112 protein-coding genes, 2 tRNA genes, 1 other RNA gene and 1 riboswitch (2 of these 116 cut by a window edge) are annotated in these 111,811 nt (G+C 70.4%); of the genes, 50 read left to right on the forward strand and 65 right to left on the reverse strand.

Annotated elements, in window-relative coordinates; genetic code table 11:
• Positions 1–511, reverse strand: partial view of a DNA polymerase III subunit gamma and tau gene (locus tag APR04_RS12655; protein ID WP_253870779.1) — the beginning only. 2,087 nt of this gene lie to the left of the window's left edge; the window shows 511 of its 2,598 coding nt (coding positions 1–511); the start codon lies at positions 509–511; its stop codon lies beyond the left edge, outside the window.
• A 130-nt stretch (positions 512–641) separates the two neighbouring features.
• Here APR04_RS12655 and APR04_RS12660 point away from each other — a divergent pair, with 130 nt between their 5' ends.
• Positions 642–2,156 carry an HNH endonuclease gene (locus APR04_RS12660; protein WP_253870781.1) on the forward strand — a complete coding sequence of 505 codons (1,515 nt, stop codon included), beginning with the start codon at positions 642–644 and terminating at the stop codon, positions 2,154–2,156.
• A gap of 236 nt (positions 2,157–2,392) precedes the next feature.
• On the opposite strand, the gene APR04_RS12665 is transcribed toward APR04_RS12660, so the two are convergent.
• Complete coding sequence (locus tag APR04_RS12665) at positions 2,393–2,845, reverse strand: hypothetical protein (protein ID WP_253870783.1); 453 nt, start codon at positions 2,843–2,845, stop codon at positions 2,393–2,395.
• Between the two features lie 236 nt (positions 2,846–3,081).
• Between APR04_RS12665 and APR04_RS31005 the strand changes: the two genes are divergently transcribed.
• From APR04_RS31005 to APR04_RS12690, 5 genes are read left to right on the forward strand one after another with little or no spacing between them, the layout of a single operon-like run.
• On the forward strand, positions 3,082–3,642 hold the full coding sequence (locus tag APR04_RS31005; RefSeq protein WP_253870785.1) for a TetR/AcrR family transcriptional regulator: 561 nt from the start codon (positions 3,082–3,084) through the stop codon (positions 3,640–3,642).
• The gene (locus APR04_RS12675; protein WP_253870786.1) at positions 3,639–4,379 is read left to right on the forward strand and encodes an ABC transporter ATP-binding protein; all 741 of its coding nucleotides are present in this window, start codon (positions 3,639–3,641) and stop codon (positions 4,377–4,379) included. Before APR04_RS31005 ends, APR04_RS12675 begins: the two co-directional genes overlap by 4 nt.
• A complete protein-coding gene (locus tag APR04_RS12680) occupies positions 4,376–5,170 on the forward strand; it encodes an ABC transporter permease (RefSeq protein ID WP_253870787.1) in 795 nt (264 codons plus the stop codon). Before APR04_RS12675 ends, APR04_RS12680 begins: the two co-directional genes overlap by 4 nt.
• A 28-nt stretch (positions 5,171–5,198) precedes the next feature.
• Positions 5,199–5,405: an AbrB/MazE/SpoVT family DNA-binding domain-containing protein gene (locus APR04_RS12685; protein ID WP_253870788.1), complete on the forward strand. Its 207-nt coding sequence runs from the start codon at positions 5,199–5,201 to the stop codon at positions 5,403–5,405.
• Positions 5,402–6,124, forward strand: coding sequence for a Fic family protein (locus APR04_RS12690; RefSeq protein ID WP_253870789.1), 723 nt, complete (start codon positions 5,402–5,404; stop codon positions 6,122–6,124). The genes APR04_RS12685 and APR04_RS12690 overlap by 4 nt, the downstream gene beginning before the upstream one ends.
• An 18-nt stretch (positions 6,125–6,142) precedes the next feature.
• Here APR04_RS12690 and APR04_RS12695 read toward each other — a convergent pair whose 3' ends face one another.
• The 4 genes from APR04_RS12695 to ffs all read right to left on the reverse strand — a co-directional run bounded on the left by APR04_RS12695 (position 6,143) and on the right by ffs (position 9,215).
• Entirely contained in the window at positions 6,143–6,805 is a 663-nt protein-coding gene (locus APR04_RS12695; RefSeq protein ID WP_253870790.1) for a methionine ABC transporter permease, read from the reverse strand.
• Positions 6,802–7,857, reverse strand: coding sequence for a methionine ABC transporter ATP-binding protein (locus APR04_RS12700; protein WP_253870791.1), 1,056 nt, complete (start codon positions 7,855–7,857; stop codon positions 6,802–6,804). The genes APR04_RS12695 and APR04_RS12700 overlap by 4 nt, the downstream gene beginning before the upstream one ends.
• On the reverse strand, positions 7,857–8,741 hold the full coding sequence (locus APR04_RS12705) for a MetQ/NlpA family ABC transporter substrate-binding protein (RefSeq protein ID WP_253870792.1): 885 nt from the start codon (positions 8,739–8,741) through the stop codon (positions 7,857–7,859). Before APR04_RS12705 ends, APR04_RS12700 begins: the two co-directional genes overlap by 1 nt.
• Before the next feature lie 377 nt (positions 8,742–9,118).
• An RNA gene (gene ffs, locus APR04_RS12710) (signal recognition particle sRNA small type) lies at positions 9,119–9,215 on the reverse strand.
• 174 nt (positions 9,216–9,389) lie between these two features.
• Between ffs and APR04_RS12715 the strand changes: the two genes are divergently transcribed.
• Positions 9,390–9,474 (forward strand) — tRNA-Ser (locus APR04_RS12715).
• A 152-nt stretch (positions 9,475–9,626) separates the two neighbouring features.
• On the opposite strand, the gene APR04_RS12720 is transcribed toward APR04_RS12715, so the two are convergent.
• Complete coding sequence (locus tag APR04_RS12720; protein WP_253870793.1) at positions 9,627–10,445, reverse strand: HAD family hydrolase; 819 nt, start codon at positions 10,443–10,445, stop codon at positions 9,627–9,629.
• A gap of 170 nt (positions 10,446–10,615) precedes the next feature.
• On the opposite strand from APR04_RS12720, the gene APR04_RS12725 reads away from it, so the two are divergent.
• From APR04_RS12725 to APR04_RS12750, 6 genes are all read left to right on the forward strand, one after another.
• Positions 10,616–10,816, forward strand: a complete 201-nt coding sequence (locus APR04_RS12725) for a hypothetical protein (RefSeq protein ID WP_253870794.1) — start codon at positions 10,616–10,618, stop codon at positions 10,814–10,816.
• 2 nt (positions 10,817–10,818) lie between these two features.
• The gene (locus tag APR04_RS12730) at positions 10,819–11,337 is read left to right on the forward strand and encodes a DUF6879 family protein (RefSeq protein ID WP_253870795.1); all 519 of its coding nucleotides are present in this window, start codon (positions 10,819–10,821) and stop codon (positions 11,335–11,337) included.
• A 1-nt stretch (position 11,338) separates the two neighbouring features.
• Positions 11,339–12,208: a helix-turn-helix domain-containing protein gene (locus tag APR04_RS12735; RefSeq protein ID WP_253870796.1), complete on the forward strand. Its 870-nt coding sequence runs from the start codon at positions 11,339–11,341 to the stop codon at positions 12,206–12,208.
• Positions 12,209–12,300: 92 nt separating this feature from the next.
• Positions 12,301–12,672 (forward strand): hypothetical protein, encoded by a 372-nt coding sequence (locus APR04_RS12740; RefSeq protein WP_253870797.1) that lies wholly within the window; start codon positions 12,301–12,303, stop codon positions 12,670–12,672.
• 211 nt (positions 12,673–12,883) lie between these two features.
• Positions 12,884–13,057: a hypothetical protein gene (locus tag APR04_RS12745; RefSeq protein ID WP_253870798.1), complete on the forward strand. Its 174-nt coding sequence runs from the start codon at positions 12,884–12,886 to the stop codon at positions 13,055–13,057.
• Positions 13,058–13,147: 90 nt separating this feature from the next.
• Positions 13,148–13,600, forward strand: a complete 453-nt coding sequence (locus tag APR04_RS12750; protein ID WP_253870799.1) for a hypothetical protein — start codon at positions 13,148–13,150, stop codon at positions 13,598–13,600.
• A gap of 219 nt (positions 13,601–13,819) precedes the next feature.
• Here the strand turns inward: APR04_RS12750 and APR04_RS12755 are convergent, their stop codons facing one another.
• From APR04_RS12755 to APR04_RS12765, 3 genes are all read right to left on the reverse strand, one after another.
• Positions 13,820–14,191 (reverse strand): DUF6221 family protein, encoded by a 372-nt coding sequence (locus APR04_RS12755; protein ID WP_253870800.1) that lies wholly within the window; start codon positions 14,189–14,191, stop codon positions 13,820–13,822.
• A 187-nt stretch (positions 14,192–14,378) separates the two neighbouring features.
• A complete protein-coding gene (locus APR04_RS12760; RefSeq protein ID WP_253870801.1) occupies positions 14,379–14,648 on the reverse strand; it encodes a hypothetical protein in 270 nt (89 codons plus the stop codon).
• Between the two features lie 109 nt (positions 14,649–14,757).
• A complete protein-coding gene (locus tag APR04_RS12765) occupies positions 14,758–15,264 on the reverse strand; it encodes a MarR family winged helix-turn-helix transcriptional regulator (RefSeq protein ID WP_253870802.1) in 507 nt (168 codons plus the stop codon).
• A gap of 130 nt (positions 15,265–15,394) precedes the next feature.
• On the opposite strand from APR04_RS12765, the gene APR04_RS12770 reads away from it, so the two are divergent.
• A complete protein-coding gene (locus APR04_RS12770) occupies positions 15,395–15,838 on the forward strand; it encodes a DoxX family protein (RefSeq protein ID WP_253870803.1) in 444 nt (147 codons plus the stop codon).
• Between the two features lie 99 nt (positions 15,839–15,937).
• The gene (locus tag APR04_RS12775; protein WP_253870804.1) at positions 15,938–16,894 is read left to right on the forward strand and encodes an endonuclease/exonuclease/phosphatase family protein; all 957 of its coding nucleotides are present in this window, start codon (positions 15,938–15,940) and stop codon (positions 16,892–16,894) included.
• Between the two features lie 146 nt (positions 16,895–17,040).
• Here APR04_RS12775 and APR04_RS12780 read toward each other — a convergent pair whose 3' ends face one another.
• From APR04_RS12780 to APR04_RS12825, 10 genes are all read right to left on the reverse strand, one after another.
• Positions 17,041–17,790, reverse strand: a complete 750-nt coding sequence (locus tag APR04_RS12780) for a YcnI family copper-binding membrane protein (RefSeq protein WP_253870805.1) — start codon at positions 17,788–17,790, stop codon at positions 17,041–17,043.
• Between the two features lie 82 nt (positions 17,791–17,872).
• Entirely contained in the window at positions 17,873–18,496 is a 624-nt protein-coding gene (locus tag APR04_RS12785; protein ID WP_253870806.1) for a hypothetical protein, read from the reverse strand.
• Positions 18,497–18,516: 20 nt separating this feature from the next.
• Positions 18,517–19,185, reverse strand: a complete 669-nt coding sequence (locus APR04_RS12790) for a LytR C-terminal domain-containing protein (RefSeq protein WP_253870807.1) — start codon at positions 19,183–19,185, stop codon at positions 18,517–18,519.
• 19 nt (positions 19,186–19,204) lie between these two features.
• Positions 19,205–19,501, reverse strand: coding sequence for a type II toxin-antitoxin system VapB family antitoxin (locus tag APR04_RS12795; RefSeq protein WP_129786236.1), 297 nt, complete (start codon positions 19,499–19,501; stop codon positions 19,205–19,207).
• A 136-nt stretch (positions 19,502–19,637) separates the two neighbouring features.
• On the reverse strand, positions 19,638–21,287 hold the full coding sequence (locus tag APR04_RS12800; RefSeq protein WP_253870808.1) for an ABC transporter permease: 1,650 nt from the start codon (positions 21,285–21,287) through the stop codon (positions 19,638–19,640).
• Positions 21,284–22,213, reverse strand: coding sequence for an ABC transporter ATP-binding protein (locus APR04_RS12805; RefSeq protein WP_253870810.1), 930 nt, complete (start codon positions 22,211–22,213; stop codon positions 21,284–21,286). Before APR04_RS12805 ends, APR04_RS12800 begins: the two co-directional genes overlap by 4 nt.
• A 68-nt stretch (positions 22,214–22,281) precedes the next feature.
• The gene (locus APR04_RS12810) at positions 22,282–23,013 is read right to left on the reverse strand and encodes a TetR/AcrR family transcriptional regulator (protein WP_253870812.1); all 732 of its coding nucleotides are present in this window, start codon (positions 23,011–23,013) and stop codon (positions 22,282–22,284) included.
• A 50-nt stretch (positions 23,014–23,063) separates the two neighbouring features.
• Positions 23,064–24,353, reverse strand: coding sequence for a uracil-xanthine permease family protein (locus APR04_RS12815; RefSeq protein WP_253870813.1), 1,290 nt, complete (start codon positions 24,351–24,353; stop codon positions 23,064–23,066).
• 91 nt (positions 24,354–24,444) lie between these two features.
• Positions 24,445–25,371 carry an LLM class F420-dependent oxidoreductase gene (locus tag APR04_RS12820; RefSeq protein WP_253870815.1) on the reverse strand — a complete coding sequence of 309 codons (927 nt, stop codon included), beginning with the start codon at positions 25,369–25,371 and terminating at the stop codon, positions 24,445–24,447.
• 42 nt (positions 25,372–25,413) lie between these two features.
• Entirely contained in the window at positions 25,414–26,031 is a 618-nt protein-coding gene (locus tag APR04_RS12825; protein ID WP_253870817.1) for a mycothiol-dependent nitroreductase Rv2466c family protein, read from the reverse strand.
• A 23-nt stretch (positions 26,032–26,054) separates the two neighbouring features.
• Here APR04_RS12825 and APR04_RS12830 point away from each other — a divergent pair, with 23 nt between their 5' ends.
• From APR04_RS12830 to APR04_RS12865, 8 genes are all read left to right on the forward strand, one after another.
• Complete coding sequence (locus APR04_RS12830) at positions 26,055–26,249, forward strand: hypothetical protein (protein ID WP_253870819.1); 195 nt, start codon at positions 26,055–26,057, stop codon at positions 26,247–26,249.
• Between the two features lie 70 nt (positions 26,250–26,319).
• The gene (locus APR04_RS12835; protein ID WP_253870821.1) at positions 26,320–27,069 is read left to right on the forward strand and encodes a TetR/AcrR family transcriptional regulator; all 750 of its coding nucleotides are present in this window, start codon (positions 26,320–26,322) and stop codon (positions 27,067–27,069) included.
• Between the two features lie 78 nt (positions 27,070–27,147).
• Positions 27,148–27,285, forward strand: a riboswitch (FMN riboswitch).
• A 113-nt stretch (positions 27,286–27,398) separates the two neighbouring features.
• Positions 27,399–28,082, forward strand: a complete 684-nt coding sequence (pnuC, locus tag APR04_RS12840) for a nicotinamide riboside transporter PnuC (RefSeq protein ID WP_253870823.1) — start codon at positions 27,399–27,401, stop codon at positions 28,080–28,082.
• A gap of 19 nt (positions 28,083–28,101) precedes the next feature.
• Entirely contained in the window at positions 28,102–29,262 is a 1,161-nt protein-coding gene (locus APR04_RS12845; protein WP_253870825.1) for a Gfo/Idh/MocA family protein, read from the forward strand.
• Between the two features lie 50 nt (positions 29,263–29,312).
• On the forward strand, positions 29,313–30,533 hold the full coding sequence (locus tag APR04_RS12850) for an acyl-CoA dehydrogenase family protein (RefSeq protein WP_253870827.1): 1,221 nt from the start codon (positions 29,313–29,315) through the stop codon (positions 30,531–30,533).
• Between the two features lie 123 nt (positions 30,534–30,656).
• Complete coding sequence (locus APR04_RS12855) at positions 30,657–32,057, forward strand: sensor histidine kinase (RefSeq protein ID WP_253870829.1); 1,401 nt, start codon at positions 30,657–30,659, stop codon at positions 32,055–32,057.
• Positions 32,045–32,704 (forward strand): LuxR C-terminal-related transcriptional regulator, encoded by a 660-nt coding sequence (locus tag APR04_RS12860; protein WP_253870831.1) that lies wholly within the window; start codon positions 32,045–32,047, stop codon positions 32,702–32,704. The genes APR04_RS12855 and APR04_RS12860 overlap by 13 nt, the downstream gene beginning before the upstream one ends.
• Positions 32,704–33,675, forward strand: coding sequence for a DUF4097 family beta strand repeat-containing protein (locus tag APR04_RS12865; RefSeq protein ID WP_253870832.1), 972 nt, complete (start codon positions 32,704–32,706; stop codon positions 33,673–33,675). The genes APR04_RS12860 and APR04_RS12865 overlap by 1 nt, the downstream gene beginning before the upstream one ends.
• A 50-nt stretch (positions 33,676–33,725) precedes the next feature.
• On the opposite strand, the gene APR04_RS12870 is transcribed toward APR04_RS12865, so the two are convergent.
• Positions 33,726–34,955, reverse strand: a complete 1,230-nt coding sequence (locus APR04_RS12870) for an Nramp family divalent metal transporter (protein WP_253870834.1) — start codon at positions 34,953–34,955, stop codon at positions 33,726–33,728.
• Between the two features lie 108 nt (positions 34,956–35,063).
• Here APR04_RS12870 and APR04_RS12875 point away from each other — a divergent pair, with 108 nt between their 5' ends.
• The 3 genes from APR04_RS12875 (at position 35,064) to APR04_RS12885 (ending at position 38,965) form a co-directional block, all read left to right on the forward strand.
• Positions 35,064–36,371, forward strand: coding sequence for a glycosyltransferase 87 family protein (locus APR04_RS12875; protein ID WP_253870836.1), 1,308 nt, complete (start codon positions 35,064–35,066; stop codon positions 36,369–36,371).
• Positions 36,372–36,531: 160 nt separating this feature from the next.
• Positions 36,532–37,677 carry a glycosyltransferase family 4 protein gene (locus APR04_RS31010; protein ID WP_253870838.1) on the forward strand — a complete coding sequence of 382 codons (1,146 nt, stop codon included), beginning with the start codon at positions 36,532–36,534 and terminating at the stop codon, positions 37,675–37,677.
• A gap of 1 nt (position 37,678) precedes the next feature.
• Complete coding sequence (locus tag APR04_RS12885) at positions 37,679–38,965, forward strand: glycosyltransferase (protein WP_253870840.1); 1,287 nt, start codon at positions 37,679–37,681, stop codon at positions 38,963–38,965.
• A gap of 146 nt (positions 38,966–39,111) precedes the next feature.
• Here the strand turns inward: APR04_RS12885 and APR04_RS12890 are convergent, their stop codons facing one another.
• Complete coding sequence (locus APR04_RS12890; RefSeq protein ID WP_253870842.1) at positions 39,112–40,035, reverse strand: NAD(P)-dependent oxidoreductase; 924 nt, start codon at positions 40,033–40,035, stop codon at positions 39,112–39,114.
• Entirely contained in the window at positions 40,032–40,967 is a 936-nt protein-coding gene (locus tag APR04_RS12895) for an NAD(P)-dependent oxidoreductase (RefSeq protein ID WP_253870844.1), read from the reverse strand. Before APR04_RS12895 ends, APR04_RS12890 begins: the two co-directional genes overlap by 4 nt.
• A gap of 134 nt (positions 40,968–41,101) precedes the next feature.
• On the opposite strand from APR04_RS12895, the gene APR04_RS12900 reads away from it, so the two are divergent.
• Entirely contained in the window at positions 41,102–41,482 is a 381-nt protein-coding gene (locus tag APR04_RS12900) for a winged helix-turn-helix transcriptional regulator (RefSeq protein ID WP_253870846.1), read from the forward strand.
• A gap of 52 nt (positions 41,483–41,534) precedes the next feature.
• Here the strand turns inward: APR04_RS12900 and APR04_RS12905 are convergent, their stop codons facing one another.
• Positions 41,535–41,942: a carboxymuconolactone decarboxylase family protein gene (locus tag APR04_RS12905; protein ID WP_253870848.1), complete on the reverse strand. Its 408-nt coding sequence runs from the start codon at positions 41,940–41,942 to the stop codon at positions 41,535–41,537.
• Positions 41,943–42,163: 221 nt separating this feature from the next.
• Between APR04_RS12905 and APR04_RS12910 the strand changes: the two genes are divergently transcribed.
• Both APR04_RS12910 and APR04_RS12915 read left to right on the forward strand, forming a co-directional pair.
• Entirely contained in the window at positions 42,164–43,021 is an 858-nt protein-coding gene (locus tag APR04_RS12910) for an alpha/beta hydrolase (RefSeq protein ID WP_253870850.1), read from the forward strand.
• A 124-nt stretch (positions 43,022–43,145) separates the two neighbouring features.
• The gene (locus tag APR04_RS12915; RefSeq protein ID WP_253870852.1) at positions 43,146–43,649 is read left to right on the forward strand and encodes a GNAT family N-acetyltransferase; all 504 of its coding nucleotides are present in this window, start codon (positions 43,146–43,148) and stop codon (positions 43,647–43,649) included.
• A 2-nt stretch (positions 43,650–43,651) separates the two neighbouring features.
• On the opposite strand, the gene APR04_RS12920 is transcribed toward APR04_RS12915, so the two are convergent.
• The 4 genes from APR04_RS12920 to APR04_RS12935 all read right to left on the reverse strand — a co-directional run bounded on the left by APR04_RS12920 (position 43,652) and on the right by APR04_RS12935 (position 46,503).
• On the reverse strand, positions 43,652–44,566 hold the full coding sequence (locus APR04_RS12920; protein ID WP_253870854.1) for a S66 peptidase family protein: 915 nt from the start codon (positions 44,564–44,566) through the stop codon (positions 43,652–43,654).
• A gap of 335 nt (positions 44,567–44,901) precedes the next feature.
• Complete coding sequence (locus APR04_RS12925) at positions 44,902–45,213, reverse strand: type II toxin-antitoxin system PemK/MazF family toxin (RefSeq protein WP_253870856.1); 312 nt, start codon at positions 45,211–45,213, stop codon at positions 44,902–44,904.
• A complete protein-coding gene (locus APR04_RS12930) occupies positions 45,210–45,476 on the reverse strand; it encodes a hypothetical protein (RefSeq protein ID WP_253870857.1) in 267 nt (88 codons plus the stop codon). Before APR04_RS12930 ends, APR04_RS12925 begins: the two co-directional genes overlap by 4 nt.
• A gap of 676 nt (positions 45,477–46,152) precedes the next feature.
• On the reverse strand, positions 46,153–46,503 hold the full coding sequence (locus tag APR04_RS12935) for a hypothetical protein (RefSeq protein ID WP_253870859.1): 351 nt from the start codon (positions 46,501–46,503) through the stop codon (positions 46,153–46,155).
• A gap of 896 nt (positions 46,504–47,399) precedes the next feature.
• On the opposite strand from APR04_RS12935, the gene APR04_RS12940 reads away from it, so the two are divergent.
• The 3 genes from APR04_RS12940 to APR04_RS12950 all read left to right on the forward strand — a co-directional run bounded on the left by APR04_RS12940 (position 47,400) and on the right by APR04_RS12950 (position 50,519).
• Complete coding sequence (locus APR04_RS12940; protein ID WP_253870861.1) at positions 47,400–48,080, forward strand: hypothetical protein; 681 nt, start codon at positions 47,400–47,402, stop codon at positions 48,078–48,080.
• Positions 48,081–48,411: 331 nt separating this feature from the next.
• Positions 48,412–49,620 (forward strand): DNA cytosine methyltransferase, encoded by a 1,209-nt coding sequence (locus tag APR04_RS12945; protein WP_253870863.1) that lies wholly within the window; start codon positions 48,412–48,414, stop codon positions 49,618–49,620.
• Between the two features lie 41 nt (positions 49,621–49,661).
• Positions 49,662–50,519 carry a hypothetical protein gene (locus APR04_RS12950; RefSeq protein ID WP_253870865.1) on the forward strand — a complete coding sequence of 286 codons (858 nt, stop codon included), beginning with the start codon at positions 49,662–49,664 and terminating at the stop codon, positions 50,517–50,519.
• Between the two features lie 311 nt (positions 50,520–50,830).
• Here APR04_RS12950 and APR04_RS12955 read toward each other — a convergent pair whose 3' ends face one another.
• The 3 genes from APR04_RS12955 to APR04_RS12965 all read right to left on the reverse strand — a co-directional run bounded on the left by APR04_RS12955 (position 50,831) and on the right by APR04_RS12965 (position 52,277).
• Positions 50,831–51,079, reverse strand: coding sequence for a GNAT family N-acetyltransferase (locus APR04_RS12955; RefSeq protein WP_253870867.1), 249 nt, complete (start codon positions 51,077–51,079; stop codon positions 50,831–50,833).
• 255 nt (positions 51,080–51,334) lie between these two features.
• Positions 51,335–52,057, reverse strand: a complete 723-nt coding sequence (locus APR04_RS12960; protein WP_301312463.1) for a GntR family transcriptional regulator — start codon at positions 52,055–52,057, stop codon at positions 51,335–51,337.
• A 133-nt stretch (positions 52,058–52,190) separates the two neighbouring features.
• Positions 52,191–52,277, reverse strand: a tRNA-Ser gene (locus APR04_RS12965).
• A 195-nt stretch (positions 52,278–52,472) separates the two neighbouring features.
• On the opposite strand from APR04_RS12965, the gene APR04_RS12970 reads away from it, so the two are divergent.
• The gene (locus tag APR04_RS12970; RefSeq protein WP_253870871.1) at positions 52,473–53,198 is read left to right on the forward strand and encodes a GntR family transcriptional regulator; all 726 of its coding nucleotides are present in this window, start codon (positions 52,473–52,475) and stop codon (positions 53,196–53,198) included.
• Positions 53,199–53,204: 6 nt separating this feature from the next.
• Here the strand turns inward: APR04_RS12970 and APR04_RS12975 are convergent, their stop codons facing one another.
• Together APR04_RS12975 and APR04_RS12980 are read right to left on the reverse strand one after the other, a co-directional pair.
• Entirely contained in the window at positions 53,205–53,807 is a 603-nt protein-coding gene (locus APR04_RS12975) for a hypothetical protein (RefSeq protein ID WP_253870873.1), read from the reverse strand.
• A 2-nt stretch (positions 53,808–53,809) separates the two neighbouring features.
• Complete coding sequence (locus APR04_RS12980) at positions 53,810–54,121, reverse strand: hypothetical protein (protein WP_253870875.1); 312 nt, start codon at positions 54,119–54,121, stop codon at positions 53,810–53,812.
• Positions 54,122–54,280: 159 nt separating this feature from the next.
• Between APR04_RS12980 and APR04_RS12985 the strand changes: the two genes are divergently transcribed.
• Positions 54,281–54,586: a hypothetical protein gene (locus tag APR04_RS12985; protein WP_253870877.1), complete on the forward strand. Its 306-nt coding sequence runs from the start codon at positions 54,281–54,283 to the stop codon at positions 54,584–54,586.
• Between the two features lie 85 nt (positions 54,587–54,671).
• On the opposite strand, the gene APR04_RS12990 is transcribed toward APR04_RS12985, so the two are convergent.
• A complete protein-coding gene (locus APR04_RS12990) occupies positions 54,672–55,724 on the reverse strand; it encodes an arabinan endo-1,5-alpha-L-arabinosidase (protein ID WP_253870879.1) in 1,053 nt (350 codons plus the stop codon).
• A 250-nt stretch (positions 55,725–55,974) separates the two neighbouring features.
• On the opposite strand from APR04_RS12990, the gene APR04_RS12995 reads away from it, so the two are divergent.
• A complete protein-coding gene (locus APR04_RS12995) occupies positions 55,975–56,931 on the forward strand; it encodes a transglutaminase-like domain-containing protein (RefSeq protein ID WP_253870881.1) in 957 nt (318 codons plus the stop codon).
• Positions 56,932–57,000: 69 nt separating this feature from the next.
• Here the strand turns inward: APR04_RS12995 and APR04_RS13000 are convergent, their stop codons facing one another.
• The gene (locus APR04_RS13000) at positions 57,001–57,924 is read right to left on the reverse strand and encodes a Sir2 family NAD-dependent protein deacetylase (RefSeq protein WP_372496103.1); all 924 of its coding nucleotides are present in this window, start codon (positions 57,922–57,924) and stop codon (positions 57,001–57,003) included.
• Between the two features lie 62 nt (positions 57,925–57,986).
• Between APR04_RS13000 and APR04_RS13005 the strand changes: the two genes are divergently transcribed.
• Complete coding sequence (locus APR04_RS13005) at positions 57,987–59,123, forward strand: L-histidine N(alpha)-methyltransferase (RefSeq protein ID WP_253870883.1); 1,137 nt, start codon at positions 57,987–57,989, stop codon at positions 59,121–59,123.
• On the forward strand, positions 59,114–59,767 hold the full coding sequence (locus tag APR04_RS13010) for a hypothetical protein (RefSeq protein ID WP_253870885.1): 654 nt from the start codon (positions 59,114–59,116) through the stop codon (positions 59,765–59,767). The genes APR04_RS13005 and APR04_RS13010 overlap by 10 nt, the downstream gene beginning before the upstream one ends.
• Positions 59,768–59,777: 10 nt before the next feature.
• Here APR04_RS13010 and APR04_RS13015 read toward each other — a convergent pair whose 3' ends face one another.
• The gene (locus APR04_RS13015; RefSeq protein WP_372496107.1) at positions 59,778–60,260 is read right to left on the reverse strand and encodes a nucleoside deaminase; all 483 of its coding nucleotides are present in this window, start codon (positions 60,258–60,260) and stop codon (positions 59,778–59,780) included.
• A 140-nt stretch (positions 60,261–60,400) separates the two neighbouring features.
• Here APR04_RS13015 and upp point away from each other — a divergent pair, with 140 nt between their 5' ends.
• Positions 60,401–61,036: a uracil phosphoribosyltransferase gene (upp, locus tag APR04_RS13020; protein WP_253870887.1), complete on the forward strand. Its 636-nt coding sequence runs from the start codon at positions 60,401–60,403 to the stop codon at positions 61,034–61,036.
• A 79-nt stretch (positions 61,037–61,115) separates the two neighbouring features.
• On the opposite strand, the gene APR04_RS13025 is transcribed toward upp, so the two are convergent.
• Positions 61,116–64,556: a sigma-70 family RNA polymerase sigma factor gene (locus APR04_RS13025; protein ID WP_253870889.1), complete on the reverse strand. Its 3,441-nt coding sequence runs from the start codon at positions 64,554–64,556 to the stop codon at positions 61,116–61,118.
• 248 nt (positions 64,557–64,804) lie between these two features.
• On the opposite strand from APR04_RS13025, the gene APR04_RS13030 reads away from it, so the two are divergent.
• On the forward strand, positions 64,805–65,572 hold the full coding sequence (locus APR04_RS13030; protein WP_253870891.1) for a nucleotidyl cyclase domain-containing protein: 768 nt from the start codon (positions 64,805–64,807) through the stop codon (positions 65,570–65,572).
• Positions 65,573–65,678: 106 nt separating this feature from the next.
• On the opposite strand, the gene APR04_RS13035 is transcribed toward APR04_RS13030, so the two are convergent.
• The 5 genes from APR04_RS13035 to dnaK all read right to left on the reverse strand — a co-directional run bounded on the left by APR04_RS13035 (position 65,679) and on the right by dnaK (position 70,359).
• The gene (locus APR04_RS13035) at positions 65,679–65,987 is read right to left on the reverse strand and encodes a DUF1540 domain-containing protein (RefSeq protein WP_253870893.1); all 309 of its coding nucleotides are present in this window, start codon (positions 65,985–65,987) and stop codon (positions 65,679–65,681) included.
• Between the two features lie 174 nt (positions 65,988–66,161).
• Positions 66,162–66,614, reverse strand: coding sequence for a heat shock protein transcriptional repressor HspR (locus APR04_RS13040; protein ID WP_253870895.1), 453 nt, complete (start codon positions 66,612–66,614; stop codon positions 66,162–66,164).
• A 94-nt stretch (positions 66,615–66,708) separates the two neighbouring features.
• Entirely contained in the window at positions 66,709–67,722 is a 1,014-nt protein-coding gene (locus APR04_RS13045; RefSeq protein ID WP_253870897.1) for a DnaJ C-terminal domain-containing protein, read from the reverse strand.
• Positions 67,723–67,798: 76 nt separating this feature from the next.
• Complete coding sequence (gene grpE, locus APR04_RS13050) at positions 67,799–68,494, reverse strand: nucleotide exchange factor GrpE (protein WP_253870900.1); 696 nt, start codon at positions 68,492–68,494, stop codon at positions 67,799–67,801.
• Complete coding sequence (gene dnaK, locus APR04_RS13055; RefSeq protein WP_253870902.1) at positions 68,491–70,359, reverse strand: molecular chaperone DnaK; 1,869 nt, start codon at positions 70,357–70,359, stop codon at positions 68,491–68,493. Before dnaK ends, grpE begins: the two co-directional genes overlap by 4 nt.
• Positions 70,360–70,569: 210 nt before the next feature.
• Here dnaK and APR04_RS13060 point away from each other — a divergent pair, with 210 nt between their 5' ends.
• From APR04_RS13060 to APR04_RS13075, 4 genes are all read left to right on the forward strand, one after another.
• On the forward strand, positions 70,570–71,256 hold the full coding sequence (locus APR04_RS13060; RefSeq protein WP_253870904.1) for a HEPN/Toprim-associated domain-containing protein: 687 nt from the start codon (positions 70,570–70,572) through the stop codon (positions 71,254–71,256).
• A complete protein-coding gene (locus APR04_RS13065; RefSeq protein WP_253870905.1) occupies positions 71,253–71,537 on the forward strand; it encodes a hypothetical protein in 285 nt (94 codons plus the stop codon). Before APR04_RS13060 ends, APR04_RS13065 begins: the two co-directional genes overlap by 4 nt.
• 398 nt (positions 71,538–71,935) lie before the next feature.
• Positions 71,936–72,802 (forward strand): hypothetical protein, encoded by an 867-nt coding sequence (locus APR04_RS13070; protein WP_253870906.1) that lies wholly within the window; start codon positions 71,936–71,938, stop codon positions 72,800–72,802.
• Positions 72,799–73,974: a DUF3039 domain-containing protein gene (locus APR04_RS13075; protein WP_253870907.1), complete on the forward strand. Its 1,176-nt coding sequence runs from the start codon at positions 72,799–72,801 to the stop codon at positions 73,972–73,974. The genes APR04_RS13070 and APR04_RS13075 overlap by 4 nt, the downstream gene beginning before the upstream one ends.
• 9 nt (positions 73,975–73,983) lie before the next feature.
• On the opposite strand, the gene APR04_RS13080 is transcribed toward APR04_RS13075, so the two are convergent.
• Together APR04_RS13080 and APR04_RS13085 are read right to left on the reverse strand one after the other, a co-directional pair.
• Positions 73,984–74,418 (reverse strand): helix-turn-helix domain-containing protein, encoded by a 435-nt coding sequence (locus APR04_RS13080; protein WP_253870908.1) that lies wholly within the window; start codon positions 74,416–74,418, stop codon positions 73,984–73,986.
• Between the two features lie 383 nt (positions 74,419–74,801).
• Complete coding sequence (locus tag APR04_RS13085; protein WP_253870909.1) at positions 74,802–76,016, reverse strand: HIRAN domain-containing protein; 1,215 nt, start codon at positions 76,014–76,016, stop codon at positions 74,802–74,804.
• A gap of 202 nt (positions 76,017–76,218) precedes the next feature.
• Here APR04_RS13085 and APR04_RS13090 point away from each other — a divergent pair, with 202 nt between their 5' ends.
• From APR04_RS13090 to APR04_RS13100, 3 genes are all read left to right on the forward strand, one after another.
• Positions 76,219–76,806: a hypothetical protein gene (locus tag APR04_RS13090; protein ID WP_253870910.1), complete on the forward strand. Its 588-nt coding sequence runs from the start codon at positions 76,219–76,221 to the stop codon at positions 76,804–76,806.
• Positions 76,807–76,945: 139 nt separating this feature from the next.
• Positions 76,946–77,488, forward strand: coding sequence for a GNAT family N-acetyltransferase (locus tag APR04_RS13095; protein WP_253870911.1), 543 nt, complete (start codon positions 76,946–76,948; stop codon positions 77,486–77,488).
• Between the two features lie 232 nt (positions 77,489–77,720).
• A complete protein-coding gene (locus tag APR04_RS13100; protein ID WP_253870913.1) occupies positions 77,721–77,993 on the forward strand; it encodes a hypothetical protein in 273 nt (90 codons plus the stop codon).
• Between the two features lies 1 nt (position 77,994).
• On the opposite strand, the gene APR04_RS13105 is transcribed toward APR04_RS13100, so the two are convergent.
• From APR04_RS13105 to APR04_RS13140, 8 genes are all read right to left on the reverse strand, one after another.
• Complete coding sequence (locus tag APR04_RS13105; protein WP_253870915.1) at positions 77,995–79,131, reverse strand: dipeptidase; 1,137 nt, start codon at positions 79,129–79,131, stop codon at positions 77,995–77,997.
• Positions 79,132–79,176: 45 nt separating this feature from the next.
• Positions 79,177–79,572, reverse strand: coding sequence for a hypothetical protein (locus APR04_RS13110; protein ID WP_253870917.1), 396 nt, complete (start codon positions 79,570–79,572; stop codon positions 79,177–79,179).
• A 105-nt stretch (positions 79,573–79,677) separates the two neighbouring features.
• A complete protein-coding gene (locus APR04_RS13115) occupies positions 79,678–82,779 on the reverse strand; it encodes a S8 family serine peptidase (protein ID WP_253870919.1) in 3,102 nt (1,033 codons plus the stop codon).
• A gap of 131 nt (positions 82,780–82,910) precedes the next feature.
• Positions 82,911–83,273: an RNA-binding S4 domain-containing protein gene (locus tag APR04_RS13120; protein ID WP_253870920.1), complete on the reverse strand. Its 363-nt coding sequence runs from the start codon at positions 83,271–83,273 to the stop codon at positions 82,911–82,913.
• A 105-nt stretch (positions 83,274–83,378) separates the two neighbouring features.
• Positions 83,379–85,820: a beta-xylosidase/alpha-l-arabinosidase gene (locus tag APR04_RS13125; RefSeq protein ID WP_253870921.1), complete on the reverse strand. Its 2,442-nt coding sequence runs from the start codon at positions 85,818–85,820 to the stop codon at positions 83,379–83,381.
• Positions 85,821–85,908: 88 nt separating this feature from the next.
• A complete protein-coding gene (locus APR04_RS13130; RefSeq protein ID WP_253870992.1) occupies positions 85,909–86,769 on the reverse strand; it encodes a carbohydrate ABC transporter permease in 861 nt (286 codons plus the stop codon).
• A 23-nt stretch (positions 86,770–86,792) separates the two neighbouring features.
• The gene (locus tag APR04_RS13135) at positions 86,793–87,767 is read right to left on the reverse strand and encodes a carbohydrate ABC transporter permease (RefSeq protein ID WP_253870922.1); all 975 of its coding nucleotides are present in this window, start codon (positions 87,765–87,767) and stop codon (positions 86,793–86,795) included.
• 4 nt (positions 87,768–87,771) lie between these two features.
• The gene (locus tag APR04_RS13140) at positions 87,772–89,079 is read right to left on the reverse strand and encodes an ABC transporter substrate-binding protein (protein ID WP_253870923.1); all 1,308 of its coding nucleotides are present in this window, start codon (positions 89,077–89,079) and stop codon (positions 87,772–87,774) included.
• Positions 89,080–89,323: 244 nt separating this feature from the next.
• On the opposite strand from APR04_RS13140, the gene APR04_RS13145 reads away from it, so the two are divergent.
• Together APR04_RS13145 and APR04_RS13150 are read left to right on the forward strand one after the other, a co-directional pair.
• Positions 89,324–90,382, forward strand: coding sequence for a LacI family DNA-binding transcriptional regulator (locus APR04_RS13145; protein ID WP_253870924.1), 1,059 nt, complete (start codon positions 89,324–89,326; stop codon positions 90,380–90,382).
• Positions 90,383–90,735: 353 nt separating this feature from the next.
• On the forward strand, positions 90,736–91,872 hold the full coding sequence (locus APR04_RS13150) for a GNAT family N-acetyltransferase (protein ID WP_253870925.1): 1,137 nt from the start codon (positions 90,736–90,738) through the stop codon (positions 91,870–91,872).
• A 12-nt stretch (positions 91,873–91,884) separates the two neighbouring features.
• On the opposite strand, the gene APR04_RS13155 is transcribed toward APR04_RS13150, so the two are convergent.
• Positions 91,885–94,296, reverse strand: a complete 2,412-nt coding sequence (locus APR04_RS13155; RefSeq protein WP_253870926.1) for a glycoside hydrolase family 3 C-terminal domain-containing protein — start codon at positions 94,294–94,296, stop codon at positions 91,885–91,887.
• A gap of 112 nt (positions 94,297–94,408) precedes the next feature.
• Between APR04_RS13155 and APR04_RS13160 the strand changes: the two genes are divergently transcribed.
• Positions 94,409–95,533, forward strand: a complete 1,125-nt coding sequence (locus APR04_RS13160; RefSeq protein WP_253870928.1) for a GNAT family N-acetyltransferase — start codon at positions 94,409–94,411, stop codon at positions 95,531–95,533.
• A 10-nt stretch (positions 95,534–95,543) separates the two neighbouring features.
• On the opposite strand, the gene APR04_RS13165 is transcribed toward APR04_RS13160, so the two are convergent.
• From APR04_RS13165 to APR04_RS13195, 7 genes are all read right to left on the reverse strand, one after another.
• Positions 95,544–97,037 (reverse strand): M81 family metallopeptidase, encoded by a 1,494-nt coding sequence (locus APR04_RS13165; RefSeq protein WP_308292346.1) that lies wholly within the window; start codon positions 97,035–97,037, stop codon positions 95,544–95,546.
• Between the two features lie 125 nt (positions 97,038–97,162).
• Positions 97,163–97,618, reverse strand: coding sequence for a hypothetical protein (locus APR04_RS13170; RefSeq protein ID WP_253870930.1), 456 nt, complete (start codon positions 97,616–97,618; stop codon positions 97,163–97,165).
• 147 nt (positions 97,619–97,765) lie between these two features.
• Positions 97,766–98,431, reverse strand: a complete 666-nt coding sequence (locus APR04_RS13175; RefSeq protein WP_253870931.1) for a response regulator transcription factor — start codon at positions 98,429–98,431, stop codon at positions 97,766–97,768.
• On the reverse strand, positions 98,428–99,909 hold the full coding sequence (locus tag APR04_RS13180) for a sensor histidine kinase (protein WP_253870932.1): 1,482 nt from the start codon (positions 99,907–99,909) through the stop codon (positions 98,428–98,430). The genes APR04_RS13175 and APR04_RS13180 overlap by 4 nt, the downstream gene beginning before the upstream one ends.
• Entirely contained in the window at positions 99,906–101,159 is a 1,254-nt protein-coding gene (locus tag APR04_RS13185) for a phosphotransferase (protein ID WP_253870933.1), read from the reverse strand. Before APR04_RS13185 ends, APR04_RS13180 begins: the two co-directional genes overlap by 4 nt.
• Positions 101,160–101,341: 182 nt before the next feature.
• A complete protein-coding gene (gene pgi, locus APR04_RS13190) occupies positions 101,342–103,057 on the reverse strand; it encodes a glucose-6-phosphate isomerase (RefSeq protein WP_253870934.1) in 1,716 nt (571 codons plus the stop codon).
• A gap of 84 nt (positions 103,058–103,141) precedes the next feature.
• Positions 103,142–103,906 carry a copper homeostasis protein CutC gene (locus tag APR04_RS13195; protein WP_253870935.1) on the reverse strand — a complete coding sequence of 255 codons (765 nt, stop codon included), beginning with the start codon at positions 103,904–103,906 and terminating at the stop codon, positions 103,142–103,144.
• Between the two features lie 75 nt (positions 103,907–103,981).
• On the opposite strand from APR04_RS13195, the gene APR04_RS13200 reads away from it, so the two are divergent.
• Positions 103,982–105,163, forward strand: coding sequence for a PrsW family intramembrane metalloprotease (locus tag APR04_RS13200; protein ID WP_253870936.1), 1,182 nt, complete (start codon positions 103,982–103,984; stop codon positions 105,161–105,163).
• A 7-nt stretch (positions 105,164–105,170) separates the two neighbouring features.
• On the opposite strand, the gene APR04_RS13205 is transcribed toward APR04_RS13200, so the two are convergent.
• From APR04_RS13205 to APR04_RS13225, 5 genes are all read right to left on the reverse strand, one after another.
• Positions 105,171–106,280, reverse strand: coding sequence for a M20 family metallopeptidase (locus APR04_RS13205; RefSeq protein ID WP_253870937.1), 1,110 nt, complete (start codon positions 106,278–106,280; stop codon positions 105,171–105,173).
• Between the two features lie 189 nt (positions 106,281–106,469).
• Positions 106,470–108,299 carry a CocE/NonD family hydrolase gene (locus tag APR04_RS13210; RefSeq protein ID WP_253870938.1) on the reverse strand — a complete coding sequence of 610 codons (1,830 nt, stop codon included), beginning with the start codon at positions 108,297–108,299 and terminating at the stop codon, positions 106,470–106,472.
• Positions 108,300–108,458: 159 nt separating this feature from the next.
• Positions 108,459–109,214: an ABC transporter ATP-binding protein gene (locus tag APR04_RS13215; RefSeq protein WP_308292347.1), complete on the reverse strand. Its 756-nt coding sequence runs from the start codon at positions 109,212–109,214 to the stop codon at positions 108,459–108,461.
• Positions 109,214–110,911, reverse strand: coding sequence for an ABC transporter permease (locus tag APR04_RS13220; RefSeq protein WP_253870940.1), 1,698 nt, complete (start codon positions 110,909–110,911; stop codon positions 109,214–109,216). Before APR04_RS13220 ends, APR04_RS13215 begins: the two co-directional genes overlap by 1 nt.
• Positions 110,887–111,811: the 3' portion of a thiamine ABC transporter substrate-binding protein gene (locus tag APR04_RS13225; RefSeq protein ID WP_253870996.1), read on the reverse strand. 161 nt of this gene lie beyond the right edge of the window; 925 of the gene's 1,086 nt are visible here — the last part of the coding sequence; the start codon falls outside the window, past its right edge; it ends in the stop codon at positions 110,887–110,889. The genes APR04_RS13220 and APR04_RS13225 overlap by 25 nt, the downstream gene beginning before the upstream one ends.

Consider the following 111,811-nt stretch of genomic DNA (forward strand, 5'->3'; position numbering starts at 1 on the left):
TGGTGCCGATCACCTTGTCCGGCTCCGTGGTCGCGAAGATGAACTTGATGTGCGGCGGCGGCTCCTCGACGATCTTCAGCAGCGCGTTGAAACCCTGCGGCGTCACCATGTGCGCCTCGTCGAGGATGAAGATCTTGTACCGGTCACGAGCCGGGGCGAACGTGGCCCGCTCGCGCAGGTCACGCGCGTCGTCCACACCGTTGTGCGACGCCGCGTCGATCTCCACCACGTCGAGCGACCCGGAACCGCCACGCGCCAGCTCGACGCACGAGTGGCACTCACCGCACGGGGTGTCGATCGGCGACTCGGGCGTGTTCTTCGCGCAGTTGAGCGTGCGGGCGAGGATGCGTGCCGACGTCGTCTTACCGCAACCTCGTGGACCGCTGAAGAGATAGGCGTGGTTGACCCTCCCGCTGCGCAGGGCCTGCATGAGGGGGCCCGTGACATGGTCCTGGCCGATCACCTCGGCGAACGTCTCGGGCCTGTAGCGGCGGTATAGGGCGGTGCTCACCCCCGCAACGATAGACGGCCTCGCCCACACTCGGAGGACGGCCGTCCACAGGCTGCAATTCAACGCGCGCATCGAACGTTTGTTCCGTATGATGGTCCCATATTCAGACCGCGAAGAAAGGTGGCCAGGCATGCGGAACATCAGCCCTGTCCGGCGCTCCGTGCCGAGCGTGCCACTCGCCACCGACACCACCCAGGCCGACCTGACACCCGTTCCCGGAGACGTCGGTGCGGGGCCGATCGCAGCACTGCACGCCTGGCTCCTCACGGCGGCCACACCGGGTGACGACCCTGCCCGGATCGACACCCTGCGCGCCCTGGAGCAGATCAAGGCAGCCTGCGTGGCGGTGCAGGCGCACGTGCTCGTCGAACTGCACGACGACACCCTGCGGGCCGCCCGCGAGCACGCCGCGGCCCCGGCCAGGCATCACGACTCGGCCGGCAGGCAGATCCCGGTCACCGTGAAGTCCGCCGAACGTGACGCGACCGCGAGCACGATCCAGCAGGCCGCCCACGCACTGCGCCTCTCACCGCACCGGACCCGAACCCTGGTCGGAGCCGCCCGCATCTGGCACGAAGAGATGCCGCACACGCTGGCCGCACTGAAGGAGGGCCGACTGTCCGAGGAGCGGGCGCTGCTACTGGTGAAGGAGACCGCCTGCCTCACGCTGGAGGACCGGGGCCGCATCGACGCCGACCTGTGCGCCGACCCGACCGTCCTGGACGGGGTCGGCACGCGCCGGCTCGTCGGGCTGATCAAAGCACGCGCCAACCAGATCGACCCTGCCGCGCTGGTCAAGCGCGCCGCGAAGGCGGTGAGCGAGCGGTGCGTGTCCATTCGGCCCGCGCCGGATGCCATGGCCTACGTGACCGCGCTGCTGCCCATGGCACAAGGGGTCCAGGTCTACGCGGCGCTGAAGATCGCAGCGGAGTCGGCGAGGTACACCGGCGGCGACGAGCGGTCGACCGGCCAGATCATGGCCGATACCCTCGTCGAACGGGCTACCGGCCAGGAGCACGCGGCTGATGTTCCGGTCACGGTGAACCTGATCGTGTCGGACGCCGCCCTGCTGGGCGAGGGCCACGAGCCCGCGGTCGTCCTGGACGGCACCGGCGTCGGCCACGGCACCGTCCCTGCGTCCGTGGCGCGTACCCTCGTGGCCGGCGCCCTTGACCTCGACGCCGCCTGGCTGCGGGCCATCTACGCCACTACGAACGGCGATCTGATCGGCACGACCAGCAAGCGCCGGTTCTTCGCCGACGGGCTGGCCGACCTGCTGCGGATCAGGGACCAGGGCACCTGTCGTACCTCATGGTGTGACGCCCCGATCCGCCACCTCGACCACGTCCGACCCGCGGCCGACGGCGGCGAGACGGGCCTGGCCAACGGGCAAGGACTCTGCGCTGCCTGCAACCAGGCCAAGGAGGCCTGCGGCTGGCGCTCGACCGCCGGGACGGACCCGGCCAGCGGCCGCCACGTCGTCGTTACCACCACACCGACCGGGCACAGCTACCGGTCGGTCGCACCGCCCCCGCCGCGGCCGGCCCGCCAGTCCACGACCCGCAGCGTGAGCCGGAGTGCACCCCGCAGCACGGCGATCCTCCGACCCGTGCGGTACGCCGGCGCCGTCCGGCACGCCGCCTGACCGGCAAGGCTCATCCACCCGGTGACGCCTCGGTATACAGGCGGGTCGCGCAGCCGACGGATCGGTAGGCCGGCCCAGCGCGCAGGTAGCCCTTGAACTCGCGCGGGGGCTCGCCCTCTGCACGCACACCGACTACGCATTCGCTGATCATGTCGACGGCCACCACCAGCGTGTCACCGTCACGGACGGCATCGACCTGGCGCGCGCCGACGTCCTCCTGAACGTTGCGCTTGGCGTCAGCTACGTCGATATCGCGTTCCAGGCGGCCATCGCATCGAGGACCTCGGTGACACTCGGCAGGGGCTCTCGGACCGGCCGGCCCCGTCCGCGACCCGCTCCTGTTCAAGGCGCTCGAGGCGCTCGGCCACCTGGGGCTGCACGAAGAGGACCAAGGCGATGGCAGCCATCGTCGCGAGGATCAGCCCGCCGATCCAGTTCAGGATGGTCCCGTCGAGCGACTTCTGACCGAGCGCACGCCGCTTGCGATGCAGAGCCAGCGTCACGATCCAGGTCGCGACCGGGCCAAGGAGCAGCCCGGCGGCCGCGACCTCGCCGAGGACTCGATCACCGGCGGTGGTCAACCCTCCGAGCGCGCCTTCTAGGCCGATCCCCACCACGGTGAAGAAGCAGACAACTGGAGCCACGAGGTATCCGGCCACGGCAATCGCCCAGGACCAGGCTGCGAGCACCTCCCCGCCTTTCCCGTGGCGGGGCCGCCCAGGGGTGAGGCCGCTCAGCCCTCGGGCCAGGCGCTCGGACCGCTCGCGGTCTTCATCCCCACTCCTGTCGGCCGAACCGAGACTTCCGTCCACGCCCTCGCCTCCGTCGCCCAGGCGGCTTGTCTAGCATCTGAGCCGCACCGCGCCCAGCAAAGTCATCCCACGTGACACTTGCCGACCCGTAACGTTAGTCGCTAACATTTGGTGTGCCCACACCCCGCACCCTCCGCACCCGGGCCCGCATCCTCGATGCCGCGCTCGACCTCTTCGAGCGTCAGGGCTACGACGCCACCACCGTGAACCAGATCGCCGACGCAGCGGGCATCACTCCCATGACGTTCTTCCGGCACTTCCCCACCAAGGACGCGGTGCTGGTCACCGACCCGTACGACCCCCTCATCGCGGAGGCGGTCGGCGCCCAGCCGGCCGGCCTTCCGCCCCTGGAACGCGTGCGGCTAGGCCTCCTCGCCGCACTCGGCGACATCACGCCGACCGAGGACTCCACCGCCAAGCGTCGCGTCGCCCTCGTCGCGCAGTCCCCCTCGCTCCGCGCCGCGGCGGCGGTCGGCACCGACGCCACCCAGCAGGCGATCGTCGCGCGCCTCGTGGCGGACGGCGTCGACCGCCTCGACGCCGCCATCGCCGCCGCCGCCTGTCTTGCCGCCACCACCGCGGCCCTCCTCGCCTGGGGTACTGCGCCCGATGACCTCGCGGTCCTCGTCCGCCGCGCCCTTGCGCAGCTCGCGCCGGCGGGGGCGACCCCATGACCGCCCTCCTGCTCGACGACGTCTCGCACACCTTCGGCACCCGGGTCGCCCTCGCGCACCTCACCCTCGGCGTCCGGCCGGGCCGGGTCACGGCTCTGATCGGCCTCAACGGCGCGGGCAAGACGACGGCGCTGCGCGCGCTCGCCGGGCGCCTGCGCCCTGCGCACGGCGTGGCCCGAGTCCTCGGCCACGACCCGGCCGGCCTGCCCGCTGACGTCGCCGCACGGTTCGGCCAGGTGGTCGACACGCCACTGGTTCACCAGGAGCTGACCGTCACGGAGAACCTCGTCTGCGCCGCCCGGCTGCACGGCGAGCCCGGACGCGCTGCCGCACCGAGGGCGAGCGCCGCCGTCGGACGCATGGGCCTGGAACCGTGGCGGCACGCGCGGGCCCGGTCCCTCTCGATGGGCAACCGCCAGCGCCTCGGGATCGCGTGCGCGACCCTCCACCGGCCGACCGCGCTGATCCTCGACGAACCGACCAGTGCGCTCGACCCGCAGGGTGTCGTCATTGTCCGCGAGCTCGTCCGCGAGCTGGCCGACGACGGCGCTGCCGTCCTCGTCTCGAGCCACCACCTCGACGAGGTCGCACGCATCGCGGACGAGATCGTCGTGCTGCACGCCGGCCGCGACGTCGGACGGCTGGAGCCCGGCGGCACCGACCTGGAACAGCGGTTCTTCGCCATGGTGCTCGACGCCGACACCCGGGCCGTCACGGACGCGGGGAGCCGGTCATGACCCCCGTCGCCGCGCTCGGCGCCGCTCTGGCCGTCGAGACCCTCAAGCTGCGCCGCTCCGTCGTCGCGCGCCTCGCCACCCTGCTGCTCGTGGTGCTCGTGCCGCTCGCGAGCGTGGGGGCCGTTGCGCTGGCCCGCTCACCTCGGGCCGTGGGCGCGACGGCGGCCAAGCTCACGGCCTACGCGACGGGAGACCTCGCCACCACCCACCTGATGGTGTGCGCCCAGGTCCTTTCCGTCGCCACCCTGTTCGCCGCCGGGTTCTTCCTCGCGTGGTCCTTCGGGCGCGAGCTGGAGAGCGGCACCGCGGGCGCCCTGTTCGGGCTCGCCGTACCCCGCGGCACGATCGCGCTGGCCAAGTGCCTGGTCGCGCTGGCCTGGATCGCCGGGTGCACCATCCTTGCCGTCGCCGTCTCGATGGCCGTGTCGGCCGTGGTCACCGCGAGCTCGGGCGCACCCTTCGCCGGGGCGTGGGCCGGTGCGCGCACTGCGCTCGTCGCGGGCCTCCTCGGCGGCGGCCTGGCCCTGCCGTTCGCCTGGGTCGCGACGGTGACCCGCAGCCAGCTCGGCACCGTCGGCGGACTCATCGGTGTGGTCGCCCTCACGCAGATGGTGGTGCTGCTCGGCGGCGGGTCGTGGTTCCCCTATGCCGCGCCCTCCCTGTGGACGGGGATGGGCGGGGCCGACGCCGCGGCCGCCGTCGGCCCGCCCCACCTGCTGGTCGCCGCTGCGGTCGCCCCGCTCGCCGTCGCCGCCGTCGTGCACGCCTGGCGGCGCCTTACCGATGTCTAGGATTCGTACGTACCACTATGCTGTTCGTATGCGCAAGAAGATCGTCACCATCGGCAACTCGGCCGGCGTCACGATCAGCCCTGCCGATCTGCAGGAGCTGGGCCTCGGCGTCGGCGACCCCGTCGAGGTCACGGTGCGCGGCGGTGTTCTCGAGCTGCGCGCGGTGAACAAGTACGAAGGCATGAACCTCGACGAGCTCTCCGCGATCCTGGAGAAGCGGCGGAACCGACGATGACGCTGGACCACGCGAAGTTCCACGAGGAGATCCAGGCCACCGGCATCTTCGACCCGGACTACGCCGACGACGTCCTCGCTCGCCTCGCCTACAACTCGTCGGCGATCGAGGGCAACACGCTCACCCTGGCCGACACGGTCACCCTCCTCGTCGACGAACGGACACCGAGGGCCGGGACTCCGATACGTGAGCTCTACGAGGTGTCCAACCATCGCGGGGCGATCACCCGCATCCTGCGCGCCGTGGCAGACGGCGAGCCGCTGACCGCTCTGCTCGTCACCGAGCTGCACGGCCTGCTCATGGACCACCTGGCACATGACCACGGGCAGTACAAGACGTCGAGCGACCGCATCACCGGCGCGTCGTGGCGTCCGGCCGAGCCGTCCCAGGTGCCGCAGCTCATGCGGGAATGGGTGGACCAGACCGAGTGGCAGACCGCGCACCTCGACGGCACTGCCCTCCTGGAGGCGATCGCCCGGAGCCACATCGCGTTCGAAAGGGTCCACCCCTTCAGCGACGGCAACGGCCGGACCGGCCGAGCCCTCATCGCCTATCAGACGGTCCGCACGTACGGCTTTCCAGCCATCGTCCGAGTGGACCAGCGCTCCAGCTACATCGCGATGCTCGACAGCGAGGACGTTCCCGGGCTCGCCACACTCCTGGCCACCAACCTGGCGGCCGAGGCCGACCGGTACGGACCGCCCGGGTCAGGTGCCTGACCCTGCCTGATGCCGGGGCTACCGCCGCAGCGCACGCCTCGCCAGCAGGTTCCCCAGCCACTGCACCGCCTGGACGATCAGCACGATGATCACCACGACGACGGCGGTCACCGCCCAGTCGTACTGCCGGTAACCCTGCACGATCGCGAAGTCGCCCAGGCCACCAGCGCCCAGGTACCCACCGATCGCCGACATGTCGAGCACACCGACGAACAGGAACGTGTAGCCGAGGATCAGGGGCGCGAGCGCCTCGGGGACCAGCACGGTCCGCACGATCCGGAACGGTGAGGCGCCCATGGCCCGGGCGGCCTCGACCACACCGGGGTCGATGGAGACGAGGTTCTGCTCCACGAGCCGCGCGAAGACGAACGTCGCCATGAAGCACATCGCGAAGGTGAACGCCTCGATGCCGATCGTCGAGCCGATGACCGCGCGGGTCAGCGGGCCGAGCGCCACCAGGAAGATGATGAACGGCACCGGCCGCACCACGTTCACGGCGAGATTCAGCACGGCGAACACGAACCGGTTGCCGAGCAGGTTCCCTGGCCGGGTCAGGTACAGCCCGAGCCCGAGCGCCAGCCCGAGGAATCCGCCCACCAGCAGAGTGATCAGCACCATGAACGCGGTCTCGCCCGCGGCCGCCCACAACAGCGGTGTCAGCAGCTCCCAGTCCCCGCTCATGCGGCTGCCCTCCCGTGGTCGTCCACCCAGGTGACGACGCGCAGCGCCGCCACGGAGGCCTCCACCGCGGCCACTTCACCGACCAGCTCGACGGTCAGCGACCCGTACGGGCGCTCCGCGACCTCGGTGATGCCGCCGAAGACGACGGTCCCGTCGACGCCGTGCTCGCGCAGCGTGCGCGTGAGTACCGCCGACGACCCGGCCACCTCGTCCACGCCCACCGTCACGATGTGCCCGGTGTGCCGGGCGCGGAGGCGCTCCAGCACCTCGGGCGAGGGCCGATCCCGCAGCGCCGTGGCGACGAACCGCCGGGTGACGTCGTGCGCGGGCGCGCTGAACACCTGGTACGCCTCGCCCACCTCGACGACGCGCCCCCGGTCCATCACCGCGACGCGATGACAGATCGAGCGCACCACGTCCATCTCGTGCGTGATGACGACGACCGTGACACCGAGCTCGCGGTTGACGCGCTGGAGCAGGTCCAGCACGTCACGCGTGGTCTCGGGGTCGAGGGCGGACGTCGCCTCGTCGGCCAGCAGGATGCGCGGGTTGGTGGCGAGTGCGCGGGCGATACCGACGCGCTGCTTCTGGCCGCCGGACAGCGCGGCGGGGTGCACTCCTGCCTTGTCCGCCAGGCCGACGAACTCCAGCAGCTCCGCGACACGCGCGTCACGCTTGGCACGTGGCCAGCCGGCCACCTCGAGCGGGTAGGCGACGTTCCCCGAGACGGTCCGGGAGGCGAGCAGGTTGAACTGCTGGAAGACCATCCCGATCCCGGCACGGACCGGCCTCAGGCGGGCCTCGTTCAGAGAGCCGAGCGAGACGCCATCGACCACCACGTCGCCCGCTGTGGTCCGTTCGAGCGCGTTGATCAGGCGGACCAGGGTGGACTTGCCGGCACCTGACTGCCCGATGACGCCGAAGATCTCGCCATCGCGGATGTCGAGGGTGACCCCGTCGACCGCACGCACCTCGGCGCTCCTGCCCCGGCCGGGGAACACCTTGGCGGCGCCCTCGAACCGGATGATGCTGCTGCTGGTCCTGGTCGACATCAGGAAGCGTCCGCCTCGATGCCGGCCAGGATCTCCTGCAGCTCCGCGGCCGAGTTGTCCTTGATGACGCCGGTGTCGCCCGATGCCTCCAGCACGCCCTTCTCGACCTCCGGGGAGTGGTAGATCTCGACGAGCTGCTGGAACACCTCGTTGTCAGCGTCGTCCGCGCGGGCGACCCACACGTTGATGTACGGCGCGGCCGCTGCGGAGTCCGGGTCGTCAGAGAAGATCGCGTCGTCGGAGGTCAGGCCGGCGTCGCCCACGAAGTCGTTGTTGATGATCGAGGCGTCGACGTCCTGCAGGGCGAGCGCCGTCTGGGCGGCGTCGACGGGGGTCACGGTCACGCGCGACTCGTCCTCGAGCACGTCGGCGGGCGTGGAGAACGCGCTCCCGCCGTCGCGCAGGGCGATCAGGCCGGCCTCCTGCAGCACGAGCAGCGCGCGGGCCTGGTTCGTGTCGTCGTTGGGGATGGCCACCTCCCCGCCCTCCGGGATGTCCTCGACGCTGTCGCGCGACTGCGAGTAGAGGCCCAGCGGGTAGACGGCGGTCGCGGCGATCGGCGTGAGGTCCTGTCCGGACGCGGTGTTGTAGCCGGCGAGGAACTGGAGGTGCTGGAACTGGTTCAGGTCGAGGTCGCCGTCGGTCAGACCCTGGTTGGGCAGCTGGTAGTCGCTGAAGTTCACGAGCTCGACGGTGATGCCTTCCTGCTCGGCCAGGTCGGTGAACGTGTCCCAGTAGTCCTCGCCGGTGTTGACGACGCCGATGCGTACCGGGTCCTCGCTGGTGCCGGCGGCGGCCGAGACGTCGCCGGCGCCGCAGGCGCTCAGCGAGAGGGTGGCGACGACTGCGAGGCCGGTGGACAGGGCAGCGGTGAAGCGAGACATGGGTGGTCCTCTCGGGACGCACGGGCACGGGCATGCCGGTGCTCAGGATGTGGGGGCTACGCCTGGCGTAGACCGAGGTATGACGGCGGCGGGCCACGGCCATCAGCAACGTGGCGAGCTCGCGGGACGGTGCGGGGCGGTCCTCAGTGGATCGCGGGAACGTGCGGCGCTGTCAGCGCTCGCACATTCGCCCGCCGCGCACGCGGCCGCCACACATGGCGTCGCGGCGGGTGCGCGACGTCGTGGCTGCGGTCCAGGTGCGGGTCATACGGACATCGTGCGGCACTGCACGACGTCGAAGCGAATCCGCCCGGGGAAAATCCCACGATCCGGACGAAAACCTGTCCACATGGTGGAGATGTGCTGCAATCCGGGAAATAAAGGACCCCTCGCACACCCACCAGAGCTCACTTACCCTTGCTGCCTTCCGGCCCTGGGGGAGTTCGGCGAGGTGATGCCGCACGAGGGGTCTGCCCCAAGCCTAACCGATCCGGACACCTCGGCCCAACCACGCCGAACCCGCCGTACGCCACCTCACAGCGCCGGTCCGGGCTCCGATTCGCTGTCCGAGCACGGCGTCCGGTATCCTCGTCAGGCCGCGCCAGGCTCCGGTCCGGTGGCCGCGTGCCCGCCTTGGTGTGGTCGCGAGGAGGATTCGCCTAGTGGCCTATGGCGCACGCTTGGAAAGCGTGTTGGGTTAACGCCCTCGGGGGTTCGAATCCCCCATCCTCCGCAGTGTTTAGAGGCCCGGAACCGTTGATATTCCAACGGTTCCGGGCCTCTTCTCGTTCCCCCAACCGTGCCCGTGGGCACACCGTGGGCACACGTTCGGAGGCGGCGCAGCCCGTCACGTTGCACGAGGTGGGCCCGCCGTCCGTCCGGACATCAGCCCAGCAGTGACAGGAGAGCCGCCGCGGCGCCGTCGTCATCGATGGTGCCGGTCTCCTGGTCTGCCGCGTCCCGGACCTGCTCGGGCGCGTGACCCATGGCGATCGACCGCGTTGCCCACCGCAGCATCTCCAGGTCGTTCTCACCGTCACCGATCGCGACTGTGGCCTGATACTCGACGCCGAGCTGGCGACGCACCTTGTCGAGCGCCGTCGCCTTCGACAGGGCAGGTGGTGTGACGTCGAGCCAGTCGAGCCGCGTGGCGATCGTCGTCAGGCTCATGGCGCGTAGCACAGGCACGAGAGCGAACGCGGCCGGGCCGTAGATCGCGAGCCGCGGCGTCGGGTCCGCCCACAGTTTCTTGAGCGCGTCGACGCTGTGCTGCTCGCCGTTCAGCTCACCGTCGGGGAACGGGATGTTCACGAGGTACCCGACGCCGACGACCTCGGCCGCAACTCGGATGCCGGGCATGGCGTCGACGGCCACGCGCACGATGGGCTCGGGATCGACGACGTGCAAGTCGGTAATCTCGTAGTCGCCACCCGTGACGTGTGCGGTCACGGCACCGTTGCTGGCCACGATCCACGTGTCATCGAGGCCGAACTCGGCTGCGACCGGCAGCGCGCCGACGAGCGACCGGCCCGTCGCCAGGACGATGTGGTGCCCGGCCACGCGGACCTGCTCGACGGCGTCGCGCACGGCGGTGGTGGCCGGCTGGCCGGTGTCTAGCAAGGTGCCGTCGATGTCACACGCGACGAGCGCCGGAGCGGCGAGGTCCATGTGCCGCGCTGTCCGCTGCGGCGTCGCTGAGGTCATGTGCCCAGCGAACCAGGAATAGGCGTGCAATCACATGGGATTGCACATGCGGGTGCAATCGAGCGGTATCGGCTGCACTCTCGTAGTGATTGCCTGGGATTGCCACCCGGTGCGAGACTCCGGGTGTTGGTTTCCCGTGCTCAGCTCCACCCCGACCAACCGGAGGAACGATGGAACTCGAATTCATGTGGAAGGACGCCAACTCCAACGTCACGGAGTGCCCCGCCCTGTATAAGGCCGAGGGCGGGTACGTCGTGCAGGGCGTCAAGCTCGACGACGCCACGCGCGCACAGCTGCGCCAGCTCGGCGACGGCGAGGACGGCATCTTCGTGCCAACGAATGTCCTCGAGCGACTGAAGGGTGAGCTGTAGGGGTGCAGGCAATCACAGGCGGCGAGTTCGGGCACTACATGCGGACCTTCGAGTCCTCGGCGTTCCGGCTGGAGCAGCAAACCGGGTACGCCGTCGACTACGAGGCCGAGCAGTTCGCCGCGTTCCGCGCCGGTGACGTGCGCGACCCGCGAGAGATGCCCGAGTTCGCCGCCTGGCTCCCCACGGTGGCCGATCACGTCGAGCAGGGTCGCCGGATCTCGCGGGTGCGGATCCACCAGGAGCCACCGACCGACTACCAGCGTTGGACCCGGTACGTCGGGCATTGGAACGTCGAGGCGGGCGAGGACATCCGCTACGCCACGACCGCGCAGGCGCACCGAGTGGGGCTCCTGCCCGACGCAGGGCCATATGACTGGTGGCTGCTCGACACCGTCCGCGTCCTGCGCATGACCTTCAACGACGAGAACGTCTGTATCGAGCGCCACCTACTCACGGATGAGGCGTCCCTGGAGCACGCCCGGACGTGGCGAGAGCTGGCGATTCGCGCAGCAGGGGGCTGACATGTCACCGCGCCAAGCCGGCGCCGATCACCTCGAGGCAATCGGACGTCGGCTACGTGCGTTGCGGGAGCATGCTGAGCTGGACGGCAAAGACCTGGCCTCCCAGCTCGGCTGGTCCGCCTCCAAGGTGAGCCGTCTCGAACTGGCTCGGCAGGGCATCGCTCCGGCGGACATTGCAGCATGGATCACGGCCACGGACGGCACGCCTGATGAACGCGCGCTGCTGCTTGGCCTCCTCGACCAGGCCCGCGAGGAGGAACACACCCTGCGTCGCCGCGCGCGACACGGTCAGGCAGCGATCCAGGCCGGGTACAACACCCTCGTCGAGCGCTCCTCGCTCGTCCGGCTGTTCCAGACCGCCGTCGTGCCCGGCCTCCTGCAGACCCCTGACTACGCGCGAGCGATCCTCACCGCCGCGCAGCACCAGCTGCAGCTGTCCGTCGAGGACATCGACGCCGCAGTGTCGACCCGGATGGAGCGACAGCGGTACCTGTACAGCGGCCGCAGGTTCGAGTTGCTGATCGCGGAACCGGTGCTGCGCTGGGGCATCGTGCCGCCCGAGGTGATGTGCGAGCAGATCGACCGACTGCATGGCGCCATCGGCCTGGGCAACGTACGGCTCGGGATCCTGCCCCTCGGCGCACCGTTGGACCTCGTACCGCTGCACACCTTCGCGATGTACGACGATCTCGTCTGCGTCGAGACGTTCGGCCGAGAGCACCGCTACACCGGATCCGAGGCCGAGACCTACGCCAACGCGTTCGACACCCTCTGGAGGTCTGCGGTGACCGGACACGACGCGCGCCGTCTGCTCGTCCAGGTCGCCGACGAACTCGTACCGTCAAGGACAAGAGCATCCCTCCGGTCGTAAGGTCCCGGGCGCGCAGTGCCGCAGTCACACGCGCGAAACCTCACCCACTCGGGTGCTGGCCGGACAAGTCAGCCCCAGCGAGGCTGAGGCATATGACACTGATTCTGGACAAAGCCACCGTCGAGCTCCGCGCATCCGACGTCGTGCTGACCTACACACCGAGCGACTCGCTTCCGGACGACGGAGTCGTGACACTCTCGACGACGTTCACCAGCCACGACGGCGAAAAGATACGGCAGCTCGGCTTCAAGCTCATCGACGGGCAGCTCACCGCGGTCTACTGGTTCGACCACCAGACAGCTCTGAACTACAACGCCGCGAGCCACATCACGCCGGGCAGGATCGCCGGCACATGGTCAATCGCGTTCCCGAACGAGGCGCTCGACGGCATCACCGCGGGCACCTGGCGCGCCGACCTCACTGTGGAGAACTACAACGCGCCGAGCATCGACGGGGCTATCTGACCGAGGGGGCCCGACGCCTTGCCATCTCCAGATGGCGGGGCGTCGTCGTGCGTAGATCGCCCGACCGAACCCGGACGGCGCCGAGATCCCGACGTAGCGTCACGAACATGACCACAGACAACGCCGCCACATGGGCAGCCCTGCAGTCCTACCCGACGACCCGCGACAAGATCGGCACAGGCAAGGAGCTGGACCTCGCCGACATCTCCGCATGCAGTCCGCGGGCACGCACGTGTGGCAGGCGTGGTGGGGAGACAACGGGCCCCAGCCTGGCGACCACTGGCAGATGCCCCACGACTTCGCAGAGTACGCAGCCGACCAGCTCGACGCCGAGGCGGCCCGGCTACGTGATCGGGCCGAGCACCTGCGCTCGAGCGGCTACTGAGAGGGCGGGCAACCCTCGCGCTGGCCGAGGGGTAGGGTTCACCCGCTGCGATCCTCGCGTCACACCGACGGTCGGCGCGAGGATCACCTCATGAGACCCGTCCGTGCCCTTGCAGTAGCCGCAGCTCTCGCCTGCACCCTTGCCGCATGCACCACCACGTCGGCGACCCCCGAGACCGCGGCGTCGGACGAGGTCGAGGTCGAGGTCGAGGCGTCCTACGACGCGCAGGCTGCCCTCGACGAGGGGGCGGACCGCCTCGAGGGCCACGAGGAGGGCTACGAGGACGGTCTGGCCGACGACGACCCGCCCGAGTCCGGCGACAGCGAGGCGTGGGTCGAGGGTTACGCCGACGGGCAGGCCGCCCAGGAGAGCGTCTGCGGCCCGATCCTTGCCGACGCCATGGAGGCCACCGACGCCGGCCGGAACGCGACCGTGGCCGATCTGGCGGACGACCTCTACCAGTGCCCGCCGTCCTACTACGACGACCTCACCGTCTACACGCAGGAGCAGCTCGACAAGCTCGTGGACGAGATCACCGGCTGATTCCGTGGGCACCAGGTGGGCACACCTGGACCCAAACACACGTGATTCACGGTGATCTAAGGTGACGGGGAATGGCAGGATTCTGCGGCCCACGCCTTTGACCTGCACCTTCAAGGGGGTTCGAATCCCCATCCTCCGCAGTGTCGAAGGGCCCGAACGTGTCCGTGGGCCCACACCACAGCAAGCACGTCCGACGGCGCCACCGATTGACCGATCACCTCACGACTGCCACTCCGCGCGGTAGTCCGGGTGATCGGCGAACGTCATGGCGTGGGCCAGGACCGCGACCTGGAGTCCAGCGAACAGGTTCCGGGTGACGATGGCTTCGTCCTCATGCCCGCTGTCCGACGCCTTGGTCAGGACCCGCCCAAGCTCCTCGTACGTCTCGACGATCGTCCGCTTGGCCGCTATGTCGACGAGGGCCCGAGCGGGGCTCCAGCGGTCGATATGCCGTTGCTGTTGCGGAAGGAACGGGGCGGCCGCCGAGGGCTCGCCATCAACCTCTCCGGGACGGGACGAGGCGCTGTCGGCCATACGCGCGGTCGACTCGTCCTCGTCCAGCCGTGCGGTCAGAAACTCGGTGATAGTCATGCCCCTGATCCTTCCACTCGGACCTTGGTCGCGTGCTCTCGCGCCTCGCAACGTCCGCTTCGACCATGCGATGAGGCATGCTCCAGGGCTCTGGAGCATGCCTCATCGCATTCTGGGAGAGGACTTTCGCGGAAGCGGACCTGCACGCGGTCCCCTGCAGGGGACCTGTCCTCCTTCGTCCGTCAGGTCAGACCGCGAAGGACCCTGTGCGCGAGTACGGCACGCTGTCCACGTACACCCACGATCCGTACGAGCGCAGCCACTGGCCGCCGTTCGCCAGCTCCAGGACGCCGTCCTTCTGTCCGGAGACCTCGATCTCGATCTCCCGGCGCTCGACCAGGTGCACGTCACCGTTAGCCAGGACGATGCGGTGAACGGGTACCCCCTCGTTCACGAACTTGTCGGCGTCGACGACCTTCAGGTGCTTCTCGTCGAGAACGTAGTACGTCGTGCTCATCGCGTTCCTTTCGTCGCCCCCCGCACGCCCGGTGCGCAGCGGGAGCGCCATTGAAGCCACGGCGCCCCTCTGGCGCCCGGACTGCCCAGTATGCCCTCGATGTCCCGCTTCATCCGCCGGGCGGCACGTCATAGCGTCGGTAGCCCGCGGCCATCGGCCCGGACGGGTCGATGCTCTGCAGGATGGCTTCGCTGATCGCCGCGAGCTGCTCCGTCTGCTCCGGGGTGAGCACGTCGACGACGTGCCGGCGCACCGATGCGACGTGCCCGGGCGCCGCAGCGCGCATCTTCGCCCGCCCGTCGGCGGTGAGCCGCGCGTTGGTGACCCTGCCGTTCTCGGGGCAGGGCACCCGCTCGACGAACCCGCGGCCCTCCAGGCGCTGCACGACGTGCGAGAGCCGCGACAGCGTCGAGTTCGTCGCCGCGGCCAGCTCGGCCATCCGCAGAGTCCCGCCGGGGGTCTCGGACAGCACCGCCATGACGAAGTACTCGAAGTGCGTCATGCCGGAGTCGCGCCGCAGCTGGCTGTCGAGAACCCCGGGGAGCAGCTCGAGCACGGCGACGAAGCGCACCCACGCCGCCATCTGGTGACGGTCGAGCCACGGAGTGTCGTTCATCTCGCCAGGCTCCCACGTGACGGTTGAAGCTTCAATTCACCCCGTGCTAGCGTGCCCGCGAAAGTTGAAGCAACAACTTGATTCACCCATTGTCGCCCTCACCAGCCAGATCAACACCCGGGAGATATCCATGAAGTTTCCGTGGACCAAGGACCTCGCAGTGCTCGTCGCCCGTGTCGCGATCGGGGCGGTGCTCATCGCGCACGGCGCCCAGAAGTTCTTCACCTTCGGGATCGCCGGGACCGTCGACTCCTTCGCCGGCATGGGCATCCCCGTCCCGGAGGTCGCAGCGCTCTTCGCCGCGGTGGTCGAGCTGGTCGGCGGTGCCGCGCTGATCCTCGGCGCCGCCACCCCCGTCGTCGGTCTCCTGGTCACGTTGAACATGCTCGGGGCGCTCGTGCTGGTACACCTCGGCAACGGCGTGTTCGTCGACCAGGGTGGCTTCGAGCTCGTCGCAGCGCTCGGCGCCGGCGCGCTCGTCCTCGCGGCCACCGGGCCCGGCGTGTGGAGCGTCGACCACCTGGTCGGGCGCACGCTGACGGCACGCCGCGCGCAGGCGACGTCGGCGGCCTGAGCCTGAGAGTTCGCCCCTACGCCACACGCAGTTATGGACACGCACGCCTCTGTCTGGTCAGGTGAACGGGCATCAGTTCCCTGACTCGGAGGAGAACCCATGTCCACCACCCCCGGCAGCACCCCTGGCATCTCTCGCCGCACCATGCTCGCGGCGGCGGGTGCCATGGGTGCGCTCGGTGCCTCGGCCGCGCTGGCGAGCCCCGCTGCCGCCCAGAGCGCCCAGAGCGCCCGGGCCGGCAAGCCCGTGATCGGCCGCGCGCGAGGCGAGCTGCTGCACGCCATGAGCTTCAACATCCGCTACGACCGGGTGGGCCAGACGCACCCCGGCGAGCCCGACTACTGGCCGGAGCGCGCCCCGCTCACCACCGAGTTCCTGCGGTTGGAGCAGCCGACAGTCCTGGGCGTCCAGGAGGTCCTGTTCCACCAGCTCTCCGCCGTCGAGGAAGGCCTGGGACGGCACTACAAGATGGTGGGCTTCGGGCGCGACGGCGGCGCGGGCGGCGAGTACTCCGGCATCTTCTACGACGCGCGGCGCCTGACCGTGAAGTGGTGGGACCAGCTCTGGCTCTCGGACACCCCCAAGGTCATGGGCTCTGCGACCTGGGGCAACACGGTGACCCGCATCGTCACCTGGGCCGAGCTGCACGACACCGTGACGGGCCGCGACTTCGTGCACATCAACTCGCACTTCGACCACCAGTCGGAGAACGCGCGCAGGCGCAGCGCCCAGGTCGTCCGGGACCAGGTGGCGGAGGCCGGCCTCCCCGTCGTCTTCACCGCTGACGTCAACGCGGCGGCCGAGAGCTCGGCGCCGTACGACACCCTGGTCACCGACGGCGGCCTCCAGGACACCTGGCTCGCCGCCGACAAGCAGCTCACCCCGTACGCCGGCACGTTCCCCGGCTACGAGACGCCGGACCCGAACGGGACACGGATCGACTGGATCCTCGCCACGCCCGGTGTCGAGGTCCGCTCGGCAGCGATCAACACCTGGACCAAGGACGGCCGCTTCCCGAGCGACCACGCCCCGGTCCAGGCGTTGCTGAAGATCTGACGCCGCCCCGATTCGCCGAGTGCAGACTTCGTCGCCGGCCGGTTCAGCGAGTGCAGACTTCGTTGCGGTGCGGTCGTCGCTAGCCGCAACGAAGTCTGCACTCGCTGGATCGGGCCGCACCGAAGTCTGCACTCACGGGTGACCGCTCAGCGGAACTCAGGCACGACGGCGGGCGGCGACCCCAGGCCGACGCCCACCGCACCGAGCACCAGCCCGGCACCGCCGAGCCAGCGGCCGACGGGGTCGACCGGGCCGACGGCGGGAGCGGCAGCGGCCGCTTCGGTCTCGTCCGGGCCGGTGGCGCTGTCGTCCGAGGCTGCCGCGGCACCGTGGTGCCCCTCCTCCGGCTCACCGGCGGTCGTCGTGAACACGGGTGCGGGAGCCTCGGCCTCCTTGCCGTCGTCGGTGGCGAGGTCGTCCCAGTCGACGACAGTGCCGTCGGTGTACGTCTGGTGGGCGGGGAGCACGACGGACGTGCCCTCCTCGGGCAGCGCCCCGACCCGGACGGCGAACTCCTGGTACTCGTGCGGCGGCACCTCGTTGCCCTTCTCGGCGGTCCAGGTCACGCGCGCGGGCGCCTCGGAGACGGTCGCGCCCTCGACCTCGAAGGGCTCGTCGAGCTGCTCGACCTCCACCTCCACGTCCCAGCCGGGCAGGGAGCGCGGGGTGACGCTGAGGAACGGGGTGTCGGCGGGCAGGTCCACCACGAGCTTCTCCGTCGACGCCGACTCCGACTCGGTCGGCACGCGGAACGTGAGGCTCGCGTAGCTCTCGGCGGCGGTCGTGTCGGGGTTCACCGTGACGTGGGCGGAGGCGACGGTGGGCAGCAGCACCAGGACGGCGGTTGCGGGAACGGCCGCGAGGGCGCGACGGGCGGGCAGGCTGAAGCGAGTCATGTGCTCGGTCCTTCGGTGTGCGGGGGTGGCGGGCGGGGATGAGTCGAGGGCGTACGGCGACGCACCTCCCGCCCGAACACCGTCAGGCCGCGAGGTCCATCACCAGGGCCGACGACGGCGGCCCGCGCTCCGGAGCGACGTGCAGATCCACGGAGCCCGCCGAGGTCTCAGGCTCCACCAGCACAGGGACCCGCCGGACCACCGGCAGCCACAGCGGCTGCACCGAGAGCGGCCGGACCAGCCACGAAGCGAGCAGCCAGACGCCGCGCTCCACCCCGAGGAGCAGCCCGACGGACACCACCGTCGCCAGGAGGTGCCACGCGAGCATCCCCGGGTCGATCCCCGTGGGGCCCGCCCCGGCGCACGCCTCGTGCGCGAGCACCGGAGCAAGGGGATCAGCCAGGTGGGCGTGCGCTCCGCCGTCGGGCAGCGGAGCCGGCGCGCACGCGCCGCCAAGGAACGAGAAGACCTGGTGCAGGGCCCCCTGCCCCAGACCCGCGAGGGCGAGGCCGCCCGGCCAGCGGATCTGCCGCCGCACGGCCAGCGTGGTCACCACGAGCAGCAGTGCGCCGAGCAGGGTGATCACCCCGGCGGGCGGGAGATGGCCGCCGGCCTCGAAGTGCGCGGTCAGGGCGAGCGCGAGCACGACCACTGCCCAGAGGAACGCGCGGCCGAAGCCCACGGCACCTGAGGACGGGGTCAGCACAGCACAGACCCTAGCCCTCGTTACTTCGCCGGCCGTACCGCGTCGACGTCGTCTTCCTCGGTCGGCATGATCCGCTGCTCCGGCTCGACCGAGTCGATCGGCTCACAGCCCTCGATGTTCTGCAACGGCTGGTCAGCAGCCACGTCGACGTCCTCGACCTTGAGGGGCGGGTCGAAGTCCGCACCGATGAGGAGATCGATCGCTCGGCCCTTCCGGTCGTCGAGGACCAGCCGCATCGACGGGAACTGCGCGGCGAGCGTGTACGCCTGCACCGTCCCCCTCGTGCCGAACCTGATCTCGGACTCCTCGAGCAGCCGCGGCACGTTGCCCGTGCCCAGGATGGTGAAGCCGCGCTTGGCCAGGACGGTCTCGTGCGCGCTGGCCAGCCCCGACTCCTCCGACGCGTTGAGAAGGAGGACCTCGACCTGCGTGTACGCGACCGGGAGGGCGCCGTCCGGCTGCCCCTCCACCGCGGGGAGGCAGGGCACCGGGTACGTCTTCTGGTCCGACACCCCCACCGTCGTGAACGGCCGGTTGAACGGCGCGTTGATGGCGCCCGAGTACACCGCGAGCGCGAAGATGCCACAGACGGCCAGGAACGCGATGAGCACGCCGAAGACCACGGCCTGGCGCTCGTGCTCTCGGCGACGGCGCTCTACACGCGCCTGGTCGTGCCCGGGGGTTGTCACTCTTCGAACCTACCTGAGGTCATCGGATGATGAGCACGCGAGCGTGCAGCACTGGACGTTGTTGCAGGGCGGCGCGGACGGCACGGTGCAGACCGTCCTCGAGGTACAGGGTGCCCTCGTACTCGACGACGTGTGCGAACAGGTCGCCGTAGAACGTGGAGTCCTCCGCCAGGAGCGTATCGAGGTCGAGCGTGCGCTTGGTGGTCACGAGCTCGTCCAGGCGCACCTGGCGTGGAGGCACGTCGACCCAGTCGCGCGTGCGCGAACGCCCGTGCTCTGGGTACGGGCGGCCGTCTCCTACGGCCTTGAAGATCATCGGTCCATCCTCACTGGACTCGGCGGGGGCGCGTTCGGGGGGCGGCGGTGAGAACCTGCCTGCTGGCACCGAACGGCGCCCCGAACCCTACCGGACGGAGAGTGCGGATGACAGCCACATTCTCCGCCCGGCGCGGTCAGCTGCTTTGCAGGTCCCGCCGCCGGAACCCGACGAACGCCAGCGCGAGCAGCACGCCGGCCGCCCCGGCGAGCCCGACCATGTTCGCGGCCTCCGGCGCCTCGCCGAACCCCGCGGGAAGCCAGTCCAGCGGTGAGATCGCCTCGGCCACCTCGGGCAGGTCGAAGACCGCACCGAACATGCCGACCACGAACGCGTACACGAGCAGCAGCCACGCGGCGGGAGCGAGACTCGGCGCCCACGCGTACAGCACCGCGGCGAGGCCCAGGTACACCAGGAGCGCCACGGAGTGGGTCCAGAACACGTCGGTGTACGCGGCGAGCCCCGGTTCCCCCATGCCGACCTGGACGGCTCCCACCCACATCGCGTAGCAGCTCACCGCCACGAGGGCCACCGTGCTCAGCCCCACGACGACGAGGTGGGCGCCGAACCAGCGCGAGCGCGACACCGGCAGCGCGAGCACCGCCTCTGCCCGTCCGGCGGCCTCCTCCGCTCCGGCGCGGCCCGACATGACTATCGCGTAGGCGGCGCAGGTCAGTGCGGCGAACAGCACCATGGCGCTCAGGAAGCCGTCGCGGAACACGGCGGGATCCGAGCCGCCGAACACTGCCTGGAACATCTCGTTGTCCGCAGCACCGGAGGCGCCCATCTCCATGATCTCGGGCAGGAGCGTGCCGGAGGCGTACCACAGCGCCGCCATGCCCAGCGCTGTCCACCGGAAGGCTGACCGCTGCTGCCGCCAGGCCAGGGCGAGCGGGCTCCGGAGGCTCGGCGAGGCGTCCGCGCGCCCGCCGCGAGTGGCGACGAGGCCGCCACCGAAGTCCCGCCGTGACGCGAGGAAAGCCGCGAGCGCCAGCAGCAGCAGGATCGCCACCACCGGCAGCGCGACGGGCCACCAGCGCAGGTCCACGAAGGCCCGCAGCTGTTGTGCCCAGCCGATCGGGGAGAGCCAGGACAGAGCGTTGCCGTGCCGTTCCTGGATGTCCCCGGCGGACCGGAGCGCGAGCGCCCAGCCGTACGCGGCGAGCCCGATACCGGTCGCGCCGCGGCCGTGCTCGGTGACCTGGCACGCCACCACGGCGACGGCCCCGAACACCATGGCGGACAGGCCGGACCCGACCGTGAGACCGAACGAGTCCGCGAGCGGAAGCTCTCTCCCGCTCGCGCCGTGGAGAGCGAGCGCCGAGACCACGGCGATGACGGCGTTCACGGCGAGCAGCGTGACGATGGCTGCCACCGCCGGTGCGTGCCGCCCGACCGGTGCCGCTCGCACCAGCTCGGACCTGCTGCTCTCCTCCTCGGCGCGGGTGTGCCGCACCACGTGCAGCACGCTCATGATGCCCAGCGCGAGGACCACCCAGGTGATTCCTTCGTTGGCGATCGCGACACCAACGGTGTAGTCCTCGATGCCGTAGCCGGGGCCGCCCATGACGATGCCCGCCGGCGTCTCCATCACGAGCGCACGCGCGGCGCGGGCCTTGGGTCCCATCGCGTCGGCGAAGTACGCGTAGAAGGCCACGACGGACAGCGTCCACACGCTGAGCCGCACGCGGTCACGGCGCAGCATGAACCGGACCAGCCGGCCGGTCCCCGTCAGCGTGGACCCGGACGACGGGCGTGGGACGGCCGGTGCCGCGAGGGCGCTCACCGTGCACCTGCCGTTCCTGCAGGCAGCGCCTCGCCGTAGTGCCGCATGAAGAGCTCCTCGAGCGACGGCGGCACCGCGGTGAGGCTGTGCAGCCCGAGCGCCGTCAGCTCGGCCATGGCCGCCCCGACCTGGGCGTCGTCGACGTCGAAGGTGACGCGCGTGCCGCCGTCGGCCGGTGCGGCGGCAAGGTTGTGCACCCCGGCGAGCCTGCCGACGCCGGACGGGTCGCCCGAGACCACTGCCGTCACGTTCGACCGGGTCAGGTGCCGCAGCTCGTCGAGCGTGCCGGACTCCACCGACACCCCGTTGCGGATGATCGTCACGGTGTCGCACACCTTCTCGACCTCGTGCAGGATGTGGCTGCTGAGCAGCACCGACGTCCCCTGCGCCGCGGCCTCGCGCACGTACTGCGTGAACACGGCCTCCATGAGCGGGTCGAGGCCTGACGTGGGCTCGTCGAGGATCAGCAGGTCGGCGTCCATGGAGAACGCTGCCACGAGAGCGACCTTCTGCCGGTTGCCCTTGGAGTACGTGCGGGCCTTCTTGGTGGGGTCGAGCTCGAACCGCTCGAGGAGGCCGGCCTTGCGCTTCTTGTCGACCGTGCCACGCAGCCGGCCCAGGAAGTCGATGGCTTCGCCGCCGGTCAGGTTGGGCCACAGGCTGACGTCGCCCGGCACGTAGGCGAGGCGCCGGTGCAGCGCGACGGCGTCGCGCCAGGCCTCCCCGCCGAACAGGCGGGCGGTGCCGGAGTCCGCGCGCAGCAGACCGAGCAGGACGCGGATGGCTGTGGACTTGCCCGCGCCGTTGGGGCCGAGGAACCCGGCGACCTCGCCGGGCAGGACGGTCAGGTGCAGGCCGTCCAAGGCCTGGACGCGGCCGAAGGACTTGTACAGGTCGTGGATCTCGACAGCTGGTGTCACGGTCATGGCTCGCTCGCTCTCTGACGTCGGAAAGGGACGTAGCAGGGCAGCGCTCGTTCGGCCTGCGGTACCGGTCAGCCTGGAGCAGGCGCGGGCACTGCCTCGTCCGGCGGCGGGTCCGACACGTACAGGAGGTAGTCGTCCAGCATGCGCCGGGAGGTGAGGAAGCCCTCCGAGAACAGCTCCATCATCGGCAGGTAGCTGTTCGAGAGGTAGTCGCGGACGACCGCCACGAGGTCGCTCGGGTCCGACGGCGGGCTGAGCGTCACCTCGAGCAGCAGCGCACCGAGCGAGGAGAGCGTGAGGTAGCGGGCCCGCGCGGCTTCGTCCCGGCTGGGCACGAGGACACCCGCCGCGACGCCGTCCCGCGTGTAGTCCACCGCGTCGGTGACCATGTGGTCGATGAACTCGCGGGCCAGCGCGCCGCCGTCCTGCATGGACCGCAGGACGTACCCGACGACGGGCGCGTTCTCCTCTGCGGCGGCGAACTTGTGGAAGAAGCTCTGGCCCGCGGCGGCGTCGGCGACGTTCTCCCGCTTGAGCCGGCGGATCGTGGCCAGCAGGTGCGCGTCGCATTCGGCGCGGAGCTTTTCCTTGGACCCGAAGTGGTGCATCACGAGGCCGGCGCTCACCCCGGCGTCGGCCGCGATGGCGCGCACCGAGGCGCCGAACCCCTCCACCGCGAACCGGTAGACCGCGGCGTCACGGATCCGGGCCCGCGCGGTGCGGTCGGCGTCGGCGGGCACGCCGTCGCCCGACGGCGGGGTGGCCCCCGCTCGCCCTTCCGGACCGCCGGCTGAACGCATGTTCAGTATGCTAACTACGCGTTCAGCCCGTGTCCATGCCTGTGCCGGGGTCAGGCCTCCGCGGTGCCGCGCCAGCGGCCGATCGCGCCCATGACGTGGTAGATCACCAGGGCGGCGGCGGTGCCGAGGGCGATACCGCCGAACTGCAGGTCACCGGCGGTCCAGGTGAAGTCGGCGATGCCGATGATGAGCGGCACGGCGGCGGTCGTCAGGTTCACCGGGTCGGAGAAGTTGACCTTCGCCTGCACCCAGATGCGCGCGCCGAGGATGCCGATCATCCCGTAGAGCATGGTCGTGACACCGCCGAGCACCCCCTCGGGGACGCTGGCGATCAGTGCGCCGAACTTCGGCGAGAGGCTGAGCACCAGCGCGCCGAACGCGGCCACCCAGTACGCGGCCGTCGAGTACACCCGGGACGCCGCCATGACGCCGATGTTCTCGGCGTACGTCGTGGTGCCGGAGCCCCCGCCGAGGCCGGCCAGGGTCGTGGCGACGCCGTCGGCCAGGAGCGCCCGCCCGGTCAGCCGGTCGTAGTTGCGGCCCGTCATCGCGGCCACCGACTTCACGTGCCCCACGTTCTCCGCGATGAGCACCAGCACCACGGGGAGGAACAGGCCGAGCACACCCGGGTCGAACGACGGCGCGACGAACTGCGGCAGGCCTACCCAGGCCGCGTCCCCCACCTTCGAGAAGTCGACCTCGCCGCGCACCGTGGCCACGGCGTACCCGATGACGACCCCGAGCAGGATCGCGAGCCGGCCGACGAGACCGCGGAACAGCACCTGGATCAGGATGATCGACGCGAGAGTGACCACCGCCGTCACCGGTGAGGCCTGGAAGCCCGAGCAGTCACCCTGCTCGTCGCACGACCCCCACGCGACCGGCGCCAGGTTGAGGCCGATGAGCGCCACGATCACACCCGTCACCACTGGCGGCATGGCGACCTGGATCCAGCGCGGCCCCGCGAAGTGCACCACCACGCCGACGAGCGCCAGGAGCAGGCCGGTGGCGAGGACGCCGCCGATCGCGGCCGACTGCCCGCCCGACGCCGTCGCGGCAAGGATCGGCGCGATGAACGCAAAGCTCGACCCCAGGTAGCTCGGCAGCTTGTTGCCCGTGATCAGCAGGAAGGTGATGGTGCCGAGCGCCGAGAAGAACAGCGTGGTCGCCGGGTCGAAACCCGTGATGGTCGGCACCAGGAACGTGGCCCCGAACATCGCGACGATGTGCTGCAGGCCGATCCCGACGGTGCGCGGCCAGCTCAGCCGCTCATCGGGGGCGACTACCTCACCAGGGGTGATGCGGGCACCATCACCGTGCAGCTGCCAGCCGATTCGCATGTGTCTGTCCTTGATCTCGCAACGGGAATGCCGTGCGGATCCTAACGGCAGGTGGTGCGAACCTCACTGAGCCTGCCGCCCACGGCCGGCGTCAGCCGAGCTGCGGACGCACCTCGCGCGCGATCAGGTCGAGGTGGTCGAGGTCCGCAAGGTCGAGGATCTGCAGGTAGACCCGCTGGATACCGTCGGCCTCCAGGGCCTTGAGCCGGTCCGCCACCTCGGTGACGGTCCCGGCGATGCCGTGCTCGCGCAGCTCGCCGGGCTCGCGACCGATCGCCGCGGCACGCCTGGTGAACTCGGCCTCGTCCTGCCCGACGGCGGCCACGAGGGCCACCGACTGCACCATCGACCCGGGCGCACGCCCGACGTCGGACAGCGCCTTCTCGATCACCTTCACGCGCGGGCCGATCGCGTCGAGCTCAGGGAACGCCTGGTTGTACTCGGTGCCGTACCTCGCCGCCAGCGCGGGCGTCCTGCGCGGACCGCCACCACCGACGAGCACGGGGATCTTCGACTGCGTCGGCTTTGGCAGGGCCGGCGAGTCGGTGAGCTGGTAGTGCTCGCCGGAGAAGGAGAACTTCTCGCCGACCGGGGTCTCCCACAGGCCGGTGATGATCGCGAGCTGCTCCTCGAGGAGGCCGAACCGCTTGTCGGGGAACGGGATGCCGTAGGCGCTGTGCTCGGCCTGGAACCAGCCGGTACCGAGACCCAGCTCGACGCGGCCGCCGGACATCTGGTCCACCTGCGCCACCTGGATGGCGAGCACGCCCGGGTGCCGGAACGTCGCGGAGGACACGAGCGTGCCGAGCCGCACGGTCGAGGTGTCGCGGGCGAGCCCGGCCAGCGTGGTCCACGCGTCCGTTGGACCGGGCAGGCCCTCTCCGCCCATGGCGAGGTAGTGGTCGGAGCGGAAGAACGCACTGAACCCGAGCGCCTCCGTGGTCCGGGCGACGGCAAGCTGGTCGTCGTACGTCGCACCCTGCTGGGGCTCGGTGAAGATGCGCAGATCAAGAGTCATGCCCCCACGATGCCACGCGACGCGCGCCCAGCAAGGGAGGGGTCAGGCGAAGGACGGTTCTGTGGTGCGGGAACGCTTGATCTCGTAGAAGTACGGGTACCGCGCGAGCGTCACGGAGGCGTCGAACAGGGCAGCCGCCTCCTCGCCGCGCGGGATGCGCGTCAGCACCGGGCCGAAGAACGCGACGCCGTCGACGTGGATGGTGGGCGTGCCGACGTCGTCGCCGACGGGCTCCATGCCGGCCTGGTGGGAGGCCGCGAGCGCCGCGTCGTAGTCCTCGGACTCCGCGGCCCCGGCGAGAGCTGCCTGCAGCCCCGCCTCGGCGAGCGCCTCGGCCGCCACGGCGTCGAAGTCCTTGTTCCGCTGGTCGTGGATCCGGGTGCCTGCCGCGGTGTAGAAGGTGGAGAACGCCTCGGGACCGTGGTCGGCCTGGACCGCGGCGGCGACGCGGCCGATGCCCCGTGACCTCTCGATGCGCGCCCGGTAGTCGTCGTCGATGTCCCTGTCCTTGTTGAGCAGGTACAGGCTCATGAGCTTGAAGGTGAGATCGACCTCGCGGAGCCGGGCCACCTCGAGGGCCCAGCGGGACGTGATCCACGCGAAGGGGCACATGGGGTCGACGTAGACGTCGACGACGGGCTTGGCAGCGGTCTCGGTCATGCTCAGCAGACTACGCTCGCTGCGTGACCGGGATCCGTTGGAAAAGTCTCGCCACCGTCGTCGGCGGTGGGGTGATCTTTCTGGTGTGCCTGGTGGGCGTCGTGCTCGGCCATCCGTGGTCGGCGGTACCCGGTGGCCTCGCCCTGCTGATGGCCGTCCGCGAGGTGCGCTACCTGCGCAGACTGCGGTCCGGGAAGATCGCGGGGCGGGAAAGTTAGCGCCATGAACACGAGGTATCGCTCAAGGACTCTTCACGCGGTCCCGCGAGCACGGGGTAGCCTGCCTGGCATGACCGCCGTCCGTACCCACACGCACGCGCAGGCAGTAGACGCTGCGGTGGACCTGTTCACCCGGCAGGGGTACGAGGGGACCACCGTCGAGGAGATCGCCGACGCCGCCAGGGTCAGCCGGGCGACGTTCTTCCGCCGGTTCCGCTCGAAGGAAGACGTGGTCTTCGCCGACCACGAGCTGCTGCTCGAGGAGGTGGTGGTGATGCTCGCCGCCACCCGCCCCGACGCCCGCGCCAGCGAGGAGTCCGGGCACGACCTCGGCCGCGCCTGGGACCCCGACGTCGACCCGTACCTCGAGGTGTGTCGCGCCGCACGCATGGTGTTCGACCACCATGTCGGCCAGCGTGACACCTCGCTCGCCCGGTACGCCCTGCTGCAGCAGGTCCCTGCCCTGCGCGACCGGGAGCTGATCACCACGCACCGCTATGAGCGGGCGTTCACGCACTACCTGCGCGACACGCTGCCGTCGGAGCGCTCGGCGTCCACGGCGTCGATAGCGTTCGCAGCCTCCGTCGTCGCCGTGCACAACGCGATCCTGCGTCGCTGGCTGCGCACGCCGTCGCTCGAGCTGCGGCCCGAGCTCGAGGAGGCGTTCGCCGACCTGCGGCGGGCTGCCGTCCTCGGCACCGCCGCCCACCCGCTGCCCGACGGCGGGACCCCGGTCGGCCGCCGCGTGGTCGTCACGGTCGTCGAGGGCGGGGCGGGGCCCGACGAGGTGGCCCGCGCCGTCCGGGAGGCGCTCGCCTGACACCTGGCGGGACAGGCGTGCCGCGCGGGAATGGTGCCGTGGCATCCTGTGTTCCGACAGTCAACGTGCAGCAGATGCACACGTGCTCCGGGGTCGGTGAAATTCCGAGCCGGCGGTGATAGTCCGCGACCCGGGTCGCTCCTTCGGGAGAGGCTCGGTTGACCTGGTGAGATTCCAGGACCGACGGTTAAAGTCCGGATGGGAGGAAGCACGTGCGGCGCGCGCCGTCACCCCTCGGGGTGCCGTCACCGCGCCGTCGTCGGCGCCTTGTGGCGCGCCGGCCCTCACCCCGGAGTCCCCGTGTGCGGACTTTCGGAGAGGGAAGAGACATGGACTGGTTCCGCGCCGCCTACGATGCGACGTTCCTGGTCGCCGACCAGCAGATCTACTGGCGCGAGGTCATCGGCAACGTGTTCGGGCTCGCGTCCGCGCTCGGTGGCCTGCGCCGCAAGGTGTGGGCCTGGCCGGTGGGCATCGTCGGGAACGTCCTGCTCTTCACCGTCTTCATGGGCTCGTGGTTCGGCGACGCGACGCGCGCCGACATGCTGGGCCAGGCCGGCCGGCAGATCATGTTCATCGCGGTCTCGGTCTACGGCTGGTACCGCTGGCGCGAGACGCGGCGGCTGGGCGGCGTCGGCACGGTGGCCGTGCACCCCCGCTGGGCCTCGTGGCGAGCCCGCGTGGGCCTCGTGACCGGGATGCTCGCGGGCACCCTGCTGCTCACCCCGCTCTTCCGGACCCTTGGCTCGTACGAGCCGGTCTGGGCGGACGCGTGGATCTTCATGGGCTCCGTGCTCGCCACGTACGGCATGGCCAAGGGCTGGGTCGAGTTCTGGCTGATCTGGGTGGCGGTCGACCTCGTGGGCGTGCCCCTGCTGTTCTCGGCCGGGTACTGGGCGACCGCCATGATGTACGTGATCTACGGCCTGTTCACCCTGTTCGGCTTCTTCGCGTGGTGGCGCATCAGCCGCCGCGAGAGCGCTGCACCGGACGCGGTGGTGGCCGCGGCCTGATCGCGTACCGTCGGCCCCCGTGACGGCACAGGAGCGCACCGCCAGGATCGGGATCGTCGGCTCGGGCTTCCGCGCCCGCACCATGCTGCGCGTGCTGCAGGCGCTGCCGGACCACTTCGAGGTGGTCGGCGTGGCGACCCGCAACGCCGCGGACCGCGCGGAGCTGGGGAGGCGCGGCCTGCCGGCCGCCGGCCTGCCTGGCCTGCCCGCGCCCGCCTACACCTCGGTGCCCGGGCTGCTCGCCGGCGGCCGGCCCGACGTCGTCCTGCTGACCCTGCCCGCCGGTGCTGCTCAGCCGGTGATCCGCGACCTCGCCGCGGTGGGCGTCCCCGTGCTGACGGAGACGCCGGCGGCCGGCACGCTCGAGGAGCTGGCGGCCCTGCAGCGGCTCGTGGACGACGGCGCCTGCGTGCACGTCGCCGAGCAGTACCACCTGGAGCCGCTGGCCGGGGCGCAGCTCGCGGTCGCGGGATCCGGCCTGCTGGGCACGGTGACGGACGCGCACGTCGCGGTGGCGCACGACTATCACGGCCTCAGCCTGCTGCGCCGGGCCCTGGGCGTCAGGTTCGAGGACGCCGAGATCACCGCGCGGCGCGACGCGCGCCGGGTGCTGCCCAGCCCGAGCCGAGCGGGCGACCCCGAGGACCTGGCCCTCGTCGACACCGTGCACGCGACCGCGTGGCTCGACTTCGGCGACCGGCTGGGCACCTACGAGTTCGACGACGTCCAGTACCGCTCCTGGGTACGCTCCCCCGCACTACTGGTCCGCGGGGAGCGCGGCGAGCTGCGCGACGACGTCGTGCGGCACGTCGGTGCCGACGGCCTCCCCCGGCGCTCCACGCTGGAGCGCGTGGCCGCGGGCGGGGCCGGCAGCCACGAGGGCCTGTTCCTGCGCGGCTACACGCTCGACGGCGACTGGCTGTACCGCAACGCGTTCCGCCCGGCCCGCCTGCCCGACGACGAGCTGTCGATCGCCCGCATCGTCGCCGACATGGCCGACCACGTGCTGCACGGGGCGCCGCCGCCGTACTCCGTCGCCGAGGCCGCCCAGGACCAGTACCTCCAGCTCGAGGTGCGCCGCGCGGCGGCGTCGGGCGAACGCGTGCGGACCCGGCCGCAGGCATGGGCCCACGGGCGTGTCTGCCGCCACGCCGATACCCGCTCGAGCGAGACGGCGTGAGACGTAGTATCGCTTGACCTGAGATCGGGTACCGGCGCACCATGGGAGGCATGACTCAGACTCCCGGGGTGACGGCGCCCGACTACGACGTCTCGCAACCGCTCGACATCGACTTCGCCGGCGCCTTCGCCGACGTGACGGAGGACGAGCGGGCCTGGCAGCTCGCCGTCCGCCAGTTCGTGCAGGACGAGGTCCTGCCCGTGATCGACGGCTACTGGGAGCGCTACGAGGTCCCGATGGACCTGGTCAAGCGCATGGCCGAGCTGGACTTCCTGCGCGACGGCGTGGACGTGCCCGGCTACCCGAAGATCTCCAAGATGGCCGAGGGGCTGGCCGCGATGGAGATGTCGCGCGGCGACGGCTCGGTGACCACCATCTGCGGCGTCCAGGGTGGCCTCGCGCTGCGCTCGATCGTGATGCTCGGCTCCGACGAGCAGATCGAGAAGTACGCCGGTCCCATGGCCCGCGGCGAGATCCTCGGTGCGTTCGCGCTGACCGAGCCCACGCACGGCTCGGACTCCGTCGGCCTGGAGACCTCCGCGGTCAAGGCGACGCGGGACGGCGTAGAGGGCTACGTCATCAACGGCGAGAAGAAGTGGATCGGCTTCGGCTCGATCGGCGACATCACGGTGGTGTGGGCTCGCGGCGAGGACGGTCAGGTCCACGGCTACATCGTGCCGCAGGACACCCCCGGGTACGACGCGAAGACCATCGAGGGCAAGATCTCGCTGCGCGCGATCCACCAGGCGCACATCGTGCTGGACGACGTGTTCGTCCCGGCCGACAGCCTCCTGCCGAAGGCCCGCTCCTTCAAGGACACCGGCCGCGTCCTGTTCGCGACCCGCCTCGGCGTCGCCTGGGGCGCCGTCGGCCAGGCCATCGCCTGCTACGAGGCCGCCGTCGCCTACTCCAAGCAGCGCACGCAGTTCGGCCGGCCGCTCGCGGCGAGCCAGATGGTGCAGGAGCGCCTGACGAAGATGCTGTCGGTCCTCACGCAGATGCAGCTGCTGGTGAAGCAGCTGACGCGCCTGGACGAGGCGGGGCAGCTCAGCGGCCCGCAGGCCTCGCTAGCCAAGTACACGTGCACGCGCGGCGCGCGCGAGGTGGCCGCGATCGCGCGGGACCTGCTGGGCGGCAACGGCATCCTGCTGGAGAACCGCGTGGCGCGGCACTTCGCCGACATCGAGGCCCTGCACACCTACGAGGGCACAGAGAGCATGCAGGCGCTGATCATCGGCCGCGAGATCACGGGCACGAGCGCTTTCGCCTGACCCACCCGCTGGTCGAGCCCCGCACAGGCGCTCGACCAGCATGCGGCGGTAGGGGAAACCCGACCCTCGCGTCGTGGGACCACAGCATGTCGCTGGGTCGCGTGTCGGCCTAGTGTCATGTCCATGACCAGCGACGACGGCCCGACGCAGCCTGCCAAGCCCCGCACCATCGAAGACCGCGTCGCGCCCGCGCTCGTCTCGGGCCAGGCCTTCTTCCGGGCCCCGTACGACGCCGCCACCGGACGCGCCTTCGCCGCCCTGGCCGTCGGCTGGATCTGGCACCTCACGGGCGGCCTGGTCCTGTGGGTCATGGTCGTGGTCGCGGCAGGCCTGGTCCCGGCCCTCGGCGTCAGCGTGCCGCTCCTCGCCCTGCTCCTGACCGCCGCGCGCTGGTTCGGCACGGCCGAGCGGGCCCGCCTCACCAACCAGACCGGGGTCACCATCCCCGCCCCGCTGCCACCGGCCCCCGCCCGGCGCGGCTTCTGGTCGAGGCTGTGGGCGCCGGCCCGCGACGGGCGCGCCTGGGCCGCGACGCTCTACGCCTTCCTCGCGATGCTGGTCAGCACGGTGTTCTTCGCGATCACCACAGGCCTGGTCGCCGGTGCCGCCGCCGCGGTCCTCTTCGTGGCGCTCGGCCGGGGCAGCGCCCTCGCGCAGTGGTCCGGCCTGTCGTGGCCCGCCGTCGTCGTCGGGGCCCTCGCCGGCGCCGTCGTGCTCGTGTGGTCGGGCGCCGCGCTCGCGCAGTACGGGTCCTATCTGATGGTGCGGCTCGCGACGAACCTGCTGGGCCCGTCCGCCGCCGACGTCGCCCGCGCAAGGGCCGCCGTCGCCGAGCAGGAGACGCGTCTCGCCGAGGCCGCCGCGCACACCGCCCGCGAACGGGCGGTGGTCCTCACCGAGTCGCGCACGGCGGCGGTCTCCGCGGCCGACACCGAGCGCCGCCGCATCGAACGTGACCTGCACGACGGCGCGCAGCAGCGCCTCGTCGCGCTCGGCGTCGAGCTGGGGGTGGCCCGCCGGCTGGCCGACAAGGACCCCGAGCATGCCGTCGCCGCCCTGGAGGTCGCGCACCGCGAGATCAAGGAGACCCTCGCCGAGCTACGCGACCTGGTCCGTGGCATCCACCCCGCCGTCCTGACCGACCGCGGGCTGGACGCAGCGCTCTCCGCGCTCGCCGGGCGCAGCCCCGTACCGGTCCGCGTCGAGGTGACGGGTGATCTCACCTCGGCCGGCTCCGCCGCACAGGCCGCCGCGTACTTCGTGGTCGCAGAGGCACTGACCAACGTCGCCAAGCACGCCGGGGCGGAATCCGCCTGGGTCCGAGCGCGCCTCGTGCCCGAGGACCGTCCGGCACGCCTGCGCATCACGGTGTCCGACGACGGCAGGGGCGGCGCCGAGCGATCGCCCGGCAGCGGGCTCGAGGGCCTGCGCGGCCGCGTCGCCGCCCTGGACGGCACGTTCGAGCTCGACAGCCCGCCCGGAAAGGGCACCCGCCTGACAGTGGAGGTACCGTGCGCATCGTGATCGCGGAGGACTCGGTCCTCCTCCTGGACGGCCTCACCCGGCTGCTGGTCGCCGAGGGCCACACCGTGACGGGGCACGGCACGGCGGACGCGCTCGTCCGGGCACTCTCGACGCCCGACGCCGGGCTGCCCGACCTTTTGGTCACCGACGTCCGGATGCCGCCGTCGCACACCGACGAGGGGCTGCGCGCCGCGGTGCACCTGCGCAGCCTGCACCCGGACCTGCCCGTCCTCGTGCTGTCGCAGTACGTGGAGCAGAGCTACGCTACCGAGCTGTTCGCACGTGGCGCACGTGGCCTCGGCTACGTGCTGAAGGACCGCGTGGCCGACGTCGACGAGTTCCTCGACGCCGTCGCCCGGGTGTCCGGGGGCGGGACCGTCCTCGACCCCGAGGTGGTCACCCAGATCATGGCCCGGCACCCCGGGTCCGACCTCGACGTCCTGACCCGGCGCGAGCGCGAGGTGCTCGCGCTGATGGCCGAGGGACGTTCCAACGCCGCCATCGCGGACCGCCTCGTGGTAGGGCTGGCCGCCGTGGAGAAGCACGTCACCAACATCCTGAACAAGCTCGGCCTCCCGCCGGCCACCGACGACCACCGCAGGGTGCTCGCCGTGCTGCGCTGGCTCGACCAGAACGGATCCCGCTGATGAACCAGCCGCAGCCCCAGAACCCCCCGGTGCCCGCTGACGCCATAGAGCCGCCCGGGCCGTACGCCCAGCCAGGGCCCCGCACCCAGGACGCCGCGTACCCGCCGGGCCCGCCGCGCCGCAGCACCACCGGGCGCGTCCTGACGGCGGTCGGTGTGATCATCGCCGTCGTGGTGGTCGGCCTCGGCGCGCTGTTCCTCGTCGACCTGACGATGTCGCAGACCACCACCACCCACCGGTCGTACGACGCCGTGGACTCCGTGGAGCTCGTGGCCGACGGCGACGTCACCGTCCATGCCGCCGAAGGTGGCATCGAGGTGGACGCCATAGCGCACAGCGGCCTCCGGCAGCCCACGTACTCGGCGGACGAGTCCGCGAGCCGGCTGGAGATCACGCACCGGTGCGGGTGGGCCATCGCGCTGCCCCGCTGCTCGGGTGAGCTCGACGTGACCGTGCCGGCCGGCACGGAGGTCGTGATCCGGACGGAGAACGGCGACGTCGTCGCGAGCGGCCTGGCCGGTGACGTGTCCCTGAACACGAGCAACGGCGCCGTCGAGGCCACCGACATCGGTGGCCCCCTGACCGCGCACTCCAGCAACGGCGACGTCGACATCACGTCCTCGCAGGGCGACGTCGAGACCTCGACGTCGAACGGCCGGGTCTCCGTCGTCGGCGTCGAGGGCTCCGTCACCGCGGACACCACCAACGGCCGGATCACCATCGACTCGGTGACCGGAGACGCCTCGGCGAACAACAGCAACGGGTCCGTGGAGATCTCGGCGGTCGGCGGCAGCATCGACGCCGAGACCAGCAACGGCGACGTCACCGTGACCGGCGACGGCGAACCCGTGGCCCTGACGATGAGCACGTCGAACGGCGACGAGACCATCGAGGGCCCGATCGACCCGGACGCCGAGCGCACGGTCGAGATCAGCAGCTCGAACGGCGACGTCGCGTACCTCGACCGGTAGCCGTTCGCCGGGGTAGCCGTCCGGCGAGGTAGCACCAGCTCGCCGGACGGCTACCCCACGAAGGTGAGGTAGAGCAGCGTGACGTTCAGCGCCACGATCACCCCCGCCACCACCCAGGCCAGCACCTGGGTGGTCAGCGCGTTCCGGTGCTCGCCGAGCAGCTCGCGGTCCCGCGTGAGCCGCACGAGCGGGATCATCGCGAACGGGATGCCGAAGCTCAGCACCACCTGGCTGACCACGAGGAGCCAGGTGGGCGAGATCCCGGTCATCAGCAGGACGATCGCGGGCAGCAGCGTGACCACGCGGCGGGCGAGCAGCGACACGCGAACCCGCAGCAGGCCGGACATGATCTCTGCCCCCGCGTACGCCCCGACGGACGTCGACGCGAGCCCGGAGGCGAGCAGCCCGACGGCGAACAGCACGCCCACCACGGGCCCGAGCGTGCCGGCGATCGCGGCGTGCGCGCCCTCGATGGTGTCGGTCCCCTCCCTGCCGGGCAGGTTCGCCGCGGCGAGCAGGAGCATCGCGATGTTCACGCTCCCGGCCAGGACCAGCGCCAGCACGACGTCGATCCGCGTGGCGCGCAGGATCCGCGGCGTCGACGTCGACGGCGCGTGCAGGTGGTCCCGGGCGAGCGAGGAATGCAGGTAGATGGCGTGCGGCATCACCGTGGCGCCGAGCATGGAGGCGGCCAGGAGCACCGAGTCCGCACCGGCCAGGCGGGGCACCAGGCCGGCCAGCATGGCCGCCGGGTCAGGCGGGGAGAAGAACAGCCCGGCGCAGAAGCCGACGGTGAGCACAGCGAGCATCGCCGTGACGACGCCCTCGAAGGCCCGCTGCCCCCGCCGCTGCTGCACCGCCAGGACCAGGAGGGACACCACCCCGGTGATGATCCCGCCCAGCACGAGCGGCACGCCGAACAGCAGGTGGAGAGCGATGGCGCCGCCGATCACCTCGGCGAGGTCGGTCGCCGCCGCCACGATCTCCGCCTGCACCCAGTAGGCGAGGCGGGCTGGACGGGGCAGCCGCTCCCCCAGCACCTCCGGCAGCGACCGGCCGGTCACCACGCCGAGCTTGGCCGACAGGTACTGCACGAGCACCGCCATCGCGTTCGCCGCGACGAGCACCCAGACGAGCAGGTAGCCGAACCGGGCCCCGGCGGTGAGGTTCGCGGCCACGTTGCCCGGGTCCACATAGGCGATGGCCGCCACGAACGCGGGGCCGAGCAGGACGAAGAGGCGGGCGCGGCCGGCACGAGGCCCTGCGACGGTGCGGGTCATCTGTTCTCCAGAAGTTCGGTTACCCGAACTCTAACTCGCGGATGCCCGAATTCGCACGCTTGCCGACCGGCTGCCGACGCCGTCGCGGATCAGTGCGAGGATGTGGCCGTGCCGAGCGCGTCAGACATTTCGACAACGCCCAAGGCCGTGGGCAAGGACATCCTGCGGTCCGTCACCCGTGTGCTCTCCTCCTGGCCGGCCCTCTGGATCGGGTTCGTCCTGGCCCACGCCTGGATCATCCTGCAGGCCTGGGTCTTCGGGGGGCAGATCCTCGGCGACGTGAACCTGTACGAGTGGTGGGTCCGCACCGGCATGAACGACGGGTGGTGGCCCGTCTTCGACTACGACTGGGTATACCCGATCGGCGCCCTCGCGCCCATGGCGGTCCCCGCGCTGCTCGCCGACTCGACGAACGGCTACTACTGGGTGTGGATGGGCCTGGTGACGGTCGCCAACGCCGTCGCCGTGCTGCTGCTCGGCCGCGCCCGCCCGCACGGCCGCGCCGCCGTCTGGTTCTGGCTGGCCTTCCTGGTGTCGCTCGGGCCCATCTGGATCGGGCGGCTCGACGGCCTGCTCGCGCCGATCATCCTCGTCGCGCTCCTGGTCGCGTCCCGCCGGCCCGCGCTCGCGATGACGCTCGCCACCGTTGGCGCGTGGATCAAGATCGCCCCGGGTGCGGTAGCGCTCGCGCTGGCCGCGACGGCGTCAGGCGCCAGGACGTTCCTGCGCAACGTCGTGCTGCCCGGTGCGGCGGTGTGCGCGGTCGTCGTCGGCGTGGCCTTCGCCGGCGGCGGGCAGGACAACGTGCTCGACGTGTTCGGCGAGCAGGGCGAACGCCAGCTGCAGGTCGAGGCCGTCGCCGCCACCCCGTTCACCGTGGCCAGGCTCTGGGACTCCTCGATCCAGGTCGAGTACGACGACGTCATCTACACCTACGAGGTGCTCGGCGAGGGCGCCGACGCCGTCGCACAGGCGCTCGACGTCGCGCTCCCGGTCGCCGCGGTCCTGCTCGCGGCGCTCACCTGGTGGGCCGCCCGACGCCGGCCCGACCGCGTCGGCGACATCCTCCTGCTCGGGGCCGCCGCGGAGCTGCTGGCCCTCATCGTCTTCAACAAGGTGGGATCGCCGCAGTTCATCGCCTGGATCGGGCCTCCCATGGCGGCCGCGATCGCCCTCGGCAGCCGCAGCCAGGGCACCCGCCGCACCTGGTTCCTGCCCGCTCTCGGCACCCTCCTCGTCGCGCGACTCACCATGGAGCTCTACCCGCTCCGGTACGGCGAGTTCCTCGGCGGCTGGCCGTTGGCCACGACCGTCGGCGCCGTGCGCAACGTCCTGCTCGTGGCGCTGCTGGTCGGCGCGGTAGTACGACTCGTGCAGGTCCTCCGGAGCCGCCGGTCGGTCGCCGGCGCAGACTGAGGGTCTGTTCAGGGGTGTTCCCCATGCCAGGTGCCTGGTGGCTCCGCTACGGTCAAGGACGTGACATCGTGTGTAGCGGTAACCGTCTCGACGCCACCCGTTCCCCGACTCGCCGCACGGCAGACTTCGTCCGGACATCGACGACCGGCAGGTTCGTAACGTGCGAGTAGCCATCGTTGCGGAGAGTTTCCTCCCGCAGGTCAACGGGGTCACCAACTCCGTCCTGCGGGTTCTCGAGCACCTGCATGCGCGAGGGGACCAGGCGATGGTCCTCGCGCCCGACGCCGACGCGTCCATCGGTCATGTCCCGCCCTTCGTCAGCGGCGCCCCCGTCGTCGAGCTCGGCTCGATCGGTTTTCCCGGGTACCCGGACGTGCGGCTGGTCGTCGGCAAGAAGTGGCGCACCGAGCGCACCCTTGCGACGTTCGCGCCCGACGTCGTGCACCTGGCGTCGCCGTTCATCCTCGGCTGGCGCGGCATCCTCGCCGCCGAGCGGCTGGGGCTGCCGAGCGTCGCGGTCTACCAGACGGAGGTTCCCGGCTACGCGGCGCGCTACGGCCTGGGCGGCTTCGAGCCGCTGCTGTGGAAGCGGGTCAAGGACATCCACGAACGCGCGACGATGACGCTCGCACCGTCCACCGCGACCATGCGGCAGCTCGAGGAGCACGGCATCCCCAACCTGCGGCTGTGGGGCCGGGGTGTCGACACCCAGGCGTTCCACCCGCAGTTCCGGGACGAGGCCTGGCGCCGCAGGGTCGGCGCCGGCCGCGACATCCTCGTGGGCTACGTGGGCCGGCTGGCCGCCGAGAAGCAGGTAGAGGCGCTGCGCGTGGTGCAGCACCTGCCGGGCGTGCGCCTCGTGATCGTCGGCGACGGACCCGAGCGGGAAGACCTGCGGCAGATCCTTCCGGCCGCCCACTTCACCGGGCTGCTGCGCGGGCCAGAGCTGTCGCGGGCGATGGCGAGTCTCGACGTGTTCGTGCACCCGGGCGAGCTCGAGACCTTCGGCCAGACGCTGCAGGAAGCACACGCCAGCGGGGTCCCGGTGGTGGCCCCGGCCGCCGGCGGCCCGCTGGACATCGTCCGGCACTCCCACGACGGCTGGCTGTACTCTCCAGGTGACCACGAAGCGCTCCGCGCCCGTGTCACCGACCTGGTGGGTGACGAGCGCAAGCGGCGTGCCTTCGGCACCGCGGCGCGCGAACGCGCCGAGGGGCGCACGTGGCACGACATCTGCTCCGAGCTCATGGGGCACTACGACGACGCGATCCGGGTGCACGCGAGAGCCGGATCAGCGGAGGTATAACTTGCGAATCGTCCATGTCGCGAACTTCTACAGCCCCCGGTCCGGAGGCATCCGAACCGCGATGCACGCCATGGCCGGGCAGTACCTGTCCCGGGGGCACGAACCTGTGCTCGTCGTGCCGGGAAAACGGGACGGGGTATCGCTCGTGGGCAGCATCCGGGTCGTCAGCCTGGCGGCACCGCGCGTGCCGTTCTCCGGCGGCTACCGCGCGGTGATCCAGCCCGGCAAGATGCGCGGCCTGCTCGAGACGCTCGCACCGGACCGGCTCGAGGTGAGCGACCGCACCACGCTCGCGGGTCTGGGCGACTGGGCCCGCGAGGCCGGCGTCCCGTCGCTCATGATGCTGCACGAGCGGGTCGACGGCGTGCTCCGGTCCTGGATTCCCGGCGCGGCGGCGGGTGGTCAGGCGGCAGCCCTCGGCGCCGCGGTGGCGCCGGCCCTCGCCGACCGGTACAACCTCGCCACGCTCACCCGGTTCGACCGCCTCGTGACCACCACCCAGTTCGCCGCGGGCGAGGTGGAGCGCCTGGCCGCGCGCACCCGGTCGGCCACGCTCCCGCCGTTGTACCGGGTGCCGCTGGGCGTGGACCTGGAACGGTTCCGCCCCGACCGGTACTCGGAAGAGGCTCGCGCCCAGTACGCACCGCCCGGCACGGCGCTCATCGTGCTCGCGAGCCGTCAGTCCGCCGAGAAGCGGCCGGACCTTGCGATCGACGCCGCCGCGCAGCTCATGCGGGACGGGCGCCCGGTACGCCTCGTCGTCGCGGGATCGGGACCGCTCCTGCAGAAGATGCGCCGTCGGGCCGGGGCCGCAGGCCTGCCGCACCGGTTCCTCTCGTTCATCCCGGACCGCGACCGCCTAGCAACGCTGCTGACCTGCGCCGACGTCGTCGTCGCGCCCGGCCCGATCGAGACGTTCGGGCTCGCGGCGCTCGAGGCGCTGGCGTCCGGAACTCCTGTCGTCTGCAGCTCGTCGAGCGCTCTGCCCGAGGTGGTCGGCACCGCCGGTGCCGCAGCCGCGCCGGACGCTGCGGCGCTCGCCCTCGCCCTGCACGAGGTGCTGGACCGCGACGTGGACGAGCGACGCAAGGCCGCCCGCGCCCGCGCCGAGCTCTTCCCCTGGAGCGCCACCGGTGACGCGATGATCGAGCTGCACTCCCGCAAGGCCTTCGACCTGACCCCGGACCCCGCGCTCCCCGACCTGCCGCGCCTCGAGCGCGCCCGGCCCGCCCCGGAAGCCACCGACCCGACGGACCCGATCCACGTGGGCCCCGCCGGGCGACGGTGAGCTGAAGCCGCCGTCGGGACGCGAGCGCCGCCTCGGACTGGTCGCCCCCGCCGCCCCCCCGGTTCCCCGCGGACCACGAGAACGGGGTTGTGTCCCTGAGGCCCTCCCTCAGGAACACAACCCCGTTCTCACCCGACGTGGGCGGGTCAGGCGGGCAAGGGCTGGCCAGGTCCGTCCGGAGCCGCCGCGCCGGACCTGGCCCGCGGCCGCATGGCGTCGATGATCCGGGTCCAGCTGTCGCCGCCGTGGCCGTGGTCACGAGCCCAGGCGTAGTACGCCTGGACCGCAGCGGGGAGGCCGGTGTCCACGCCCGCCGCGTCGCTGGCGGCGACGATGTGGTCGGCGGTCGCGCCCATCATGGTGACCGTGCTGAGGTCGCCCGGGTGCTCGCCGGACTCGACCTCCGCGCCGGGGTTCCCGCCCACCTCGAGCATCTCGGAGGTCCCTGCCAGGGTCCGGATCAGCTCGGGCATCGCGCTCGTCGCGCTGATCCCGCCCGACTCGAGCAGCGCTGTGGCGTGCAGGAGCGACGCGAGCGAGGTGAGGAACACGTCGAGGTTGGCCTGGTACATGAGCTGCGCCAGCCCCGGGTCCTCGCCGAGATACTGCGGCGCGCCGAGCGCCGTGAGCGCGTCCCGGGCGGACTCCAGCGCCTCGGCCGGGCCGCTGTAGTAGACGTACGCGGCCTCGGTGCCCACCATCGGCGCGGGCGTCATGACGCCGCCGGTCAGGAACCGCGCGCCGTGCTCCCCCGCCCACGTGGCACCCTCGCGGGTGCGGTCCGGCGAGTCCGAGCTGAGGTTCACGAGCGTGCGGCCCGCGAGCGCCTCCGTCGCGGACCCGAGGATGTCGTACATCGCCTGGTAGTCGGTGAGGCTCAGGATCACGAGCTTGCTCGCGGCGATCGCCTCGGCGGGCGTGGTGGCAAGGGTCGCGCCGGCCGCGACGACGTCGGCGGCTCGGCTGGGCGTCCGGTTCCAGACGGTGACCGGATGGCCCTCGCGCAGCAGGGCGTGGACCATGGCCTGGCCCATCGGGCCGAGGCCGATGAGGGTGACGGGTGCGTTCATCGGTGGGCCTCCGTGAGCTCGGTGCTGCCTGTGCTGTCTGTGCTGTCTGTGCTGTCTGTGCGGTCGGCCCGGAGGCTCTCGTAGATCCTGGCGAACGCCTCGGCGCCGTGGCCCTGGGCGATCTGCTTGCTGATCAGCTCCTGCACTGCGGCGATGGGTGCCGGTTCGACGCCCTGTTCCTCGCTCGCACGCACGATGTGGCTCAGGTCGGAGAAGTCCAGGCTCTGCTGACCGGCGACCGTGTAGTCGCCGCCGTCGATCACGCGGGCGTCGTCGGCGAAGGCGAACGTCATCGCGCTGAGGAACGGCGTGGCGCGCGCCGCGAAGTCCGTGGCGCTCATGCCTGCGGAACCGGCCATCGCGGCACCGTGGAGGAACCCGGCGAACATCGTGTACATGCCCGAGAGCAGCGCCAGGTCGAACAGCGAGGCCAGGCCAGGATCCTCGCCGTCGTAGGTGCTCGTCGCCCACCGGTCGAGCACCGGCCGGACGGCGTCGAAGACCTCCCGGGTGCCGCTGTACAGGATCGACGCCTCCGGGGCGCCGACCATGGGCGGGGTCGCCATGATCGCACCGTCGAGGTAGTCGACGCCGTGCTCGGCCGCCCACGCGGCCAGCTCGCGCGCCTCGTTCGGTGTCGTGGTCGTCAGGTTCACCAGCGTGCGTCCCCGCAGCTCGGCGACGACCGGGTCGAGAGTCTCGTGCACTGACGCGTGGTCGAACAGGCAGGCGATGATCAGCTCGTTGGCCGTGACGGCCACGCTGATCGCCGACGCCGCCTCCGCGCCCCGCGCGCTCAGGCCGACGGCGCGGGCGGGGGTGCGGTTCCAGACGGTCACTGCGTGGCCGGCGTCGAGCAGGGTGGTGGCGAGAGCGCTGCCCATCGCGCCAAGGCCCAGCACCGTGACGCCGGTGCCTTGAGGTTCGGTCATCGGAGATCTCCTCGGTAGGTCGGTACCTGACCATGCTCGGCGAGGGACGTACGATCGTGGAAGTACCCACTAATTACTGGGGTACTTACCAAACTGGTGCGTACCCGGTCCCACACCCTCACGAGGAGCGCCCGATGGCGAATTCACCGCGCAACGGCCCCTATATCTGCGGCATCGACGCCGCGCTCGACGTCGTCAGCGGCAAGTGGAAGGGTCTGATCCTCTGGGAGCTCGACGAGCACGGCGTACGCCGGTTCGCCGAGCTGCGGCGCGGCCTGCCCGGCGTCAGCGAGAAGATGCTCACCCAGCACCTCCGGGAGATGGAGGCGGACGGGCTGGTCCGCCGTCAGGTGTACGCGGAGGTGCCGCCGCGCGTCGAGTACTCCCTCACCGAGCACGGCCGGGCGCTCAACATTGCTCTCGCACCGCTCGGGGACTGGGGCGTGGAGCGGCTCCGGCGCGAGCGGTCCGAGCTGGTCGAGCACAGCGACGCGGCGGCTCTCCCGCGGCCATGATCCTCGGGTTCCGGCGGCTCTGCCCAACCAGCTCTGCCCGACGGCGGGACGATCAGGCCAGCGGCAGCAGCCCGCGCTCGGCGAACACCTTCTTCGCGACGCCGACGGCGTTCAGCGCACGCGGGAACCCGCAGTAGACGGAGCTGTGCAGGAAGACCTCGATGATCTGCTCCGGGGTCAGGCCGATGTTGAGCGACGCGCCGACGTGCACCTCGAGCTGCGCCTCGCTGCCGCCGAGGGCGGTGAGGATCCCGAGGGTCACCAGCTGCCGCTGCCGGGGCTCCAGCCCGGGCCGGGAGTAGATGTCCCCGTAACCCCACGCGACGATCTGGTGCCCGAGCTCGGGGGCGATATCTGCCAGGGAGTCGATGACGTTGTGGCCGGGGCCGTCGTGGACGGAGTCGAGGACCTCCTTGCCGGACGCGAATCGTTCCGCGCGCACCGCGTCGTTCTCGGTCATCATCCTTCTCCTTCTGAGCTGCCGGCACGGGTGGCGTGGGCTCGATCGGTGACACAGGAGCAAGCGCCGGTTGGCGCGGCCCCAGTCCAGCCCATGACCAAGCCGCAGCGCAAGACGTCTGCGCTGGTCAAAGGGCCTTTCTTTCACCCGCTCGCACGGAGACGACGCCGGGCCCGAACCGTCGCTGCCCCGACGCGTGACAGTCGACCTACGCTTGCCATGTGACCGCTTACGTACCCTTTGCTCCGCTCCCGCTCGACCAGGAGGACGTCCGGTACGAGCACGGTCCTGACTCGGCACGCAGGCCTGGGGTGCCGCACGGCTTCACGATCGAGCTGCACCGGGAGAGCGCTGCATACCCCGGGACCACGCGGAAGGTCTGGATCCACGTACCCGCTGCCTACAACCCGGCCGAGCCCGCCGGAATCGTCTTCTTCCAGGACGGCTGGTGGTACCTCGACCCTGACGGCGAGGTCCGCGGTGGGATAGTCCTGGACAACCTCGTGCACAGCGCCGACATCCCGGTCACGATCGGCGTGTTCGTCGATCCGGGGGTCTTCGAGGACGTCGAGGACCCCGCCCGGCGCAAGAACCGCAACGCCGAGTACGACTCGTTCGGCGGGCGGTACGGCGCCTTCCTCCTCGAAGAGATCGTCCCGGAGGTCCGACGGCGGTTCGCGATCACCGACGACCCGGAACGTTGGAGCATCGTCGGAGGCAGCAGCGGCGGAAGCTGCGCCCTCACTGTGGCCTGGCACTACCCGGACCGGTTTCGCCGGGTCGCCGGCTTCCTGTCCAGCTTCACGCAACTGCCGGGCGGCAACAGCTATCCGGCGCTGATCCACCTGATGCCCCGCAAGCCCCTCCGGATCTTCATGCAGGCCGGGCACCGGGATCTGCGCTGGAACCAGCCCGACCACAACTGGCTCGCGGAGAACCTGCGGGTCGCCGCGGCCCTCGCCGAGGCCGACTACGACTTCCGGCTCGTGCTCGGCGACGGCGGGCGCAACCCCAACCACGCCGGGGTCCTGCTGCCGGACGCGCTGCGGTGGCTGGCGCGTCCGGGCGAGGCTGGTTGAGGCGGTACTGCGATTCAGCCCGTCAGCGCGCTGTCGTGGCAGCTCCCGTTCGAACTGACCACCTTCCGCATGCGCGCCGACCACTCAGCGCTCGACTACGACATGCCTGTGGAGTACTGATTCCATGCCAGTGACGATCCGACCCCGCCGTGAGCAAGACCTGCCGAATCTCGCCAGCGCTCTCGTCCGCGTGCATGCCGTCGACGGATACCCGGTGGAAGGTGTGGCCGATCCCGAGGCCTGGCTACGCCACCCCAACGAGATACAGAGCTGGACCGCCGCACAGGACGATGAACCCATCGGGCAGATCACTCTCACCCAGGCCCAGCCCGACGACGACGCCGCGTTGGCCTGGCGCGAGTACACCGGCAGGGATGTCGATCGGCTGGCGATCCCCGCAAGACTCTTCGTCGATCCTGACCACCGGGGCAGCGGTGCCGGACGCCTCCTGATGGAGACCGCGCGGGATTTCGCGCGGTCACACGGGCTCGCCGTCGCGCTCGACGTCATGCTCAAGGATCACGCCGCGATCAAGCTCTACGAACGGCTCGGAGCCGAGCGGATCAGCGACATCAATCACCAGTACGGCGACGGGCTGACAGAAGCCGGCGCCGTCTACGTGGTCTGAAGTCAGGCGGTCAGCGGTGCAACCGCCAAGGCCCCCGCATCGGCGTCGAGCTCACACTCGACCCCGAGCGGGACAGACACCGGATTCTCGAGGTGCCCGAGCGGCAGCCCGGCGAGGACAGGCACTCCGAGCGAGCCCAGGCGGTCACGAAGCACGTCCAGGACGGTCCACTCGCGGTCCTGGTACTCCTCGAATCCCTCCAACGTCCCCACCGCAACGCCCAAGACCCGCGCGAGCGCGCCCGACAGCAGCAGCTGGGTCAGCGCCCGGTCGACCATCCCGAGACCGACCTCCCGATGAGTCTCCAGCAGCAGGACATGGCCTTCGAGGTCATTGTCGACGACGCCGACACTGCGGGCCAGCATGTCCAGGTTGCCGCCGTACAACGGCCCGAAGGCCGTGCCCGTGGTGGTGAGATCCGCACCGAACTGGCCGCGGTCGCTTCGCACCGGTTCGCCGCGCTCGCCGACCAGCAGCTGCCGAACGGTGTCCATACGGGTCCCTGCGACGGCCCCGTGGACCGACGGAACGCCGGCCCGGCGCCACACCTGATGCAGTGCGGTGATGTCGCTGAACCCGATGAGCGGTTTGGGGTCGGCACGGAGCGCATCAGTGTCGACGTCTGCGAGCAGTCGAAGGCTTCCACAACCGCCTCGCAGGCACAGGATGGCCCTTACCTCTGGGTCGCGGATCGCGGCGTTGAGGTCTGCGGCGCGCTCTCGATCGCCGCCGGCCAGGTACCCGAGCCGGTCGGTGGCATGACGTCCGACGCGCGCCCTGAACCCCCACGACTCGATGGTGGCGATACTCTCCGCCAGCCACGACTCATCGCTCCAGCTGGCCGGCGAGACGAGCGCGACCACGTCGTCGGGCTCGAGCTTCTGCACCTTGGACCGAGACTGAGGGAGTCGCGACATGCGCGGGACCTTACCTGGCCCGCCGCAGGTGGTCGCTCGCTAACCTGCCCGCGTGACCGATCTTGCCGTGCCGTCGACCCCTGTGGATCTCATCGCGCTGCGCGAAGCGCTGGAGGCTTCGTGGAGCGCGAGGACGTCGTACGGCGGTGTGTGGGGCTGGAGACGCGGCGGTTGCGATCGACCTGACCTGGCAGCAGTTCCCGGCCGGATCCATCGTGACAGCTCGAGGAACTCTGGACCGGGACAAGCTCGGGGGCAGCCCGGCCACCGTGGCCAGGTGCGGCCTCCTGTTGGCGGCTGTCCAGGCGGGTCTTCGTCAGACCGCATGACGATGCCTATGTGGGGTCGATCAGTGTCTGAAGGATTGCGGCGACGGCGGTTGTGTCATGCCCTGTCGGGTCGTGGCGGGTGACGCGTTCCAAGGAGACGGTGCGAGGCTGCTCGCAGATCGCGTAGGAGCCGGGCTCTACCTCGACGCGCGTCGGCCAGGGTCTATCAGTGCCGGTCAGGGGGACCACGATCGCGAGTCGCATCGCCCGGTGCTGGCGAGCGTTCGACAAGACCAGGTGCGGCCGATGCTTCGCCTGCTCGCGGCCGACGGTGGGATCCATGGACAGCCAGATAACGTCACCGCGCTGGACGATCACGCGGTGGCCTCCTGGGCACGGATCATCTGCTCCTCGGCGGCGTACTCACCCTCGGTCGGCCATGCGCCCTCTTCGCGGGTCTGGGCCTCGTACTCGTCGGGGTCGATGGCGTCCATGGCTTCCCAGAACTGGCGGCGCTCGTGCTCCTCGATGAGGGCGGCCACGGTCTCGTCTGCCGTCTTGAGCGGCTTGCCGTTGAACTTGACGTGCGCGAGCCGCTGCCGCGTAGCGCGTGCAATGGTGATGGTCGTTGTCTCACTCATGACATCCACAATGACAGATTTCATTGCCTCTGTGAACCCGTACGGTCCCCTCAAGTGCCACATGGTCACCGCGTGCCGTTTGTGGGGTCGTGGCAGAGGCGGCGATGCAAGGAAGGCGGCAGCGTGACGGTGAAGCCGCAGGCCTTCCGGCGCACCGTGGCGTGCTGCCTGGGTCCCGGGGACAACAACGGCCCCCGACCGGCAAAGATGCTGGTCAGGGGCCGTTTCGTTCGGTCCGGAACGCGGTAGCGGTGGGCTCAGCACAGTGGTTTGGTCCACGTGACGTGCAGTTGGACCACAACCCCGTTGACCTGCATGTTTACCTGTCATCGCTTGTATCGCGTCGGCACTGGTCGGTCCGAGGCGGACCTAAAGTGATGTGTAAATCATGGCTCGTCGCGCGGGCGTGTACTCAACCATGCTCCTGCTTCGTGGTCCCTGTTCCTCCGTCATCCGTTGGCGCGGGGCACGTCTCGGACATCGGTTCTGCCGGCAGTGCAACAGGTCCCGCTCATCGTGTGTCTGTGCGGTGGTGCTGGGTGTCGGCGGGACCTGTTGCACTGCTGGCGGGTTCGGTGTCAGGGTCCCGGTGAAGCCAATGGATGACGGAGGAACAGGGACACCGCGGCTCCCCTGATCCCTCTTGATTCCCGCGGTGCCCGCCGGAGGCTCGGCGCTACACCTTGTCGGTGTCGGCCTTCGGTGAGCCGATACGTTCCCGAGCGATGAGGAACTCGAGGACGTAGGCCAAGGGTGCGAGGGCAGTTGCTGGCCAGGTGCCCAGCGTTGCACCGATGATTCCCTGTAGCACGAGCACTGCTCCCCCGGCGAGGCTCAGTGTGAGTAGGCGGGGTTGCAGGTTGGTCCCAAGGGCAGCTAGACGGCGTGCCCAGCGTCGCTCGGTGATCCAGATGCTGAAGGCCGGGATACCTGGAAACGCGGAGAGTCCAGTGAAGACCACGATCCACGACCACGGCATGCCGGAGGCGGCGAAGAGCCAGACCGAGGCGACTGCGATGACGAACATGCCTTGCGGTTGCAGTCGCCTGTAGTAGGCGGCGATCTCCGCCGGGCTCTCGGTAGGGAACCTGAACTTCACTGGATCCGCGCCATGTCTGTCATTAGCTCGCCCTCACGGCCTCGCGCTTCTGTCTGCCATAGCGGGAGGTTAGCGGATCGGGCCGGACGGCCCAGCGCGCCGACGGCGCGCCTTGACGGAGGCGACGACGTTGCGGCACTACGTCAAGCGGACGCACATCGCGCCCGACGTTCGGGTGGTCCTGGACCTGCTGGTCAACCAACCGGACAGCGACTCTCCCGAGCCGAATGTCATGGGAAAGTGATGGATCTGGGGGAACGACGACGGCCCCCGACCGGCAAAGATGCTGGTCGGGGGCCGTTTCGTTCGGTCCGGAACGCGGTAGCGGTGGGGTTGGAGAGGGCACTTGTACGACGTTGCACGTGGAACCACACAACCCGGCTGACCTGTACAGATACCGCGATCGCACCCCGACCGGATTGGATGCGTTGGCACCGATGCGGACCGCAAACCGGAGCGAAAACGGAGACATCCTGGCGCGTTCGGGGTGGGGCGTCGTTCGGCTCCTTGCCACGTTCTTCGTCGGCGTGGTGCCGGGTCAAGGCTGGCGCTTGCGCCATCACGCAGTGACGCGGAGCGACCTTGATGCGGTGCCTCGTCGATGAAGATCCTCCGAGAGCCGAGCGTCGTTCCAATGGTGAGACGACTCGCTCACCGCTCCCCCGGGCTGGTGTCCGACGTCGGATGGTCTAGCTCGCGGCATCGGGCGGGCGGTTGTTAGGCGGGTGCTCGACGCAGCCGGCTACGGGCGCCGGCCGCCGTGACCGTCCGCGAACCACGAAAGGCTGCATACGCGCGAAGCGGGATTGAATAGGATCCTTCACATGTCACCTGAGGCGATGCTCTCTCTGACGTCAGCCGCGCTCGGTGCGGGCGGCGCGATCTTGGCCCAGGCGGTCGCGGAATTCTTCAGTGCTCGCCGTGACCGCCGACGGTTGGAGTGGGAGAAGACCCAAAGGGCGGAAGACGTGCGCCTCACTCAGACGGCGCGCTTCGAACAATCGAAACTTGACGCCTATCGTCGATATCTCAACCTCCTCTACCCAAGCATCTCCACGCTTCAGCACATGGTGGAGTACCCCGACGAGCCCGTCCCGAGCCGGCTAAGACGCTATGACCAGCCCTTCCGGGAAGAGGTCGAGTCACTTCGCTGGGAAGTGTCCCTACTCGGCGATCACCGTGTCACCTCGGCAGTGGAGGCGTCCCACGCATTGCTACTCGTAGCTCTGATTCAGTTCGTGTCGCCCGACGATTGGCCTCATGAAAAGCGTGTTCGCACTGCAAAGGACGCTCTCCGAGCATGGCAGCACACAAGCCATGTGATGCGTGCAGATTTGAAGGGCGATCAGGAGAGCCTTGCTGCGTTACACAAGCGTTGGCAGGACCAAGACAGGGACAAATTATCCGGCGACTTCAACGTCGCGGAGGCTCGTCTCGACGAACTTTATAGAAGATCGCGCACGGCGCAGCCACCGGTGGCCGAGCCGAAGGTTGCGGAGGAGTAGCGCGGGGTGCGACGGGGTGCGCGCAGGGAGCGAAGCGACCGGAAGCGCGGGGGCCCTGTCGCGGGCCCCCGCGCGGCGCGGCGCGAGCCGCGCCCTTGATCTCATAGAGGCCAATTCGGCAACGGCCGCCATCGCGCAGGCACGCTTCCTCATCCGGCATACACGGAGCAGGAAGGTCGAGTTGTGCAGCCCGAGTCTCCGCCGCGCAGGTTGGCGATTGAGTGGCTGTCAGTGCTGGTCCGTAGGCTGGCTGCGAACGTGTGTCCGACTCGAGTTTTTGCTCGAACTCGGCTACCGTCAGTGCCAGCCCGGCAACATGAGCGGAGGACCCGTGAGCAACCCAACACACAAGATTGCAGCGCTCTTTGCTGGCATAGGTGGGATCGAGCAAGGCTTTCATCGTGCGCTCGGCGACGACGTCGAGATGACGATGCTGTGCGAGTGGTGGGACCCCGCGAAGCGAGTTCTCTCCGCGCGGTTCCCGGGCGTAGATCTGCATCCGGATGTGCGTGAACTCACAGACCTTCCGAGCGAAACGACTCTCGTCACAGCTGGATTCCCCTGCACTGACCTGTCCCAGGCGGGCAGGACAGCTGGCATCGATGGTGAAGCGAGCGGCCTGGTCAAGCATCTGTTCGCGGTGCTCGATCACACGAAGGGCCGTAGCCACCTACCGACGCTTCTCATCGAGAACGTTCCCAACATGCTCGCGCTGAACAAGGGACGCGCGATGACGTATCTCGTCCGCGAACTTGAGGCACTCGGCTACCGCTGGGCTTACCGCGTCGTGGACTCGCGATTCACAGGAGTACCGCAGCGTCGACGACGAGTGATCTTGCTTGCGTCCCGAGACATCGATCCGCGCACGGTTCTGTTCGCCGACGACGCCGGCCCTCGAGACGACGTCGATTACAAGCAAGATGCGTTCGGCTTCTTCTGGACCGAGGGCAGACGAGGTCTTGGCTGGGCGCAGGACGCCGTTCCGACCTTGAAGGGCGGCTCCACGGTGGGCATCCCCTCACCTCCGGCAATCTGGGTTCCCGACGCTCCGATGGACCGGCGACTCATCAAGCCGCGGGTCGAGGATGCGGAAGCGATGCAGGGATTTGATCGCGGGTGGACCGACGTGGACTTCGGTACATCGAAGCGGAACGGCCCCCGGTGGAAGCTTGTCGGTAATGCCGTTACGGCGAATGTCTCGGAGTGGGTCGCGCGCCGTCTGGCGTCACCGGGTGACATCGTCGCGGACGACACGCTGTGGATGCACCAAGGCGGATCTTGGCCAACTGCTGCCTGGGGCGAGAATGGCAAGGTCCACACGATGCTCGGCCTGTCGGAGTACCCCGAGCTGGAACCGTACTCGCATCTGCTGGAAGTGGTCGACGTCGAGCAGGCAGAGCCTGTGTCGCTTCGCGGGGCTGCCGGCTTCTGGAGTCGACTCCAGCAGGGGAATCTTGGTCGGCACCCCGGCTTCCGGGACGACGTTGCCGCGTATGTCGACATGATGCGCGGTGAGATCCCCCGGGTGATTGCGAGCTGATCTCCCAGGCGACGGGGGTCGGAACCGGTACGGTGGCCTGCGTGTTCGGACCCGAGATCCTCGCCCGCTTCCTGTCCATCCCATCGCCGAAGGAAGACAAGTACGGGCAGCACTGGCAGTACAATTCGCGCTCTGACCGTCACTCCAAGGTGGGCTGCTGGGGAATCGCTTTCGACATGCTCGCGCAGTCAGGGCTGATGCAACAGCACGCTACCGCCGGGAAGATTGTTCTCGGCGTGAACCACCCAATGCGCGATTTCAAGCACAACCGCGAGAAGGACCTCGATCTTGTCATCGCGCGGCCAGACCAGTCGCGTAGCGGAACAAAGGGTACGTTCCGTGGTCTGGTCACGTCGCTCGGAATCCCACTCTCGGCCGCGGAAGACGCACTTCTCCAGCAATTGCCGGACATTTCCATCGCGCCTGTCGGTGCCGTGCTCGTGTCGCTGGAAGCGAAAGCTGCAATGACCGCTCACGTCAAAGCCAAGCCCCGCCTCTACGATGAGCTCAACTCTTCGCACTCCGCAATTCACGGTGCGTCTAGCCAGGCACTCGCGATCGGCTATGTGCAGGTCAACCACTCGCCAGAGTTCTATTCTTCGGTGATCAACAGTCCTCTGCTCAAGCACGGACTCCCTACGGAGATCACGAAGCACAACCAGCCTAAGGACACGCTGGAGATCATCGACAAGGTTTCACAACTGCCTCGCCGTGTGGGCAAGTCCGGGGACGGGTTCGACGCCATCGGCATCACTGTGCTGGACATGATTAACGACTTCAAGACGCCCGTGAAGATCGTAACTGGATCTCCCGCACCGCAGCCAGGTTCCAACTTCCACTACGACGGCATGATCGTCCGGATGGCCAACGAATACGACGCCACTTTCGCTCACATCTGAATCACCCGATTTGGCACGTCGCCGTTGAGACAGAACTCGGCCGGAAAGAGCTGTAGCGAGCAACTCGGGCTGGGAGATGTCCGGGGGTGCGATCGAAGAACAAACGGTCGGCTGCGGGTGCGAACTACAACTCGAACGCAGCGCGACGGCACGAACCGAGTTCGCCGTGAGGCAATAGAGATCATGGACGCCACTCAGCCTGAGGACGACCTTGAGAACGGCGATATGCCCCTTCGCCGAGAAGTAGCGCGCGGTCTGGCGGTTGTCGCGACTCGCCGCATGGAGCACTGGGGAGACGGCGCGGACGCCCCTCAGGAAGGCACTGCGTAGACGGCGGCGGGTTCGGTGAGGCCATCGCCGTATTGGTGGGTGAAGGTGGCGATCTGCACGGCTCCGAGGCGTTCGTAGAGCCGGATCGCGGCCCGGTCCTTGAGCATGACGTCGAACGCAATCGCAAGACCTTGGCCCTGCGCGAAGTCCACCGCGGCTTCCATCAAGAGCCGGCCGGCCCCGCTGCCCCGGTGGTCGGGGTCCACGAACAGCCGGACGGGAACAGCCAAGAGGCCGGTGTCGCCGCCGCTGTGCTCCTGCCACGCTCAAGCCGCGTCATCCTCGGGTGTGGCACGTGTGAGGATGATCTGCCCGACGGGCTGGTCGTCTTCAACGGCCGTCCGGCTCTCAAGCTCGTTGGGGTGGCGTAGCCAGCCTTCGGGGTCGGTCACGCCTTCGACAACCGTCCTGGGCGTGCACGCGGACCAGCACGGCGGCGAGGTCGGTCAGGTCTTCGCCCCGGCGGCGGCGGATCGTGAGGGTCATCAGTAGTCCACGGGCATGTCGTAGTCGAGTGCTGAGTAGTCGGCGCGCATGTAGAAGTTCGTGACTTCGAACGGCTGCTTCTCGGCGGTCATGCCGGTGTGCCACAGATCGATCATGGGCACGCCCGGCGGTAGGTCGAGGCCTTCGGCCTCTTCCCGCGTGGCCGGCTGCGCGGTGATCTCTTCGCGGACGTTGGCGATGGTGTAGCCGAGGTCTTCGAGTCGGCCGTAGAGACGGCGCTTGCCGAGGTTTTCGGCCTTCGCAAGGGCCGTGCCCTTGGCGATGGACCACGGGATGAACGTGATGCCGACCTGCATGGGTACCTCGTCGGCGAAGTACCAGTTCTCGCGGCGTACGACGTCGGTCCCGGGTTCGATGCCGAGCCGTTCCGCGACGTCGACGTCGGCAGGGACTCGTTCTGCGCTGCGGACCTCGACCCGCGGAGTCTTGCCTGCGCCCGGGCCTCGGCGCCGAACGGGCCGTGTCTGGTGACCGCTCGCATCGGGGTCGTGTAACGCAGCCGGCCAAAGCGCATCCAGCAGGGACGCTCGCGGATGAAGTAACCCCCGGCCGTGCTCGGACCGGACAAGCCCTTCTTGGATGAGTTCCTGGATGGCAGCCCGCACTGTGTTCCGGGCGCCGTGATAGGTCGGGGCGAGCACTCGCTCGGATGGCAACTTGTCGCCGGCGCGGAACTCGCCGAAGTGGATCGCGTCCCGCAGTGATCCTCTGCGACCTCACCATCGACCTCGCCCGCGACTACCAGCCACGCGGTACCAGACCCCACACATGACAATGGCCCGAACCCACAATCCGTGGGTTCGGGCCATTGTCATGTCCTGCGACATCACAACGCGGTAGCGGTGGGATTTGAACCCACGGTGGACTTTCACCCACACACGCTTTCGAGGCGTGCTCCTTAGGCCGCTCGGACACGCTACCTTCGCCCACCACACAACAGCAGCGGGCCGTAGCAGGATACCCGGTCAGAGCCCGGTTCCACGAATCGGCCGCCGGACCCCGGTCGCACGGCCGCGAGCGCCTCCCTGTCCGACGGCTGTCCGACGACCAGACCCGCCAGATCCTCCGGCCGCGTCACATCATCCGGCGACCCTGACCCGACCGTAGAGTGGCCCCATGGCGACGACCGCTGACGCAGAACCTCTTCCCGACACTGCGGCAGACGCTGCGGAGGACCCTTCGGACGCCAAGGTGGGCGATCTCGTCGAGCGCACGGCGGCCTCGATCCGCTCGTGGATCATCACGGGCAAGGCCCGGCCGGGCGAGCGACTCTCGGAGAAGGCTGTATCTGAGACCCTCGCGGTCTCCCGCAATACGCTCCGTGAGTCGTTCCGGGTGCTGACCCACGAGAACCTGCTCGTCCGGCGCCCGCATGCCGGCGTCATGGTGGCCGTCCCGACGCTGGCGTCGATCCTCGACATCTACCGCGTGCGCCGCATGATCGAGGGGCAGGCCCTGCGGGGCGCGCTGCCCGGTCACCCGGCCACGGACATCATGCGCAAGGCCGTCGAGAGCGCGGAACAGGCCCGCGACGAGAAGGACTGGCGCACGGCCGGAACGGCCAACATGGAGTTCCACCGCGGGATCGTCGCGCTCTGCGACAGCGAGCACCTGGACCGGCTCTATGCCACCGTCTCGGCGGAGCTGCGCCTCGCGTTCGGCCTCCTGGCGAACCCGGAGTACCTGCACGCCCCTTACGTGGCGCGCAACGCGCGCATCCTGGAGATGACCCTTGCCGGGGACAGCGCGGCCGCCGCCGCGGAGCTCGACGAGTACCTGGTCCAGTCGGAGCGGACGGTCGCCGCCGCGTACTCGCGGCGCACACCTGGTGATCCCGCCTGACGCCGTTCACCGCACCGGCAGCACCGCCAGCAGCTCGTCCAGCTGCACCCTCGTGGTCGCGACGTATCCGCCGCGCAAGCGCATCGCCGCGTCCCAGACCTCTCGCTCCCCCGATGACTGCCGCTCCAGCACGCTCATGTTCTCGGTGAGGTCCAGCCGCCGGTTGAACCCCTGGACGGTGTCACGCCAGCGGTGCAGGCCCGTCACGAGGGTGGTGTCCCGACGCCGGTCGAGCGCACCCGACACGAGCGCGGCGTCGACGGCGGAGACCGCGAGCCGCGCGAAGACGGCTCGCGGGCGATCGTCCGTGGTCCGCGCGAACTCGTTGTCCGCGAGGACTGCTTGGTTCCGCTCCAGCTCACGCCGGATGGCCGCGAGCACCTGAGCGTGTCGTTCCGCCTCGCTGCTCAGCCGCTCCACGATGAGCCCGGTCAGGCCCGCCACCAGCGTCAGCGAGTTCACCGCCGGCTCCCAGCGTGGCTCTCCTGGCAGCACGAACCACAGGACACCGAGCACGAACGCCGCGGCCAGCAGCACGTAGGTGACTATGGCGACAGTGGCGCGCGCGACGGTGACGTGCCGCTCCACCAGCCGGCCGAGCCCCGGCACGCTCAGGCCCAGATGGTGAACGGCCGGTCGTCCACCCGCGGCTCCGCGGGTGCCGGCGGGCCCACGACGTAGACCCGGTCGCCGGGCCGGAGGGCGTCGAGGATGCGCTCGAGGACGGCCGCAGCGCCGTCGTCGTCCACGACCACGAGGTCCAGGTGCAGGGATTGAACCCCCTGCCGGGCCGGTACGGGAGGCAGGCCGGGCTCGCGCACGCCTGCCCCCGCCCGTGCCTTGCGCCGGAGCCGCGGAACCGCTCGGACCAGCAGGCCGAGCCGGTGCTCCACGGGCTGCTGCTGCACTGTCGGTTCGGCCATGTCGGTCATCCTCCGGCGTGGGCGGGCAGGTCTCGCTGCACATCCAGATTAGCGCCGTCCGACAGAAGTATCTAGGTTGTTGAACAATTTGCCACCAGGCCGCTGCTGCGTGACATGTCCGCGGACCCGTCCCCAGGATTTTCCCAGCCGGCGCCAGGCTTGCCCCAGCCGCACCACAGGGCGCCTCTTGACGGCCGACGACGCCGCGGCGGAGGCGACGACCGAGCAGGACGCGGCCGGCACGGCCACACCGGTGCGCCCGCGGAGGGCAAGGCTCCGGCGTCGGGCACCGTGCCGCAGGGCGAGCCGCCGCAGAGCGGCGGTGGCATGCCGGGCGATACCGCGGGCGACTTCTCGCTGGCGATCACCGGCGGTGAGGTCACGGTCGACGCAGGGGGCGACGGCACGGTCGACAGCGATGGCGGGCGGGGCCCCGGAAGGCACGGACCGGGCACCCGCCCCTGACCAGGCGAGCTGAGTGCTGGATACTTGTCGGGCCTGACGGTCCGAACCCGACAAGTACCCAGCACTCAACGATCGAGCCTGTCCGTCAGTAGACGTATGGCCAGCCTGCGCCGTCGTAGGCCAGCAGGTTGATGCCCAGTCGGGACGCCCCGCCGTCCGTGTAGTAGTGGTAGAAGAGTGCGTCGGCGTCGTTGTCGGCGAACACCGCCTGATGGCCAGGGCCGTTGATGCTCCCGTGGCTCGCGAGGATCTCCGTGCCACCGCCCGAGTTCATGGCGGTCCCTGCGCGGTCGACGTAAGGACCGGTGACCGACGTCGAACGGCCCACCATCAGGCGGTACGTGCTGTTGGCACCCTGGCAGCAGGTGTCGAACGAGACGAACAGGTAGTAGTAGCCGCCTCTGTAGTGGATGGTCGGCGCCTCGACGGCACCGCCACCCCTGCTCGCGATGCTGGTGAGCTGGGTCCCGGACCGCTTGCCCGTCGAGGAGTCGATGCTGATCATCTTGATGCCCGACCAGAACGAGCCGAAGCTCAGGTGCCACCGGCCGGACTGGTCGATGACCAGGTTCGGGTCGATGGCGTTCCAGCCGTCCGACGTCCTCGACTCGATGACGAGGCCCTGGTTGGTCCACGAGCCCTGGGCGCCTGTGGTGCTCGTGGCGAGGAAGATCGCCGAACGGTTCGAGCCGAACGTCGAGGCCGAGTAGTACAGGTAGTAGCGGCCGCCCACGTAGGTGATGTCCGGCGCCCAGACGTGGTTGCTGCCGTTCGTGTACGGGTGCGCCCAGGGGACACCGTTCGGGAACGCGGCCCCGGCGTCGTTCCACCGGGTACGGTCCGTGGACGTCTTCAGGGTGATCCCGTTGCCCGTGTGGGCGAGCAGATAGTTGCCGGCGGGTGACTTGGCGACCTCCGGGTCGTGCACACCCGTGCTGCCGGTGACGACGCCAGGGTTGGGGTAGTCCGCCTGGGCGGCCGCCGCCGTGACCGACGCCGGCGCGCCGGCCGAGCCGTCTGCCACGACCGGGCTGCCCGACGCCGCGGGACTGATCGCGAGCCCTGCGGCGACGAGCAGCGCGACGGCCGCCTGTCGGGGTCGGGCGCTGCTGCTGGATCGTGCTCGGAACTGGTGCATCGTTGCCTCCGTCCGGAACGTGCCGACAGCGACGGGGCCCAGTTGTGAGCGCTCACATTCCGGACCGGACCATCGTCGCTCCGGCTTCTACAAGGTTGTAGAACAGTGTGGGGCGGGTGAATTGGCACGTCAAGGGGTAGTCGCGAGCAGTGTCGCCTGCGCACCCGGACCGCCCGTCGGAGCGGGATTCGGACTGTCAGATGTCCCACCTTGCGGGGTAGCCTTCCGACACCGCCGAGGGAGGACACCGATGCCCGCGCCCACGCTCTTCGACTACTCGGACCACAGTCCGTACTCGAACCCCGGAACTCACGCAGGATTCTTCAGCGAGCTGAGCACCGAACCGGAAGAGCTGCACCGGTTCGCCTGCTCCGCCGTCGTGCACTACCGGGCCGACGGCCCGACGCTCACCGAAGCGCAGAAGGCTGATCCGGACCGGCGCTGGCTGACGTCGATCCTGGACGCCGCCGAGGCGCGGGCCGCGCTCGACGGGCCGCGGACGTTCTCGCAACAGGTCGCCGGCTGCTGCCGCGACCACACCCTGATCTCGCTCGGTGTGCTGCGGACGCACGGCATCCCCGCGCGGTCCCGGATCGGGTTCGCCACGTACTTCGCGGCAGGCTGGAACAGCGACCACGTGGTGGGTGAACGCTGGGACGGCGGACGCTGGGTACGGTTCGACCCGGAGCTCCGCCAGGAGGACTTCGACTTCGACGTCCACGACATGCCCACGGGACCTGAGTCGCCGTTCCTCACGGCGGCCGAGGCGTGGCTCGCGATCCGCGCGGGGACGGCCGACCCCGCGGCGTTCGGCGTGGACCCGGGTCTGCCGGACCTGAGCGGCAAGGACTTCGTCCGCTGCTACGTCCTGTACGAGGTGGCGCACCGGCACCGCGACGAGCTGCTGCTCTGGGACCTGTGGGGACCGGAGCTGAGCACGCGGCGTGTCCGTGAGGCCGGCGACGGGCGGGCTGCGACCTGGGTCCAGGAGGCCGGCGTGCCGGGCGACGACGTCTCGGACGCCGAGTTCGACGCCGTCGCCGACGAGCTCGCCTACCTGCTCGTCGCCGCCGACGCCGGGGACGACGAGGCCGCCGACCAGCTCGCCGAACTGTACCGCGAGGACGTGCGGCTGCACCCGGGCGGACGCGTCCTCACCCTGTCCCCCACCGGCCACGCCGGCATCACGGACCTCGCCGCCCACTGACGTTGGTCGTGGGCGTGATCGTTGCGACTTCCAGCCCGTTCCAGGCGCAACGAGCACGCCCACGACCATCTAGAGGCGGAGGTCCAGCTGGTCGAGGACGTCGCTCGTGCCTTGCTCGATCTTTACCGTCGCGTACTTGTCGCCACGGGTGATCCCGCGGTTCACGATCACCACGGGCTTGCTCGCCTCGGCGGCGTGCCGCACGAACCGCAGGCCGCTCATCACGGTCAGTGACGAACCAGCGACGAGCAACGCGTCCGCCGAGTCCACCAGCCCGAACGCCCGCTCCACCCGCTCGCGCGGCACGTTCTCGCCGAAGTACACGATCTCCGGCTTGAGGACTCCACCGCAGAACTCGCAGGGCGCTGGCCGGAAGTGGGCGGTCGACTCGATGACGGCGTCGGCGTCGGGCGCGATCTCGATGTCCGCGACGTCGCCGACGGACTCCAGAAAGCCGGGGTTGAGGGCGTCGAGCCGCTCGGCGAGGTGCGTGCGCGAGATGACCCGGCTGCAGGACAGGCAGATCACACGGTCGTAGCGTCCGTGCAGGTCGATGACGTTGCGGGAGCCCGCGTCCTCGTGCAGCAGGTCCACGTTCTGCGTGATGATCCCGGCGAGGACGTCGCGCTCCTCGAGCCGGACGAGCGCCCGGTGCCCCGCGTTCGGCACGGACCGGTTCACGTGCTGCCAGCCCACGTGGTTGCGGGCCCAGTAGTGGCGGCGGAACTCCTCGTCCCCCACGAACTGCTGATAGGTCATCGGGCTGCGCGGCGGGGAGTCGGGCCCGCGGTAGTCGGGGATGCCGGAGTCGGTCGAGACCCCGGCGCCCGTGAGCGCCGTGAACCGCAGACCGGTGAGCACCTCGACGGCGTCGTCCACCGTGGTGCGGGCGACGTCGACGGGTTCAGGGTTCCACGTGGTGGGTCGGGCTTGAGGGAACACGTTTACGAGGGTATGCCGCCGAAGGTCCGCCGGCCTCGCTGTGTGTTCCATTTCGCACCGGGCGGCAGCCCGCTAGCCTGGGATCTCTTTGCAACGACGCACAAGGGGAGCGCGTGGGCGACTCAGCGATATCAAGGATCGACAGCACCCTGGCCGGCGACGACTTCGCGTGGTCCGTGACCCTGGTCGGCGAGGACCAGTCCGACAAGCTGGCCACCCTGGCCCAGTACCTCGACGACGGTCACTCGACCACCGGCGACGGCAAACGCGTCCCTTCGGGATACGCCTACTGGGGGATCGGTCCCACCATCGCGTGGTTCAACGCCTCGAACGACCCGACCTACATGGTGATCAAGGTCGGCACGGAGATGTTCCGCAGGCAGTGGCGCACCATCTCGCCGCTCGTCACGGACGAGTGCGTGCACCTGGTCAGTCTCGGCGTCGGCACCGGCGCCAAGGACGGGATGTTCCTGGAGACGATGCGGCGCGCCAACCCGTCGATGCTCTACATCCCCGTCGACATGAGCGCCGAGATGCTCCGCACCGGCTCGCGCACGGCGGTCCGGGACGCGCACTTCCCCCTGGACCGCTCCCTCGGTCTGCAGATCGACCTCTCGCTGGACGGCAACCTCGAGGAGCTCAAGCTGTTCCTCGACCGCCTCGTCGGCGACGAGCCGATCCTCTACTCGCTCGTCGGCAACACCGTCGCCAACTTCGACGACGACAAGGAGTTCCTGAACGGCATAGCCGGGGTGCTGCGTCCCCAGGACCGGATGCTCGTGGAGTTCGCGACCACGGAGAGCCTGGCCCCGAGCGCCGTGCACGACGCCGAGGCCGAGTACCGCCAGACCCGTGGGTTCGTCGAGTTCGTCGCGAGCGCCGTCCGCTACAACACCGACCTCAAGATCGACCTCGAGCAGATCAGGTTCGCCGGCTCGGTCGAGGACGAGAGCATCCTGCTGAAGGTGTTCTGGCAGAACGTCGGCGCCGAGGCCATCCGGATGCTCATCCCGGGCAGCCGCCCCATCCGCCTCAAGCCCCAGGACACCATCCGGCTGTACACGACCCGCAAGTACACGACGGAGCGCATCGACCAGGTCGTCGCCGGCGCCGGCCTGCGCACCACGCACGTGCAGCGCGAGCGGTATCGGCACACCCAGCGCCACAACCCGTTCGGCCTGGAGCTACGCCTCCTGGCCCACGACGAGAGCGCACCCGTCGAGCTGCCGACGTTCGACGTGTGGAAGTAGTGCGGGCACAGCTGCGCCCGCTGCGGCTGCTGCGGCGACAGGTCAGGGTCGCCTGGTCGAGCCGTCGCTGGGCCCGCCGACGGCGCGTCGTCGTCGCCGCGATCACCTATGCCCTGCTCGGCATCGCCTTCGTGCTGGGCATCCTGTGGATACTCGGCGTCGGCCCCGAGTGGGAGCCGTGGGTCAACTCCCTGACCCTGCTCGCCGGCGTCACCGGGCTCATCGTGGAGCGGCAGAACGCCGAGACCGAACGTCGCTCCGAGGTGGTCGCCTCCGTGGTCTTCGAGCTGCAGCAGAACCGTGCCATCGTCGAACGGCGCCTCGCCGGGCTGCGGACCGGCGGCCGGCGCGCGCTCTCGGTGAGCCCCCGGCTCGCCCTGTCCGCCGTCGATGCCGCGCTCGCCTCCGGCGTGCTCAGCAGGACCCCCGACAGCCCTCTCGTCGGGCAGCTGCACCGCTGGCGGGAGCAGGTGCAGGGGTACAACTGGCGCCGCGACCTCACGGAGTTCGAGCTCATGCTCGTCAAGTACCAGGACAACGAGGACGCCGGGTCGAGCCTGTCCAGCCTGGCGAACGAGCGGCTGTACCTGCTTCGCCTGCGCACGCTGCTCGACCAGCTGCACTCCGCGCTGCCGCAGGTCTGACGGGCTCGGCTCAGCCGCGCCGGGCCCCGAAGAACTCCCGGAGCAGCGCCCCGCACTCGGCTTCGCGCAGGCCGCCGAGCACCTCGACCTCGTGGAGCGCGCGCTGGTCCCGCACCAGGTCCCAGACGGATCCGGTGGCGCCCGCCTTCGGGTCCCAGGCACCGAGGACGAGCCGCTGGACGCGCGCCTGCACCAGCGCGCCCGCGCACATCGGGCACGGCTCAAGGGTCACCACGAGGGTGCAGCCGGCCAGACGCCACTCCCCGCGGGACGCCGCGGCGGCCCGCATCGCGAGCACCTCGGCGTGGGCTGTCGGGTCCCCCGTCGCCTCCCGTTCGTTGTGCCCGACGCCGATCACCCGGCCCGACTCGTCGAGCACCAGCGCGCCGACCGGTACGTCGCCGGTGTCGAGGGCACGGCGGGCCTCGTCGAGGGCCGCACCCATCCAGCTCTCCCACTGCGCTCGGCGCTCGGCGACGCTCAGGGCGCTCAGTCCCGCTGACCAGTCAGACACACAGGTCACCCTAGTGACCCACGCTTCCGACAACCCGGTGAGGGACGACGGTGTGGGCCTGGCAACGTTCCGACGCCTCGCGCGGCCTCGACGGGCCACCGCCCGGTAGCGTTGGGCCCATGCGCCTCCACGTCGTCGATCACCCCCTGGTCGCCCACAAGCTGACCGTCCTGCGGGACGAGACCACTGACTCGCCCACCTTCCGCCTCCTGGTCGACGAGCTCGTCACGCTCCTGGCCTACGAGGCCACCCGCGACATCGCTACCGAGCCGCACGAGGTCAGGACGCCGGTCACCACCATGACGGGCACCCGCCTCGCGTCCCCGCCGCCGCTCGTCGTGCCGATCCTCCGCGCCGGCCTCGGCATGCTCGACGGCATGAGCCGGCTGCTCCCGACGGCGGAGGTCGGGTTCCTCGGCCTGGTTCGTGACGAGGAGACCTTCAAGGCCGTCACGTACGCCAACCGGCTGCCCGACGACCTGACGGGGCGACACGTCTTCCTCATCGACCCGATGCTCGCCACCGGTGGCACGCTGGTCGCGGCGATCGACTACGTCCTGGAGCGGGGCGCCCGGGAGGTGACGGCGGTCTGCCTGCTCGCCGCCCCCGAGGGCATCAAGGCGCTCGAGGAGCACGTGGGCGACCGCCTGAACCTGTCCGTCGTCGTCGCAGCGGTGGACGAGCGCCTCAACGAGAAGGCCTACATCGTGCCCGGTCTCGGCGACGCGGGCGACCGCCTGTACGGCATCGTCTGAGCCGGAGCGGAGCCGCGGGCTCAGGCGCTATGGGTATCGCCTGAGCGGGTATCGCCTGAACTGGAAGCGTCCGGAAGCGTCACGACTCGCCGGCGGTCGGGTCGCTGCACACCTCGAACCACGGCCACCGCGGCGGCCGTGCGTCGGTGGCGACGGAGGCGGCAGTGGTCGCGGCCGGCGTCGGCTCGCACACGTTGCCGAAGCACGCCTTGCCCGGGACGACGAACTGGCGCTCCACCGTATGTTCGCGGCCTTCCAGCTGACGGGTGAGCCGCACGGTGACGTTGCCCTCGCGGCTGATCGCGGTCTCGCGCGTGAGCTCGAGCGTCGTGGCCTGTCCCGCGACAACCTTCTGCGGGGACCCGATCTCACTGCTGCTCTCGCGGAGCAGCACGCCCATCCAGTCGCGATCGGTCCCGTTGCTCACCGTCGCCGTGAGATGCACGCGCTGGTCTGTGCACTGTGCCGCGGCGCTGACCGACACCGCCTCGGGCCAGGTGAGCTCGGCGCAGGACTCGAACGAGACGGGCATCGTCGCCAGCGGCTCGTTCGCCGCCATCAGGGTGGCGGTCTCGGTACCCCAGACGACCGGGAACTCGATGGACGTGATCTCTCCGGCGGGCACGGTCCTGGTCACGTCGCCCACGTGGAACCGGACGGGCAGGGTTGAGCCGGTGTTGTCGGCGGTGAAGGCGAACGTCCGCACCGAGTGGTCCTGCTCGACGTCGAACTCGCAGACTCCTGCGGTCACCGGCGCATCGCCGACCGCCGGCGCGATCGTCGCCCCGCCATGGTGTGCCGTCGGGTTGGTCGTTGGCACGACCGGGCCGGCTGGCTGGTCACCGTCGGTGTCCAACCCGTCCCGCGAGAGACGGAAGGTGACGTCGCCCTCGGCCAGGTGCATCCGGTCCGTGTTCACAGAGAGGCTCAGGGTGCTACCCGGTGCCACCGGAAGGCCCGGGGACTCCATGGTGGTGTCACCCACGGGGACGACCATGACAGCGGTCAGCGACTCATCCGACCTGTTGGTCACCGTGCCCTTGACCGCCACGGTGCCGCCCCAGTTATAGGTCTCCGCACTCGTCTCGGTGGACCACGACGGCGAGTAGCAGTCCGCCCCGTTGTGGTCACCCGCTGGCACCGGCGTCGTGTACGTCTTCCCGTCCACCATCGTGGCGAGCACGAAGGCCGCCTGGCCCGCCGGTACCCGCATACCGTCGGGCACGGTGAGCTGGGTGGCCGCACCAGGGGCCACGTCCCTGCCCGAGGAAGCGCTGCTGCCGGCGGCCTTGAGCGCGACGCGCACCGTGCGCTCCGTCGTGTTGGTGTATGTGCCGGTCACGACTGCGTTGGCGGTGCTGGCTCCGCCTTCGGTGACGCAGGACGCGACGACGTCACCGACGCCCTTACCGGCGTTCGCCCAGGCGGACGTCACGGCCAGCGTGGCCGAGACGGAGCGCGCGTTGCCCTGGGGGACGACCGGACGGAGGTTCACAGCGCCAAGCGTCGTGGGCTCCGCCGACGACGCGGCAGCCGCCGTCGTGATGTTCAGCGTGGTCCCCAGGGTGACGCCTGGCTCCAGCGCCGTGGCCGTCCCGGCGAGCGGCGCGCAGAGCCACCCGTTCGGCGGTGCCCCGGACGTGCACGTCAGCTCGGGCTGCGCCTTGGTCGGGCTGACGCCGTCGGGCAGCGTCACCTCGACCGCCCAGCCGACGGGCACCGCACGGTCGCCCGTGCTGGAGACCCGGACCGGGAGCGCGGCGATGCCGGGGCTCGCGAGCGAGACGTCAGCGCTCGCCGCGGTGAGCTCGGGACCGAACGGCGCCACCGTGCGGCCCTGCAGGTCGATCGCGCGGTGCTCTATACCGTCGGCCCAGACCTCGGCTCCGACGGGGTAGTCGCCACCCGAGCTGGCCTGCACGGGCACCTCGACGTGGTGGTCCTGCCCCGGAGCGACCTCGCCGAGCGAGCAGAGCAGCACGTTCGCCTGCTCCGTCGGTGTGCAGGCGGCCGGGCCGTCCTCAGGGATCTGACCCACGGTGGCAGGCGTGCTGGGCGACGAGCCCGGCGTGGCCTTCAGGTCGCCGTCGGACGCTGCGCCGGCCTCGGTGCTGCCGTCGGCGGCGGACCCGGACGCGCTCGCGCTGTCGGTGCCCGAGCTGTCACCGGTCCCGGTGGCAGCGGCGTCCGTGTCCGCGGTCGGCTCCACCGAGCCCGCCAGCCGGCTGCCGACCCCCGTGCCGAACGGCCCGTCCGGCCGGGTCACGGTGAGCCCGCTGGGAAGCGTGATCTGCAGCTGCGTACCGGTTGTCGCGGTCTCGCCGGTGTTGCTGATGGTGAGCGCCAGCTTCTGGGGCTGCCGCGGGACCAGCGGCTTCGACGCGTCCGTGTACTCGACGGCGAGGTACGAGATGCTCGTGCTCTCGCCGGGCTCGATGTCGGTCGGCAGGACAGGGTTCCCGTTGATGCCCTCGGCGCCCGGCAGCTCGCGACCGTCCGTCGTCGTGGTCGTCTGGTCCGCGAGCACCGGCTCCGCGTCGGCCGGTGCGCCGATCTGCAGCGCCGCGACCATGGTGACGGCGGCGACGGCCAGCGCGCCGGCCGCGACGCTGCCGCCCGCGGCGGCCGCAGCGGCCGAGGCGACAGCACCGGCGGTCGCGGACACGGCACTGGCGGTGGCCGAGACAGCTGACGACACGGCGCCGGAGAGCGTGCTGGTCGAGGCTGCGCCCACCGTCGCGGTGGCCGTTGGCGCGCCGCTGACCGCCGCACCCGCCCCGGCCTTCGCCGCGACGAACATGCCGCCGATCGGCGCACCGGCCCCGACGAGGGCGAGGCCACCCGCGCCGAGCACCAGCGGGGCGATGACGGTCTTCATGCCGTGCGCGACGTCGTGCAGCTCCAGCACGAGGGCGCTGCAGGTGCCGCAGGTCGCGAGGTGGTCGTCGATCTTCGCGGTCTCCCGCTTGGACAGGCTGTCGCGCACGTACCCGCCGAGCAGCGGGTTCACCGTGCGGCAGGTGTCCGACGGCGCATGTGTCAGGTGCTGCTGCAGGTATCCGGCGCGCAGTGCCTCCTTGGCCCGATAGAGCAGGGCGGAGACACCGTTGGGGCTGAGGCCCAGCACGGGCGCCACCTGTGCCGGCTTCAGATCGTCGACCAGGACGTACCAGAGCACCTCGCGCCAGCGCTCGGGCAGGTCGAAGTAGGCCCTGGAGACCACGCTGCGCTCGAAGCCGGCGAGCGCCGGATCTTCCTCCGACGCGACACGTCCGAGCACCGACTCGATCTCGTCGTCCGTGCTGGGGCGGGTGCGCGCCGCGCCGCGGGACACGTCGAACGACCGGTGGCGCACCACTGTGTACAGGTACGGACGGAACCCGGTGTCGGGCCCGGCGCCACGACGGAGCATCTCGAACAGCTTGCTGAAGGCGTCCGCGACGACGTCCTCGGCGTCCGCGGGCGATACGTAGTGCCGCGCGAGCGCACGCGCTGCCTCGGCGTGCCGCTCGTAGAGCATGCCAAAAGCGTCGCGGTCACCTGACCTGACCTGCAAGATCAGTTCCGCGTCGCTCGGCGTTTCACCGGTGCTGCTCTCGGCTTGCTTCACGTCTACCCAGACTCTCGGCCGTGTCCTGCCAAAGACTATAGAGCCACACCGCGATTCTAGGGGCTGAAAAAAACATTTCCTGGATGACCGGCGGGTGAAGTGCGGTACACCACGCTTGAAGGTGCGTCATGATTGATCCTCGTGAGGGTTCCTTCATCATGAGCGAGTCACAGCAGGAGGCGCGGGTGCGTGTGCATGACCTGCGTGAGCGGTGGCGCGCTACCAGCTTGGCGTCGGTCTGGATCCGACCGAACGACTGGGAGCACCCCGCCGCGGAAGCGCTTGCCGAGGCACTGGCCGAGGGCCGTGGCGTGATCGCGCCCGCAGAACGGCTGGGCGCAGCACGGGCCGCCGTGGGAGCCGGGATCACCGAGGCCCTGGACGACGTCGCCTGTCTCTACGCCGCGTTCGGCCGCCCTACCGACGTGGGCGCGCTGCGCTCCGCGGCGATCGGCTGGGTCGGCGAGCGCGAGCGCATGCCGTACCAGGCAGCCACGCACGACCCGTCGACCGGACTACCGACGGGCGAGTACCTGGGCGAGCGGCTGCGCGAGACCTACGGCACGGCGCAGCGCAGCGGTACCACCGCGGGCGCCTCCCACTGCCTGCTCGTGCTCGATGTCGGCCTGGACAGTCTCGACACGTGGCAACGGCTCGCGCGCTCCGCTGCGATCGGCCGCACCCTGCACCAGGTCTTCGGTGAAGGCCACCCGATGGCCGCTGTCGACGACGGCACCTTCGTGGTGCTGTGCGAGCGCGGCCCGACGACCGCAGAGCTGGGCCAGTCGCTGCGCCGCGTCGTGGAGCGCAACGCCGAGGTGCTCGGCCTCATCACGGAGGTGCGCCGGCCGACCCGGGTCTGGGTCGAGCGCCTGCCCGGTACGCACGACGACGCGCTGTTGCTGCTCGACCACCTGGCTCGCTGAGGTCTACCGACCCGCTGAGCCCTCCGAGCTCGCACAGCCAGAGCGCCTGCTCGACGTCGAGCAGGCGCTCTGCTTCGTCCTGGGCCGGTCAGCGTTCCTGGGCCGGTCAGCTCTCCTGGAAGGTGAGGCAGTCGGCGTGGCCAGGGTCGTCCGGACCAGCGCCCACCCGGATCGACGGGGCGTTGCACTCCAGGTTGTCGTTGTGCGTGCACTCCCCGCGCTGGCAGGCACCGACGTGGGCGATGACCTTCTCGAGACCACCCTTGGTGCTCAGCGGGATGAACGTGGCACAGGAGGCGTCGCCCCGGTGCCCTGCGATGGTGACGGCTCCTGCGTGGCAGCCGTGGTCGTGGTTGTAACCGCAGCCGTCGATCGAGCACTCGGCGACCTCGGGCATCTCCATCAGCGTGCTCATGGCTCACTCCTCGCGTGGGGCGCTGGGACATCTCCAACAGGCCGATCCTATTCCGGAAATGCAGAACCCGTAGAGCCAGGAATGGAGCAAGGAATGCCTTACCTATCTTCTCCCCTGCATTATTGATTAACGAAAGAATTGCGTTGGCAAAATTACGGTCCGCGGCTAGAGCACTTACCCTTCGCGGCGCGGGGCAGGCCGCCAGAGCACCACCGCACCGCCGCCGACGGCGCGACGTTCGAGCTCGACCCGCATCGCCGCGCTGCGGACCCGCTGGCCGCGCTGGACCACGACGACGTCGCCGGCATCCGGGCCGGCGGCGAACACGCGACCTTCCTCCTGGACCCGCATCAGCAGGTCCCCGAGACGCTCCTCCAGCACCGCGACGTGCGCCTCCAGGTCGAGGATGCGCTTGATCCCCGCGAGGTTGATGCCCTCGACCTGCGCGAGCCGCTGCACCTGCAGCAGGCGCGCCACGTCCCTGCGTGAGTACCGGCGGCCTCTGCCACGGGTACGCCGTGGCACCACCAGGCCGAGACGGTCGTACTGTCGCAGCGTCTGCGGGTGCATGCCCGCGAGGTCGGCGGCCTTGGAGACGGTGAGCACGGGTGCGTCGTCGTCGACCATGCGCTCCTCCCCTCGTCTCGTTCGCTCTGCTCCTGCGTGCGGGCAGGCTAACCGACCCCGGCGCGGTGAGACATATGCCCCACCGCGCCGACAGTCATTCAGCAGCCCGCTCGGCCAGCCCGGCGCGCACGTCCTCGCCGTCGCTCTCTGCGGCAAACGTCTCGAGCGCCTGCTTCGCCTTCTTGCTGAGCTTCTGCGGCACGACCACCTGCACGCTCACGAGCAGGTCGCCGTTCGCGGCCGCCGTCTGCACACCGCGCCCCTTGACGCGGAGCAACCTGCCCGACGGTGTCCCCGCCGGCACCTTCAGCCGTACGGTCGCGCCGTCGAGGGTCGGCACCTTCAGGGTGGTGCCGAGAGCTGCCTCGGCGAACGTGACCGGCACGGTCATGCGCAGGTCGAGCCCGTCGAGCGTCCAGACCGGATGGGGCGCCACGTGCACGGTGACCACCAGGTCGCCGGCTGTGCCACCGCCGACACCCGGCTTGCCCTTCCCACGGAGGCGGAGCTTCTTGCCGTCGTTGATGCCTGCAGGGACCCGGGCCGTGATGGTGCGACCGTTGACCTCCAGCTCAGCTGTCGTGCCCTCGACCGCCGCGCGGAACGGCAGCGTGACCTGCGCGACGACGTCGGCACCCTGGGTCGGCGCGGTGAACCCGGTGGGGCCGGCCGAACCGTAGCCGGGCCTGCCTCCACCGAACATCGAGCCGAGGATGTCCTCGAAGCCCGGGCCCGCGCTACCGCCCTGCGAGTACCGGACACGCGGGCCGCCCCGCCCGGCCGGACCCTGGCCGCCGCCGAACATGGAACCCATGATGTCCTCGAAGCCACCGGCACCGGCACCGCCGGGACCCGCGGAGAAGCGGGCACCACCCGCCATGGCACGCACGGCGTCGTACTGGCGGCGCTGCTCCGAGTCGGACAGCACCGCGTAGGCCTCGCCGATCTCCTTGAACTTGGTCTCCGCGGACGCGTTGCCCTGGTTCTGATCGGGGTGAAACTGGCGCGCCAGCTTGCGGTAGGCCTTCTTGACGGCCGCGTCGTCGGCGTCCTTGGGTACGCCCAGCACGGCGTAGAAGTCCTTCTCCATCCAGTCCTGACCGGTCATGGCACCTCCTTCCGCGTCGATACCGGTGGTCGAGCTCGTCGGGACCTGGGTCTCGACGAGCTCGACCGCCGAGCGATCACTCCGGCCCGACGACGCCCACTCGTGCCGCCCGGACCACCTTGTCGCCGATCTTGTACCCCGGCTCCACCACGAGGTTCACCGTGGCTGCCGTCGCGTCAGCGTCGGTCGAGTGCATGAGCGCCTCGTGCAGCGTGGGGTCGAACTCCTCCCCCACCTTGCCGAACCGCTCGACGCCGAACTTCTGCAGGCTCTGGTCGAGCTTCTCCGCGATCGCCGCCATGGCTCCGCCCAGCTCGCCGTGCTGCTTCGCGCGCTCGACGTCGTCGAGCACGGGCAGCAGCGCGGCCAGCACGTCCTGCACGCCCCGGTTCCGCGCGGCCTCCTGGTCACGCAGCGCCCGGTTGCGGTAGTTCGTGAAGCTGGCCCGCTCGCGCTGCAGCGCGTCCAGGTGCTCCGCCGTCTCGGCCTGAGCCTTGAGCACGGCCGCGGTCTCGGCCGCGTCACCGGAGGGCTCGAAGTCGAGCCCTTCCAGCGGGTCGCCGGAGGCGTGCGCCTCGGCCTCGACGGGCTCGCCCGCCGAAGCGGCCTCGTCCGACCAGGTGGGCTCGCCCGCGGCCTCGTCCGACGCACCGTGCTCGGTCGGCCGGCTCTGGTCGCCGGAGTTGTTCACCTTGCGCTTGTCCCTGAACTGGAAGGGGTGCTCCCCCGAGCCATCGGGCTCAGGGGGTCCCTGTGGGTTCTCTTCGGTCACTTGCGCTCGTCCTCGTCGTCCACGATCTCGGCGTCGACGACGTCCTCGTCGGGAGCCGCCTGCGCGTTCGCCGTCTGCGGGCCACCCTCGGCGCCCTGCGCCGCAGGCTGCTGCTCGGCGGAGTACAGAGCCTCGCCGATCTTCTGCGAGGACGCACCGAGCTTCTCGTACGAGGTCTTCACCGCCTCGGAGTCCTCGCCCTCGAGCGCGGACTTGACCGCGGCGATGTCCGCCTCGACCTCGGTGACGACCTCGGCCGGAAGCTTGTCGCGGTTGTCCGCAATCTGCTTGTCCATGGAGTACGCGAAGGTCTCGGCCTGGTTGCGGGTGTCCGCGTCCGCGCGACGCTCCTTGTCCTCCTCGGCGTGGGTCTCGGCGTCCTTGACCATGCGGTCGATGTCCTCCTTGGGGAGGGCCGAACCGCCGGTGATCTTCATCGACTGCTCCATGCCCGTGCCGCGGTCCTTGGCGGACACGTGCACGATGCCGTTCGCGTCGATGTCGAACGTGACCTCGACCTGCGGCACGCCGCGCGGGGCCGGTGCGATCCCGGTGAGCTCGAACACACCCAGCGGCTTGTTGTCGCGCGTGAACTCACGCTCGCCCTGGAACACCTGGATCGCCACGGACGGCTGGTTGTCGTCCGCCGTGGAGAAGACCTCGCTGCGCTTGGTCGGGATGGCCGTGTTGCGCTCGATGAGCTTGGTCATCACGCCACCCTTGGTCTCGATACCGAGGGACAGCGGGGTGACGTCGATCAGCAGGACGTCCTTGCGGTCGCCGGTGATGACACCGGCCTGCAGGGCCGCGCCGACGGCGACGACCTCGTCCGGGTTCACACCCTTGTTCGGCTCGCGGCCGCCCGTGAGCTCCTTGATGACCTCGGGCACTGCGGGCATGCGGGTGGAGCCACCCACGAGCACGACGTGGTCGATGTCGGAGACGGAGATGCCCGCGTCGCGGATCACCGCGTGGAACGGAGCCTTGGTGCGGTCGATGAGGTCCTGCGTCATCTGCTGGAACTGAGCGCGCGTGAGCTTCTCGTCCAGGTGGATGGGGCCGTTCTCGCTCATCGAGAGGTACTGCATCGAGATGTTGGTGCTCGTCGAGGACGAGAGCTCCTTCTTGGCCTGCTCGGACGCCTCGCGGAGCCGCTGCAGCGCGATCTTGTCCTTCGACAGGTCGACGCCGGAGGAGTTCTTCACCTGCTTGATGAGGTACTCCACGACGCGCTGGTCCCAGTCGTCGCCACCGAGGCGGTTGTCACCGGAGGTGGCGCGCACCTGGATGGTCGAGAAGTTGTCCTCGTCCTTGCCCACCTCGAGCAGGGAGACGTCGAACGTACCGCCACCGAGGTCGAAGACGAGGATGAGCTCGTCCTCCTTGCCCTTGTCGAGACCGTAGGCGAGCGCTGCCGCCGTCGGCTCGTTGACGATGCGCTTGACGTCGAGGCCGGCGATCTGGCCGGCGTCCTTCGTGGCCTGGCGCTCGGCGTCGTTGAAGTACGCCGGGACCGTGATCACGGCCTCCGTGACGGGCTCGCCGAGGTACTCCTCGGCGTCGCGCTTGAGCTTGCCGAGGATGCGTGCCGAGATCTCCTGCGGCGTGTACTTCTTGTCGTCGATGTCCTGGGACCAGTCGGTGCCCATGTGGCGCTTGACCGACGAGATGGTGCGGTCGACGTTGGTGACCGCCTGACGCTTGGCGACCTCACCCACGAGGACCTCGCCGGTCTTGGAGAACGCGACCACCGACGGGGTGGTCCGCGAGCCCTCCGCGTTGGCGATGACGGTGGGCTCCCCACCCTCGAGGACGGTCACCACCGAGTTCGTGGTGCCGAGGTCGATACCTACTGAGCGTGCCATGTTGCTGCCTTCCTACGACAGGTTGAGTCTGCTGCACTCAACTTAAGCCAGTGACCGCGAGGATGCAAGCCCGGCCCCCCAGAGTTGAGTCCACTTCACTCAACCTCCACGGCCCGCGGATGGTTCCCGCCGCGAACAGGCGGCCGGCGCCGGACTATTAGCACCGGACGGGTACCCGCTGGCCAGGGACAGAGGTGTCAGGATTTGTCCGTGGGATCGGTCATTACGCTGTCCGTCAACGGAGTGGACCTCGACTGGGGGAAGAACCGCAGCCGGGAGAACCACTACTGGCTGTTTCCGCCGGGAAGTCTGACCGAGATTGAGTACGTTTTCGTGGATGGCTACGTGGAGCGCAAGCCGGGGTTTCAGACCACTCTGGAAGAGGCTCGCTTCCGGCTACGGCATCTCGGCTACTCGCAACATGAGGCGGAAGCAAAGTTCAGCGAGGCGGTCACCCGTTGGAACAGGACGTCCGACCTGCGGTTGTCCTTCGAAGGCTTCCGGAGTGCACTGACCAGCACCGACTTGGCGGCCCCTTCGCCCTCGGCCGCGCGCCGAACAGCCGACGACAACCTCTGGACCCGCATCTCCAGACTGTTTGCACCGGGTGGCCTCGGGGAAAGCATGACCGACAACTTCATCCGCACCCTGGACATCGGGATCGCACTTCGAGTGCTTGCCGATCGTGACGAGAACCTGCCGCTGCCGCTGCGATGGCACCACCAGGATCTGATCGACGGTGGATGGGCGTCACTCGAGGATGTGACCGACATAGACCGGCGCGACACGATCATCAACCACACGATGCTGGTCGGTCGGCTGCAGGACCACGTCGGAGTGCACACCGTCAGCGGGTTCGATGCCTGGCTCGTGACATCTGAGAAGGAGCCAACGTGAACAAGCAGCAGAAGCTCAGGAACACCGCAGAAGGACTGCTCGCGGGCCTCACCGCCGTCGGCTTCAAGGGTCCCTGGCGGTGGGCCCACCACGAGTGGGAGGGTGCGTTCTACCGGGCGTGGAGCGACTGGCCGCCCGCGAGAGATACAGAGGTCTTTCGCGCGTTCCAAGTCGGTGGTTCCGCTGACGGTCGGACGTCGCAAGCCCGCGACATCCTCTTCACAGTGAAAAGCACGTCACCGTTCGACGGCTACGACCGTGGTCCGCTCAATAGCGCCTGACAGCCGACTGCTTGTCCCAACCCGCCGCGGCCTGATGCCTCACCGACGCGGCGATGGCACACCAGGCCGCCACCTGCATGACCAGCTATCCGCCTTGACGAGCTGCTCGGGCGAAGGGGGACAGCGTCCCGCGCCTCCACGACGCGCCGATGCTCAGGTATACGGGCGGGATCCGACGAGGGCACGAATCGGCAGGAACTCCCGTCCCTGGAGGCGCCCAGGCAGTACTGCATGCGCCGTAGCGCGGGACCGGGCGCCTGATGGTTATCAGGTATCGCAGAACTATCGCAGTTACCTAGCATAGAGGATTGCAGAACCTCGCATACTGGCACCTGAGAGCGTCGATCTGTATACCGTCAACCAGCTGGCATGTCCGACTGATGGCGTACGCTTCAGGCATGGACGACACCCCCGAGATCGACACAGAGGAGGCGGAGCTCGACCCATTCGCGGGGCTCGAAGACCTGCCGACATCAGACACCACGCATACCCGTGACGACCTGTTCCGCAGCGCAAAGCGTGGTTTCGTGCGGATCCGCAAGGACTTCGTGCAGCGGGAGGCCAAGCCGCGACCTTCGGTCTTGGCCGAGCTGGTCACCGGCCGCAAGGAGCTCGCTCTGGACCTGCTGCTCACGGTGCACGCCCTGCAGCCGGTCCTTCCCGGCTCTCCCCTGCCCATCAGGACGTGGGCTCGCCTGCTCGGCCAGGACGTCTCGGAACGGTCGGTCCGTAGCGCGATGGCCGCACTGGAGCAGATGGGCCTTCTGAAGGTCGGGGGGCGTCGAGGTACACCCGAGTTCGTCCTGAAGCGTGAGAACGGCGACGGGGAGGCGTGGAACCCGGAACCGGTGGACGATCCGGCGGCGCGCGGGAAGGGGTTCTTCACGATCCCGTTCGCCTACTGGACTGCCGGCACGATCGACGAACTGTCGCTGCCGGGCAAGGCGATGCTGCTGGTGATCCTGCGCGACACGCAGGACCCGAAAGGGAAGCTCACGTTCGTCATGGCCAACGAGCGGGCTCAGGAGTTCTACGGATTCAGTGAGCGGACCGCAGAGCGGGGGTACCTCGAGCTGCGCAAGGCCGGGCTGCTGAAAGAGAGGACCGTCCTCGTACCGTCAGCTCGCCACCCGCTGGGCCGCCGCGAGGAGTACCACCGGGCGCTGGCCTCTCCGTACAGCACCGCCCACCGTGAAGCACTGCGCAAGGCCGCGAAGGCAGCACGCGACGCAAACACACTCGCCGTGGCACGGTCCCGCGCATGACGAAGAACCAGGCAAGGCAGGACCCCGCCCACGGGGTCGACTCCCGCGAGAGTCACAACCGTTCCGCAGTGCTGAATCCGACCAAGACAGGTGACATGACCGAACCCGACCCGCCGCGCGTGCTCCAGGTGCGCCCCACACTTCGAGCGCTCAAGCTCCTGCCTACCGACGAACCAGACGTCGCCGCGGAACGGACGGTGTTCGATCGCGCGAAGTCGGCGCCGGACGCCGACACGCGACGACACATCCTCCACGAGCACCGCCTCGGGCAGATGCAGTACTCGCTCCTGAACGACGTGCGCACCATCCTCGAGCAGGGCGGCATGCCGGACAGGCACACCGCCTCCTCCAAGGCCGCAGGCCGCACCGTCTACGAAGCACGCAGCCACACAGGGGCGGGATGGCGCGGCGCGTTCGTGCTGGAAGGCGACGTGATGTGGCTGGTCTTCGCCAGCCCTCATGACCGTTTCCACTCCACGGCAGCCGACTTCATCAAGAAGGGCACGTGGCTCCCTGGTGAGCTCGACAAGAAGCTAGCGGCACAGGACGCCGAGAGCATCCGCCGGCGCGGCTGGCGCGTCGATGCCCTGACGACGATCCTCGACGCCCTACGCGAGACCACCACAGAGCAGCGACCTGTCGAGTTCGAGCTAGCCGACACGACCAGGAGCAACGCGTGCACGCTGCGCCTGGAGAGCGAGCCCATCGACGAGCCGGCACCCACCGCGGACCTGGCGCACACGACTTCGGGGATGCTCACGGTCACCCTGCTGATCCGAGGCGCGGACCACAAAGACCTGATCCAGCCAATCATCGACATTCTCGCCCTCGTCCGCGACAGCGCGGAAGAGCAAGAGCAGGTGTACCTGAAGGGCGGGGACCTACAACTCGTGTGGATCGTGTCGCACGCACGCCTGTCTCAGCTGACGGCAGCCGTGAACGACACCACCGACATGGTTGCGCAGCCTCAGGAACTTCCCACGCCAACGGCGCTCCACTACGTCAACACGAGCGTTCTCGCAGCAGCGTTCGTCGACGGCACGGCCGTGTACTCGCTCTGCGGGCAGTGGTTCGTCCCTCGACTCGACGGCTCTGCCCGCCTGCCCGTGTGCCAGGAATGCGAGGAGCGCAAGCCGTGGGCCCACGCGGTGCTGGACGGCTTGCGCTCCTGAAAGAGCAGGTCAGAGGTCGTCGAGCTCGCTGAGCGCCTCGTCGCTGATCGGCGCGCGAGACTCGACGGCAGCCCTCTCACGCGACGCAGCGTTCGCGGCAGCCTCGGCGACAAGCTTGCCCGCTGCGAGCCGGCGCGTGTTGAACTCAAGCAGGTCGGACAGCGCGATGCGCTTGTGCGAACCCACCATGGTGAAGCTCAGCGCGCCGGACTTCATGAAACTCAGGAGAAACGGACGAGAGACGCCGATCAGGTCCGCCGCCTGGTTGGGGCTGAGCTGGGCGTCCTGCTCGACGAGCGTCGCACCCTTGCCCGAAGCGAGGCTGCCGTGCAGGTTGGCGAGCAGCGCACGGACAGGCGAATCTGCAGGCAGCTGCCCCACGGCGCGGTCGAGGACGACGAGGTCCTCCGCATCGGCCTTGCTTGCTTCGACCGTAGTAACCATGCACCTACCTCCTTCTGTCACTGTCAGCTTCTGTCAGGTGTAATAACTGTAGCGACGGAGGTTGCCAGGTGGCAACTCCTTGTCATCGCGAATCCGGAGATGTGAGCAACAAGGCAGAACCGAACTACCTCCTCAAGGGAGCCAGTCTGAGTGCTGAAGGCCTTCTTCGAGTCGGTGATCCTTGGTTTGACACCCGCTTAGGCGGTGGAGCTGCTTCGCGAGTCGGAGGGCTCCAGCCGCTACCGGCACGGTCGTGCGCGAGCGGTGCTGTGAGCGGTGGGACTTCGCCATCTTGGTGCGAGTTCCAGTCCGCCACATCGCCACAAAACGTCAGGTCACGGAGGCGGGACTCCCTCAGGATCGGCGAGAACTGCGGGACAGACTCACGGTGTCGGCTCCAGGTGCTCGCTGATCCACTCTTCGGTGAGGTCCGCTGTGCGCGCGATTGAGAGCGCCATGGAGACGGTGAGGGATTTTCCCGACAGGAATCCGTGGGCGGTCACTGTGCGCCCCAGGGCCTCGGCGCGGTCCACCACGGTGAGCAGGCCGGCCGATGTTGCCGGCGTTAGGGTGCCAACCGGCTGGCCGTCGACGCGGACCTCAGCAACGCGCTTCTCGCTGCGGGGCAGCTTGATCGTCAGCGCGTGCAGGGTGCACCACAACGCCGTCGTGCGCCCCGCGACCACCATCGGACCCAAGACGTCCAGGTGTTCTTGTTCCCCAGTCACCTGGATCGTTCGCCCTTCGGGTAGTTCGGCGGCAGGCTCCCCGGGGTGTGCGTTCGCCGGGAGGATCGAGTCGGGATCACCGAGATCGAGAGTGACTCGACCACGCCAGGTGCCGTCGTCGTTCGTCGCCCACACTCTTGCCCTCGTGACCGCACCTCGACCCTCGAGGGCGAGTCGGGCCAGCAAGGGTCGGTAGCGCACGGCGTCCTCTCGGGCGAGAAACCCGACAGTGTGCCCCTCGACATCGATACGGACCGCGTTCGCGTCATGGGCGTTGCCCACCTCGGGAACGAGCACAGCCTCCGTCCGGAACCCCTCGCTGGTCCGGCGGCCACCCGCCTTGTAGAGCGCCGCCAGTTCCCGCCGGTGGTATGCCTCGCCGACGACCTCGACGGAGGAGCTACTGCCATCCCACAACTCGAAGGCGGTCATCCTGAGCTTCCCGCGCTTCGCCTTCGCCACCACGTCTCGTAGGGCTTTCTCTTGGTCGGCCACCCCGGCCGCACCCCGCACCTTCGGCGAAGTTGGCTCCAGCTGGTCAGCGTCAGATTGCCCAGCCCCGATCGGAACGCGGCCGGTCGGCTCCCGTCGAGACGGCTGTCCGGCTAGAAGCGCATCTACCTGTGCGCGCAGCGCCGCGAACGCGGCCCGATCCTTGCGACGCCAGTGGACGACGAGGGACTGCGGGTTAATCGCGTTGGGCTGCGGCCCGTACGTACTGAGATCCACGCCGTCTGAGACGAATACGCGCGCGTGACCGTTGACGAGCATTCTCGCGTCCTTCCACTCGACGCGTACGACGTCGGCAAGCGGGATCGTGATCGTCGGTGCCCGCTGGATCGTCGCGGCCATCTTGCCCGCATGGATCATCAGCGCATCTTGAGTCAGCTCGAGATCGGCACCATACCCAGTCGCGCGCATGCTCCCGATGATCCCACCGCCCGCCAGAACTGGCCGCGTATGCTCCAACTCCGCGGTGGCCGCCACGGCCGCCGCAGGGCCATGAGGACACGAAAGTGGAAATCCGGCACGACCCGGAGTGAGCGTCAGTGGCTCCGCCTACTGTGCCGGCATGGGTCGACACTGGCACGGCAACTCACCTCGCGGCAGGTTCATCTCCGGGAACGGATGCCCACGGTGCGCGAAGGGCGACGCGCGCGCCTCGAAGCTGGAGACCGAGGTGTTCACGCTGCTGGGCTTCGTCCTTGGTCGGGGCGAGCGCGACGTCCCCGTTCCAAGCGACCGCAGGATGTGGCTCGACATGCTCTTCACGTTCGAGTACGGGCTACGTCTCGGGATCGAGTACGACGGCGCCTACTGGCACAAGGATCGAGAAGAGTCCGACGAGCGCAAGACGTGGCGCATCACCAGCAGCAGGCTCGCTCACGAGGTCGTACGGATTCGAGAGGAACCACTTGAAGCGATTGGCCACTACGACGTCGTCGTCCCGCCACGTGCAACGGCTGGTGTGATCGCCCAGACGGTCCTGCTCCACCTGGGCCATCATGGCCTTCTCCCGGGCCCAAGCATCGAGGATGCGACGACCGGACTACTCGCGGCCGCCCGCGAGCCACTCGATGAACGCCACCTCCGGTGTGAGGACTGCGTCAAGGTGCTCGCCTACATGACACGGTACCGATCGCCTCTCAGACGCATCTGAGCGTCGCGCCCCTCCAACCCCCTCGCTGAAGATTCCGACACGAAATCGAGAATCCGGCGCTGACACGAACCTGCGAAGCCGCTGGTCACAACCTCGCCCGCCCGTCATGTTCCGCCGGAACCTACATATGGTGTTCGCCATGCCCTTCGAGACCGCCCTGACCGACGACGTCACGCTGCGCGAGCTGACCAAGGACGACGCGGTGGCGCTCGCCCACGGCTACGCCCGCAACCGCGAGCACCTCGCGCCCTGGGACCCCGCGCGGCCGGAGGAGTTCTACACGGAGGAGTGGCACAAGGAGCGCCTCTGGGCGCAGGTCCTGGAGAACTCGACCGGCCGAGCGCTGCACACGGTGCTCGAGGCGGACGGTGAGATCGTGGGCAGGCTGAACCTCACCGACATCGTGCGCGGGGCCTTCCAGAACGGGCACGTCGGCTACTGGCTCGACGCCCGGTTCACCGGCCGTGGCCTGATGACCCGCGCCATCGAGGCGCTGGTCGTCCACGCCAGGGACGAGCTCGGTCTGCATCGCCTGCAGGCGGCGACGCTCCCGCACAACGAGGCGTCGCAGGCAGTGCTGGCCCGGCTCGGCTTCGTGAGGATCGGCGTCGCTCCCGCCTATCTGAAGATCGGCGGACAGTGGCAGGAGCACGTCCTGTTCCAGCTGATCCTGCACGGCTGAGCCGACCCGGTCGACCGGGGCCGGCCGGCGGGTCCCCTGACGCCCGTGCCGCGCGACACGCCGTCGTCGGTCCTGTTCCGCCCCTGCCAACAGGCGCGACGCCCTGACCTGCGGTACACAAGGGTTGCACGACCGGGGCCACAGGGGGTGGGGCGTCGGACGAGCAACCCGCGGGCCTGCCCGCGGGTGCCTGATGCCCGGGAACCCCGGGCCCCGACGGGGGGAGACCACCATGGCCAGCATCCACGGAAGCTCGTTGTCGATAGCGCTCCTGACAGCACTGCTCGACCCAGAGGAAGACGGCCTCAGATCACCTCACGTCCAGGACCTGCTGCAGGAGGCCCTCGAGACGCGCGAGGACGCACGCGACGTGATCGTCGCGCTGCTCGCCTCGTCCGGCTCGATGCTGCGGCAGATCAGCTACCACAACGAGCAGGAACCGCTCGAGTCCCTGCAGAAGGTGGCCCTGGGCTTCCAGCGCAAGGTGGTCCAGCTCCCCGGCTGAGTCAGCGCCCGGTCTGCGCCGCCACCAGCTCGGCGTCCCGGAGCACGCGCAGCATGTTTCCGCTGGCCAGCTTGCCCAGGTCGGCGTCGGACCAGCCCTTGTCGGCGAGCGCCGCGAGCAGGGTGGGGTAGCCCGTGACGTCCTCGAGCCCTTCCGGCAGGGTGGGCGTGCCGTCGTAGTCCCCGCCCAGGCCCACGTGGTCGATGCCGGCGACCTCGCGGACGTGCTCGACGTGCGCGACGACGTCGGACAGCGTGGTGCGGGGCTGGGGGTGCCCGGCCAGCCACCGCGCCATGAACGGCTCGAACGCCCCGATGTCGGTGCTGCGGATCCCCTCCGCCGCCGCGGCCTCCGCGCCCTCGGCCCGCCACGCCGCGACGGCGGGCGAGACGAACTGCGGCACGAACGTCACCATGCAGACGCCGCCGTTGGTCGCGAGCGTGGCCAGGACGTCGTCGGGCACGTTGCGGGGGACGTCGCAGACGGCGCGCGCGCTCGAGTGGCTGAAGATGACCGGGGCCGAGGTGACGCGCAGCGCGTGGCGCATGGTGCCGGCCGAGGTGTGCGAGAGGTCGACGAGCATGCCGAGGCGGTTCATCTCGCGTACGACGTCCTCACCGAACGGGGAGAGCCCGCCCAGCACCTCCTCGTCGGTTCCGGAGTCCGCCCAGGGCACGTTGTCGTTGTGCGTGAGGGTCAGGTACCGGACGCCGAGCGCGTACAGCATGCGCAGCACGGCGAGGGAATCGTCGATGGAGTGGCCACCTTCTGCGCCCATGAGCGAGGCGATTCGTCCGTCGCTCCACGCCTGCTCGACGTCGGCGGCGGTCCGGGCGAGCTGGAGCGTCTCGGGGTACTTCTCGACCATGCGGTGCACGCAGTCGATCTGTTCGAGCGTCGCGGTGACCGCCGCTCCGCCGACGAGCCTCGACGGCACGTACACCGACCAGAACTGGGCGCCGACGCCGCCCTCGCGCAGGCGGGGCAGGTCGGTGTGGGTGGTCGTGAGCCGCTGCGCGATGTCGACGGCGTCGAGGTCGTAGGCCGACTGCTCGCGCAGCTCCCACGGGAGGTCGTTGTGCCCGTCCCAGACGGGGTGCTTCTGGAGGAGGGCGGTGAGGCGGTCGGCGGTCGTCATGCGGGCGACACTATCGCGCGGTCGGGCCGCCGAAGCGGGCCGGACCTACCCGGTGAGGTGGTCGACGAGATCCACCAGGAGAGGGGAGACCGCGAGGCCTAGAGCCAAGACAATCTGCCCGACCGCGATGGCCAGCCCTTTGCCGCGTTGTGGCACGAGGCCGACCGATCCTTTTGCGAGATGGTGGTGTGGCGGCGCGTAGTAGACGTCAGTCACCTTGCCGGGCGCCACGTCCACGAGCAACTCGACCTCGCCGTGACGCCACAACCACATGGAGTACAAGATCGCAAGATGTGGTCCACTGCGCACCCGGACTTCCCGCGTACCGAAGTATCTGACGTCGACTTCGTGCCCGTCGATGTGCATTGTGATGACCCTCAGACCAAGGCTCGGGCTCACGTGCACGCGTACGAGGCCGTCGTAGCCAACACCTTCACTCATTCGAGACCATAACCCTTACCGGGTGAAGAAGCCGTCGTCGAAATTTGGATCCCAGTCACCATAGGGGTGCGTCGGAAACCTGTCCCGTCTGACACGTCGGGAGAGTCAGCCGATGCGCTTCCAGCTGCAGCCGGCGGTCTCGAAGCCGCGCGCGGACGACGGCATCGTGATCGTGTGGGCCTCCGAGACCTCGCCCTGGCTCACGACACCACTGGCACCGTAGAAGCCCTTGTAGAAGGCGTAGCGGCACGAGGTGCCTGCGTTCGTCGGCCCCTTCGTGGAGTACACGCCTCGCTCGAGGTGATCGCCGAGGACGTAGACACCGTGGTGGGCGGTGGAGGCCCGGGGGGTGACCATCCCGGCGTAGTACTTGGTCCAGGTGCCGCAGCTGCTGCTCGACCAGATGGCGTAGTCGGTCGACTGCACCTTGACGATGCGCTGGCCGGAGCCGATGTCGCTGGCGAGGAGGTTGCTGGTGGAGTACCGCTCCCACATGCACTCCGCTGAACCGGCCTGCGCCACGTAGCTGACCGGCGGCACACTGTCGGACCCCACGAGCCAGGAGGTGGAGTCGTCACCCGGGAACTTCATGGCCGGGGTCAGCACCGCGCGGGTCGCCGAGCTCCGCCGCATGGCCGTCCCGTACCCGGACCGGTAGGTCCGTACCGAGACGGTGATCTTCTTCCGGTAGTCCGTGCCCTTCAGTGCGTAGGTCGACTTCGTCGCCCCGGAGATGGGTACGCCGTTGGCATACCAGCGGTACGAGAACGACGGCTTCGGCGACCACGTCCCGGTCGAGGCCCGGAGAGTGGATCCGACGCGCACCGTGCCCGAGATCCTGGGGTTCGGCGCCGCGGAGTACATCGACCCGACCCTCGCCGCCGCCGAGGTGACCGACCGGGTGAAGTAGCCGGTCCGCCGCACGGTGGCAGTGACCGTGATCTTGCGGCCCCTCCACGACGACCGGACGGAGAGGCTGCTGTCGGTCGCCCCGCGGATGGAGCGCCCGTCGAGCTTCCACCGGTAGGCGACCGAGCTGGGCACCGGTGTGGACTGCGGGCGGGAGACCTTCAGCGTGGTGCCCGCGGCCGCCACGCCGATGATCAACGGCGCCGACTGCGAGAAGACACCCGACGGGACGGCTGCGGAGGCGGCGCTGGTGCGGCTGGCCGTCGTGTACCCGGCGCGCGTGCCGAAGATCCGGACCTTGAGCCTCTTGCCGCGCTGCGCGGCCGTTGGCGTGAAGGTGAACCCGTTGGCACCACTGATCGCGGCACCGTTCGCGTACCACCGGTAGGTGAGCTGGGTACCCGACGTCCACGAGCCGGCGAGCGCGCGCAGGGTGGAACCCACGCGGATCGTCCCGCTGATCCTGGGGACCGACGCGGTCAGGCTGCCGGTCTTGATGACGGACGTCTTGGTACTGGTCGTGGAGGTGGGCGTGCGGCCGGCGGCCGAGCCGACGGCGGTGACCGACAGCACGGACCCGAGATCCGCACCCTGAGGGGTGTAGGTCGGCTTCGTCGCGCCCGGGATCATCTCGCCGTCCGTGCCGCGACGCCACTGGTAGGTGAACGTCGCAGCGGGGCTCCAAGCGGCGACGGTGGCGGTCAGCGGCTTGCCCACGCGGTACTCGGCGCCGGAGACGGTCGGCACGGTCGTCGTGTCGAACGCTTCGTCCTTCGCCAGCTCGTAGGCCGCCAGGACGTCGAGCTTGCCCTCGCCCCAGACGTTGTTGTCGTCGGCGGTTCCTCCGCACGACGTGTCGTTCACGTCTCGTGCCGTGCCGTCGAGGACGGCTCGGGTCGCCTGCACGTTGCCGACGAGCTCCGGAGCAGCGCTCCACAGCAGCGCGACGGCTCCCGCGACGTGCGGTGCTGCCATCGACGTACCGTTCTGGTAGCCAGAGGATTCGGACGGCAGGGTCGACAGGACGTTGGCGCCCGGTGCCGCGATGTCCGGCTTGACCGTGCCGCTCTGCCCCGGGCCGCGCGAGGAGAAGTCGGCGATCTGCCCGCTCCGGGTGAACGCGCCCACCGCGTAGTTGACGGTCCGGGAGGCCGGGGAGCCGGCCGCCTCGCACCCGTACACGCCCGCGTTCCCGTTGGCGAAGGTCGCGAAGATGCCCGAGTACTCCCACGCCTGGACGATGCCCTCCATGAACGGGTCCGTCGAGAAGTCCTCGCCCCACGAGTTGTTCACCACGTGCGGCCGCAGCGCCGGCCTCGGGTCCGGGTCGGTCGAGCTCTGGTCGTAGGGCGCGAGGATCCACTCGCCGGCTGCGATCAGGTCCTCGTCCGACAGCCCGTCAGCATCCCCTGCGGCGGCAGCGATCCACTGGGCGCCGGGCGCCACGCCGACGGCGTGGTCCGCACCGCCGTTGCGCACCGTGCCGCCGACCATCGTGCCCATGGTGTGCGTGCCGTGCCCGTTGTCGTCGTGGGGGTCGCTGCGACCGTCGGCCGAGAAGTAGTTGTAGGCGTCCGGGTCGTCCGAACCCCGGCCGCGGTACTGCCCGGACAGGGCGCCGTGGTCGCCGTCCACTCCTGAGTCGATGTTGGCCACCACGATGCCCTCGCCCGTGTGACCCTCGTTCCACACGTCGTCCGCGTTGATCGCCGCGATACCCCAGGTCGGGCCGGCCGCAGCGGCGGCCTCGTTCGCTCCGGCCGTGGTCTCCACCGGCTCCGGCGCCGCGTAGCGCGTCGTCGGGCGGATCTCCAGGACTTCCGCGTTCGCCGCGAGGTCCGTGGCGAGGTCGAGCGAGCCGCCCTCGACGAGGATCGCGTTGGTGGCCCAGTAGGACGTGTACTCGGCGCCGGAGCCCTCCAGCTCCGCGACTGCCTCCTCCTGGGAGGACTCGGCCGCCGCGACGAGCGCGTCGTACACGTACTCACCGCGCTCGGACCAGCTGGTGATGCCGCCGGCCGCGGACAGGTCCGGCTGGTCGGCGAAGCGGAGCCAGAAGTTCGTCGCGGTCCGAGCAGCGAACGCCTTCTTGGCGCCCGGAGTGATCTTGTCCGCCGGGTCGACGACGCCGGGCGCCGCCTCGACGCCGGGCGCGCCCAGGACGGCAGCGCTGCCTGGGTGGGCGTCGGGGTGAGGGCTGGGATCGGGCACGGCGTACGCCGTTCCCGGTGCTGTGAGGAGTGCCAGGGCGGTGGCCGAGGCCAGGAACCTGGTACGGCGACGGGTGCGAGGATGCATGGGTACTCCAGGCTGGGGCGCCCGGTGTACCGAGGCGCGCTGGACCTGCGCTGGGCAGGGGCTATGCCGTGAAGGTAGCGCCCGCGGTCAGACAAATCCCGCAAATCATCCAGAGCTCACCCGGGTGAATCTCAGGAACCGTCCCGGCCGCGCAGCTTGTCGATCTCCCGCCGCTCGCGCTTGGTCGGCCGACCCGCACCACGGTCGCGCAGGCCCACCGCCTCGCGCTCGACCCGCGTGGGCAGGGCCGGGCTGTGGTCCAGGTACGCCTTGGCCGCCAGGGGCGCGCCGACGCGCTTGGGCAGCAGCTCCATCACCTCGACGTCCCGATCCCTGAGGGGGTCGCGCCACGTCACGCGATCACCGACGGCGACGGACGCCGATGCCTTGGCCACCTTGCCGTTGATGCGGACCCGGCCGCTGCGGCACAGGTCGGCGGCGACCGACCGGCTCTTGGTCAGTCGCACCGCCCACAGCCAGACGTCGATGCGCATCGGGCCATCCTCCCACCGCCGGCTCCCATCGCGGGCTCACACCGCCGGCTCCCACCGCGGGCGACCGACCTGATGAGGTCGGCCGCCCGCGCGGGAATCCGGGTGTCAGCGTGCTTCGGTGACGCCGACCCACCGCGCGTCAGCGGTCGTCACCTCGTGCACGTCACCCGTGATCGCGACGACCCGGCGGGCCGCCTGCGGGACGACGTGCGCGAGAGCGTCCGGTGCGTCGTTCGGCTCGTTCAGGTCGGCGATACCCTCCGCCACCACTCTGACAACGCTGTCGGCCGCGTGCGCGCCGACCCACACCTCGACGTCACCGGGCTCGACGACGCGCACCATCCTGCGGTCGGTGAACGCGAACCGAGCGGTCGGCACGTCGAACGTGACGGTCGTGGACTCCCCCGGCTCCAGCGTGACCCGGTGGTAGCCGAGCAGCTGCGCCGTTGGCCGCGCGACCGACCCGTGCACGTCGTGGCCGTACAGCTGCACGACGTCGGACCCGGCCACCTCACCGGTGTTCGTCACCGTCACGACGGCGCTGAACCTGCCGCCCGCCTCGACGGCCGGGTCGACGGAGACCAGCTCGCGCGCGAACGTCGTGTACGACAGGCCGAACCCGAAGGCGCGCAGCGGCGTCGAGTCGGTAGCCGTCACCTCCGACGCGCCGCCCAGGATCGGGTGCAGGTAGGAGTACGGCTGCGAGCCCGTGGAACGCGGGAGCGACACGGGCAGGCGCCCGGAGGGGTTCACCCGGCCGGAGACGACCCCCGCGAGCGCGGTGCCACCCTCCTCCCCCGGGAAGAACGCCTGGAGCACCGCGCCGGGGCGCTTGGTGCCGGGCTCGTCCGTACCCGATGGATCGAGCGCCCAGCCCACCGCGTACGGACGGCCGGTGATCAGCACCATGACGACGGGCTTGCCCGCTGCGAGCACTGCCTCGACGAGCTCGCGCTGGACCCCTGGCAGCTCCAGCGACTCGCTGTCGTTGCCCTCACCCACGGTGCCGCGGCCGAACAACCCTGCCTGGTCACCCACCACGACCACCGCCACGTCGGCGGCCGCGGCGGCGGCGACGGCCTCGGGGAACCCGGAGGTGTCGTCGCCCTCGACGGCACAGCCCTCTGCGAACGTGAGCTCGGGGACCGGCAGGCCCGCGCGGCCGAACTCCGTGGCCAGGGCGTCCGCGACGGACGGGATGTCGAACCCGACCGGGACACCCGGGAAGTGCGCGAGCACATGGTTCGGGAACGAGTAGCAGCCCATCAGCGCCTCGGGGCGGGCGGCGTTCGGCCCGATCACCGCCACGCGGGCCGGCTTGTCGTCCCACGAGCCGAGCGGCAGCACGCCGTCGTTCGAGAGCAGCACCACGGACTCCTCGGCGAGGCGCCGGGCGACGTCGCGGTGGGCGGGCGAGTCCAGGTCCACGACGGCGGGCGGCGCGCCCTCGAACGCGTCCGGCTCGAGGAGACCGAGCTCCTCCTTCTGCTTGAGCGCACGCAGCACCGACCGGTCCACGATCTCGACCGGCACGGTCCCGTCCATGACGAGCGCGGCGAGCGGCTCGAGGTACGCGTCACCCGACGGCAGCTCGATGTCGACACCTGCTTCGAGCGCCGCAGCGGCAGCCGCGCCGCGGTCGGCCGCGATGGCATGCATGACGCTGAGGAACGCGACGCCGAAGTAGTCGGCGACCACCACGCCGTCGAATCCCCACTGGTCGCGGAGCAGGTCCGTCAGGTACTCGCCCGACGAGTGCATGGGCACGCCGTCGACGTCGTTGTACGACGCCATGACGCTACGCACCCCGCCGTCGAGCACCGCCATCTCGAACGGTGGGAGGTAGATGTCGGCGATCTCGCGCGGCCCCGCGCTCACCGGGGCGTGGTTGCGCCCCGCCTTGGAACCGGAGTAGGCGACGAAGTGCTTGAGCGTCGCGTGCACGCCCGCGCCCTGGATCCCACGGACGTAGGCGGTGCCGACGGTCCCGACGAGGTACGGGTCCTCGCCGATGCACTCGTCGACCCGTCCCCAGCGGGGGTCGCGGACGACGTCGAGCACGGGCGCCAGCCCCTGGTGGATACCGAGCTCGCGCATGGACTCGCCGATGACGCGGCCCATGTCTGCCACGAGGTCGGGGTCGAACGACGCCCCCCACGCGAGCGGCGTCGGGAAGGTCGCCGCCTGCCAGGCCGCCAGGCCCGTGAGGCACTCCTCGTGGACCAGGGCAGGGATCCCGAGGCGCGTCTCGCGCTTCAGCCTCCGCTGCTCCCCCCAGAGCCACGCCGCCCGCTCGACCGGGTCGACCGGCCGCGTGCCGTACACCCGGGTGTAGTGCCCCAGGCCGTGCTTCGTGATCTCCGGGAGTGCGGCGGCCTGGCCACCGGCCATCTCGCCCTGCATCGGTGCCACGACGTTGCCGCCCTGGTCCAGCCAGTACCCGACCAGCTGTGCCAGCTTCTCCTCGAGAGTCATCTGTGCGTGCAGCGCGCGCACGCGCTCCGACACCTCGGGCATCCCCTGAAGTGCCACCGGCAGCTCCGTCATCGAATTCCTTTCTCGACCTGCTTTGTCAGCCCTGCTTGAAACGTGGTCCGCCCGGAGCGGGACCCCTGCGCGGCGAGCCGCGTCCTCCTCAGCCCTTGACGGCACCCGTGAGTCCGCCGACGATGCGCTTCTGCATGGCGAGGAAGAACACCAGGGCGGGGATCATGGCGAGCGTCGTGAAGGCGAACACGCCCGCCGTGTCCGATGCGTGCTCCGACGAGAAGTCGGCGACACCGAGCGGCAGCGTCCGCATGTCCGACTGCAGCAGGAGCAGCGGCAGCAGGTAGGCGTTCCACGACCCGACGAAGGCGAGCACGCCGACCGTCACCATCCCTGGGCCGGACAGCGGCAGCAGGATGCGCCAGAAGAAGCCGATCCGAGACGTGCCGTCGAGCTGCGCCGCCTCCTCGAGCTCCTTCGGGAGCGCGGCCAGGAACGGCCGGAGGATCACGACGGTCACGGGCAGGGCGAACGCCGCCTGCGGCAGCGCCACGCCGATCCACGTGTTTCCCAGCTGCAGGTTCTGCGTGATGAGGATGAAGAGCGGGACGATCGCCACCGTGGCGGGGAAGAGCAGGCCCACCACGAAGACCATGAACAGCCCCTCGCGGCCCTTGAACTCGTACCGAGCCAGCGGGTAGGCGGCCATCACCCCGAACACCACGGTGATCACCGTGGTCAGCACGGCGACGATCGTCGAGTTGAGCGCGTACTGCCAGAAGCTGGCGCCGGTCAGGACACCGACGTAGTTGTCGAGCACCCAGGGGCCCGGCAGGCCGGACGGGTTCTCGGCGATCTGTGCGTTGGTGCGGAAACCGCCCAGCACGCCGTAGAGCACCGGCCCAAGGGTGAGGGCGACGACCACGAGGGAGATCCCGTAGACGAGCGGGCTGCCGCCCCCGAAGGAGCGACCCTTCCGTGTCCGGCCGCTGGTACTGGGGGCGCGCATCAGGACGTGCGCGTTGGGAGCGCTCACCGGATCACCTCTCTCGTCTTCTTCTTCCGCGTCACCACGTCGGGCCGTGTGTCCCGGCTCAGGACGAGCTGCTGGTAGAGGACGGCCATGACGAGCGCGATGACGAACAGGATCACGGAGGCAGCCCCAGCGATACCGAAGTTCTGGCTCTGGGTGCCCTGGTTGATGAGGTAGGTCGCCATCGTGGTCGTGGAGTTGGCAGGACCGCCGCCGGTCAGGATCCAGACCATGTCGAAGAGCTGGAGCGATCCGATCATCGACAGGAATGCCCAGGTCCGCATGGTCGGGCCGAGCAGCGGGACGGTGATGGTGCGCTGCACCTGCCACCAGGTGGCACCGTCGAGCTGGGCCGCCTCGTAGAGCTCCTCGGGCACGCTCTGCAGGCCGGCCAGGAACAGGATCACGGCCAGGCCGAGGTACTTCCAGGTGAGGACGACGAGCACCGTCCACAGCGCGAGCTCCGGGTCACCGAGCCAGCCCTGCTCCGGGGCTTCCAGCCCGACGGAGCCGAGCAGGTTGTCGATGACGCCGTACTGCGGCTGCAGCAGCTGGAACCAGACCACGCCCGCGATGACCTCGGCCAGCACGTACGGCACGAAGATGATCGTGCGCAGGAGGCCCTGACCCCACATCTTGCGGTTGAGCAGCAGCGCGATGGCCAGGCCCAGCGGGAGCTGCACCACGATCGAGCCGCCGACGATGATCAGGTTGTGGATCACCGCGTCGACGAAGACGTCGTCGTTCAGCACCGTCAGGTAGTTCCGCAGGCCGACGAAGTCGGTCAGCGGGCCGAATCCCTTCCAGCGGAACACCGACAGCTGGACCGCCGTGATGATCGGCCAGATCACGAAGAGTGCGAACAGCGCCAGGGCGGGCGTGACGAAGAATGCGATCTCGAGGCGCTTGCGCCACGCCGAACTCACCTTGCCACGGCTCACCTTGTCGCGCCCGCCCTGGGCTGTTGACGTCACTGGCTCACTGCTCCGCTTCAGCAGCGGCCTGGATCGCGTCGACGACGTCCTGCGGGCCCGCCTCACCGGCGAACAGGAGGGCGATCTCGTCGTTCATGGCGCCACCGACGGACTGGCCGAGGCGGGTGTCCAGGTAGAGCTGGGTCACGCCACCGCCGTCACGCACAGGGATGAGCTGCGCGAGGGTCTCGTTCGTGAGCGAACCGGTCGCCGCGGGATTGGTCGGCAGGCCCATGTCGCGCTCGGCGAAGCCCTGCTGGACCTCGTCCGTGAGGAGGTAGTTGGCGAACTCGACCGCCACGTCGGGCGCCGCGGACGAGACCGACCAGGCGTCGCCGCCGCCCATCTGGTCGACCGGGTCGCCGCCCTGACCCTCGAACGTCGGGAACGCGAACCAGCCGAGGAAGTCGGGCACCTTGCCGTCAGCGGTGAGGTCGCTGGCGGTCGTGGGCTCCCAGTGGCCGGCGAGCTCCATCCCGACCTTGCCGGTCGCGAGCAGGCCGGAGGCCGACGTCGGGCCGGTCTGCGCCGGGGTGGTGAGGAAGCCCCTGTTGAAGGGCTCCTGCGCGAGGATGTCCTCGACGTGCTCGCCCGCCTCGAGGAAGCACGGGTCGGAGTAGTCGGCGCTGTCGATCGCGGCCTCGACCGTCTCGTACGGGCACTCCCTGACCACGCCGTAGTACCAGTAGTGCGCGGCCGGCCACTTGTCGCCGGCGCCCACGGACAGCGGGGTGGCCCCGGAGTCCTTCAGCTTTTCGACGTAGCCGTCGAACTCCTCGATGGTCGGGCTCGGCGACACCTCGGTGATGCCGGCCTTCTCGAAGATCTCCTTGTTGTACCAGAAGCCGACGAGGCCGATGGAGTAGGGCAGCGCGTAGACCTTGTCGTCCACCGTGTACTGGTCGGTGAAGTTCGAGATCGTGCTGATCGTGTCGGCGGAGTCCTCGGTGAGGTCACGCACGAGGCCGGCCTCGACCTCGGCGCCGAGCTCGCCACCGCCACGGCTCATGTAGACGTCCGGGATCTGCTCGTCGTCGCCGGACTGGAACGCCGCCTGGAGCTTGGTCAGCATGTCCTGGTGCTCCATGGCCTCGATGTTCACCGTGGCACCGGTCTCGGCCTCGAAGTCGGCGGCGACCTGGGCGTAGTACTCCTCGCCGTCGCCACCGTTCGAGTTGTGCCACCAGGTGAACTCCTGGGCCTCGGCGTTCTCGCTCGAGTCGCCGCCGTCCGGGTCGGAGCTGGCTCCGATACAGCCGGACACGAGCAGTGCGACGGTGCTGCCGAGCGCGACCAGTGCCGTTCCGCGCATCTTCCTCATCATTGTGGAACCCCTTGTAAGTCGTCATCGACGGTCGGCAGGAGGCTGCCGGTTGACGGACGACAAGGTCCGTCAGTCAGGACTGTGGCAGCCGGTCATGGGTTTCGTCAATCGGTTTCGATATCGATTTCGAAACGGCGGGCCCCAACAGACACACGTGGTTGCCCGGGGTACTCTCACTTCCGTGCACAGTGGGACAGGCTCACCCGGGTCCACTGCCGGACCGGGTGACAGCGTGACGAGCAGTCCGGGGACCCCGGAACCCTTCGCCACCCAGGAACGTGCGACCGGCCGCGCCACCATCACCGACGTCGCCCGCGTCGCCGGAGTCTCCGTCGCCACCGTCTCGAAGGTCGTCAACGGCCGGTACGGCGTGGCGGCGGCCACCGCGGAGCGGGTGCTCGGTGTCGTCGCCGACCTCGGCTACGAGTCGTCCCTCGTCGCGCGCAGCCTGCGCCGTCGGCAGACGAACGTGATCGGCGTGCTCGTCGCCGAGTTCGAGCCGTTCAGCACGGAGCTCCTCAAGGGCATCTCCGCCGCCATCGACGGCACCGGCTACGAGCTGCTCGCCTACTGCGGCGACGCCGGGCGCTCGGACCACGTGGGCTGGGAGCGCCGCTCGCTGTCGCGCCTCGCCGGCACCCTGATCGACGGCGTGGTGATCGTCACGCCCACGCTAGCGCTCCCGGTGCACGAAGGCGTCCCCATCGTCGCCATCGACCCGCACACCGGCCCCACCGGGCCTGCCACCGTCGACTCCGACAACCTGGGCGGCGCGCGCACCGCCACCGAGCATCTCATCGCCCTCGGCCACACCCGCATCGGCTACCTGGGCGGACGCTCCGACCTGGAGTCGGCCCGCCTCCGCGAGCTGGGTTTCGTCGAGGCGATGACCGCAGCAGGCCTCACCCCGGACCCGAGCCTCGTGCTCGAGGGCGGCTACCGCCCGGACCGGTCCGACCGGCCCACGCACGACCTGCTCGAACGAGCCGACCGGCCGACCGCCGTCTTCGCCGCGAACGACCTGTCGGCCATCCACGTCATCCAGGTGGCCCAGGAGCTGGGGCTGCGCGTCCCGGAGGACCTGTCGGTCATCGGGTTCGACAACGTCCCCGAGGCCGCCGCGTCGACCCCACCCCTGACGACCATCGCCCAGTCCCTGCACGAGATGGGCGCCGAGGCGCTCCGCATGGTCATCGCGATGCTCGAGTCGGGCACCACGGCCAGCAAGCACACCCGCCTGCCCACGCGGTTGGTCGAGCGCGCGAGCACGGCTCCCCCGCCTGCCGCGTAGTCAGACGCACGCGCTGGCACGGGTGGCGGTTCGTGGGTGTGTGCGCCGGTGTGGGTGTGCGGGCGCCGAACCGCAAGTTGTGGGCCCTTGGCGGCGTCGAACCGCAAGCTACGAGCCCAACGGCCCCCTCTATGGACTCGTAGCCTTCGGTTGAACGGCTATCAGCACGCGTAGGTTGCGGTTCGACGCCGATGGGCCGGCGTCAGCACGCGTAGGTTGCGGTTCGGCAGGACTACCGCGCCCTGACCGACCGCACCGCCGTCGGACAGGCGATCTCCGTGGCCGCCTGACCCGGTGCCCCGGCCCGCCGAAATAACCTCGCCGCCGACGGCGGGCCGGGGCACCCTGGTGGGATGACCTCGCCCACCGGCCGCACGCCGGCACAGACGCCGTGGCACGTCCTCGAGGTGGCGGCCGTACCGTCCGTCGACCACCCCGACGCCTGGGCGTACCACGGCATGGCCACCGTCGACCGGGCAGTGGAGACCGCGACCCTTGGGCACGACGACCTCGCCCGCCCGGCGCAGCAGATGGTCAGCGGGATGCTGCATCAGGAGTACGCGCGCAAGCAGCGGTTCGTCGCGGTCCTGGACCGGCCCGACGGCGGTGCGCCGACCGCTGACGATGTCGTCGGCTTCGCGTTCCTCGCGATGGCGCTCAAGGACAACACGCACACCGCCGACGTCTATGTGGGCGTCCGTCCGGACCACCGGCGGCAGGGCATCGGCACGGCCCTGACTGCGCGGGCCGAAGAGGCTGCCGCCGGCTCCGGGCGGACCACGTTCTTCAGCTGGTCGCTGTCGCCGCGCGAGGCCGCCGACGACGAGGACGCGCTGGTGCCGGCCACCGGCGTCGGACGATTGCCCGCCGACACCGCCGGGGTCCGGTTCGCGCTCGACCGTGGGTACACCGTCGAGCAGGTGGAGCGGATGTCGCGGCTCGACCTGCCCGTGGATCCCGACGAGCTGGCGGCCTTCGAGGCGGGGGCGCGCGCGAAGGCCGGCGACGACTACCGGACGCATACGTGGGAGGGCATCCCCACGAAGTGGCACGCAGGATACGCCCAGCTCATGGCCAGGATGTCGACGGACGTACCGCAGGGCGAGCTCGACTTCGGCGAGGAGACGTGGGACGCCGAGCGGGTGCGGGTCTATCTCGAGGACCGGGCCGACAGCGGCCAGCGCCTGCTGACCACCCTCGTGGAGCACGTGCCGTCGGGCGAGATCGCGGCCGGCACGTCGTTCCTGCTGCAGGACGGCAAGCCGGCGTTCGTGTTCCAGGAGGAGACGATCGCGGTGAAGTCCCACCGCGGGCACCGGCTCGGCATGCTGGTCAAGGCGGTCAACCTGCGCGAGCTCGCCGCCCGGTACCCGCAGACGGAGCGCGTGCACACGTGGAACGCCGAGGAGAACGCGCACATGCTGGGCATCAACGTCGCCCTGGGCTTCCGCCCGTCGGGCGCGGAGGCGGCCCTCCAGAAGAAGCTCTGATTCTTGTGGGCGCTACTTCTTGCGGAGGCGGCCGGTCAGACCCAGCACCTTGCCGGTCGCGCGGGTGACGACGCCGCCGGTGCCGTTCGCGACGTCCAGCAGCTGCCGTACCTGCCTGTGCGTCACGCCAGAGCCGGGCTGGTAGGGGAGGCGGCCGAGGGGCATCGCCCTGGTCATGACCATGACGTCGTCGGACAGGCCGGCGCCCTTCAGCATCCCCGTGACCGTCGGGCCGATGACGGGGTGCGCCATCGCCTCGCCCAGCGAGGACTCGGTGGTGAGCGGGGTGACAAAGCCGTCGGCCGGTACCTCGATCTCGGCGGACGCCCGCAGATCGCGGCTCGACGCACCCACCTCGACGCGATAGGTACCGCCCTCGACCCGCCACCGGTCGGTGCGGACGTCCCAGTACGCGAGGTCGTCGCGGGCCACCGTCAGCTCCACCTCCCGGGACTCACCCGGCGCGAGGTCGACCACCGCGAACCCCACCAGGGCGCGCGGTGCCCGCGGAACCGCCGAACCCGGCAGGGATACATAGCACTGCACCACCTCGCGCCCCGCGACGCCGCCGGAGTTGGTGACGGTCACGGGGGCGGTGAGGCCTACGCCGTCGGCCTGCCCTGCCCCGACCCTCAACCCCGAGTACGCGAACGTCGTGTACGAGAGGCCGTGGCCGAAGGGATACTGCACGGCCAGGTCGCGCGCGTCGTACCAGCGGTAGCCCACGTAGATGCCCTCGCCGTAGGTGACGCGCAGGCCCGTGCCGGGGAAGCTCGTCCAGGCCGGGGTGTCCTCGATCCGGAGGGGGATGGTCTCGGCGAGCCTGCCGGACGGGTTGACGCGCCCGAACAGCACGTCGGCCAGTGCGCCGCCGCCCGCCTGCCCCAGCAGCCAGCCCTCCACGATCGCGGGCACCCGGTCCGCGAAACCGGACAGACGAACCACCGAACCGTTGGACAGCACCACGACCACGCGCTGGTTGACCTCCAGCACCCGGTCCAGGAGGTCGAGCTGGACGGCCGGTAGCTCGATGTCCGGGCGGTCGCGGCCCTCCGCCTCGGCCGACTGCGGCAGCCCCGCGAAGAAGACCACCACTGCCGCGTCCCGAGCGGCGGCTACCGCGTCGGCGGCCAGCGCCTCGGCGGCGTCGGCCGGCCGCCTCCGGAGCCGCCCGGCCGCACGCCTGCGGCGGGTCGCGCCGGCAGGGTCCAGCGCGTAGCCCGGCGCGAAGACGACCTCGGTGGCCGAGTCCTCGATCGCGGCGAGGGCGTCGTCGAGCTGGGTCGGAACGATCTGGGACGAGCCCGAGCCCTGATACCGCGGCGTGCGGGCGAGCTCGCCGACCACCGCGACGCGCGTCCGCGGGGTCAGCGGCAGCAGACCGCCGTCGTTCTTGAGCAGCACCACCGCGCGGCTCGCCGCCTCGCGCGCCAGGGCGTGGTGCGCGGCGTCGTGCCAGGCCTCGGGGTCGTGGCCGCGTTCGGCGAGCAGCGCCGCCTCACCAGGTACCGCCTCACCAGGCACCCCCTCCCCACGCGCCGTCTGCGCCGCGAGCGCCAGGGTGACGACCCGGGTGGCCGAACGGTCGACGTCGGCCAGGTCGAGGGCGCCCGACCTCACGGCCCGGACGATCTCCTTGACGCGGGCCTCCCCTGCGGCGGGCATCTCCAGGTCCAGGCCCGCACGGATGCCGGCGATCCGGTCGTTGACCGCCCCCCAGTCGGACATGACGAGGCCTTCGAAGCCCCACTCACCACGCAGGATGTCGGTGGTGATGCGGCGGTCCTCGCCGGTGTGGGTGCCGTTGACGCGGTTGTACGACGACATGAGCGTGGCAGGCCGTGCGGTGGTGACCACACGCTGGAAGCCGCGCAGGTAGATCTCGCGGAGGGTGCGCTCGTCGATGTCGGCGGAGACGCGCATGCGCTCGGTCTCCTGGTTGTTCGCGGCGAAGTGCTTGAGGCTCGTGGCGACGCCGCCCAGCTGGATGCCGGTGACGAGCGCCGCGCCGATCTCGCCGGCGAGCAGCGGGTCCTCTGCGACGTACTCGAAGTTGCGCCCGCACAGCGGGCTGCGCTTGATGTTGATGCCGGGACCGAGCACGACGTCGACGCCGCGCTGCTTCGCCTCCACGGCCACCGCCTCGCCCACGCGCCGGACCAGGCCGACGTCGAACGTGCTGCCGAGCGCGACCGCCGGCGGGAAGCAGGTGGCGGGGACGGCGCCCTCGATGTCACCGACGTCGGGGGCGAGCCGACGGACGCCGTGGGGGCCGTCCGCGAGGAACGCCGAGGGGACTCCCGGGACCTCGGCCGTGGTCCAGAAGGAGGCGCCGGACAGGAGCCGCGCCTTCTGTTCGAGGGTGAGCGTCCGGACGATCACCGCGGGTGCCGCCGGGGTGCTGGGCTGCGGCCTCTTCGTCATGCGGTCACGTTATCGGTGACCGCGGCCGGGTGACCGCGGCCGGGTGACCGCGATCGGACGGCCGCGCGAAAAAGCCGTGCGTCCCGAGAACCCCGGAGAGCACCCTGGGCTCATGACTCCACCCTCCGCAGTGCCTGCCCCGACGACGTCGACGTGGCGGCTGATGGATGTGCCCCGCATCTCCTCCCTCGACGACCCCGAAGCGTGGCTGTATCGGGGGATGGCGCAGCTGCACGCCGCGGCGGAGCTGGCCGATCTCGGCAACGCGGACGCCGCACCGACCCCGGTCGGGATCATGGTCGCGCTGAACAACCAGGACTACGTGCGCAAGCTGCGTCGGCTCGCCGTCGTGGACACGCCCGATGGTCCGCAGGTGGTGGGGAACGCCGTCCTGAATCTCCAGGTCCGCTCGAACCGGGAGCTGGCGATCGGCCTGATCGTCGTGCATCCCGAGCACCGTCGGCAGGGCATCGGCACGGCGCTGGCCCAGTGGGTGCGCGCAACGGCCCACGCGGAGGGGCGGACCTCGGTCCTGGCACCGGTCGACTTCGGCGCCGAGCAGCCCGACGGCGGGGTGCTGGCCCCTGCGTCGGGCAACGGGCACGTCTCCGAGGACCTGCCGGGAGTTCAGCTGGCGCGGAAGCAGGGCCTGGACCTGCAGATCGTGGAGCGCCGCTCGCGCGTCGACCTGCCGGTCGCGCCCGAGGTGGTGGAGCGGTTCGAGGCCGATTCCCGTGCCGCCGCAGGTGACGCGTACCGGGTCCACACCTGGACCGCACCAACGCCGGAGGAGTGGATCGAGCAGTATGCCGCGCTGGAGCAGGCACTTGCCGACGACGAGCCCCGCGGCGGCCTCGACATGGAGTCGGACGTCTGGGACGCCGAGCGCATCCGTGGCGAGGAGGCGGCGATCGCCGCGAAGGGCGACGAGTACGTGGTGACGGCCGCCGAGCACGTGGCCACGGGCAGGCTCGTCGCGATGACGATGCTGCTGTGGAACGACCAGAAGCCTGACCACACGGACCAGCAGGCGACGGTGGTGCTCAAGGCGCACCGCGGGCACCGGCTCGGGATGCTGGTCAAGGCAGTGAACCTGCGCGAGCACGCACGGCTGCGGCCCGGATCCCAGCGGATCTACACCTGGAACAACGAGGAGAACCCGCACATGCTGGCGATCAATGTCGCGCTCGGCTTCGCCCCGGCGGGCGGCTGCGCGACCTTCCAGGGTCCGCTGTAGACCTCCTTCGTCAGAGGAGGCGAGGAGTCAGGTCTGGGCCATCGCCGAATGCCTCGTCGTCGTCGAACGGGTGCACCGGGCCGCCAAGGTTGGTGTGCCGGAGGCGGAGCAGGTCCTGGTCGACGCCGCCAGGGGTGAGCATGAGCATCCAGTCCTCCGCCATGTCGTACAGCTCGGTCTCGAGGGTGCCGATCTTCACGATCACGACGTCGGTGCCGCGCGGGTCGAGGCCGATCGCCGTGAAGTCGGACTCCAGGTGATAGGGCCGGCGGCGCTCGGTCAGGACGACCTTCAGCCCGCCGGCGGCCACGACGCACACGTTCCCCGCCAGCGGGTCGTCGGTGCGCACGTGCTCGACCACGCCCCGCAGCGTCAGGGGCCCGCGCGGGCCGTCGTCGATCCTGGCGCCGGCCGTCACCTCGACGACGGCGCCCACCCCGGCGTCGGCGACCGCGCGGGCCGCCTCGGGATCGGGCAGCGAGGCGTAGATGGCGCTCCGACCGCCGGCCTCGGCCGGCACGGTGAAGACCGGCTCCGCCAGGAGCCGCGCGAGCGTCCAGGTGACGTCGCCGGCGCCGCCGGCCATGGGGTTGTCGCCCGAGTCCGACAGGACGAAGGGCCGCGCGTCGCTCGCCAGCACCGCCGCCAGGCACTCCTCGTAGGTGCCGGCCGGCGTGACGAGCCCGAACTGGTCACGGGCGTCCCAGTACCGGCGGGCCAGCCGCTCGGCCTCGCGGGAGATGAGCGCGTCGTCGTCGCCCATCACGACGACGGCGGCCCGGCAGCGCGGCTCGTCCGCCCAGGCGTAGCCGACCCAGACGGAGGCGTCCAGCACGCCGTCCAGCGCGCCGACCCGCGCGACGTCCTCGTAGATGCCCTGCGCGGGTTCGAGCCGCGTACTCGTCTTCTCCCCCGGCAGCAGCACCGGGACCGGCACCCAGGCCTTGCGCGGCCGGCCCGCACCGTCGATCCGGCGCAGCAGGTTCGTGGCCGCACGCTCCCGCGCCTCGTCGTCGTCCTCGTGCGGGGTCATGCGGTGGCAGGTGATGAGATCGACGATCTCTGCGAGTTCCCGCGACACGTTGCCGTGCAGGTCCATGGAGGCGGAGACCAGGCAGCCCGGCCCGACGGCGGCGCGCACCGTCCGCATGAGGTCCGCCTCCGCGTCGGTGTACCCGAGCACCGCCATGGCGCCGTGGATGTCGAGCAGCACGCCGTCGAACGGGCCCTGGGCCTCCAGGGCCAGGCCGATCTCGGCGCGAATCGTCTCGTACACGTCGGCGGGGACAGCACCGCCGGGGAGTGCACCGGCCCGCAGGATTCCCACCCATTCGGCCTCTCGGCGCAGCGGAGCGCCGTCCCGGAGGAACGGATACCGCCGGACCAGCTCGTTGCCACGCAGAAGAGTGAACGCCTCCCAGCCCGAGCGGTGCGGGGAGAACGTGCTGGACTCGATGGCCATGCCGCAGATCGCGATCCGCGGTCGCTGGTGGGTACGGGTCACGCGCGCAGTGTAGGCGGGACGGGTTACGACTTTGTACGCATTTCACGGCAAAAGGCCAGGTGGTCGGCAGTCGGGCTGCCGGTCACCTGGCCTCGTACCGGTCGCGCGGGGGTCTCCCGCACGGGTCAGTCGTCGCCGCGGTCGTCGTCCTGGTCGTCATCCTGGTCGTCGTCCGCGTCGTTCGGGGTGTCGTCGTCCTGGTCGCCGGTGTAGTTCGCGTCGTCCGGCGAGTCCGCAGACTGCGCGGAACCCGCGGTGTCGGTCGCCGACTCGTTGGGCGAGTCCGCAGACTCCGGCGAGGGGTCGTAGTTCGCGTCGCCCGGGGAGTCCGCAGACTGGGCGGATCCCGCGGTGTCACGCGCCGACTCGTTCGGCGAGTCCGCCGACTCCGGCGAGGGGTCGGCCGTCGCGGCGCCCGCACCGCCGTCGGCCGGCGTCGCGGCGTCCAGGGCGACGGCCGCGGAGGACTCGGCTCGCGGGGCCGGGTCGTTGAGCGCCGCGGCGGTGGTCGCACCAGCGACACCGATCACTGCGGCTGCCCCGACGATGGCCCAGCGCTTCTTCATGGTCGAGGGGTTCATCTCTGTGACCTCCGGGTCTCGCGGCACCCCTCTCGGGTGCCTCCTGATATCAGTCTGCGTCCCCAGGATGAGGTGACGAGGAGACGCGGATGAGATGCCTCTCATGTAGGCGCGGGCCGTCGAGGCACGCGACCGCGCGTCAGCGCGTCAGCCCCGGAACCGGTAACCCGCCCCGCGCACCGTCTCGATCCGGTCCACCCCAAGCTTCTTGCGCAGGTAGCGCACGTACACGTCCACCACGTTGGAGCCCGGGTCGAAGTCGTAGCCCCAGACGCGCGACAGCAGCTGCTCCCGTGACATGACCTGGCCCGGGTGCTGGAGGAACACCTCGGCGAGCGCGAACTCCCGTGCCGACAGCTCCACCTCGCGCCCCGCCACGGTAGCGGTGCGTGTGCGGAGGTCCAGCCCGACGTCGCCGTGCTCCAGCCGCTCCGACGACGCGGCCTCCCCCGTGGCGCGCCGCAGCCGCAGCCGGATCCGGGCGAGCAGCTCGTCGAACCCGAACGGCTTGGACATGTAGTCGTCGGCCCCGCCCTCCAGGCCGGCTACCCGGTCGGACAGCGAGTCGCGTGCGGTCAGGATCACCACCGGCAGCGTGGAGCCGACGTCGCGCAGGCGCTGCAGCACCGTGAACCCGTCCAGCACGGGCAGCCCGATGTCGAGGACCATCAGGTCGTAGCCGCCGGACATGGCGTGCGCCAGCGCCGAGGCGCCGTCGGACACCACCGTGGGCTGGAACCCGTGCGCCTTGAGCCCCTTGCGCACGAACTGCGCGATACGCTCCTCGTCCTCCGCGATCAGGATCTGGTTCAACGTGCCTCCTCCGTCGCCGCACTCCTGGCCGTGGGCTGAGTGCCCGACGGCGCGGCGCCGTCGGCCGGCCAGGTCATCACGAAGCGTGCCCCACCGCCGTCGGACCGCTCGACCGCGACGTCCCCGCCGTGTCCCTGCGCGATGGCCCGCACGATGGCGAGGCCAAGGCCCGAGCCCGGCGCCCCGCCCGTCGTGCTGCCCCGCGCGAACCTGTCGAAGATGCGCTCGGCCTCGTCGGGCGGCACACCCGGTCCGGTGTCGCGTACCCAGAGCCGCACCTGGCGGCCGGCGGACCCGTCGAACACCTGCGTGCCGATGCCCACCTCGTCGTCGGGCCCCGTGAACTTCACCGCGTTGTCCGCGAGCTGCAGCACCGCCTGGGTGAGCCGGTGCGCATCGGCGACCACCTCGACGTCGGCCCGCGCGTCCACGACCCAGCGGCGCGCGCCCAGCGCACGAGCCTTGTCGTGCACGTCGTCGGTGAGCCGGCCCAGGTCGACCCGCGCCGGTGTCACGAAGTCGGCCCGCTCGGCCTTGGCGAGCAGGACCAGCTCCTCGACGATCTGGCCCATCCGGGACGTCTCGTCGAGCAGGAGATCCCTGGTCTCGCGCACGTCCGCCGGGTCGTCCGGGTCCAGCACCTCCAGGTGGCCCCGCAGGACGGTCAGTGGCGTACGGAGCTCGTGCCCGGCATCGTCCAGGAACTGGCGCTGCGTCTCGATGGCCATGGACAGGCGGTCGAGCATCGTGTTGAACGCACCGGCGAGCTCGCCGAGGTCGTCGTCGGTGGCCACGGGGACGCGCTGGGAGAGGTCGGTCTCGGTCACGCGGGTGGCGGTCGAGCTCAGCTGCCGCAGCGGGCGCAGCAGGCGGCTCACGACCAGCCACGCGAACAGCCCCAGCAGCACCAGAGCGACGCTGCAGACGATCGCGTAGGTCCGCATGACGTCGGTCTCCGCCCGGAGCGCCCGGTCAAGGGCGGACGCCATGACGTAGGCGCCCACCTCGTCCCGGTCGGGCACCGTCACCGGCACGACGACGAACCACACCCGGCCGATCTCCGTGTCGATCTCGCGCTGGACGGTCCGTTCCGACTGCGGCGTGAGGCCCTCGACGACGGCCTGGACCACCGCGCTCTCCTCGACGAACCGGCCCATCGCCGGCGGGCTCGACTGCTGGTGCGTGCCGTCCAGGTAGCTCACGAACATCTCGTTGGCGCCCGGTACGTTCCGCTCCATGGCGACGCTCATGAGCCGGCCGGCGCCGCGGAACTCCTCGCCCGTCTCCGGGTCGACGCCGTTCTTCGCGAGCTGCTGGAGCTCCCCGATCTCCTGGTCGAAGTCCTCGGAGATGTCGTCCATGATCTGCTGCGACTGGATGGCGTGGGTGAGCAGGCCCGTCGCGAGCAGGCCGATGGCGGTCACCGCCACGACCACCGTCACCACCTTGGCCCGTACCGACGGCCGGCGCAGGCTCATGCGCGACCGGTGCCGGACGGCACGAGCCTCGACCCGTCGAGCCAGCCGGCCACGACGTCCAGACGGCGTGAGGTCGCGGCCTGCCAGCCCTGCTCCTGCACGCGGTGAGGACCCGTAGCCAGCGAGAGCAGCACGCCGGCGACGCGCGCGGCCAGGTCCCTCTCGTCGACGCCCCTGCCGCCCGGTGCGGCGACGAACCCTTCCGCGTAGTCCGCGGCGAGCCCTCGCATGCGGGCCGCGTACCTGGCCTGCGCGGACTCCGACCCGTGCACGAGGGACAGCACGTCAAGGTGCGCGACGAGGCACGCGAGGTCGTCGGCGCGGTGGCCGGGGCCTGCGGAGTCGACGTCGAGCAGTCCGGTGATCCGGCCGTCGGTCAGCATGATCTGCGCCTCGTACAGGTCGCCGTGCGTGGGGTCCGCGCCGGTGCCGCGCTCCGCGAGGCGCGTCCGGACGGCGCCGGCCAGGTCGGCCGCCCGACCGGCCTCGGCGGGCAGCGCGGCGCCGATGACGCCCGCGTAGTGCTCGGCCGACTCGCTCCACGCAGGGCGTCGCGGCAGGTCACGCACCTCGGCAGGCAGCCGGTCGAGCAGGTCCAGCACGTCGAGCGGCGACGGGATGGGTCCGGCGTCCCGGACGGCGGCACGCATCTCGGTGCCGTGCAGCGGGGACAGGACGAGGAGGCCGTCGTCGGACCAGCCGAGCGGACGCGGGACGGGCAGGCCGGCCCGCGACAGGAGGTCATGACGTCGGTGCAGGTCGGCCACCTTGCGGGGGCGCAGGACCTTGAGGAACACGCGGGCCGCCTCGGCCCTGGCCTCGATGACCGCACGCCGGGTCGGCCGGTAGGCCCTGACCTTGAGCTCTGGGTGCGCACGCTCCGCCGGGCCGATTCCCAGGCCTGCCAGGAGCTCCTCCACGGCGGCGGGGTCGAACGCGCGGGGCAGCGCCGGCAGCGCCGGGTCGCCGGGGAACCGCCACACCGCGACCGTCGCGTCGCCGTCGGACAGCGTGACCACGCCAGGCTTGCGGCCGTCCCGGGCGCGGCCCACGCTGGCGCCGAGCGTCTCGGAGCGCTCCACGCCGCCCCAGCGCACCGTCGCGCGGTACGCCACGGTGGTGGTCGAGCCCGGACGATGGTCCACCTGACGCACCCGCCAGTCCACGAGCTCGCCGCCGGCCGTCGCCACGGCGGCGTCGAGAAGCCCCGCGGCGGCGTCACCGGTCAACAGGTCGAGGTGCGTGCTCACCGGGCAATCCTCGCAGCCGCTACCCACCAAAGCCCGCCCATTCGCATGAGAATCCTCTAACCCTGCCGCGGAGCGCGAATCGCGATGGCCGGCGCTGCTCCCCTTCGAGGCCTAAGTTTCTTCGCTTTGAAGCGGCTCAAAGCGAAGAAGCTTAGGCCTCGAAGGAGGGAAACAGGGTCGTCTCAGGCGCGGAGCTCGCGGTACTTCGCGATCAGGGCCGCCGTCGACGGGTCCTGCGTCCGCAGCGCGTCCTCGTCGCCCGCGACGGCCGGGGCGATCTCCAGGGCGAGCTTCTTGCCCAGCTCCACACCCCACTGGTCGAACGAGTCGATGCCCCACACGACACCCTGCACGAACGTGACGTGCTCGTACAGCGCGATCAGCTGGCCCAGCACGGACGGGGTCAGCGCGGGAGCGAGGATCGACGTCGTCGGCCGGTTGCCGCTGAACACCTTCGCCGAGACGAGCTCCTCGGCGACGCCCTCGGCCCGCACCTCTTCGGCCGTCTTTCCGAACGCGAGGGCCTTGGTCTGCGCGAAGAAGTTGGCGAGGAACAGGCCGTGCACGTCGGCACCGGCTGCGACGGCGCCGCCATCGCCGACCGCGTCGGTCAGCGGGTACGCGGGGTTCGCGACCGCGATGAAGTCGGCCGGGACGAGCCGGGTGCCCTGGTGGATGAGCTGGTAGAACGCGTGCTGCCCGTTGGTGCCCGGCTCGCCCCAGAAGACCTCGCCGGTGTCGGAGGTGACGGGCGTGCCGTCCCAGCGCACCGACTTGCCGTTGGACTCCATGGTGAGCTGCTGCAGGTAGGCCGGGAACCGGTGCAGCTGCTGCGCGTACGGGAGGACGGCGTGCGTGTGCGCGTCGCGGAAGTTCACGTACCAGACGTTGAGCAGCCCCATCAGCGCGGGCACGTTCTGCTCGAACGGCGTCGTACGGAAGTGCTCGTCCATCGCGTGGAAGCCGGCCAGCAGCTCGGCGAACGCGTCCGGCCCGATCGCGACGGCGAGCGACGTGCCGATCGCCGAGTCGACGGAGTAGCGGCCGCCCACCCAGTCCCAGAACCCGAACGCGTTCTCGGGGTCGATCCCGAACGCCTCCACCTTGTCCAGGGCGGTGGACACGGCGACGAAGTGCTTCGCGACGGCGTCGGCGCGGCCCTCCTCGGAGTCCTCGATGGCGCCGACGGCGACGAGCGAGCGCCACATCCAGTCGCGGGCGAGCCGCGCGTTGGTGAGGGTCTCCAGCGTGCCGAACGTCTTGGACGCGACGATGAACAGGGTGGTGGTCGGGTCGAGGTCCGCGGTCTTCTGCGCGACGTCGGTGGGGTCGATGTTCGAGACGAACCGCACCTCCAGTCCGTCCTGCACGAACGGCTCGAGCGCCTCGTAGGCCATGACGGGGCCGAGGTCGGAGCCGCCGATACCGATGTTCACGATGGTCCGGACGGGCTCTCCGGTCACGCCGGTCCACTCCCCGGAGCGGACCTTCTCCGCGAACGTGTACACCTTGGCGAGCTCGTCCTGCACGTCGGCCGTGATGTCCTGCCCGTCGACGGTCAGCGGCTCGTCGGACGGGCGGCGCAGCGCGGTGTGCAGCACCGCCCGGTCCTCGGTGACGTTGATGTGCTCACCCGCGAACATCGCGTCGCGGCGCTCGGCGAGCCTGACCTCGTCGGCGAGCGCCAGCAGCGAGGCGAGCACCTCGTCGGTGACCAGGTTCTTCGACAGGTCCACGTGCAGGTCCACGGCCTGGTGGCTCAGGCGGCCGGCCCGGGCCGGGTCCGTGGCGAACCAGCCACGCAGGTCCGGCTGGAGGTTCTTGGAGAGCTCGGTGAGCGAGCCCCAGGCAGTGGTGGTGGTGGCATCGACAGGCAGACGGGCTGGCTCTGAGGTCATAGGACAACCGTAGTGCGGTGTGACCCCGAGCGACCGGGTGGCCGGGCAGGTGCGAGGCGTCTCACACCTGCCCGGTCGCTCGAGCTACGTGGCGGCAGGCAGGCCGAGCGCGGCAGCGGCGGCCCTTGCGAGCTCTGGGTCTGTCACCTCGTAGCCGGCGTCGCCCCCGCCGCCGGGTCCACCGGCGTCGACCACCGAACGCTTCGCCGAGAGGTGCACGGCGTCCACGCCGGTGCCCAGCAGGGCCGGGATGTCGGCCGTCGTCACGCCGCCGCCCGCCATGATCTCGATGCCCAGCTCCGCGCTGCGCTCGACCAGGGCGGCCAGCCGGTCCAGCCCGGCGCCCGCGCGGGCCGCGCCGCCCGAGGTGAGCACCCGCGCGACGCCGAGCTCGGCCAGCGTGTCGAGGGCGGCCAGCGGGTCGGCGATCACGTCGAGCGCCCGGTGGAACGTCACCTCGGCGTCGTCGGCCGCCGCGACCAGGTCGCGCATCCGCGCCTCGTCGACCGTGCCGGACGGCGTCAGGGCGCCCAGCACCACGCCGTCGGCCCCCGCGTCGCCCGCCAGGGTGATCTCGCGGAGCATCAGGTCGATCTCGGCGGGCGAGTACACGAACCCGCCAGGCCGGGGCCGCACCAGCACGTGCACCTCGAGGATCGGCGCGGCGTCGGACGACGGCACCACCGCAGCGGCCTCGACCACCGCCTCGACGAGCGCGGCGCTCGGGGTGATGCCACCGGTGGCACCGAGCGCGGAGCAGAGCTCGACGCGCCGGGCACCGACGTCGGCAGCGATCACCGCCCCGGCCGGATCCTGGACAGCGAGCTCGAGAGCGACACGTTGGGGCACGGACGCCAGCGTAACCGTGCGGGGGGCCGGTCCGTCGCCCACCGCCTCGGCAGCCGAGTCGGTAGGGTCCCTGACATGGCCATCGATCCCAGTGCGATCCTCCAGGGGCGCGCGCCCGGGCGGGCTTCGATCGGAGTGATCCTCGGGATCGTCTTCGCCTCCGTCTGCCTGCTCGTCATCCTCACGTTCGACGCCGTGACGGGTGGCGCCTCGTTCGTCGTCGGGCTGCTGCTGGCCGTCCTGCCGGTCGCCGTCTGGCTGCCGCTCGTGCTCGCGCTGGACCGGCTGGAGCCGGAGCCGCCGAACGCCCTGATCTTCGCGTTCCTGTGGGGTGCAGGCGTCGCAGCGCTGTTCGCGAGCATCCTGAACACGCTCGGGCTGTCGCTGCTCACCGAGACCGAGCTCACCGGCGAGCAGGAGGGCTGGTACGTCGTCGCGACGTTCGGCGCGCCAGTGGTCGAGGAGCTGCTGAAGGGCGCGGTCCTGTTCAGCATGCTGTGGTGGCGGCGGCAGGAGCTGAACGGGCCGACCGACGGTGTCATCTACGCCGCGATGGTGGGCCTCGGCTTCGCCGCGACGGAGAACATCCAGTACTTCATCGACGCCGTCGAGGTGGACCAGCTCGGCTACGTGTTCGTGCTCCGGGCCATCGTCTCGCCGCTGCTGCACCCGCTGTGCACGGCGATGACGGGCATCGGTGTCGCGATGGCGGCCCTGTCGGGGCCCGGCCGGATCCGCCGGACCGCGCCGCTGTACGGGCTGCTCGGTGCGATAGTTCTCCACAGCCTGTGGAACGGCTCCACGAAGTTCGGTCTGATCGGCCTCGCCGGGGCGTACCTCGTGGGGTTCGCCGTGCTGATCGGGGTCGTCGTGGTCCTCGCGCGAGACCGCCGTCGGATCGTCCAGCTCATCGGGCACTACCTGCCGCTGTACGGGCCGGTCGGCATCGTGACGCCGGACGACCTGCGCATGCTCTCGACCCTGCCCGGACGCCGGGCGGCCCGCCAGTGGGCCAGGTCCGTGGGCGGCAAGAAGTCCGAGCGCGCCATGACCGACTACCAGCAGGCAGCCACCGAGCTCGCCCTGCTGCATCAGCGGGCCGGTGCGCAGAGGGACCTCGACCCGCACGGCCTGGAGCAGCAGCGGCAGTACCTGGTGTGGGTCATGCAGCAGGCGCGGGCCACGTTCGTGGCCCGCCAGCCGCACCCGCCGGCCAGCCCGTGGGGCGCCACGGGCTTCGCCCCCCAGGGCCGCTGACGGAGCGTCACACGGTTCGGGTCAGGTCCACGATCAACGCGCGCAGCAGCGCCGTCCGGTCGGCGATCCGGTCGACGAGGACGTGCTCGTCGTCGGCGTGCGCACCACCGCCGACGGCGCCGAGGCCGTCCAGCGTCGGTGTGCCGACGCCCGCGGTGAAGTTGCCGTCGGACGCCCCGCCCACCGCCACGCCGGTGAGCGGGGGCAGCCCGGCCGCGGCGGCGATCCGCGAGACACGGTCGAAGAGGTCGGCGGACAGCGCGCCCTCCAGCGGCGGCCGGTTGATCCCGCCCTCGATCTCGACGGCCGCGTCGGGCAGCACGGGAGCGAGGGACCGCAGGGCGGCGTCGACCCGCTGCTGCTCGGCGTCCGTCCGCGCCCGGACGTCGACGGCGAACGACGCCTCGGCCGGGACGGTGTTGCGCGTGGTGCCCGCCGTGGCGTCCGTCGGCGTCACCGTGGTGCCGAGCGCCGGGTCGCCCAGCGCGGCGACGGCGAGCACCTGGTGCGCCAGCTCGACCGACGCGTTCACGCCCTTCTCGGGCTCGAGGCCCGCGTGCGCGGCCCTGCCCTTCACCAGCACGCGGTAGATGGAGGTGCCCTTGCGCTCCAGCTTGAGCGCACCGCCGTCGGCCGAGGCCTCCAGCACGAGCGCGGCGTCGGCCCCGCGCGCCTCGTCCTCGATGAGCGTCTGGGACGACGGCGAGCCGAGCTCCTCGTCGCCGGTCACCAGGAGGGTGACCCCGGTCCGGTCGTCGAGGGAGCCCAGCGCGTGCAGCGCCATGGCCAGGCCGGTCTTCATGTCGAAGCTGCCGGGGCCGCTGAGCACGCCGGCCGCGATGTCGAACGGGTGCGTCCGGAGCGTGCCGAGCGGCCACACCGTGTCGTGGTGCGCCAGCACGAGCACACGCGTCGGTCCGCCCAGCCGCCACCGCAGGTGGATGCCGAGCCGCTCGGGCTCCGCGCCCAGGCGCGCTGCGCCCAGCGTGGCCACCAGGTCGGCCGACCGGGCAAGGGCAACGGGGTCCGACGACGGCGACTCGCACTCGACCAGCGTCCGGAGATCGGCGATCAGGAGATCGATGTCGGACCGGGCGGGCGTCTCGTGAAGTGCCATGGAGGCACGGTAGCGGTCCCCTCTCAGAGGGAGAGCAGGCGCAGCACGAGAGCCGCGGCCGAGACCAGCATCAGTACCGCGGTGGGGCCGACGCCGGGCCAGTCCTTCGCGCGCACGTGCGGCACAGGCCGAGCGCCACGAAGAGGTGGCGCCCGGCCCGGGCGGCGTCAGGCTGAGGTGCCGATCGGCTCAGGAGTGCGAGACGCCGAGATGGAAGCTGCCCCGCCCCACGCCGGTCAGTGTCGTCGAGTTCACGGCGACATAGCGCTCCAGGTAGGACGCCTCCTCCCCGTGGGTCGCGACGTCGCCGGCCGGGTCCTGCAGGTCGAGCGAGAGCCGCGCGTTGCTCACCCGCACGGTGTTGCCGGACGGCTCGGGCACCCAGTTCCAGGAGTTGTAGTTGATCGTCCCGATCTGCACGCCGAGCTGGTGCCCTTCCGCGAGCGTCCAGTCGGCCGACCTCAGGTCGAACGACAGCCGCCCCCGGCGCTCGATCAGCGCCGCGTTGTCGTCGAACATGGTCGCCCTGCCGTCGGGCGCGACGTCCCACAGCCGCACCATCACGTCCCCGACCGCACTCGCGTTCAGCGCGATCGACGGCGTACCCGTGATCCGCACCGCCGACTCGACAGGTGCCGACCACGTCCAGTAGGACGATTCGGTGGCACGCGCTGCGGCGCTCTTGGGCGCGAGCGAAGGAGCGATCGAGGGCGCGAGCGCCGGCGCGTTCTCCATGTCCCATCCGTCGACCCGGCTCGCTCTCGGTCCCGGCTGCCGCGGCCCGCCGTCGTCCACATAGGCGCCCTTGCGCAGCCGCACGCGGGTCGAGCCGTCGGCCTCGGGCCACGTGTCCTGCGCACGCCAGGCGCCGGTGCTGTCCTGGATCGCGTACGCCGGGTCGTCGACGCTCGGCTCGACGCCCTTGAGGAACTCGTCGTAGAACCGCATCACCTCGTCGAAGAAGCCCTCGCGCCCCATGGCGAGGCGCCCGTCGGAGACGTCGTTGCCTCGCACGTGGTCCCACGGGCCGAGCCAGCCGCGCTCCACGCCCGTGTGGTTGTCGAGGAAGAGCTCCATGTCCTCGGGCTTGGTGTTGGGCTCGATGAAGCCCTGGGTCACGAACAGCGGCGTGTCCGTGCCTGCGGCGTCCTCGGCCAGGTTGCGGGCGTCCCAGTACTCCGACTCGACGTCTGGCTCGTCGGGGTCCGACAGGTTGTTCGCCAGGCACTCCGGGTGCCGCACCTCGTAGCGGGCGTTCTTCGCGTACCGCTTGCTGTCGCCCTTCATGGGCTTCATGGTGGCGATGGAGTTGTACGCCTCGGGTGTGCCCGTCAGGTTCGGCCGGGCGACCTTGTTGCTCCACAGGTAGTTGTACATGTTCCACAACGGCTCCTGGGCTACCACCGCCTTGAGCGGCTCGAGGCCCAGGTTGTTGCCGGCCAGCCCGGTGAGGGCGTCGTACGACTTGCCGTACATGCCGACGTCGCCGGTGGACCACCGCCGGCTCGCGGACCACTCGATCGCCGCGGCGATGTCGGCCTGCTCACCCGGACCCGCCCAGTCGAGGCAGCCGGTGCTGCCGCCGTAGCCACGGATGTCCACCATGACAAAGGTGTACTCGTTCGCCATGAGGTCGGCGCCGTCGACGAAGTCGCGGAACCTCGCGGACGGACCCACCACGTCCCAGCGCTCCGGCCCGGTCTGCCCGGCGTGCGCGAAGTACGGCCCGATCGAGAGGATGACCGGCGTCCGTACGTTCGGGCCGAGGTGGGCGGGCCGCAGGATGTCAGCGTGCAGCTCCACGCCGCCCGACGACGGGAAGTACGCCTGCGTCCACGCCGCACCCTCGGGCACGCGCTCGTTCTCGTCGTGGGTGACGGGGTCGCCTGCGGCCGTCGTCGTGCCGCTGGCAACGGCCCCGGCCGGGCCGGCGACCGCGGCGGGCACGCCGGCGAGCATGAGCGTGACCGCTGCGGCGACCGCGGGCGCAGTCCTGCTGAGTCTCGTACGAAGTCTCATCGAGGCGTCCTCCCTGGGACCCAGGTCTGAGTGCCCGGGTTTACCTGAGAGGTTAGAGAACGTTCAGCCGTAATGCCCCGAAAGCCGAGCGGCACCGCCCAGGCGGGCCACGAGCTGCTGGTTGCCGAGTTCTCGGTCATGAGACTCCTGCGGAACGGCTCAGCCGCGCAGGCCCAGGAACTCCGCCACGCGGTCCGACGCCGGTGCCGCCCGCAGCTCACCCGGGGCAGCAACCTGCAGCAGCCGCCCGCTGTCCATCACGCCGACCCGGTCCGCCACGGCGGACGCCTCGGTATGGTCGTGCGTGACGAACACCGCCGTCGTCCCGGTCTCGACGAGCGCGACACGCACCTCGCCCGCGAGCCGTTCCCGCAGCTGGCGGTCGAGCGCGGACAGCGGCTCGTCCAGCAGGAGCAGACGCGGCCTCGGCGCCAGGGCTCGCGCGAGGGCCACGCGCTGCTGCTCGCCACCGGACAGCGTGGGAACGGCCCGCCGCTCGTAGCCCGCCAGGCCCACCAGGTCGAGCAGCGCGGTCACCCGGGCCTCCCGTTCGGCCCGGGACAGCTCCTGGATCTCCAGCCCGTAGGCCACGTTCCGTCCCACGTCCCGGTGCGGGAACAGCTGGCCCTCCTGGAACATCAGCCCGAACCGGCGCTTGTGCACCGGCACCCCGGCGAGGTCCTCACCGTCGTAGACGACGTGGCCCTCCGACAGCGGCTCCAGCCCGGCCACCGCGCGCAGCAGCGACGACTTGCCGCACCCGCTGGGGCCGAGCAGCGCGACCACCTCGCCGGGTGCGACCGTCAGCGACACCTGGTCCACCGCGGTCGTGACCCCGGCCGATCCCCCACCGCGGACAGAGCCTGACGAGGCCCCGTACCGGACCGAGACGTCCCGAACTTCCAGCCCTGCCATCAGAACTCCCCTCCGGCGCGCTCGTCGCGCAGCTGCTCCGCCACCATCATCACCGTCGCGGTCAGCACCGCGAGCACCACCGATGCCGCGAGCGCCATCCCGTAGTTCTCCGCACCGGGCCGCCCGATGAGGCGGTAGATCACGACGGGCAGGGTGGCGCCGTCGGGCCGCGCGAGGAACGACGTCGCGCCGAACTCACCGAGCGACACCGCGAACGCGAACCCGGTGGCCAGGCCGATCGACCGCAGGGCGATCGGCAGGTCCACGGTCCGCAGCACGCGGCCCGGTCCGGAACCGAGCACCGCGGCGACCTCGCGCAGCCGGGGGTCGATCGCCCGGAGCACCGGCAGCACGGTGCGCACGACGAGCGGTACGGCGACGACCGCCTGTGCGACGGGGACGAGCAGCCCCGAGGTCCGCAGGTCGACGCCGAAGACCGGCTGGTCCATGGTGATGAGGAAACCGAAGCCGACGGTCACGGCGGAGACGCCGAGCGGGAGCATGAACAGCCCGTCGAGCGTGCCCACGGCACGGCGCGCGCCGGCCGACCGCGGTCGGCGGGACACCACGAGTGCCACGAGCCCTCCGACGACCAGGGAGATCACCGTCGCGGTCAGGGCGACACGCAGCGAGGTCGCCGTGGCCTCCCACACGGTCACCACCAGCGCGTTCCGCTCGCCCGTGGTCCCGAGGGCCACGTAGTTCCCCAGGCCCCATGACCCGTCCGGCTCGCGGAAGGAGCGGGCCACCAGCCCGGCCAGCGGCAGCACCATGAGCCCGACGACGATCGCCGCACCCACCAGCGCCGCCGTCACGTCCTGGGGCGACCGCCAGGACAGCCGCCGGGCCGAGCCCTGGGCCGACACGAGGTGCAGCGCAGCCTCGCGGCGGCTGCGCGCCCGGGCCGAAACGGCCAGGGCACCCGAGATGACCACGAGCTGCATGACCGACAGCACCGAGGCCGACCGCAGGTCCAGGAACTGGGTGGTGCGCGTCCAGATCTCGGTCTCGATGGTGCCGTACCGCACCCCGCCGAGCACCAGGACCACCCCGAACGCCGTGGCGCAGAACAGGAACACCACCGAGGCCGCCGACGCGACGGCCGGCGCGAGGGACGGCAGGGTCACCGTCCGGAACACGCGGGCGGGGCTAGCGCCGAGGGAGGCCGCCGCCTGCTCGGTCCGGGGGTCGAGGCGCTCCCAGAGCCCGCCAACGGTGCGCACCACCACCGACACGTTGAAGAAGACGAGCGCGACGACGATCCCCGCCAGCGATTCCTCCAGCCCGAGGAACCCGAGGGTGCCGCCGGGCGCGAACAGGGTGCGGAACGCGACGCCGACCACGACGGCGGGCAGCACGAACGGCACGGTCACGAGCCCGCGCACGAGGCTGCGCCCCGGGAACGACCGCCGGTACAGCAGGTAGGCGAGCGGCAGGCCGAGCAGCACCGAGAAGGCGGTGCCGAGCACGGCCTGGGTCAGCGTGATCCCGACGAGCTGCCAGGTGCGCGGACGGAGGAGCACCTCGGTGAAGCCGGTGAGGTCGACCACGCCGTCGGGCATGAACCCGCGGACCACGAGCGCGGCGACGGGCCAGGCGAAGAAGATCGCGAGGAAGCCGAGCGGAACGGCGACCGCCGCCGCCCACAGCAGCGGCGCGGCCGCGCGCCGGCTCAGCCGAGCACTGTCGCGGTCCACCGCTCGATCCACTCGTCGCGGTGCTCGCTCACCTCGGTGGGCTCCACCTCGAACGGCGCGTCGGCCTGGGGCGCGAACTTCTGCCAGTCGGCGGGCAGCTGCACCGAGGAGTCGGCCGGGTACATGTACATCGACTCGGGCAGCGCGGACTGGACGTCCTCGGTCAGCAGGAAGTCGACGAGCGCCTGCGCGCCCTCGGGGTTGTCGGACCCCGCGAGCACTCCCGCGTACTCGACCTGCCGGAAGCACGTCTCCAGCAGGGCGCTGGTGGTCGACCCCGAGCCGTCCTCGTTCACCGTGAACGCCGGCGACGTCGCGTACGACAGCGCGAGCGGACGTTCGCCGCCCTCGCCCGCACCCGAGAAGTCCACGTAGTAGGCGTCCTCCCACGAGTCGGCGACCTTGACACCGTTGTCCACGAGGGACGTCCAGTAGTCCTCGAACCCGTCCTCGCCGAACGCCCCGATGGTCGCCAGCAGGAACGCGAGCCCGGGGGACGACGTCGCGGGGTTGGTCACCACGAGCAGGTCGCGATACTTCGGGTCGGCCAGGTCGTCCAGGGTCTTCGGTACCTCGAGGTCGGACTTCTCGAACCACGCCTCGTCCGCGTTCACGCAGACGTCGCCCTGGTCGATCGGGGTGAGCGCCCCGCCGAGCTGCTCCGCGCCTTCGGGCAGCCCCGCGGGCGTGTACTCCTCGACCACGCCCTCCTCCAGAGCACGGGAGGCGAACGAGTTGTCGATGCCGAACACGGCGTCGCCGAGCGGCGCGTCCTTGGTGAGCACCAGCTGGTTCACCAGCGTTCCGGCGTCGCCGGCCGCGCTGACCTCGAGGGTCAGGCCGGACTCCTGCTCGAACCGGTCGACCAGCTTCTCGTCGAGGGCCCACGAGTCGTGGGTC

It is taken from the genome of Promicromonospora umidemergens, from assembly GCF_024171995.1.
In the GTDB taxonomy this organism is placed as follows: Bacteria; Actinomycetota; Actinomycetes; order Actinomycetales; family Cellulomonadaceae; genus Promicromonospora; species Promicromonospora umidemergens.

Bases quoted from the DNA above. Each gene is read 5' to 3' on its own strand.
- APR04_RS13080 (WP_253870908.1), bottom strand. From the start codon at position 74,418: ATGGTTACTACGGTCGAAGCAAGCAAGGCCGATGCGGAGGACCTCGTC.
- APR04_RS13100 (WP_253870913.1), top strand. From the start codon at position 77,721: ATGGCCAGCATCCACGGAAGCTCGTTGTCGATAGCGCTCCTGACAGCA.
- APR04_RS12900 (WP_253870846.1), top strand. From the start codon at position 41,102: ATGGCGAATTCACCGCGCAACGGCCCCTATATCTGCGGCATCGACGCC.
- APR04_RS13120 (WP_253870920.1), bottom strand. From the start codon at position 83,273: ATGCGCATCGACGTCTGGCTGTGGGCGGTGCGACTGACCAAGAGCCGG.
- pnuC (WP_253870823.1), top strand. From the start codon at position 27,399: ATGGACTGGTTCCGCGCCGCCTACGATGCGACGTTCCTGGTCGCCGAC.
- APR04_RS13170 (WP_253870930.1), bottom strand. From the start codon at position 97,618: ATGAACCCCTCGACCATGAAGAAGCGCTGGGCCATCGTCGGGGCAGCC.
- APR04_RS12820 (WP_253870815.1), bottom strand. From the start codon at position 25,371: ATGACTCTTGATCTGCGCATCTTCACCGAGCCCCAGCAGGGTGCGACG.
- APR04_RS12905 (WP_253870848.1), bottom strand. From the start codon at position 41,942: ATGACCGAGAACGACGCGGTGCGCGCGGAACGATTCGCGTCCGGCAAG.
- APR04_RS12700 (WP_253870791.1), bottom strand. From the start codon at position 7,857: ATGTCGACCAGGACCAGCAGCAGCATCATCCGGTTCGAGGGCGCCGCC.
- APR04_RS12795 (WP_129786236.1), bottom strand. From the start codon at position 19,501: ATGATCTTCAAGGCCGTAGGAGACGGCCGCCCGTACCCAGAGCACGGG.
- APR04_RS13030 (WP_253870891.1), top strand. From the start codon at position 64,805: ATGAGCGAGTCACAGCAGGAGGCGCGGGTGCGTGTGCATGACCTGCGT.
- APR04_RS12690 (WP_253870789.1), top strand. From the start codon at position 5,402: ATGACGCTGGACCACGCGAAGTTCCACGAGGAGATCCAGGCCACCGGC.
- APR04_RS13070 (WP_253870906.1), top strand. From the start codon at position 71,936: ATGGACGACACCCCCGAGATCGACACAGAGGAGGCGGAGCTCGACCCA.
- APR04_RS12720 (WP_253870793.1), bottom strand. From the start codon at position 10,445: ATGACCTCAGCGACGCCGCAGCGGACAGCGCGGCACATGGACCTCGCC.
- APR04_RS13000 (WP_372496103.1), bottom strand. From the start codon at position 57,924: ATGGAACACACAGCGAGGCCGGCGGACCTTCGGCGGCATACCCTCGTA.
- APR04_RS13045 (WP_253870897.1), bottom strand. From the start codon at position 67,722: ATGACCGGTCAGGACTGGATGGAGAAGGACTTCTACGCCGTGCTGGGC.
- APR04_RS12805 (WP_253870810.1), bottom strand. From the start codon at position 22,213: ATGACCGTGACACCAGCTGTCGAGATCCACGACCTGTACAAGTCCTTC.
- APR04_RS13025 (WP_253870889.1), bottom strand. From the start codon at position 64,556: ATGCTCTACGAGCGGCACGCCGAGGCAGCGCGTGCGCTCGCGCGGCAC.
- APR04_RS13140 (WP_253870923.1), bottom strand. From the start codon at position 89,079: ATGCGCGGAACGGCACTGGTCGCGCTCGGCAGCACCGTCGCACTGCTC.
- APR04_RS13110 (WP_253870917.1), bottom strand. From the start codon at position 79,572: ATGAGTGAAGGTGTTGGCTACGACGGCCTCGTACGCGTGCACGTGAGC.
- APR04_RS13095 (WP_253870911.1), top strand. From the start codon at position 76,946: ATGCCCTTCGAGACCGCCCTGACCGACGACGTCACGCTGCGCGAGCTG.
- APR04_RS13035 (WP_253870893.1), bottom strand. From the start codon at position 65,987: ATGAGCACGCTGATGGAGATGCCCGAGGTCGCCGAGTGCTCGATCGAC.
- APR04_RS13150 (WP_253870925.1), top strand. From the start codon at position 90,736: ATGACCTCGCCCACCGGCCGCACGCCGGCACAGACGCCGTGGCACGTC.
- APR04_RS12680 (WP_253870787.1), top strand. From the start codon at position 4,376: ATGACCCCCGTCGCCGCGCTCGGCGCCGCTCTGGCCGTCGAGACCCTC.
- APR04_RS12990 (WP_253870879.1), bottom strand. From the start codon at position 55,724: ATGCACCAGTTCCGAGCACGATCCAGCAGCAGCGCCCGACCCCGACAG.
- APR04_RS12660 (WP_253870781.1), top strand. From the start codon at position 642: ATGCGGAACATCAGCCCTGTCCGGCGCTCCGTGCCGAGCGTGCCACTC.
- APR04_RS12725 (WP_253870794.1), top strand. From the start codon at position 10,616: ATGGAACTCGAATTCATGTGGAAGGACGCCAACTCCAACGTCACGGAG.
- APR04_RS13115 (WP_253870919.1), bottom strand. From the start codon at position 82,779: ATGCATCCTCGCACCCGTCGCCGTACCAGGTTCCTGGCCTCGGCCACC.
- APR04_RS12930 (WP_253870857.1), bottom strand. From the start codon at position 45,476: ATGAGTGAGACAACGACCATCACCATTGCACGCGCTACGCGGCAGCGG.
- APR04_RS12895 (WP_253870844.1), bottom strand. From the start codon at position 40,967: ATGACCGAACCTCAAGGCACCGGCGTCACGGTGCTGGGCCTTGGCGCG.
- dnaK (WP_253870902.1), bottom strand. From the start codon at position 70,359: ATGGCACGCTCAGTAGGTATCGACCTCGGCACCACGAACTCGGTGGTG.
- APR04_RS12765 (WP_253870802.1), bottom strand. From the start codon at position 15,264: ATGAACGACACTCCGTGGCTCGACCGTCACCAGATGGCGGCGTGGGTG.
- APR04_RS13090 (WP_253870910.1), top strand. From the start codon at position 76,219: ATGGGTCGACACTGGCACGGCAACTCACCTCGCGGCAGGTTCATCTCC.
- APR04_RS12890 (WP_253870842.1), bottom strand. From the start codon at position 40,035: ATGAACGCACCCGTCACCCTCATCGGCCTCGGCCCGATGGGCCAGGCC.
- APR04_RS12835 (WP_253870821.1), top strand. From the start codon at position 26,320: ATGACCGCCGTCCGTACCCACACGCACGCGCAGGCAGTAGACGCTGCG.
- APR04_RS12940 (WP_253870861.1), top strand. From the start codon at position 47,400: ATGTCACCTGAGGCGATGCTCTCTCTGACGTCAGCCGCGCTCGGTGCG.
- APR04_RS13160 (WP_253870928.1), top strand. From the start codon at position 94,409: ATGACTCCACCCTCCGCAGTGCCTGCCCCGACGACGTCGACGTGGCGG.
- APR04_RS13210 (WP_253870938.1), bottom strand. From the start codon at position 108,299: ATGAGACTTCGTACGAGACTCAGCAGGACTGCGCCCGCGGTCGCCGCA.
- APR04_RS13105 (WP_253870915.1), bottom strand. From the start codon at position 79,131: ATGACGACCGCCGACCGCCTCACCGCCCTCCTCCAGAAGCACCCCGTC.
- APR04_RS12935 (WP_253870859.1), bottom strand. From the start codon at position 46,503: ATGTTCGTCATCGCAGTCGCCTCGGTCTGGCTCTTCGCCGCCTCCGGC.
- APR04_RS13075 (WP_253870907.1), top strand. From the start codon at position 72,799: ATGACGAAGAACCAGGCAAGGCAGGACCCCGCCCACGGGGTCGACTCC.
- APR04_RS12740 (WP_253870797.1), top strand. From the start codon at position 12,301: ATGACACTGATTCTGGACAAAGCCACCGTCGAGCTCCGCGCATCCGAC.
- APR04_RS13200 (WP_253870936.1), top strand. From the start codon at position 103,982: ATGGCCATCGATCCCAGTGCGATCCTCCAGGGGCGCGCGCCCGGGCGG.
- APR04_RS12980 (WP_253870875.1), bottom strand. From the start codon at position 54,121: ATGGCCGAACCGACAGTGCAGCAGCAGCCCGTGGAGCACCGGCTCGGC.
- APR04_RS12815 (WP_253870813.1), bottom strand. From the start codon at position 24,353: ATGCGAATCGGCTGGCAGCTGCACGGTGATGGTGCCCGCATCACCCCT.
- APR04_RS12760 (WP_253870801.1), bottom strand. From the start codon at position 14,648: ATGAGCACGACGTACTACGTTCTCGACGAGAAGCACCTGAAGGTCGTC.
- APR04_RS12750 (WP_253870799.1), top strand. From the start codon at position 13,148: ATGAGACCCGTCCGTGCCCTTGCAGTAGCCGCAGCTCTCGCCTGCACC.
- APR04_RS12920 (WP_253870854.1), bottom strand. From the start codon at position 44,566: ATGTCGCGACTCCCTCAGTCTCGGTCCAAGGTGCAGAAGCTCGAGCCC.
- APR04_RS12865 (WP_253870832.1), top strand. From the start codon at position 32,704: ATGAACCAGCCGCAGCCCCAGAACCCCCCGGTGCCCGCTGACGCCATA.
- APR04_RS13130 (WP_253870992.1), bottom strand. From the start codon at position 86,769: ATGCGCGCCCCCAGTACCAGCGGCCGGACACGGAAGGGTCGCTCCTTC.
- APR04_RS12995 (WP_253870881.1), top strand. From the start codon at position 55,975: ATGCCCGCGCCCACGCTCTTCGACTACTCGGACCACAGTCCGTACTCG.
- APR04_RS12755 (WP_253870800.1), bottom strand. From the start codon at position 14,191: ATGACTATCACCGAGTTTCTGACCGCACGGCTGGACGAGGACGAGTCG.
- APR04_RS12780 (WP_253870805.1), bottom strand. From the start codon at position 17,790: ATGACTCGCTTCAGCCTGCCCGCCCGTCGCGCCCTCGCGGCCGTTCCC.
- APR04_RS13215 (WP_308292347.1), bottom strand. From the start codon at position 109,214: ATGGCAGGGCTGGAAGTTCGGGACGTCTCGGTCCGGTACGGGGCCTCG.
- APR04_RS12775 (WP_253870804.1), top strand. From the start codon at position 15,938: ATGTCCACCACCCCCGGCAGCACCCCTGGCATCTCTCGCCGCACCATG.
- upp (WP_253870887.1), top strand. From the start codon at position 60,401: ATGCGCCTCCACGTCGTCGATCACCCCCTGGTCGCCCACAAGCTGACC.
- APR04_RS12735 (WP_253870796.1), top strand. From the start codon at position 11,339: ATGTCACCGCGCCAAGCCGGCGCCGATCACCTCGAGGCAATCGGACGT.
- APR04_RS13040 (WP_253870895.1), bottom strand. From the start codon at position 66,614: ATGGTCGACGACGACGCACCCGTGCTCACCGTCTCCAAGGCCGCCGAC.
- APR04_RS12855 (WP_253870829.1), top strand. From the start codon at position 30,657: ATGACCAGCGACGACGGCCCGACGCAGCCTGCCAAGCCCCGCACCATC.
- APR04_RS12915 (WP_253870852.1), top strand. From the start codon at position 43,146: ATGCCAGTGACGATCCGACCCCGCCGTGAGCAAGACCTGCCGAATCTC.
- APR04_RS12705 (WP_253870792.1), bottom strand. From the start codon at position 8,741: ATGTCTCGCTTCACCGCTGCCCTGTCCACCGGCCTCGCAGTCGTCGCC.
- APR04_RS13205 (WP_253870937.1), bottom strand. From the start codon at position 106,280: ATGGCACTTCACGAGACGCCCGCCCGGTCCGACATCGATCTCCTGATC.
- APR04_RS13125 (WP_253870921.1), bottom strand. From the start codon at position 85,820: ATGACGGAGCTGCCGGTGGCACTTCAGGGGATGCCCGAGGTGTCGGAG.
- APR04_RS12685 (WP_253870788.1), top strand. From the start codon at position 5,199: ATGCGCAAGAAGATCGTCACCATCGGCAACTCGGCCGGCGTCACGATC.
- APR04_RS12970 (WP_253870871.1), top strand. From the start codon at position 52,473: ATGGCGACGACCGCTGACGCAGAACCTCTTCCCGACACTGCGGCAGAC.
- APR04_RS13085 (WP_253870909.1), bottom strand. From the start codon at position 76,016: ATGATCCATGCGGGCAAGATGGCCGCGACGATCCAGCGGGCACCGACG.
- APR04_RS12675 (WP_253870786.1), top strand. From the start codon at position 3,639: ATGACCGCCCTCCTGCTCGACGACGTCTCGCACACCTTCGGCACCCGG.
- APR04_RS12870 (WP_253870834.1), bottom strand. From the start codon at position 34,955: ATGACCCGCACCGTCGCAGGGCCTCGTGCCGGCCGCGCCCGCCTCTTC.
- APR04_RS12695 (WP_253870790.1), bottom strand. From the start codon at position 6,805: ATGAGCGGGGACTGGGAGCTGCTGACACCGCTGTTGTGGGCGGCCGCG.
- APR04_RS13155 (WP_253870926.1), bottom strand. From the start codon at position 94,296: ATGACGAAGAGGCCGCAGCCCAGCACCCCGGCGGCACCCGCGGTGATC.
- APR04_RS12850 (WP_253870827.1), top strand. From the start codon at position 29,313: ATGACTCAGACTCCCGGGGTGACGGCGCCCGACTACGACGTCTCGCAA.
- APR04_RS13180 (WP_253870932.1), bottom strand. From the start codon at position 99,909: ATGAGCCTGCGCCGGCCGTCGGTACGGGCCAAGGTGGTGACGGTGGTC.
- APR04_RS12825 (WP_253870817.1), bottom strand. From the start codon at position 26,031: ATGACCGAGACCGCTGCCAAGCCCGTCGTCGACGTCTACGTCGACCCC.
- pgi (WP_253870934.1), bottom strand. From the start codon at position 103,057: ATGACCTCAGAGCCAGCCCGTCTGCCTGTCGATGCCACCACCACCACT.
- APR04_RS12810 (WP_253870812.1), bottom strand. From the start codon at position 23,013: ATGCGTTCAGCCGGCGGTCCGGAAGGGCGAGCGGGGGCCACCCCGCCG.
- APR04_RS12745 (WP_253870798.1), top strand. From the start codon at position 12,884: ATGCAGTCCGCGGGCACGCACGTGTGGCAGGCGTGGTGGGGAGACAAC.
- APR04_RS12770 (WP_253870803.1), top strand. From the start codon at position 15,395: ATGAAGTTTCCGTGGACCAAGGACCTCGCAGTGCTCGTCGCCCGTGTC.